Origin of the sequence: Microbacterium sp. ProA8 (assembly GCF_039905635.1) — a bacterium.
GTDB classification, from domain to species: Bacteria; Actinomycetota; Actinomycetes; order Actinomycetales; family Microbacteriaceae; genus Microbacterium; species Microbacterium chionoecetis.
The window spans coordinates 510,719-626,061 of sequence record NZ_CP157000.1; the positions used below are offsets into that span (position 1 = coordinate 510,719).

At 70.5% G+C, this 115,343-nt stretch carries 95 protein-coding genes (2 of these 95 running past the window's edge); 53 read left to right on the forward strand and 42 right to left on the reverse strand.

All coding sequences use genetic code 11. The features are described from left to right. The 3 genes from ABG085_RS02305 to ABG085_RS02315 all read left to right on the forward strand — a co-directional run. Positions 1–400, forward strand: the 3' portion of a protein-coding gene (locus ABG085_RS02305) for a citryl-CoA lyase (protein WP_347977834.1). 515 nt of this gene lie to the left of the window's left edge; the window shows 400 of its 915 coding nt (coding positions 516–915); its start codon lies off the left edge, out of view; the stop codon is at positions 398–400. Further along, complete coding sequence (locus ABG085_RS02310; protein WP_347977835.1) at positions 397–2,160, forward strand: thiamine pyrophosphate-binding protein; 1,764 nt, start codon at positions 397–399, stop codon at positions 2,158–2,160. The genes ABG085_RS02305 and ABG085_RS02310 overlap by 4 nt, the downstream gene beginning before the upstream one ends. A 64-nt stretch (positions 2,161–2,224) precedes the next feature. Next, on the forward strand, positions 2,225–4,972 hold the full coding sequence (locus tag ABG085_RS02315; RefSeq protein ID WP_347977836.1) for a TIM barrel protein: 2,748 nt from the start codon (positions 2,225–2,227) through the stop codon (positions 4,970–4,972). Positions 4,973–5,030: 58 nt separating this feature from the next. On the opposite strand, the gene ABG085_RS02320 is transcribed toward ABG085_RS02315, so the two are convergent. Next, on the reverse strand, positions 5,031–5,279 hold the full coding sequence (locus ABG085_RS02320) for a hypothetical protein (RefSeq protein WP_347977837.1): 249 nt from the start codon (positions 5,277–5,279) through the stop codon (positions 5,031–5,033). Positions 5,280–5,503: 224 nt separating this feature from the next. Between ABG085_RS02320 and ABG085_RS02325 the strand changes: the two genes are divergently transcribed. After that, positions 5,504–5,806, forward strand: coding sequence for a hypothetical protein (locus ABG085_RS02325; protein ID WP_347977838.1), 303 nt, complete (start codon positions 5,504–5,506; stop codon positions 5,804–5,806). A 154-nt stretch (positions 5,807–5,960) separates the two neighbouring features. After that, on the forward strand, positions 5,961–6,779 hold the full coding sequence (locus ABG085_RS02330; protein ID WP_347977839.1) for an isocitrate lyase/phosphoenolpyruvate mutase family protein: 819 nt from the start codon (positions 5,961–5,963) through the stop codon (positions 6,777–6,779). 105 nt (positions 6,780–6,884) lie between these two features. On the opposite strand, the gene ABG085_RS02335 is transcribed toward ABG085_RS02330, so the two are convergent. The 3 genes from ABG085_RS02335 to ABG085_RS02345 are packed head-to-tail and all read right to left on the reverse strand — an operon-like array spanning position 6,885 to position 10,365. Continuing rightward, on the reverse strand, positions 6,885–8,573 hold the full coding sequence (locus tag ABG085_RS02335) for an MDR family MFS transporter (protein ID WP_347977840.1): 1,689 nt from the start codon (positions 8,571–8,573) through the stop codon (positions 6,885–6,887). Then, positions 8,570–9,211 (reverse strand): helix-turn-helix domain-containing protein, encoded by a 642-nt coding sequence (locus tag ABG085_RS02340; RefSeq protein WP_347977841.1) that lies wholly within the window; start codon positions 9,209–9,211, stop codon positions 8,570–8,572. Before ABG085_RS02340 ends, ABG085_RS02335 begins: the two co-directional genes overlap by 4 nt. Before the next feature lie 47 nt (positions 9,212–9,258). Further along, complete coding sequence (locus ABG085_RS02345) at positions 9,259–10,365, reverse strand: substrate-binding domain-containing protein (RefSeq protein WP_347977842.1); 1,107 nt, start codon at positions 10,363–10,365, stop codon at positions 9,259–9,261. Between the two features lie 239 nt (positions 10,366–10,604). Here ABG085_RS02345 and ABG085_RS02350 point away from each other — a divergent pair, with 239 nt between their 5' ends. Further along, a complete protein-coding gene (locus tag ABG085_RS02350; RefSeq protein WP_347977843.1) occupies positions 10,605–16,022 on the forward strand; it encodes a fibronectin type III domain-containing protein in 5,418 nt (1,805 codons plus the stop codon). A gap of 393 nt (positions 16,023–16,415) precedes the next feature. Here ABG085_RS02350 and ABG085_RS02355 read toward each other — a convergent pair whose 3' ends face one another. Next, positions 16,416–17,828, reverse strand: coding sequence for a PLP-dependent aminotransferase family protein (locus ABG085_RS02355; protein ID WP_347977844.1), 1,413 nt, complete (start codon positions 17,826–17,828; stop codon positions 16,416–16,418). On the opposite strand from ABG085_RS02355, the gene ABG085_RS02360 reads away from it, so the two are divergent. Together ABG085_RS02360 and ABG085_RS02365 are read left to right on the forward strand one after the other, a co-directional pair. Next, entirely contained in the window at positions 17,827–18,750 is a 924-nt protein-coding gene (locus ABG085_RS02360) for an EamA family transporter (RefSeq protein ID WP_347977845.1), read from the forward strand. The genes ABG085_RS02355 and ABG085_RS02360 overlap by 2 nt on opposite strands. Further along, positions 18,750–19,349, forward strand: coding sequence for an FMN-binding negative transcriptional regulator (locus tag ABG085_RS02365; RefSeq protein WP_347977846.1), 600 nt, complete (start codon positions 18,750–18,752; stop codon positions 19,347–19,349). Before ABG085_RS02360 ends, ABG085_RS02365 begins: the two co-directional genes overlap by 1 nt. 8 nt (positions 19,350–19,357) lie before the next feature. Here ABG085_RS02365 and ABG085_RS02370 read toward each other — a convergent pair whose 3' ends face one another. Further along, positions 19,358–20,263, reverse strand: coding sequence for a helix-turn-helix transcriptional regulator (locus ABG085_RS02370; RefSeq protein WP_347977847.1), 906 nt, complete (start codon positions 20,261–20,263; stop codon positions 19,358–19,360). 286 nt (positions 20,264–20,549) lie between these two features. On the opposite strand from ABG085_RS02370, the gene ABG085_RS02375 reads away from it, so the two are divergent. Together ABG085_RS02375 and ABG085_RS02380 are read left to right on the forward strand one after the other, a co-directional pair. Beyond that, on the forward strand, positions 20,550–21,797 hold the full coding sequence (locus ABG085_RS02375; RefSeq protein WP_347977848.1) for a multidrug effflux MFS transporter: 1,248 nt from the start codon (positions 20,550–20,552) through the stop codon (positions 21,795–21,797). Positions 21,798–21,846: 49 nt separating this feature from the next. Further along, the gene (locus ABG085_RS02380) at positions 21,847–22,866 is read left to right on the forward strand and encodes a zinc-dependent alcohol dehydrogenase family protein (RefSeq protein ID WP_347977849.1); all 1,020 of its coding nucleotides are present in this window, start codon (positions 21,847–21,849) and stop codon (positions 22,864–22,866) included. A gap of 15 nt (positions 22,867–22,881) precedes the next feature. Here ABG085_RS02380 and ABG085_RS02385 read toward each other — a convergent pair whose 3' ends face one another. The 8 genes from ABG085_RS02385 to ABG085_RS02420 all read right to left on the reverse strand — a co-directional run bounded on the left by ABG085_RS02385 (position 22,882) and on the right by ABG085_RS02420 (position 33,871). Beyond that, positions 22,882–23,598, reverse strand: a complete 717-nt coding sequence (locus ABG085_RS02385; protein ID WP_347977850.1) for an alpha/beta fold hydrolase — start codon at positions 23,596–23,598, stop codon at positions 22,882–22,884. A 140-nt stretch (positions 23,599–23,738) separates the two neighbouring features. Further along, positions 23,739–26,678, reverse strand: a complete 2,940-nt coding sequence (locus ABG085_RS02390) for a glycoside hydrolase family 38 C-terminal domain-containing protein (RefSeq protein ID WP_347977851.1) — start codon at positions 26,676–26,678, stop codon at positions 23,739–23,741. After that, positions 26,675–27,253, reverse strand: a complete 579-nt coding sequence (locus ABG085_RS02395) for an SIS domain-containing protein (RefSeq protein ID WP_347977852.1) — start codon at positions 27,251–27,253, stop codon at positions 26,675–26,677. The genes ABG085_RS02390 and ABG085_RS02395 overlap by 4 nt, the downstream gene beginning before the upstream one ends. Then, positions 27,246–28,235 carry an ROK family protein gene (locus ABG085_RS02400; protein WP_347977853.1) on the reverse strand — a complete coding sequence of 330 codons (990 nt, stop codon included), beginning with the start codon at positions 28,233–28,235 and terminating at the stop codon, positions 27,246–27,248. Before ABG085_RS02400 ends, ABG085_RS02395 begins: the two co-directional genes overlap by 8 nt. A 111-nt stretch (positions 28,236–28,346) precedes the next feature. Next, positions 28,347–29,240, reverse strand: a complete 894-nt coding sequence (locus tag ABG085_RS02405; protein WP_347977854.1) for an aminoglycoside phosphotransferase family protein — start codon at positions 29,238–29,240, stop codon at positions 28,347–28,349. A 10-nt stretch (positions 29,241–29,250) separates the two neighbouring features. Then, complete coding sequence (locus ABG085_RS02410) at positions 29,251–30,321, reverse strand: LacI family DNA-binding transcriptional regulator (RefSeq protein ID WP_347977855.1); 1,071 nt, start codon at positions 30,319–30,321, stop codon at positions 29,251–29,253. Next, positions 30,318–32,183 (reverse strand): MBL fold metallo-hydrolase, encoded by a 1,866-nt coding sequence (locus ABG085_RS02415; RefSeq protein ID WP_347977856.1) that lies wholly within the window; start codon positions 32,181–32,183, stop codon positions 30,318–30,320. Before ABG085_RS02415 ends, ABG085_RS02410 begins: the two co-directional genes overlap by 4 nt. Beyond that, positions 32,180–33,871 carry a hypothetical protein gene (locus ABG085_RS02420; RefSeq protein ID WP_347977857.1) on the reverse strand — a complete coding sequence of 564 codons (1,692 nt, stop codon included), beginning with the start codon at positions 33,869–33,871 and terminating at the stop codon, positions 32,180–32,182. Before ABG085_RS02420 ends, ABG085_RS02415 begins: the two co-directional genes overlap by 4 nt. Before the next feature lie 400 nt (positions 33,872–34,271). Between ABG085_RS02420 and ABG085_RS02425 the strand changes: the two genes are divergently transcribed. Next, on the forward strand, positions 34,272–35,591 hold the full coding sequence (locus tag ABG085_RS02425) for a hypothetical protein (RefSeq protein ID WP_347977858.1): 1,320 nt from the start codon (positions 34,272–34,274) through the stop codon (positions 35,589–35,591). Positions 35,592–35,641: 50 nt separating this feature from the next. On the opposite strand, the gene ABG085_RS02430 is transcribed toward ABG085_RS02425, so the two are convergent. From ABG085_RS02430 to ABG085_RS02460, 7 genes are all read right to left on the reverse strand, one after another. Then, a complete protein-coding gene (locus ABG085_RS02430; RefSeq protein WP_347977859.1) occupies positions 35,642–36,286 on the reverse strand; it encodes a methyltransferase domain-containing protein in 645 nt (214 codons plus the stop codon). Next, a complete protein-coding gene (locus ABG085_RS02435) occupies positions 36,283–37,224 on the reverse strand; it encodes an inositol monophosphatase family protein (protein WP_347979263.1) in 942 nt (313 codons plus the stop codon). Before ABG085_RS02435 ends, ABG085_RS02430 begins: the two co-directional genes overlap by 4 nt. Positions 37,225–37,688: 464 nt before the next feature. Further along, entirely contained in the window at positions 37,689–39,116 is a 1,428-nt protein-coding gene (locus ABG085_RS02440; protein WP_347977860.1) for a DUF222 domain-containing protein, read from the reverse strand. Positions 39,117–39,369: 253 nt separating this feature from the next. Continuing rightward, positions 39,370–40,410 carry a beta-propeller fold lactonase family protein gene (locus ABG085_RS02445; protein ID WP_347977861.1) on the reverse strand — a complete coding sequence of 347 codons (1,041 nt, stop codon included), beginning with the start codon at positions 40,408–40,410 and terminating at the stop codon, positions 39,370–39,372. Positions 40,411–40,508: 98 nt separating this feature from the next. Further along, positions 40,509–41,276 (reverse strand): hypothetical protein, encoded by a 768-nt coding sequence (locus ABG085_RS02450; RefSeq protein WP_347977862.1) that lies wholly within the window; start codon positions 41,274–41,276, stop codon positions 40,509–40,511. Then, a complete protein-coding gene (locus tag ABG085_RS02455) occupies positions 41,273–42,154 on the reverse strand; it encodes a hypothetical protein (RefSeq protein ID WP_347977863.1) in 882 nt (293 codons plus the stop codon). Before ABG085_RS02455 ends, ABG085_RS02450 begins: the two co-directional genes overlap by 4 nt. Next, a complete protein-coding gene (locus ABG085_RS02460; RefSeq protein WP_347977864.1) occupies positions 42,151–43,704 on the reverse strand; it encodes an FGGY family carbohydrate kinase in 1,554 nt (517 codons plus the stop codon). The genes ABG085_RS02455 and ABG085_RS02460 overlap by 4 nt, the downstream gene beginning before the upstream one ends. Positions 43,705–43,770: 66 nt before the next feature. Between ABG085_RS02460 and otnK the strand changes: the two genes are divergently transcribed. Next, positions 43,771–45,027 carry a 3-oxo-tetronate kinase gene (gene otnK, locus ABG085_RS02465; protein ID WP_347977865.1) on the forward strand — a complete coding sequence of 419 codons (1,257 nt, stop codon included), beginning with the start codon at positions 43,771–43,773 and terminating at the stop codon, positions 45,025–45,027. Positions 45,028–45,068: 41 nt separating this feature from the next. Here otnK and ABG085_RS02470 read toward each other — a convergent pair whose 3' ends face one another. From ABG085_RS02470 to ABG085_RS02490, 5 genes are all read right to left on the reverse strand, one after another. After that, complete coding sequence (locus ABG085_RS02470) at positions 45,069–45,200, reverse strand: hypothetical protein (RefSeq protein WP_347977866.1); 132 nt, start codon at positions 45,198–45,200, stop codon at positions 45,069–45,071. A gap of 244 nt (positions 45,201–45,444) precedes the next feature. Continuing rightward, a complete protein-coding gene (locus tag ABG085_RS02475; RefSeq protein WP_347977867.1) occupies positions 45,445–46,290 on the reverse strand; it encodes a methyltransferase domain-containing protein in 846 nt (281 codons plus the stop codon). Between the two features lie 123 nt (positions 46,291–46,413). Continuing rightward, positions 46,414–47,535: an alpha/beta fold hydrolase gene (locus ABG085_RS02480; protein WP_347977868.1), complete on the reverse strand. Its 1,122-nt coding sequence runs from the start codon at positions 47,533–47,535 to the stop codon at positions 46,414–46,416. A 32-nt stretch (positions 47,536–47,567) separates the two neighbouring features. After that, complete coding sequence (locus ABG085_RS02485) at positions 47,568–48,929, reverse strand: D-alanyl-D-alanine carboxypeptidase (RefSeq protein ID WP_347977869.1); 1,362 nt, start codon at positions 48,927–48,929, stop codon at positions 47,568–47,570. A gap of 156 nt (positions 48,930–49,085) precedes the next feature. Next, positions 49,086–50,078 carry a LacI family DNA-binding transcriptional regulator gene (locus ABG085_RS02490; RefSeq protein WP_347977870.1) on the reverse strand — a complete coding sequence of 331 codons (993 nt, stop codon included), beginning with the start codon at positions 50,076–50,078 and terminating at the stop codon, positions 49,086–49,088. Positions 50,079–50,177: 99 nt separating this feature from the next. On the opposite strand from ABG085_RS02490, the gene ABG085_RS02495 reads away from it, so the two are divergent. The 6 genes from ABG085_RS02495 to ABG085_RS02520 all read left to right on the forward strand — a co-directional run bounded on the left by ABG085_RS02495 (position 50,178) and on the right by ABG085_RS02520 (position 61,026). After that, positions 50,178–51,518: an MFS transporter gene (locus ABG085_RS02495; protein WP_347977871.1), complete on the forward strand. Its 1,341-nt coding sequence runs from the start codon at positions 50,178–50,180 to the stop codon at positions 51,516–51,518. 17 nt (positions 51,519–51,535) lie between these two features. Further along, on the forward strand, positions 51,536–56,626 hold the full coding sequence (locus ABG085_RS02500) for a family 78 glycoside hydrolase catalytic domain (protein ID WP_347977872.1): 5,091 nt from the start codon (positions 51,536–51,538) through the stop codon (positions 56,624–56,626). Between the two features lie 477 nt (positions 56,627–57,103). Further along, the gene (locus ABG085_RS02505) at positions 57,104–57,967 is read left to right on the forward strand and encodes a sugar ABC transporter permease (protein ID WP_347979264.1); all 864 of its coding nucleotides are present in this window, start codon (positions 57,104–57,106) and stop codon (positions 57,965–57,967) included. Next, positions 57,967–58,917: a carbohydrate ABC transporter permease gene (locus tag ABG085_RS02510; RefSeq protein WP_347977873.1), complete on the forward strand. Its 951-nt coding sequence runs from the start codon at positions 57,967–57,969 to the stop codon at positions 58,915–58,917. The genes ABG085_RS02505 and ABG085_RS02510 overlap by 1 nt, the downstream gene beginning before the upstream one ends. A 69-nt stretch (positions 58,918–58,986) precedes the next feature. Beyond that, positions 58,987–60,354 (forward strand): extracellular solute-binding protein, encoded by a 1,368-nt coding sequence (locus ABG085_RS02515; protein ID WP_347977874.1) that lies wholly within the window; start codon positions 58,987–58,989, stop codon positions 60,352–60,354. Between the two features lie 189 nt (positions 60,355–60,543). Then, positions 60,544–61,026, forward strand: a complete 483-nt coding sequence (locus tag ABG085_RS02520; RefSeq protein WP_347977875.1) for a DUF892 family protein — start codon at positions 60,544–60,546, stop codon at positions 61,024–61,026. 39 nt (positions 61,027–61,065) lie between these two features. On the opposite strand, the gene corA is transcribed toward ABG085_RS02520, so the two are convergent. Continuing rightward, positions 61,066–62,064: a magnesium/cobalt transporter CorA gene (gene corA, locus ABG085_RS02525; RefSeq protein ID WP_347977876.1), complete on the reverse strand. Its 999-nt coding sequence runs from the start codon at positions 62,062–62,064 to the stop codon at positions 61,066–61,068. Positions 62,065–62,172: 108 nt separating this feature from the next. Between corA and ABG085_RS02530 the strand changes: the two genes are divergently transcribed. The 4 genes from ABG085_RS02530 (at position 62,173) to ABG085_RS02545 (ending at position 66,699) form a co-directional block, all read left to right on the forward strand. Further along, positions 62,173–63,150: a squalene cyclase gene (locus ABG085_RS02530; protein ID WP_347977877.1), complete on the forward strand. Its 978-nt coding sequence runs from the start codon at positions 62,173–62,175 to the stop codon at positions 63,148–63,150. A gap of 115 nt (positions 63,151–63,265) precedes the next feature. Continuing rightward, positions 63,266–64,189, forward strand: a complete 924-nt coding sequence (locus ABG085_RS02535; RefSeq protein WP_347977878.1) for a trypsin-like peptidase domain-containing protein — start codon at positions 63,266–63,268, stop codon at positions 64,187–64,189. Positions 64,190–64,609: 420 nt separating this feature from the next. After that, positions 64,610–64,912: a hypothetical protein gene (locus ABG085_RS02540; RefSeq protein WP_347977879.1), complete on the forward strand. Its 303-nt coding sequence runs from the start codon at positions 64,610–64,612 to the stop codon at positions 64,910–64,912. Between the two features lie 110 nt (positions 64,913–65,022). Then, positions 65,023–66,699 (forward strand): alkaline phosphatase D family protein, encoded by a 1,677-nt coding sequence (locus ABG085_RS02545; RefSeq protein WP_347977880.1) that lies wholly within the window; start codon positions 65,023–65,025, stop codon positions 66,697–66,699. A gap of 123 nt (positions 66,700–66,822) precedes the next feature. Here the strand turns inward: ABG085_RS02545 and ABG085_RS02550 are convergent, their stop codons facing one another. Beyond that, positions 66,823–66,990, reverse strand: a complete 168-nt coding sequence (locus tag ABG085_RS02550) for a hypothetical protein (protein WP_347977881.1) — start codon at positions 66,988–66,990, stop codon at positions 66,823–66,825. 173 nt (positions 66,991–67,163) lie between these two features. Beyond that, on the reverse strand, positions 67,164–67,382 hold the full coding sequence (locus ABG085_RS02555; protein ID WP_347977882.1) for a hypothetical protein: 219 nt from the start codon (positions 67,380–67,382) through the stop codon (positions 67,164–67,166). A 251-nt stretch (positions 67,383–67,633) separates the two neighbouring features. Between ABG085_RS02555 and ABG085_RS02560 the strand changes: the two genes are divergently transcribed. From ABG085_RS02560 to ABG085_RS02585, 6 genes are all read left to right on the forward strand, one after another. Next, the gene (locus ABG085_RS02560; protein WP_347977883.1) at positions 67,634–67,993 is read left to right on the forward strand and encodes a PRC-barrel domain containing protein; all 360 of its coding nucleotides are present in this window, start codon (positions 67,634–67,636) and stop codon (positions 67,991–67,993) included. A 225-nt stretch (positions 67,994–68,218) separates the two neighbouring features. Beyond that, entirely contained in the window at positions 68,219–69,160 is a 942-nt protein-coding gene (locus tag ABG085_RS02565) for an SMP-30/gluconolactonase/LRE family protein (protein WP_347977884.1), read from the forward strand. A 258-nt stretch (positions 69,161–69,418) separates the two neighbouring features. Then, positions 69,419–69,571: a hypothetical protein gene (locus ABG085_RS02570; RefSeq protein ID WP_347977885.1), complete on the forward strand. Its 153-nt coding sequence runs from the start codon at positions 69,419–69,421 to the stop codon at positions 69,569–69,571. A gap of 193 nt (positions 69,572–69,764) precedes the next feature. After that, a complete protein-coding gene (locus ABG085_RS02575; protein ID WP_347977886.1) occupies positions 69,765–71,588 on the forward strand; it encodes a histidine kinase in 1,824 nt (607 codons plus the stop codon). Further along, positions 71,588–72,286, forward strand: a complete 699-nt coding sequence (locus tag ABG085_RS02580) for a response regulator transcription factor (RefSeq protein ID WP_347977887.1) — start codon at positions 71,588–71,590, stop codon at positions 72,284–72,286. The genes ABG085_RS02575 and ABG085_RS02580 overlap by 1 nt, the downstream gene beginning before the upstream one ends. A 251-nt stretch (positions 72,287–72,537) precedes the next feature. Further along, positions 72,538–73,227 (forward strand): hypothetical protein, encoded by a 690-nt coding sequence (locus ABG085_RS02585; RefSeq protein ID WP_347977888.1) that lies wholly within the window; start codon positions 72,538–72,540, stop codon positions 73,225–73,227. A 55-nt stretch (positions 73,228–73,282) separates the two neighbouring features. Here the strand turns inward: ABG085_RS02585 and ABG085_RS02590 are convergent, their stop codons facing one another. Then, positions 73,283–73,963 carry a DedA family protein gene (locus ABG085_RS02590; RefSeq protein WP_347977889.1) on the reverse strand — a complete coding sequence of 227 codons (681 nt, stop codon included), beginning with the start codon at positions 73,961–73,963 and terminating at the stop codon, positions 73,283–73,285. A 108-nt stretch (positions 73,964–74,071) separates the two neighbouring features. Between ABG085_RS02590 and ABG085_RS02595 the strand changes: the two genes are divergently transcribed. The 4 genes from ABG085_RS02595 (at position 74,072) to ABG085_RS02610 (ending at position 77,921) form a co-directional block, all read left to right on the forward strand. Continuing rightward, complete coding sequence (locus ABG085_RS02595; protein ID WP_347977890.1) at positions 74,072–75,475, forward strand: histidine kinase; 1,404 nt, start codon at positions 74,072–74,074, stop codon at positions 75,473–75,475. Beyond that, a complete protein-coding gene (locus tag ABG085_RS02600; protein WP_347977891.1) occupies positions 75,472–76,128 on the forward strand; it encodes a response regulator transcription factor in 657 nt (218 codons plus the stop codon). Before ABG085_RS02595 ends, ABG085_RS02600 begins: the two co-directional genes overlap by 4 nt. A gap of 50 nt (positions 76,129–76,178) precedes the next feature. Beyond that, positions 76,179–77,117 carry a DUF1254 domain-containing protein gene (locus tag ABG085_RS02605; RefSeq protein ID WP_347977892.1) on the forward strand — a complete coding sequence of 313 codons (939 nt, stop codon included), beginning with the start codon at positions 76,179–76,181 and terminating at the stop codon, positions 77,115–77,117. Between the two features lie 96 nt (positions 77,118–77,213). Next, positions 77,214–77,921, forward strand: coding sequence for a VOC family protein (locus ABG085_RS02610; RefSeq protein ID WP_347977893.1), 708 nt, complete (start codon positions 77,214–77,216; stop codon positions 77,919–77,921). Positions 77,922–77,976: 55 nt separating this feature from the next. Here ABG085_RS02610 and ABG085_RS02615 read toward each other — a convergent pair whose 3' ends face one another. Then, positions 77,977–79,404, reverse strand: a complete 1,428-nt coding sequence (locus ABG085_RS02615) for an AAA family ATPase (protein ID WP_347977894.1) — start codon at positions 79,402–79,404, stop codon at positions 77,977–77,979. 236 nt (positions 79,405–79,640) lie between these two features. On the opposite strand from ABG085_RS02615, the gene ABG085_RS02620 reads away from it, so the two are divergent. Both ABG085_RS02620 and ABG085_RS02625 read left to right on the forward strand, forming a co-directional pair. Continuing rightward, positions 79,641–80,027 carry a YciI family protein gene (locus tag ABG085_RS02620; RefSeq protein WP_347977895.1) on the forward strand — a complete coding sequence of 129 codons (387 nt, stop codon included), beginning with the start codon at positions 79,641–79,643 and terminating at the stop codon, positions 80,025–80,027. A 111-nt stretch (positions 80,028–80,138) separates the two neighbouring features. Beyond that, positions 80,139–81,383: a sigma-70 family RNA polymerase sigma factor gene (locus ABG085_RS02625; RefSeq protein WP_347977896.1), complete on the forward strand. Its 1,245-nt coding sequence runs from the start codon at positions 80,139–80,141 to the stop codon at positions 81,381–81,383. 51 nt (positions 81,384–81,434) lie between these two features. On the opposite strand, the gene ABG085_RS02630 is transcribed toward ABG085_RS02625, so the two are convergent. The 5 genes from ABG085_RS02630 to ABG085_RS02650 all read right to left on the reverse strand — a co-directional run bounded on the left by ABG085_RS02630 (position 81,435) and on the right by ABG085_RS02650 (position 87,956). Next, entirely contained in the window at positions 81,435–82,943 is a 1,509-nt protein-coding gene (locus ABG085_RS02630; RefSeq protein ID WP_347977897.1) for an SPFH domain-containing protein, read from the reverse strand. Between the two features lie 118 nt (positions 82,944–83,061). Then, positions 83,062–84,300, reverse strand: a complete 1,239-nt coding sequence (locus ABG085_RS02635) for an MFS transporter (protein WP_347977898.1) — start codon at positions 84,298–84,300, stop codon at positions 83,062–83,064. Between the two features lie 148 nt (positions 84,301–84,448). Next, positions 84,449–84,907 (reverse strand): hypothetical protein, encoded by a 459-nt coding sequence (locus tag ABG085_RS02640; protein WP_347977899.1) that lies wholly within the window; start codon positions 84,905–84,907, stop codon positions 84,449–84,451. Positions 84,908–84,984: 77 nt separating this feature from the next. Then, a complete protein-coding gene (gene helR, locus ABG085_RS02645) occupies positions 84,985–87,123 on the reverse strand; it encodes an RNA polymerase recycling motor ATPase HelR (RefSeq protein WP_347977900.1) in 2,139 nt (712 codons plus the stop codon). A 191-nt stretch (positions 87,124–87,314) separates the two neighbouring features. Continuing rightward, positions 87,315–87,956 (reverse strand): TetR family transcriptional regulator, encoded by a 642-nt coding sequence (locus ABG085_RS02650; protein ID WP_347977901.1) that lies wholly within the window; start codon positions 87,954–87,956, stop codon positions 87,315–87,317. Positions 87,957–88,105: 149 nt separating this feature from the next. Between ABG085_RS02650 and ABG085_RS02655 the strand changes: the two genes are divergently transcribed. The 4 genes from ABG085_RS02655 to panB all read left to right on the forward strand — a co-directional run bounded on the left by ABG085_RS02655 (position 88,106) and on the right by panB (position 92,425). Then, a complete protein-coding gene (locus tag ABG085_RS02655; RefSeq protein WP_347977902.1) occupies positions 88,106–89,563 on the forward strand; it encodes a cytosine permease in 1,458 nt (485 codons plus the stop codon). A gap of 293 nt (positions 89,564–89,856) precedes the next feature. Further along, the gene (locus ABG085_RS02660; protein WP_347977903.1) at positions 89,857–90,717 is read left to right on the forward strand and encodes a DUF2520 domain-containing protein; all 861 of its coding nucleotides are present in this window, start codon (positions 89,857–89,859) and stop codon (positions 90,715–90,717) included. Continuing rightward, positions 90,714–91,565 carry a pantoate--beta-alanine ligase gene (panC, locus tag ABG085_RS02665; protein WP_347977904.1) on the forward strand — a complete coding sequence of 284 codons (852 nt, stop codon included), beginning with the start codon at positions 90,714–90,716 and terminating at the stop codon, positions 91,563–91,565. Before ABG085_RS02660 ends, panC begins: the two co-directional genes overlap by 4 nt. Continuing rightward, complete coding sequence (gene panB / locus ABG085_RS02670; protein WP_347979265.1) at positions 91,565–92,425, forward strand: 3-methyl-2-oxobutanoate hydroxymethyltransferase; 861 nt, start codon at positions 91,565–91,567, stop codon at positions 92,423–92,425. Before panC ends, panB begins: the two co-directional genes overlap by 1 nt. 6 nt (positions 92,426–92,431) lie before the next feature. Here panB and ABG085_RS02675 read toward each other — a convergent pair whose 3' ends face one another. After that, a complete protein-coding gene (locus ABG085_RS02675; protein ID WP_347977905.1) occupies positions 92,432–93,439 on the reverse strand; it encodes a LacI family DNA-binding transcriptional regulator in 1,008 nt (335 codons plus the stop codon). Between the two features lie 133 nt (positions 93,440–93,572). Between ABG085_RS02675 and ABG085_RS02680 the strand changes: the two genes are divergently transcribed. The 5 genes from ABG085_RS02680 (at position 93,573) to ABG085_RS02700 (ending at position 99,062) form a co-directional block, all read left to right on the forward strand. Next, positions 93,573–94,889 carry an extracellular solute-binding protein gene (locus ABG085_RS02680; RefSeq protein ID WP_347977906.1) on the forward strand — a complete coding sequence of 439 codons (1,317 nt, stop codon included), beginning with the start codon at positions 93,573–93,575 and terminating at the stop codon, positions 94,887–94,889. 60 nt (positions 94,890–94,949) lie between these two features. After that, entirely contained in the window at positions 94,950–96,059 is a 1,110-nt protein-coding gene (locus ABG085_RS02685; RefSeq protein WP_347977907.1) for a Gfo/Idh/MocA family oxidoreductase, read from the forward strand. Then, complete coding sequence (locus ABG085_RS02690) at positions 96,056–96,970, forward strand: PmoA family protein (RefSeq protein ID WP_347977908.1); 915 nt, start codon at positions 96,056–96,058, stop codon at positions 96,968–96,970. Before ABG085_RS02685 ends, ABG085_RS02690 begins: the two co-directional genes overlap by 4 nt. A gap of 18 nt (positions 96,971–96,988) precedes the next feature. Then, a complete protein-coding gene (locus ABG085_RS02695; RefSeq protein WP_347977909.1) occupies positions 96,989–97,729 on the forward strand; it encodes a cupin domain-containing protein in 741 nt (246 codons plus the stop codon). A 454-nt stretch (positions 97,730–98,183) separates the two neighbouring features. Next, positions 98,184–99,062 (forward strand): cation-transporting ATPase, encoded by an 879-nt coding sequence (locus tag ABG085_RS02700; protein ID WP_347977910.1) that lies wholly within the window; start codon positions 98,184–98,186, stop codon positions 99,060–99,062. A 64-nt stretch (positions 99,063–99,126) separates the two neighbouring features. Here the strand turns inward: ABG085_RS02700 and ABG085_RS02705 are convergent, their stop codons facing one another. Both ABG085_RS02705 and ABG085_RS02710 read right to left on the reverse strand, forming a co-directional pair. After that, complete coding sequence (locus ABG085_RS02705) at positions 99,127–100,137, reverse strand: hydroxyacid dehydrogenase (protein WP_347977911.1); 1,011 nt, start codon at positions 100,135–100,137, stop codon at positions 99,127–99,129. Next, positions 100,134–102,119, reverse strand: coding sequence for a DUF2264 domain-containing protein (locus ABG085_RS02710; protein WP_347979266.1), 1,986 nt, complete (start codon positions 102,117–102,119; stop codon positions 100,134–100,136). Before ABG085_RS02710 ends, ABG085_RS02705 begins: the two co-directional genes overlap by 4 nt. 106 nt (positions 102,120–102,225) lie before the next feature. Here ABG085_RS02710 and ABG085_RS02715 point away from each other — a divergent pair, with 106 nt between their 5' ends. The 10 genes from ABG085_RS02715 (at position 102,226) to ABG085_RS02760 (ending at position 113,043) form a co-directional block, all read left to right on the forward strand. Continuing rightward, on the forward strand, positions 102,226–103,299 hold the full coding sequence (locus tag ABG085_RS02715) for a substrate-binding domain-containing protein (protein WP_347977912.1): 1,074 nt from the start codon (positions 102,226–102,228) through the stop codon (positions 103,297–103,299). Positions 103,300–103,415: 116 nt separating this feature from the next. Further along, a complete protein-coding gene (locus ABG085_RS02720; protein WP_347977913.1) occupies positions 103,416–104,747 on the forward strand; it encodes an ABC transporter substrate-binding protein in 1,332 nt (443 codons plus the stop codon). A 61-nt stretch (positions 104,748–104,808) separates the two neighbouring features. Further along, on the forward strand, positions 104,809–105,771 hold the full coding sequence (locus ABG085_RS02725; protein WP_347977914.1) for a sugar ABC transporter permease: 963 nt from the start codon (positions 104,809–104,811) through the stop codon (positions 105,769–105,771). Further along, positions 105,768–106,664, forward strand: a complete 897-nt coding sequence (locus ABG085_RS02730) for a carbohydrate ABC transporter permease (RefSeq protein ID WP_347977915.1) — start codon at positions 105,768–105,770, stop codon at positions 106,662–106,664. Before ABG085_RS02725 ends, ABG085_RS02730 begins: the two co-directional genes overlap by 4 nt. Before the next feature lie 4 nt (positions 106,665–106,668). Continuing rightward, on the forward strand, positions 106,669–107,298 hold the full coding sequence (locus tag ABG085_RS02735; RefSeq protein WP_347977916.1) for a hypothetical protein: 630 nt from the start codon (positions 106,669–106,671) through the stop codon (positions 107,296–107,298). 28 nt (positions 107,299–107,326) lie between these two features. Beyond that, a complete protein-coding gene (locus ABG085_RS02740) occupies positions 107,327–107,872 on the forward strand; it encodes a LacI family DNA-binding transcriptional regulator (protein ID WP_347977917.1) in 546 nt (181 codons plus the stop codon). A gap of 101 nt (positions 107,873–107,973) precedes the next feature. Next, positions 107,974–110,718: a Tat pathway signal sequence domain protein gene (locus tag ABG085_RS02745; RefSeq protein ID WP_347977918.1), complete on the forward strand. Its 2,745-nt coding sequence runs from the start codon at positions 107,974–107,976 to the stop codon at positions 110,716–110,718. A gap of 13 nt (positions 110,719–110,731) precedes the next feature. Next, positions 110,732–110,914 (forward strand): twin-arginine translocase TatA/TatE family subunit, encoded by a 183-nt coding sequence (gene tatA / locus ABG085_RS02750; protein WP_347979267.1) that lies wholly within the window; start codon positions 110,732–110,734, stop codon positions 110,912–110,914. A 180-nt stretch (positions 110,915–111,094) separates the two neighbouring features. Next, complete coding sequence (locus ABG085_RS02755) at positions 111,095–111,922, forward strand: sugar phosphate isomerase/epimerase (protein WP_347977919.1); 828 nt, start codon at positions 111,095–111,097, stop codon at positions 111,920–111,922. Then, positions 111,919–113,043: a Gfo/Idh/MocA family oxidoreductase gene (locus tag ABG085_RS02760; RefSeq protein WP_347977920.1), complete on the forward strand. Its 1,125-nt coding sequence runs from the start codon at positions 111,919–111,921 to the stop codon at positions 113,041–113,043. Before ABG085_RS02755 ends, ABG085_RS02760 begins: the two co-directional genes overlap by 4 nt. A gap of 84 nt (positions 113,044–113,127) precedes the next feature. On the opposite strand, the gene ABG085_RS02765 is transcribed toward ABG085_RS02760, so the two are convergent. The 3 genes from ABG085_RS02765 to ABG085_RS02775 all read right to left on the reverse strand — a co-directional run. Continuing rightward, on the reverse strand, positions 113,128–113,745 hold the full coding sequence (locus ABG085_RS02765; RefSeq protein WP_347977921.1) for a TetR/AcrR family transcriptional regulator: 618 nt from the start codon (positions 113,743–113,745) through the stop codon (positions 113,128–113,130). A 136-nt stretch (positions 113,746–113,881) separates the two neighbouring features. Further along, the gene (locus tag ABG085_RS02770; RefSeq protein WP_347977922.1) at positions 113,882–114,274 is read right to left on the reverse strand and encodes a TIGR03618 family F420-dependent PPOX class oxidoreductase; all 393 of its coding nucleotides are present in this window, start codon (positions 114,272–114,274) and stop codon (positions 113,882–113,884) included. 85 nt (positions 114,275–114,359) lie between these two features. After that, positions 114,360–115,343, reverse strand: the 3' portion of a protein-coding gene (locus tag ABG085_RS02775) for a M14 family metallopeptidase (RefSeq protein WP_347977923.1). Its footprint extends 1,452 nt past the window's final position; only the last 984 of its 2,436 coding nucleotides appear in the window; its start codon lies beyond the right edge, outside the window; its stop codon occupies positions 114,360–114,362.

A 115,343-nucleotide genomic window follows, 5' to 3' on the forward strand; every position in this document is an offset into this window, starting at 1 on the left:
CCCCGGCTTCGGGCACCGGTTCCATCCGCTCGACCCGCGCACCCCGCGGCTGCTGTCGCTGGTCGACGCCGCCGCGGCGGACGGCACGGTCAGCGGGCGGTTCGCAACGATCGGGCGCGCCGTCGAGGCCGCCATCGGTGCCGGAAAGCCCCGGCCCATCCCCATGAACGTCGACGGAGTGACCGCCGTCATCTACTGCGAGCTCGGCTTCACCCCCGAGCTCGGGCGCGGCGTGTTCATCCTCGCCCGCTCGGTCGGCATCCTGGCGCACGCCAGCGAGCAGATGGTCCAGGGCGGCCGCATCAAGGGACCGCTGCCCAAATCCATCGGATACACCTACACGGGCCCCGAGCGCCGATCGGTCGCGGGCGCCGGCGACGAGAGAAGGAGCACGTCATGAAGGACCTGGTCTCGAACCAGATCGTTCGCTACCTGGAGGCACGCGATGTCGAGCATGTCTTCGGGCTCTGCGGCCACACGAACATCGCGCTGCTGGCAGCGCTCGAGAAGAGCGAACAGATCTCCTTCGTGAACGTGCGGCACGAGCAGATCGCGGCGCACGCGGCGGACGGCTACGCGCGGGCGGCCCGTCGCACGGGAGTCGTGCTCACTCATCTGGGTCCCGGTCTCACGAACGCGACCACAGGGGTGGCGAACGCCGCCCTCGACTCGATTCCGATGGTGGTCATCGCGGGCGACATCCCGACCCACTACTTCGGCAAGCACCCGCATCAGGAGATCAACCTCCACGCCGATGCGTCGCAGTACGAGATCTACCGGCCCTTCGTGAAGCGTGCGTGGCGCGTCGATCAGCCCCACCTCATCGCCGAGGTGCTCGACAAGGCGTTCACTCTCGCCGAGAGCGGGCGCCCCGGCCCCGTGCTCGTCGACGTGCCGATGGACGTCTTCTCGGCCGAGGTCGACGTCGCGCTGTTCGACAGGGTGGTCGGCAATACCCGCGCGCTGGTGAAGCCAGGCCTCGACGAGGCGGTCGCCGAGCGGATCGTGCAGAACCTGCTGGATGCCGAGCGCCCGGTGCTGTACGTCGGTGGCGGCATCGTCGCCGCCGGCGCGGCACCCGAACTCGCCGAATTCGCCGGGCTGCTCTCCCTTCCCGTCGCCCACAGCCTGATGGGCAAGGGCGCAGTGCCCGACGACAGCCCGCTGGTGCTCGGGATGACGGGGTTCTGGGGAACGGCGTTCACCAACGAGACCACCCGGACGGCGGACTGGATCCTCGCGCTCGGGACGCGGTTCGCGGAAGCGGACTCGAGCTCCTGGTATTCCGAGTACACCTTCGACATCCCGGGCACGAAGCTCATGCAGATCGACGTCGATCCGGCCGAGCTGGGGCGCAACTACCCGCTCGAGATCGGCGCGCTGGCCGATCTCAAGTCGGCGCTGGGGATGCTGCTGCGGGTGGCCCGCCGCCTGGCTCCCGACGGCGTGCGCCGCACCGAGCTCCTGGCGCAGATCGCGGCGAACCGCGCGACGCTGAAGCTCCAGAACGCCGACGCGCAGGCATCCGGAGCGTGGCCGATGCGGCCCGAGCGGATCCTCTCCGAGACGCGGGAGGTGCTCCCGGCCGATGCGATCATCACCACGGACGTCGGCTGGAACAAGAACGGGGTGGGGCAGCAGTTCGACATCCTCACGCCCGGCAGCTTCCTCACCCCCGGGGGCTTCGCGACCATGGGCTTCGGCGGGCCGGCCGCGGTCGGCGCCAAGATGGCCTGCCCCGACCGCGTCGTGGTCTCGCTCGTGGGCGACGGCGGCTTCGGGCAGAATCCGGCGGTGCTCTCGACCGCCCGCGAGCAGGGTGTCGCGGTGGTCTGGGTCGTGATGAACAACAACGCCTTCGGCACGATCGCCGGCCTCGAGAAGGCGGCGTTCGACACGACGTACGGCACTGTGTTCGGCAGTGCCGACGACCCGCTGTACACCGACTTCGCCGCGATCGCCGAGGCCTACGGGGTCACCGGCATCAAGGTCGAGTCGGCGGCGGAGTTCAAGCCCGCCCTCGAGCGGGCGATCGCGCTCGAGCGCCCCGTCGTGATCGACGTGTCGATGGTCAACGTGCCGACGCCCACCACGGGTCACTGGAACATCCTCGACATCTACGCGCCCGGCGAGACCGTGGAGCACGTCGCCACCCCCTGACCCGTCGCCCTCGGCGACGAACCGATTCGTGAGGCGGTCCGATGATGTACACCGCACGTCGATCATGAGCGCGGCGCAGCGCGTGCTGGACGTGTCGATCTCGACCGTGTGCCTGTCGGGCACGCTCGAGGACAAGCTCCGCGCCGCGGCCGCGGCCGGGTTCTCGGGTGTCGAGCTGCTGGAGTACGACCTCATCATGTCGACGTGGTCTCCCGGGCGGGTGGCCCGGGAGGCCGCGGATCTCGGGCTCTCCCTCGAGGTGTATCAGCCGTTCCACGTCGAGACGGTCGCGCCGGACCGCTTCGGCGCCGCCCTCCGCCGCGCCGAGCGCAAGTTCGAGCTGCTCTCCGAACTCGGGGCCGGCGTGCTGGTGTGCTGCTCGTCGAGGACCGACGACGGCGTCGATGACGACGGTCTGACGGCGGAGCAGCTGCACGCCCTGGCCGAGCGGGCCGCAGAGAGCGGCGTGCGCCTGGCATATGAGGCGGTGCCATGGGGCCGGGTTCGCACCTACGAGCACGCGTGGCGTCTCATCGAGCAGGTCGACCACCCCGCACTCGGGCTCTGCCTCGACAGCTTCCATGTGCTCTCGGCCGCCAACGACGCGAACGCCGTGTCGCGGGTGCGCGGCGACAAGGTCTTCCACGTCCAGCTGGCGGACGCCCCCCGTCTCGACATGGACGTCCGCGAGTGGAGCCTCCACTACCGGATGTTCCCCGGTCAGGGCGCACTCGATGTCGCCGGCTTCCTCGGCCTTCTGCTGTCGATGGGCTACTCCGGGCCCCTCGCGATCGAGGTCTTCAACGACATCTATCAGCAGGAGGATCCCCGGCACGCCGCCATCGATGCGATGCGCTCGATGCGGGCGCTGGCCGAGGCGGTGGCCGCGCGCGACCCCGACGATGCGCCCGCTCCGCTCGCCGGTGGCGAGCTGCCTCCGGCTCCTCGTCTCGAGGGCTTCGCGTTCGCCGAACTCGCGGTGGACGAGGTCTCGGGGCCGCTCGTCTCGCGGGCCCTCACCGGCCTCGGCTTCGCGCACGTCGGGCAGCACCGCTCCAAGCCGGTGCAGCTGTGGCAGCAGGGCGACGCCCGTGTGCTCCTCAACTCCGCGCCGGAGCGATCGATCGACCCGGCCAGTGCGGCGATCTGCGCACTGGCGGTGCAGACGGCCGATGCGGCCGCGTCGATGCGGCGGGCCGAGAGCCTGCTGGCGCCGAAGCTCGCCCGTCGCCGGGCGCCGGACGAGATCGATCTCGCGTCGGTGGCCACGCCCGACGGCACCGCGCTGTTCTTCTGCGACGCCACCGGGAGCACGCCCTGGATCGAAGATTTCGCCCCGATCGAGGCCCCGACCGGGGCGGCAGAGGCCGACGACGCGTCACCGCTCCTGACCCGTATCGACCATGTATCGGTCACCGAGTCCATCGACGACTTCGACCAGTCCGCGCTCTTCTTCCACTCCGTGCTGGGCCTCGTACCGCGACCGCTGACGGAGATCACCGCCCCCTTCGGGCTCATCCGCACCTGGTCCGCCAGCGGTCCCGACGGCTGCGTCCGCGTGGCGCTCAGCACGAACCCGCTCCGGCGGGGTGACTGGTCGCCGGGTGTCACGAGCCCGCAGCTGGTGGCCTTCGCCACCGATGATGCGATCGCCTGCGCGAGGGCGATGCGCGAGCGCCGGGCGCCTCTCCTCGAGATGCCCGCGAACTACTACGACGACCTCGAAGCACGGCTCGCGCTGCCCGCCGAGTTCGTCGCGGCGCTGTGCGAGAACTCGATCCTCTATGACCGCGACGCGCAGGGTGAGTTCCTGCACTTCTTCACGGAGATGCTCGGCTCGCGGGTCTTCTTCCAGGTGGTGCAGCGGATCGACGGCTACGACGGCTTCGGCGACCCGCGCAGTGTCGCTCTGCGCATGGCCGCGCATCGCCGGCAGCGCATGCGCACACTGGCGAGCGACCCGATCGAGCCCGCATCCGGGCACCGTCACGACTACTCGCTGGCCCACCTCACGGCGTTGAGTCTGTCACCGCCGGAACTGGTGGATGCCGCGGCCGCCGCCGGCTACCGCTACGTCGGCCTGCGCATGACCAAGGTGACCCCGCAGGAGCCCCACTACCCGCTGGCGTACGACCCGGCGCTGATGCGCAGGACGAAGACGCATCTTGCGGCGACCGGGGTGGAGGTGCTCGACATCGAGCTCGCCCGCATCACCTCGGGCGACAGCCCCCGCGACTATCTGCGCTTCCTCGAGGCCGGTGCGGAACTCGGCGCGCGCCACGTCATCGCCCAGCTGCCCGACTCGGACTTCGCCCGCAAGACGGACCGCTTCTCGGAGCTCTGTCAGCTGGCGCTTCCTCTCGGCCTCACGATCGACCTCGAGTTCCCGTCATGGACGGAGACGCCCGACCTCGGGGAGGCGACGCGGGTGCTGCGAGCGGCGGATCAGCCGAATGCGGGCCTGCTCATCGACCTGCTGCACTTCGCCCGCTCCCGATCGAGTGTGGAGGATCTGCGGGATCTTCCGCCCGAGTGGTTCCACTACGCGCACGTGTGCGATGCCCCCGCGGAGATGCCGGCGACCACCGAAGGGCTGATCCACACCGCCCGCTTCGAGAGGCTCTTCCCGGGCGAAGGAGGCATCGACATGCTCGGCATCCTCGATGCCCTGCCGGCCGGCCTTCCGTTCGCGCTCGAGATTCCGCGGGCGACGCTCGTCGCGCAGGTCGGCGGCAAGGAGCACGCCCGCCTCGCGATCGCGGCCGCTCGCCGCCACCTCGACGCCGCGCACGCCGTCACGGGATCCGCCTGATCATCGCCCGCGGACGAACGGGCGTGTGACCTGCGGCGGCGGACTGCAGGAGCCTCGTTCAGTCGTCCGCTTCGCTGGGCTGAGCCGACTTCCGCCGCTCCAGCTGCCAGTGGATCTCGTGCGTCGTGGGGTGTCGCCACTCGCGGAGCCGGTACTCGAAGCCGGGCAGCAGGACGATCGGGATGGGGTCGGGTGAGGCGGGAGCGACGGCGCCCACCACGATCTTCGCGTCCGCGGGGATGAACGGCGACTGGGCGGGGATCGGCGCGGTCAGGATCTCGACGGGGTCTCCATACGGGCGCGGCATAGGACCAGACCGTAGCACAGGCGCGTTCCCTATCGAGTGCCATTGACTATTGGGTCTCGCATAGCTACGTGATAGAGTGACATGCAGTGAACCGATGGGACATTGCCGGGAATTCTTTCCTATCGCCTCACTCCGCGATATGGCCCGACCCCCGCGATCAGCGGCGCACCCGACGCCCCGCACGACGGAGCTGTCGGATCGGGCTTCGACTCCGAGGACGAATCATGGGAACGATGTACTACGGCGGGTCCGCGATGCCCATCCGCATCGCCGATCGCGCGCTCGCCCACCTGAAGGTCGTCGTCGCCACCAAGCTGCGGCGAAGTGAGAGCTTCACCGTGTCGTGGCAGCACGCAGACGACGAGCCCCCGGGACGATCGACGCTGTGGGTGCATCCCTCGATCGCGCTGCGCTTCGTGTTCGAAGACCCCCAGCCTCCGCAGTTGAATCGTGCCTGGATAGAAGAGCTCGCCAAGTCGGCGAACGCCACGGGAGGCATCGCGCTCGGCGCTGAGGACCTCGGCTGACACACCCGTCGCAGAGGATTTTCGCGCGATCCCGGCATCGAGGAGGCGGCCTTCGGCGCGATCTGCGGCGCCAGGGTCTCAGACCGTGGGATACGGTGCCTGAACGGGGACGACTTCGCGCCGTCTGACGCCCGCACCCCGGATGGGAGACGCCATGGACGACCTCAGGTTCACGAGCCGGGCCACCTCGCTGCTCGTGCTGCACGCCGGCCCCGGGTTCATCATCCCGAATGCGTGGGACGCCGGGTCCGCCCGCATCCTCGAGCAGGTGGGGTTCCCCGCGATCGCGACCACGAGTGCGGGCATCGCCTGGGCGTGCGGCGTCCCCGACGGCAACGCGCTGGATCCCGACACCATGTTCGAGCGCCTCGCCGAGATCGTCGCCGCGGTCGGCGTGCCGGTCAGCGCCGACCTCGAGGCGGGCTACGGCGACACGCCGGCCGAGGTCGGCCGCACCGTGGCGCGGGCGGCGGGGCTGGGGATCGCGGGGGCGAACATCGAGGACGCCCAGGACGGCCGGCTCTTCGGCATCGAGGAGGCGGTGCAGCGGCTGGCGGCGGCGCGGGCCGCGGCGCGGCCCGGCACCTTCGTGCTGAACGCTCGCACCGACACCTACCTCGGCACTGTCGCCGGCGACCCCTTCGAGGAGACCGTCGAGCGTGCCCGCCGATACGTCAGCGCCGGCGCGGACTGCATCTTCGTCCCGGGGGTGAACGACGAGGAGACCATCCGGCGCCTCGCGGACGCCATCCCCGCACCCCTCAACGTCGTCGCCGGGCTCGCCTCGAACGTCATCCCGGCGCACACGCTGTTCGGGCTCGGAGTGTCACGGGTGAGCGTCGGTGGCAGCATCGCCCGCGCCGCGCTCAGCCTCGTCGAGCGGGCCGGACGCGAACTGAAGGAGTCCGGCACGCTCGGCTTCCTCGACGGCGCCCTCGGCTATGCCGAGATACAGGGTCGCTTCGGCGCGTGACGCCTCGGCCCCTGAGCCGCCTTGGTCCCTGAGCTTGTCGAAGGGCGCTTCGACAGGCTCAGCGACCGGCGCGCCGCTTCGGCGCCTGAGCCGAGCGGGTCCCGACTATCGTCCGGCGCGGTCCCGCTGTCGCGCCCGGCGACCGCCGCCGTCCGGCGTCGCATCGCTCTGCTGCACCGCACCGCGCTGCTCCGCTTCCAACCGCTCGGCCTCCTCGCCACCGATGGCCTCGCCACGGGCGACGAGCCCGGCGACGTCCGACAGCGGGATCTCCTTGAGGAACAGCGCCAGGATGAACGCCGCGGCGATGAACGGCACCAGGTACCAGAACACCGGAGCGAGGGCGTCGGCGTAGGCGTCCACGACTCCGGTGCGCACCGCGTCGGGCAGCGTGCTCAGCACCGACGGGTCGATGGTCGAGGTCGCCTCGCCGGCCTGCTCGGGGCTGGCTCCGGCATCCGTGAACACCTTCGTCAGGTTCTCGGTGAGGCGCGTGGTGAACAGCGTGCCGAACACCGCGATGCCCAGCGCGGCGCCGACCTCGCGGAAGTAGTTGTTCGTCGAGGTGGCGGTGCCGAGGTCGGAGGCGGGTACGGCGTTCTGGACGACGAGCACGACGACCTGCATGATGCAGCCGAGGCCGACGCCGAAGAGGAACAGGTAGGTGCAGATCAGCCAGATCGCCGTCGACGCGGTGAGCGTGGTCATCAGCACCATGGCGACGCCGACGATGACCGTGCCGACGATCGGGAAGATCTTGTACTTGCCCGTCTTCGTGATCAGCAGACCCGAGGCGATCGACGTCCCCATGACGCCGATCATCATCGGCAGCATGAGAAGACCGGATACCGCAGCCGATGTGCCCGACGACATCTGCAGGAACGTCGGCACGAAGCCGAGCGCGGCGAACATGCCGATGCCGATCGCCATGCCGATCGCGGTGGCGTTGACGAAGATCGGGTTGCGGAACATCGACAGCGGCATGATCGGGTCGGCCGCACGCGACTCGGTGAAGACGAACAGGCCCGCCGAGGCGACGAGACCCGCGCCCCAGGCCCACGTCGCCGTCGATTCCCAGCCGTGGTCGGCCGAACCGCCGAAGTCGGTGAAGAAGATGAGGCAGGTCGTCGCTGCCGTCAGGAAGAGCACGCCGAGCCAGTCGATGGGCTTCTCGGCCTTCTTGTTCGGCAGCTTCAGGGCGAACACGGCGACGAAGAACGCCGCGATGCCGATCGGGATGTTGATGTAGAACGCCCACTGCCACGTGAGGTGGTCGACGAAGAAGCCGCCGAGGAGCGGGCCGGCGACGGCCGCCAGCCCGAAGATGCCGCCGAGCGGGCCGAGGTACTTGCCGCGCTGATCGGCGGGCACGATGTCGGCGATGATCGCCTGCGACAGGATCATGAGCCCGCCGCCGCCGAGGCCCTGGATCGCGCGGAAGACGACGAACATCCAGAAGTCGGTCGCGAAGGCGCAGCCCACCGACGCGAGCGTGAAGATCGCGATCGCCACCATGAACAGCCGGCGCCGGCCGAGCACGTCGCCGAATTTGCCGTAGATCGGCATGACGATCGTGGTCGCGAGGATGTACGCGGTCGTGATCCAGACCTGGTGCGAGACACCGCCCAGCTCGCCCACGATCGTGGGCATCGCGGTCGAGACGATGGTCTGGTCGAGGCTCGACAGGAGCATGCCCGCGATCAGCGCGGAGAAGATGATCCAGATGCGGCGCTGCGTGAGCAGGAAGGGCGCGTCGCCACCGGGCGTGACGGTGGGGATCGTGGCGGTCGTCATTCGGGGGTTCCCATCAGTGCGTTCTGTGTGGCGAAGAGGCTGCGCGCCGCGGCGACGCGCCTCTCGAAGATCTCGATGAAGGTGTCGTCGTTGCCGGGCTTCAGGAACTCGCCGGCCGCGGAACGCACCAATGCGCCGACGAGGTGAGAGGCGACCTGCGCGCGCAGATCGCCCGACGGCAGGTTCTCGCGCTGCTCGATGAGCCGCGCGTCGAACTGCTCGCTCTCGGCGCCGAGCTCGAGCATGCGGGCGAGCAGGCGGGGCTCCTTCTCGACAGCCCGGAACAGGTCATGCACCGTGTCGGGCGCGATGTCGAGGGCGCGCCAGCGCTCCTCGGCGAGCAGGGCGAGTTCGGTGAGCAGGTTGGGCGAGAGCCCGGGGCCGTCGGAGCCGCGGGCGAGGAAGCGGGCGATGGCGGCGGCATCCGATCGCTCGAGGGGGACGCCCAGCACCGCGTCGTCCTTCGAAGCGAAGTAGTTGAAGAACGTGCGCCGGGAGACCGCAGCCTCGGCGCAGAGGTCCTCGACGGTGAACCCGGCCAGACCGCGCTCGGCGGTGAAGCGGCGAGCAGCGCGGATGAGGGTGCGCGTGGTCTCGGAGCGGCGGCGCTCGCGCAAGCCATCTGCACTATCGGTCACATCATGCAGTTTTGCACTCTAGGCCGCTGTGTGCAAATTCTCCATGCTCAGGTGACTCTGCGCACCGTCGATTCGCGGGGCAGCAGCTCGGGCAGTAGATGCACGCGCTGCACCGGACGCCGGCCCCCCTCGCTCAGCCGCGCGACCATCGTCTCGACGGCGAGCCGGCCGACGTGCTGCTTGGGCGGGCGGAGTGCGGTGATCGCGGGCTCGGCGCTCTCGGCCACCTCGTCGTCGTACGCGATGATCGCGAGGTCGTCGGGGATCGACCAGCCGTGGTCGCGGGCGTACTGCTCCAGCAGCACCGCCTGGGGGTCGTTGTGGATGAGCAGGGCGGTGGTCGCTGTCTCGCGGCACCGTCCGAGAAGGTCGGCGATGAGCGCCTCTCGTGCGACGCCGTCGAGGGCGTCGAGCGTCGCATCGACGTCGACGAGGCACTCGAGGCCGAGCGCCTCCACGGCGCGATCCCATCCGCGACGCAGCTGCCACGAGGTGGGGGAGCCCGCGGAAGTCAGGATGCCGACGCGCCGGTGCCCGAGCGAGGCCAGGTGGTCGGCGGCCAGCGAGCCGCCGAAGACGTGGTCGGTGGTGACCCACTCGAGCTTCGTGAGGGCGAGGGCGGACGGCACGCGGCGCTCGGCGAGCACCACGGGGATCGGCAGCGCTTCGAGCCAGTGCAGCAGCGCCCGACCGTCGGCTCCGAGCGTCTCGGGCGCCACGATGAGTCCGTGCAGGCTCCCCGATTCGACGAGCGATGAGATCTGGCGCCGCTGATCGTCGACCGAATAGCTCGCGCCGCGGAGGATGAGCTGCACGCCGAGCTCCGTGGCGGCGGCGCGCGCGCCGATGATGATGTGCGGCCAGTAGTAGCTGAGCGACGGCACGACCATGCCCACCCGGAAGCGGATCGGCGCACCGGTGGCCGACGCGGGCACCGTCGTGTCGAGCCGGCTGCGCAGCGTGGCGCCGCCGTGGACGCGGGTGACGAGGCCCCGGTCGGCGAGGTGGCCGATGTCGCGGCGGATGGTGAGCTCCGACACCCGCAGCTCCCGCGCGAGGTCGGCGACCCGGACCGAACCGGTTCGGCGCAGCTCGTCGAGGATGTGCTCGCGGCGCGAGAGGCCGAAGGCAGGCGGGTCTGTGGGCGGCTCCATGATCGGCTCAGCGTACAACTGTGTTCGATTCGCTTCAACCATGAACGAGTCTGTTCGATTGGCTTCCGGCATCCGTGGATTTCGATGGAGGATCTCGCTGCGGGCACGGAGTCGTGCCCTTTTCGTGCGTCGAAGCCGGCCCTGGTTCGCGAGCGCACGTGGAAGCCCAGGGAACGGAGACTGCGATGTCGCAGGCAGGGACACCTCGTCCGAAGGACGCTCAGAAGCCACCGCGCAGAATGAGGATCGCGCTGACGGCGGCCTTGACCGCCGCGGTGATCGCGGCCCCGCTCGCGGTGCCCACCATGGCGCAGGCGGCCGTGACCGATCCGGTCGTCGTCACCGTCAACGGCGCCGATGTCGCCGCCGCAGCGCAGAACCGGAACGGGCTCACGTTCAAGGGCTTCGGCGTGCTGTCGGCGAACTCGACGAGTGCGCTGCTGCTCGACTATAAGTCGCAGCATCCCGAGAAGTACTGGGAGCTGATCGAGACGCTCTTCGGCGGCGACCACCCGATCATGAACACCGTCAAGATCGAGATGGGCAACGACCGCAACACCTCGACCGGCCCGAACGCGTCCACCATGCGCTCGCGCGACGAGTACCCCAACGTGCTCCGCGAGCCGGGCTTCCAGCTCGCCGCCGACGCGCAGCTCGTCGCCCACGGCGACATCCACGTCAGCATCCTCCGGTGGAACCGCCCGGCGTGGGTGGCGAACGATGCCGACCAGTACATCTGGTTCAAGAACACCGTCATCGCGGCGTACCGCGAGTTCGGCGTGATGGTCGACTCGATCAACCCCGACACCAACGAGACCAGCAACCCGAACATCCCGCTCTACAAGACCTTCTCAGGGTGGGTCGCGAACGACGCCGCGGGGTACGAGGGCGCCAGCGCTGCCGACCCGAACAACGGGTTCGCGTCGGAGGAGGAGAAGAGCCTCTTCCACGCCATCCGCACCGTCGCCGCCGACACCGTCGGCACGCCGCCGGTCTCGTTCGGCAACGCGATGACCTCCCCCACCGATTCGTCGCTGCGCGACGCCGTCGACGTGGTCGGGTTCCACTACTCCAGCGCCGACGACAGCGCCGGCAACATGAAGAAGATCGCCGAGCAGCTCGACCAGGAGGTCTGGAACTCGGAGGGCCAGTCGACGTTCTCGAGCTCGGCCGACCGCCCGAACAACAACGCGAGCAACGAGCAGGGCGGCTTCGGCACGCAGTTCGGCGGCACGAACAGCGCGCTCGAGATGGGCAACTGGGTCACGACCGGCTTCTCGGCCTCGCGGCGCACCCTCAACATCTTCCAGCCGGCGATCGGCTCGTTCTACGACGGGTTCCAGTACTCGTCGAAGGAGCTCGTCAACGCGCGCGACCCGTGGTCGGGCTGGATGTACTACGACGGCGGCCTCGCCGTCATCGAGCAGTTCACGCAGTTCGCGAAACTCGGGTGGGAGAACGCCGACAACACGGCGGGAATCTGGCGGGCCATCCCGCAGGCCTCGAAGAGCGAGCTCGGCACCGGCAACCCGCCGAGTGGCGCGCGCGCGGGCGGGGCGTCGTACACGACGCTGGCCGCCCCCGACGCCTCGGACTTCTCGACGGTCGTCATCAACGACTCGAGCTTCACCAAGACCTATCGCATCGTCCCGAACGGGCTGAACCTCGGCGCAGACCAGACGGCAGAGCTGTGGGAGACCCGCGCTGCCGACGACGGCGAGTCCTACGACGCGAACTACCTGAAGCCGGTCGGCGAGCTCGCTCCCGCGGCTGACGGCTCGTACACCGTCACGGTCAAGCCGTGGTCGGCGCTCACGTTCACCACGCTCGACCACGCGACCGCAGGGGCGGGCGGCGAGCTCACCGCGAAGGACGGCTACGGCAGCTCGCTGCCGACGTCGAAGGAGTACACCGACCCCGAGGGCGGCCGCGATGTGCTCGACACGGACGCGAGCGGAAACGTCAACGGCGTGACCGACGACGCGTTCCTCTACGCCGACGACTTCGACTACGCCGAAGCCGGCACCATCAAGGGCTACGACCCGGCGACGGGGCAGCTCGTCGACACCGGCGAGACGTTCCTCGGCAGCCGCGGCGCCGAGACGAAGCCCGACGGCACGCCGACGACCCAGAACGAGGACCTCGGCGCGACCCCGCGCTACACGAACGACACGAACGGCGCGTTCGAGTCGGTGGCGACGGCGTCTTCCGGTGGAGCAGGGGATGCCGCCCACGACCGCGTGCTGCGCCAGCAGGTGGGCCCCGGCATGGCCGGGGGCGCATGGAACGCCGGCGACCCCAAGACCACGATCGGCGACGCGCGCTGGGCGAACTACACGGTCTCGTCGGACGTGCTCTTCGAGGCGACCGGATCGCAGTACGCGACCATCGGCGCCCGTGAGCAGGGCGGCACGGCGAACGGTCAGAGCGTCTCGGCGGCCGAGCTGCGGGTCGACCCGGCCGGTGCCTGGACGTTCATGCGCTACGGCGCCACGCTGTCGAGCGGCAGCGTCGCCGGCACCCCGGCCGCCGCCTTCAAGACCGGCGCCGGCGTCTGGAACAACATCGCGGTGAAGGTCGCCGGCAACGTCTACACGGCGCTCATCAACGGTGTGCAGGTCGCGACGTACACGGATGCCGCACCGCAGGCCGCCGGCCGGATCCAGCTGGGCTCGAGCTTCAACTTCGTGCAGTTCGACAACCTGAAGATCGAGACCGTGCCCGGCTACACGCCGTACTACGCGACGATCATCGACGGCATGCACCAGACCAGCTGGGACGACCGCTCGGTCCCGGTGCTGAAGTTCGATGCGAGCTGGAGCCACGTCAACGGCCAGGGCATGTTCGAGTGGCAGCGGACGGCATCGAAGAGCACCGCCAAGGGCGCGGCGATGACGTACTCGTTCACCGGCACCGGCCTCGACATCATCGGCACGAACAACGGAGCGACGACCCTCGACGTCATCGTCGACGGCGTGACGGTCGCGGCGGCCGCCCCGACGTTCGCGGCGGGCAGCGAGAAGACGACGTTCATCCTCCGCGGGCTGAACGACGCCGCGCACACCGTCGTCATCAGGACGGCGAACGATGCGTCGATCAACGTCGACGCGGTGGGCGTGATCACCGCGACCGCGGACTCCACCGCGGTGGACACGGCGGCGCTCGCCGCAGCCATCGACACCGTGAAGGGTCTCGACGAGAGCGAGTACAGCGCCGAGACGTGGGCGGTGTTCGCGGCGGTGCTCGCCGGCGCGGAGTCGGCCGTCTCCGACCCGGTGGCGTACGGCCTCGACACCGAGGGCTCGGCGGCGCTCGCCGCTCGCCTGACGGCGGCGGCCGACGGACTGACGCCCAAGGACGTCAGCGCCGACGTGATCAACCTCGGCGTCGTGTCGATCACCTCGACCGACCGCGCGCTGCCGGCTGAGCTCTCCCTCGCCGGTGTGGAGGCCAAGGTCACCTGGAGCCTCGGCTCCGTCGCCGCCGCCAAGACGACGGCCGAGCTCGGCACGTTCGCGGCGACCGGCCGCTCGACCGAGAAGCTCTCGTCGGGGGTGTACCAGCGCTTCAGCGCCACGGTGCTCGTCGTGCCGGCCGACCTGGAGTACTTCATCGACTCGGGCGCCTCGGGTGCCCCGGACGGATCGGTCTACGCCGCGGCCGCGGCATCCTTCCCGGAGCTGCTCAACGACACGAGCGACCAGAAGTGGGACGGGGCAGCGGCCGGCGAGACCTGGGGCTACTCCACCACCGCCACGACGCTCGCTGCCGGCAACCCGCAGGACTGGGGCTCGTCGTACGTCGGCGCGGACTTCAACAAGCCGATCACCTACCACCTGACGCTGCCCGCCGGCTCGTACAACATCGTGGGCGTGCAGGCGCCGCGTGCGGGTCTGACGACCAACGTCTATTCCAAGGTGAAGGTCGCCGGCACCGAGACCACGAAGACCGCCGTGTCGACGGGCTCGGCGACGCCGGTCGCGCAGAGGCTCACGATCGATGCGGACGCCGTGGTGGACCTCGAGTTCGGCACGACGGGCACGAGCGGCTACAACGCCCGCCTCGCGCTGGTCTACGTGCAGAGCCTGCCGCGCGACCTCGGGGTGCAGGGTGCCCTGGGTGTCGACGACGAGCTGCCCGAGACGGTCGTCGTCGCGGGCACCGAGCGGGCCGTGGAGTGGGATGCCGCATCCGCCGCGCAGCCGCGCGCCGAGTACGCCAAGCTCACCGTCACCGGTCGCCTGACCGACACCGATCAGGCTGTCGTCGCGGGCTTCGAGATCGTCCCTCCGGCGCTGGTGTACTACATCGACGCGGGTACGAGCGGTGCGGCCTCGCCGCAGTACACCGCGGTCGCCGGGTCGGTGGCCCTGCGCAACGACAAGGTCGACCAGGTCTCGACGGCCGCCGACCAGTGGGGTCACATCGCCGACGGCATGAAGACGAAGAGCACCACCGACATCAACGACAAGTACTCGACGGGTCTCTACCAGGACACGACGAAGCTCGTCTACCGGCTGCCGCTCGACGCGGGCACCTACACCCTCACCGGCGGGTTCACCGAGTGGTGGGGCGTGAACCGCGCGATGTACCAGACGGTGTCGGTCGCAGGAACCGAGCTCGCGAAGGGCACCGTGCCGCTGTCGGGCTCGAACACGCCGATCGCCGCTCCGCTCACCTTCACGCTCACGGCCCCGGCCACCGTCGACTACCTCGTGACCAACGAGGGCGCCGGCAGCGAGAAGCCGGTCATCTCGTGGCTCGCGGTCGCAGACCAGACGCTGCCGGGCGCCCCGCAGAACGCGACGGCCACGCCTGCCGGCGACACCTCGATCACGGTCTCGTGGGATGCCTCGGCCCTCACCGGACCAGGATTCACCGGGTATCGCGTGTATGAGGCCGGCGGCACCGACCCGGTGTGCGAGACGAGCGGCACGACCTGCACCGTGAAGGCGCTGGAGCTCGGCACGACGCACGCGTACGAGGTCGCGGGCGTGAACCAGATCGGTGAGGGCGAGCGGTCGGCGGCGACGGCATCCGTCACCCTGCCGGAGGTCCCTTCGGACGACGGCGCGAAGACGGCTCCGGGCAAGGGGGCGCTCTCGTCGAACGACGGCTGGGACACCGGCCTCAAGGACGGCACCTTCCAGGTCACGATGAACCTGTGGTGGGGTGAGAACGGCTCGCTGTTCAAGCTCTACCGCGACGGCGAGCTCGTCGCCAAGGTGCCGCTCACGATGATGACGCCGGGCGCGCAGCGCGCCGTCGTCGATATCGAGGGCCTTGCCAACGGCACGTACGTGTTCACCGGCGAGCTGGTGAACTCGAAGGGGACCACGGCGACCGCGCCGCTCACCGTCAAGGTCACCGACGCGTCACCGGGCAAGCCCGTGCTCTCGGCCGACAACAAGGACGGCGACGGGAAGTACGTCGTCACCGCCGACCTGTGGTGGGGCACGAACGCCACCTCGTACCGGTTCCTCGAGAACGGCGCGGAGGTCGGAGCCGGTGCACTGACCGCGGCCTCGCCGGACGCGCAGCGCGCGACGCTGCCCGTCACCGGCAAGGCGAAGGGCACGTACACCTACACGGTGGAGTTCACGAACGCCGCCGGCACGACGGTGAGCGCGCCCCTCAAGGTGACGGTCTCCAAGTAGCCCTCACGAGCGGCGGGCGGGACACTCGGCGAGCGTCCCGCCCGCTTCGCTTGGTCGGCGCTTCGCTTGGTTGGCGCTTCGCCTGACGCCTCGTGTCGAGGATTCAGGAGAACCCGGCCCGTGGGTTGGTTGGCGCCGGTGGCGTTCGGCGTTTCTCCTGAATCCTCGACGAGTGCTGGCCGTTGCCGTCGCGTCCGACCGACTCAGGGGCTTTTCGCCTCCTCGTACCTCTCCCGCTTGACGACCGGCTTCGCCCGGCGTTCAACAGGTCAACCGCGCTTCTACAGGAGAGTGAATCGTTGCAACCTCCTGTAGAAGCGCGGTTGACCTGTTGGCGACAGTGAACACGAGGTGGTGGAGGGCGGCGGCTGGCCCTCGAGGGGGACTCGCAGATCAGTTGGCGACAGCGTCGAGGGTCTCGCCGAGGATCCGCGCGGCGTCCGGGAATCGGCGGGGGTCGTCGCTCGAGTAGTTCAGGCGCACATACGGCCCCGACGGCTCGGCGGGGAACCACTCGTCTCCTGCGGCGATGATGAGCCCACGCGCCTCGGCTTCGCGCACGACGAGTGCGGCATCCGTGCCGTCCGGAAGTCGTGCCCAGAGGTTGAGGCCGCCCTTCGGCGTCGTGTCGATGTGCGCCGTCGGGGCGTGCTCGCGCACGCTGTCGCGCAGCAGGTCGCGCCGCGCCCTCAGCTGCGGGCGCAGGCTCTTCAGGTGGGTGCGCCACGCGGGCTGCGTGACGACGTCGAGGGCCGCAGCCTGCAGCAGTCCGCTGACGTACATCGACTCGGCGGCGCGATCGGTGAGGATGCGCTCGCGGGCCGGGCCTCGGGCGATGACGGATGCCACGCGCAGCGCCGGCGACACGCTCTTGGTGAGCGAGCGCAGGTAGATGACGTGGCCGTCGTCGTCGTGTGCGGCGATCGGGCGGGGATCGGCGTCGATCGCCAGATCGTGCGCCCAGTCGTCCTCCACGAGGAAGGCGCCGCGCCGGCGGACGACCTCGAGGACGGCATCCGAAGTCTCCGCCGTCCACTGGCCACCGGTGGGGTTGGCGAACGTCGGCTGCGCGTAGAACGCGCGGGCGCCGGTGCGCTCCAGTGCCCGGTCGACCTCGTCGGGGTCGGGGCCGTCGGCACCGGCCGGCACGGGCACCAGGATGACGCCGGCCTGCTCGGCCGCGAGCATGGCGCCCCAGTACGTGGGCGACTCGATGAGGAGCGGCTGACCGGGACCCACGACCGCGCGGAAGATCGACGACAGGCCGCTCTGGCTGCCCGAGATCACCAGCACATCCCGCGCGGAGGGCGGTGTGACGCCGGCGGGGGCGCTCGCGGCCAGCTCGTGGGCGAACCACTCCTGCAGCTCCGGCATGCCGGTCACGGGTGAGCGCGTGATCGCCGCACTCGACCGCGCCGCGCGGGAGATGGCGGCGCGCACCGCGCGCTCCGGAAGGAGATCGGATGCCGGGTATCCGGACTGCAGGCCGATGGCATCGGGTGCGACCGATCGCTGCGTCGAGGAGAGCACCGACAGCCGTGCCGGCGGCGCGCCGAGCGCCCCGGCCTGCCACCCGTAGTCGGCGGGTCGCGTCGACCGCACGGCCCGCACGAACGTGCCGATGCCGGGCCGGCTCTCGACGAGTCCTGCGTCGATGAGCGTGCGCATGGCCTTCTGCACGGTGACCGGGCTCGCCGAGTACTCGGCGACCAGCGCCCGGTTGGACGGGAGTCGCGCGCCAGGCGGGGCGGCGGCGATCCAGGCGCGGAGTCCGAGCGCGATGCGCGTGGTGCTATCCTGACTCATGACACAACAGAGTAGCGCTACTCTCGCGGATGCGCCGGTGCTACCCCGGTTCGCGGGCTTGGGATGGGGCTTCGTCGGCATCGTCGCCTTCTCGTTCACGCTGCCGTTCACCCGCGTCGCCGTCGGCGGCCTGTCGCCGCTCTTCATCGGAGCCGGCCGTGCCGTCGTCGCCGCGGGCCTCGCGGCGATCGCGCTCTCGCTCACCCGTCAGCACTGGCCGCACGCCGTCCAGTGGGCGCGCCTGGCCGTCGTCGCGGCCGGCGTCGTCGTGGGCTTCCCGCTCCTGACCTCGTACGCGCTGCTGTCGGTGCCCGCCAACCATGCCGTCGTCGTGATCGGCTTTCTTCCCGCCGTGACCGCGGTGATGGCGGTGCTGCGGGGCAAGGAGCGCCCGGCCGCGTCGTTCTGGGTGTTCGCCGGCCTCGGCGCCGTCGCGACCATGACCTTCGCATCGCTGCAGAACGGTGGTCTCGGAGAGCTGCACGAGGCCGACCTGCTGCTGTTCCTGGCGGTGCTGCTCTGCGCGATGGGCTACGCGGAGGGCGGCCTGCTCGCCCGCGAGCTCGGCGCGTGGCAGACGGTGTCGTGGGCGCTCGTGCTGGCCGCGCCGCTGATGATCGCCGCGACGATCGTGGCCGTCTTCCAGCAGCCGCCCGCTGCGACGCCGGCCGAGTGGGCGGCGTTCGGCTACCTCGCGGTGGTCAGCATGTTCCTGGGATTCTTCGCCTGGTACCGCGGGCTGGCGGTCGGCCCCATCGCCCAGGTCAGCCAGGTGCAGCTGATCCAGCCCGTGCTCGGCATCCTGTGGTCAGCCCTCTTCCTGCAGGAGCGGATCGGGCTGCCGACGCTCCTCGGCGGACTCGCCGTCATCGCCTGCGCGGGGCTTGCCGTCCGCACCCGCCTCACCAGAAGGGAACCCTGATGCGACACACGCCGCGCTATCTGATGACCGATCCCGAGCAGGTCAAGGAGCTCATCCGCCGCCACCCGTGGGCGACCTTCGTCTCGCACACCGCGGACGGGCTGGTGGCCTCCCACTACCCGGTGCTCCTCGACGAGGAAGCCGGCGACATCGTGGTGCTCAGTCACCTCGGCCGGCCCGACGACGAGCTGCACGAGCTCGGCCGGCACGAGATGCTCGTGATCATCCAGGGGCCGCACGACTACGTCTCGCCGAGCTGGTACGCACCCGGCGACCTCGTGCCGACCTGGAATCACGTCACCGCCCACCTGTACGGCACGCCGGAGATCCTCACCGAGGAGGCGAACTACGCCATGCTCTCGCGGCTGACCGACCACTTCGAGGCGGGGCATCCGCACGGCCGCAGCCTCGACGAGGACGAGGCCGGCACGCGCCGCATCGCGAAGGGCACGGTCGGCCTGCGCCTGCGCGTCACCCGGTTCGACGCGCGAGCCAAGCTCAGTCAGAACAAGCCCGCGGAGGTGCGCGAGAACATCACGGACCACCTCGCCGCGCACAACCCCGCGCTCGCGGAGGCGATGCGGGACGTCACGACTTAGCCGGCGACTCAGGCGCCTTCGGTCGCCAGCTGATCGACGTCTGCCGCCTCGTCGGGCCGCGGGTGCGTCGCCGCCCACGAGGCGAGCAGGCGCAGGCGCTCGGCCGAGGGCGAGCCGGGCTCGGCCGTGTAGATGAGCATGACGTGGCCGGGCTCGGCGGTGAGCGCGAGCTCCTCGTAGGCGAGGGTCAGCTCGCCGACGACCGGGTGGTGGAACCGCTTCGTGCCCGCGCCGTGCGTGCGGACGTCGTGCGCCGCCCAGAGCCGGCGGAAGGTCTCGCTGCGCGTCGACAGCTCGCCGACGAGCTCCTGCATGGCGGGGTCGTGCGGATCGCGGCCCGCCTCGGCCCGCATCACCCCGACGCACATCTCGGCGAACCGATCCCAGTCCGGGTAGAACTCCCGCGCGGCCGGGTCCAGGAACTGGAAGCGCGCGAGGTTCGGTACGCGGCCGCCGTCGCCGATGACGGGGGAGTAGAACGCTCGGCCCAGCTCGTTCGTGGCGAGGAGGTTCTGGCGCGGGTCGCGGACGAACGCGATGCCGTCGGTGATCGACGCGAGCGCCCACTGCAGGCTGGGCCGTGCCGCCGCCGCCCGGCCGCCGCGACGGCGCGGCCGACCGCTGGTGGGGATGCCGTCGGCCGCCCGGGCCAGGTCGAGCAGGTGCGAGCGCTCGGCGTCGTCGAGCTGCAGGGCGCGGGCGATCGCGTCGAGCACCGACGCCGATGCGCCGGCGAGGGCGCCGCGCTCGAGCTTCGCGTAGTACTCGACGCTGACGCCCGCCAGGATCGCCACCTCGCCCCGGCGCAGCCCGGCGACCCGGCGGCCCGGCCCGGCGGCGATGCCGGCGGCGTCGGGCGTGACGCGGGCGCGGCGAGTCATCAGGAACTCGCGGACCTCGGCTCGATTGTCCATACGAGAAGGCTAGATCGGCTCCGCCGCGCGAGGGGTGCCTTGTCGATACACGTCTCATCAGGAACTCCCCCCGAGGTCGCACTCCCGCGAAGCTCGATGCATGACCGATTCCGCCGCCGCGCGAGGGGTGCCTTGTCGATACACGTCTCATCAGGAACTCCCCCCGAGGTCGCGCTCCCGCGAAGCTCGATGCATGACCGATCCCGCCGCCGCGCGAGGGGTGCCTTGTCGATACACGTCTCATCAGGAACTCCCCCCGAGTTCGCGCTCCCGCGAAGCTCGATGCATGACCGATTCCGCCGCCGCGCTGCGTCCCGCCCTCACCCGGCTGCTGCCGACGCTGCTGCTCCTGCTGACGGTGTTCGGCCCGATCTCGATGGACCTCTACCTCCCGGCTCTGCCGGCGCTCACGGCCGACCTCGGAGCATCCACCTCGGTGGCACAGCTCACGGTCACCGCGTGCCTCGTGGGGCTCGCGGCCGGACAGCTTCTCGCCGGCCCGCTCTCGGACCGCTTCGGTCGTCGCGGCATCCTCCTGATCGGCATCGTCGCGTACATCGTCACGTCGGCGCTGTGCGCCGCGAGCCCGACGATCGAGACGCTGGTCGCCGCACGCTTCGTGCAGGGGCTCGCCGGCGGCGTCGGCATCGTGATCGCGCAGGCCGCGGGCCGCGACGTGTACTCCGGCGGCGCGCTCATCCGCTTCTACGGCCGGCTGACCGTCGTCGGCGGCCTGGCCGCCATCATCGGTCCCCTCCTCGGCGGACTGCTCACCGCCGTCACCGACTGGCGCGGACTGTTCGCCTTCCTGGCGCTCCTCGGGGGCGGCATCCTGGTCGTCGCGCTGATCGCCTTTCCCGAGACGCTGCCGCCTGCCCGGCGCACGCGCGGCGGGTGGGCCCAGACGATGCGCGACTACCGGACCCTGGTGACGGATGCCCCGTTCCTCGGTGCCGTCCTCAACCAGGGCTTCCTCTACGCGGCGCTGTTCGCGTACCTGGCGGGATCGACCTTCGTGCTGCAGGACATCTACGGGCTGAGCCCGCTCGGCTACGCGCTCGCGTTCGGCCTCAACTCGGCGGGCTTCATGGTGTTCGGCTACGTCGCCGGCCGGCTCGCCGAGCGCTGGAGTGTGCGGGGCACGCTCCTCGCGGGCATCGTCGTCGCCGGCGTCGGCGCCGCGGGGCTGCTCGTCGCGGGGCTCACGCCGATGCCGCTGTGGGTCGTCGTGATCTCGCTCTTCGCACTCGCCGTCGGCGTCGCGCTCACCTCTCCGCCGGCGACCACCCTCGCCCTGATCGACTACCCGCAGATGGCGGGCACCGCGTCGTCGCTGCTGGGCATGGTGCGGTTCGGCTTCGGCGGGATCGCCGCCCCTCTGGTCGGCGTGGCGGGTGCCGCGAGCATCCTGCCCCTCGGCCTCGTGACCGTCGTCGCGGTCGGCCTCTCGGCCGTCGCGTTCCTCTCCCTCGCCCGCGGCCGCCGGCCCGCCTCGAACACGGAGACGGCAGCGGTCGCGGCATCCGTGATCTGAACCGCCACACAGCACCCCGAGAACTGCACCCGAGAAGAAGGAGAACCACATGCGCGCAGTCGTCATGTACGCGCCCGGCGACGTCCGGGTCGAAGAGCGGGACGACCCCACGATCATCGAGCCGACCGACGCGATCATCCGCCTCGCGGCTTCGTGCATCTGCGGGTCGGACCTCTGGCCGTACCGCGGAGACGACGCGGTCGACCAGACGCCGATGGGCCACGAGTACGTCGGCGTCGTCACCGAGATCGGTGACGAGGTGCACAACGTGAAGGTCGGCGACTTCGTCGTCGGCTCGTTCTTCGCGTCCGACAACACCTGCGAGATCTGCCAGGCCGGCTACCAGTCGCGATGCATCCACGCGTACCCGATGGGCGCGATCGGGACCCAATCCGAGTACGCCCGCATCCCGATGGCCGACGGCACGCTCGTGGCGACCCCCGGCATGCCCGACGCCGAGCTCATCCCGTCGCTCCTGGCGGCATCCGACGTGCTCGGCACCGGCTGGTTCGCCGCGGTCGCGGCCGAGGCGGCCCCGGGCAAGACCGTCGCGGTCGTCGGCGACGGCGCGGTCGGGCTGCTCGGCATCCTGGCCGCGAAGCAGCTGGGCGCCGAGCGGATCATCGCGATGAGCCGCCACGCCGACCGGCAGGCACTCGCCCGCGAGTTCGGCGCGACCGACATCGTCGAGGAGCGCGGCGACGAGGGCGTGGCGAAGATCAAAGAGCTCACCGACGGCTACGGCGCGCACAGCGTCATCGAGGCCGTCGGCACGCAGGAGTCGATGATGCAGGCCATCCGCGCGACCCGTGCGGGCGGGCACGTCGGGTACGTCGGCGTCTCGCACGACGTCGAGCTCGACGGGCTCGAGCTGTTCTTCTCGGGCGTGCACCTGCACGGCGGCCCGGCACCGGTTCGTCGGTTCCTGCCGGAGCTGATCCAGCTCATCTGGGACCGCAGGATCGACCCCGGCAAGGTGTTCGACCTCTCGCTGCCGCTCGAAGAGGCGGCGGAGGGCTACCGGGCGATGGACGAGCGGCGTGCCACGAAGGTGCTGCTCACGGTGTGAGCCGGCGCGCGTGCGTCACATCGCGGCGGGACCGGCGGTCACGACGGAGTCCCCGTTGACGGGCATCGCGGCCAGCAGGATGCGTGACAGGTCGGCCGGCCGCTCGATCTGCGGCCAGCGCCCCGACGGCAGGTCGACGATGCTCACGTGCCGCAGATGCGGCAGTTCGCGGGCCGGATCGATGCCGGCCGCAGACCAGCGTCGCACGTCGTCGGCCGTGAACTCGGTCGCGACGACCGTGACGGGCACGTCGAACCGTCGCGGGTCGCGCAGCTTCTGGACTTGGTCCAGCACGTGCGAGGAGTTCTCGGTCATGCGCCGGTGCAGCGTCGCCAGTGTCTGATCCACCGCCCGGTACCCGGCCGTGTGCGTCGTGGTGCCGCGCGCGTCGACCGCGAAGCCGCTGAGCACGTGCGTCCCGTCGGCGCTGGGCAGCCCGCCGACGTGGACGGCGTGCGCCACGCGGTCGGGACGCCGGTTGACGGCCGCGTGGACGAGCCCGCACGACTCGGCGTGCCCCACGAGCACCACCCGGCCGTCGCACCGGTCGATCGCCGACACGATCTCGGCGACGTGGTCGGCCAGCATGCTGCCGCGGCGATCGGCCGAGCGTGAGTCGAGCCCTCGCAGGGTCAAAGAATGGGGGGCGTGTCCTGCCGCCGTCAGTCTGTCGGCCACGTCCTGCCACGAGGACGCGTCCAGCCACAGCCCGGGCACCAGGATGACGTCCACGCACACCTCCGCACAGAATCCGACACGCTATCGTGCGCCCGCTCGCCGGCGGTGCCGAGGGGCTTGATTCCCCGGCGGCGCTGTGCAAGCGGATGACGGATGCCGTACCCCGGCTGTGCGCGGGCCGCCGGCTGTCGCCGCTACGTCGGCTGTTCGCCGAGCGGCCACTCCAGCAGATCGACCTCGACGATGTCGGCGGCGGCATCCAGCGGCACCCGGAACGTGCGCACCTGGTGCGGCTGGAACTCGCCCTCGATGGTGCGGCCGACCAGCGGCAGCCCGATGCGCGCCGTCGCGGACTCGCCGCGGGTCTCGACGGCGCGCACGACGAGATCGGCGGGCGCGCTGTCGGGAACGTCCTCGCTGCCCTTGACCGCCGTGACCATCACGGCACCGCCGCCGTCGTCGGCGAAGCTGTCGCGCGGCGGCAGATCGCCGTCGTGGAACGACTCGAGCTGCGCTCGGACGGGGACGCCGAGCACGGCGGCCCGACGGGTCGGCTGTGCGGCGCGCCAGTTCCCGGCGTGTGCGATCAGCTCGAGGCTGAAGCGCTGGATGCCCTGGTCCTGGAACGAGTAGACGCCGTCCGGGTCGAGCAGGCGCGGGTCGTGCCACGAGTACACGGGGCTGCGCACGGCGGTGATGCCGATGCTCGGCCGCTCGAGTCCCGCCGAGCCCGCGGGCGAGACATCCCATCCGTGCTTCGTGGTGGCGATCACCGTGAGGCCGGCCGGCGAGCCGCCCACCGTGCCGGTCAGGTCGACCCACGACTGCGCGGGCTCCTCCGCGCCGTCGACCGGACGCTCGATCGTGCCGTAGGGGATCTCGTACGTCGCCGCCGGGTCGTCGAGACCGACCGGGAAGCGGAGCTTCAGCAGGTGGGCCTTCTCGCGCCAGTCGATCGTGACGTCCACCCGCACGGCGCGGGCGTCGTGGGCGAGGAGGTACTCCTCGACGAGCGTGCTCGCGCCCCACGATCGCTCGACGCGCACGCGCGAGCGCAGCGGACCGGTCTCGCGCACCACGATGCGGTCGAGCGTCATCGCCGCGCCCGGCCAGGCATACGAGATGACGCGGTGGCCCCACGTGTCGGTCGGGTCGTCGCACACCGCGGTGCGCGGCTGGCCGCGCGTCCCCCGCAGCGGGTCGACGCCGCTCGACCTGTCGAGCAGCGAGATCAGGTCACCCGTCTCGGGGTCGAGCTCGATGCGGAGGTGGGCGTTCTCGATGACCGTGCCGTCGTCGCTGACCAGGAGCCCCGTGTCGGCCGGGAGCGCCGGCCCCGGAAGCATGCGATAGAGCGCGTAGCCGAGAGCCGGGACGTCGGCGCGGAACGTGACGGCACCGCGGCTGATGTCGCCGGTCGTCGCGGTGGACTGCGTTCCCTGCGAGAGCACGGGCGCGCCCTCATGGTCGACGATCCGCACGCCGGCGCGCTGCGCGCCGTACTGCATGTCGACGTCGACCGACACCGGCCACGGGTGCGGATTGAAGACGACGATCGGCTGGGACGCGGCATCCGTCGGGATGTCGATGCGGCGCGCGATGCGATTGTGGGCGCGCGTGATGATCCGCTTCGAGATCGCCACCGCCTCGCCGAGCTGATCGCGCGCGTCGTCGTACGACGGCTCGATCGCCGAGCCCGGGAGGATGTCGTGGAACTGGTTGAAGAGGATCTGCTTCCATGCCCGCTCGAGGTCGTCGCGCGGGTACTCCACCCCCGTCAGCGCGGTGTCGATCGCCGCCCAGCGCTCCGCCGACAGCACCGCCCACTGGGCGCGGCGCTGCCACGCCTTGATGCCGGAGTGCGACGAGTAGCAACCGGGAGCATGGTGCTGCAGGTCGTCGCGGCGGACGGCGAGCGCGTCGAGGAATCCGTCGCCACGGGCGAGCATCTCGTCGAAGTACGCGCGCGGTGACGACATCGTCATCCTCCCGAAGCTGCCCATGCGGTCGTAGCGGTGGATCGACTCGATGTTCGCCTTCGTCGGCCCGCCGCCGTGATTGCCGACGCCGTAGAAGACCATCATCTCGCCGAGCGTGCGGTCGAGCTGGGCCAGCGCCTTCTCGGTCTGGCCCGACACGTCGCCGGGTGGACTGCAGTACTCGAATGGGATCCGGTAGGCGAGCACCCGCGAGCCGTCGGGGGACTCCCAGTGGAAGAGCGTCTCATCGAGGTCGCCCTCGTGCGGGCCGGGTCGCATGAAGCAGTACGAGTCCATGCGGTGTCCCCGCAGGATCTGGGGGAGCGCGGCGCTGTGGCCGAACGGATCGACGTTCATCCCGACTGTGGAGATCGTCCCGAAGCGGGACTGCAGATAGCGCTGGCCGTAGAGGCCCTGCCGGGCGAAGGACTCGCCCATCGGCGTGTTGCAGTCGGGCTCGACCCACCAGCCGCCGACGTTCACCCAGCGGCCCTCGGCCACGCGCTCCTGGATGCGCGAGAACAGCGCGGGATCCTGCTCCTCGACCCACGACAGCAGCACGATCTGATCGCACGTGAAGACGAAGTCCGGGTACTCGTCCATGCGGTCGAGCGCGCTGGCGAACGTGGCGCGGGCCTCCTGGTAGCCCTCCTGCCACGGCCACAGCCACACCGGGTCGAGGTGCGCGTTGCCGATCATGTGCAGGGTGCGATCGGGCGTCGCCGCAGGGCGCGGCGCGGGCGTCAGGTCGCGCGGCTGATGGCCGGACGGGGCGTTCGCTACGGGGGCGCGGCGGTGCTGCTCGGTGATGGCCGGGTGGTCGGGCGCGACGCCGTGCGGCTCTTCGACCAGATCGGCGACACTCGCACCCAGGTGCTCGACCACACCCGTGCGCTCGGCCGGATCGGTGGACTCCGTGGACTCGGTGGAAGCGGCGCGCTCGGCCGAACCGGTGCGCTCCGTGGACTCCGTGGATTCCGTGGACTCCGTCGAAGCGGCGCGCTCGGTCGAACCGGTGCGCTCCGTGGACTCCGTGGACTCCGTCGAAGCGGCGCGCTCGGTCGAACCGGTGCGCTCCGTGGACTCCGTGGATTCCGTGGAATGGGCGGAATCGGCGCGCTCAGCCGAACCGGTGCGCTCCGGCGATTCGCTCATGCCGGCTGCTCTCCCGCGGCCCATGCGTCCAGGATCTCCGACAGCGCGTGCAGGAGGAAGGTCTGCAGCTCCTGGATGCGCGGCGTCTCGTCCGAGGGCACGAGGAACGAGTGATCCGCCAACGCCAGCGACGGCCCCCCGTCGCCGCCGGCGAACAGCAGCGTCGTCGCTCCGTTGGCGCGTGCGGCGGTGAGACCCTTCACGACGTTCGGGGAGCGGCCGCTCGTCGTGAACGCCGCGACCACGTCCCCCGGCTTCGCGAGCGCCTCGACCTGGCGCGAGAACACGTCTTCGAAGGCGTAGTCGTTCGCGATGCACGTCGACACGGTGGCGTCGGTGGTGAGCGTGACGGCCGGCAGCGGCCGGCGGTCGCGCTTGTAGTGCCCGATGAGCTCGCCCGTGAAGTGCTGCGCGTCCGCCGCGCTGCCGCCGTTGCCGAACGTGTACAGCGTGCCGCCCCGGGAGAACGCGTCGACGAGGACGCGGCCGACCGCGCGCACGTCGTCGAGCAGGGGCTCGGCATCCCGAGCGGTGCGGACGTGCGCCTCGAGCTGTGCGTCGAGCCAGTCAGACACGGGCGGGTCCCTTCGGATCGAGGGCGAGGTCGTCGGCGAGGTCGAGGGCGAGCGCTCCGGCGCCGACGACGCACACCTCGTCGCCGAGTCCGGCGAGGGTGACGTCGACCCGCGCGGCGGCCGGGGGCATGGCGGTCTGCTGCACGATCTCGCGGACCGGATCGAGCAGCATCGCTCCGGCACGCGTCACCCCGCCGCCGAGCACCACGACGTTCGGCTCGAAGACGTTGACGAGATCCGTGACCGCCTGGCCGAGCAGCGCGGTGGTGTCGTCCCACACTTCGCGGGCGAAGGGATCGCCGGCGGCCGCGGCGGTGGAGACGTGCTCCGCGCGCACGAGCGGCATGCCCCGCAGCGACGATTCGCGGGTGCCGTCGGCGAGCAGCTCCTGGGCGCGCTCCGCGATGTTGGTGCCCGAGGCGTAGGCCTCGAGGCATCCGCGACGCCCGCATTCGCACTGCCGGCCGCCGGGCCGCACCGTGAGGTGCCCGAACTCGCCGCCGTTGCCGGCTGCGCCGCGGTGCAGGCGGCCGTCGATGATCGATCCGCCGCCGACGCCCGTCGAGAGCGTCAAGTAGAGAGCGATGTCGGCGCCGCGCGCGGCGCCGAACCGGTGCTCCGCGAGCACGGCTGCCGTGGCGTCGTTCTCGACGACGGCGGGAACACCGAACGCCTCCGACGCCATCGCCACGATCGGCACATCGATCCAGCCCGGCAGGTGGAGGGGACCGGTGAGGATGCCGGCGGCCGCGTCGAGGGGTCCGCCGCAGCTGATCCCGACCGCTGCCGGCGCGCCCAGGCCGGCGGCGGCGATGCTGCGCCGGCCGAGATCGAAGAGGTGGGACACCACGGCATCCGGCCCGCGATGCTTCTCGGTGGGCTCGACCAGCAGGCCGTGCGTCCGGCCGTCGCGGGTCACCATCGCCACGGCGAGCTTGGTGCCGCCGATGTCGAGCGCCAGCACGGGATGCTGCGTTGCCATTCGTTCCTCCGCGGCCGTCGCGATGCGGTTCCAGCGTCGATGCGCGCCGGTGTGACATCGTTCCCACATTGTAGCAAAGCCCGCGTCACCGACAACGGCCGCGCGAAGGGCTCAGGCCTCGGCGAACAGGCGGTCGAGCACGTGGCGGGCGAACTCCGCCTGGCCCGGCGGCTTGTTCGTGATCATGATGAGCCCCTTCCAGAGGGCCCACCCTCGACCGCGCGCCCAAGTGGCCTCGTCGACGGCATAGCCCGCGCGGAACTGCTCGCGCGCAGCCGCCTGCGTCGATGTCCAGCGGAACACCGTGTCGCACGCGGGGTCGCCGGCGCCCGCGCAGCCGAAGTCGATGACGGCGGCGAGCTCGCCGTCCTGCACCAGCAGGTTGTTGAGCGAGACGTCGCCGTGGAACCACCGCGGCGGGGCGCTGAACGGCGCGGCGAGCGCGTCCCGCCAGATCCCGGCCGCGAGGTCGCGCTCCCGGCCGTGCACGCGGAAGAGCAGGTCGCCGACCCCGTCGTCCCAGTGCTCGAGCGGCCCGCCGCGAAAGGCACTGTGCTGACCAGGGACCGGGGCATCCGTCGCATCCGCCTCGCCGAGGCGCAGCAGGAACCCCGCGAGGTCGGCGGCGAAGCGCGCCCAGTCGGCGACGGGAGTCACGGATGCGGGCTCCCCGGGCATCCAGCCGTACACCGACCACGGGGCGGGGAACAGGTCGCTCGGCTCGCCGATGCCCTCGACTGCGGGGATCGGCAGGGGCACCGCGGGCGCCAGGCGAGGCAGCCACCGCTGCTCCTTGCGCACCTGCGGCACATAGTCGGGTGCGCTCGGCAGCCGGACGCTGAGGTGGTCGCCGAGCCGGAAGATGCGGTGATCGTTGCCGCCGTTGCGCACCGGGCGGAGCGGAAGGTCGCGCCACTCGGGAAACTGCGCCGCGAGCAGCCTGCGGACGAGCTCCTCGTCGATGCGCGACGCCTCTATCGCCTCGAGACCTGCGGGCTCCGCCACGGCGCCGTCGTCACTTCCGGGGCGCGGCGATCGATCCGCGGTCGACGAAGCGCGTCGGCATGACAATGGTCCGCGCCGGCGCATCCGGGGCCTCGATGCGTTCGAGCAGCGTCCGCATCGCGGTCGCGCCGAGGGCTCCGGCATCCTGATATCTCGTCGAGACGCCCGGCTGCACCATGCTCATCCACGGGGCGTCGTCGAAGCCCGCCAGGCTCACATCCGACGGGATGCCGAGGCCCAGTGCCGCCGCGGCGCGCCAGGTTCCCTCGGTGAGCACGTTGTTGGCCGCGAACACCGCAGTCGGACGATCGGCGCGCGAAAGGATGCGCTCGGCCGCGGCCTGGGCCTCGCCGGCATCCCATCCCGCCTGCACGATGAGCGACTCGTCCACGCGCACCCCGCGGGCCGCCAGCGCGTCGAGATACCCCTGCTGGCGCTCCTCACCGGTGGTCCACTCGGTCTCGTCGATCAGCAGGGCGATGCGCTCATGGCCGGCGGCCAGCAGCCGCATCGTGGTGTCGTGCGCCGCCGCCCGGTTGTCGACGACGACCGCGTCGCTCTCTTCGGTGTCGAATCGGCGGTCGACCTCGATGAGGGGCACGCCGATGCGGCTGAGGAAGCCGCTCAGCTCTCGTGAGACCGGCGTCGCGATGACGCCCGACACGCGGGACGCCACGAGCACCTCGGCGGCCTCGAGCTCGTCGGCGCCGTCACCGCGCAGATCGACCATCACGAGGGTGCGGCCGTGCGCGCGCGCCTCTTCGCCGATGCCCGAGGCGAGCTCGGCGTAGAAGACGTTGCGCAGGTCCGAGACGAGCACGCCGACCGAGCGGCTGGTGCGCTGCTTGAGGGCGCGGGCCGTGACGTCGACCACGTAGCCGAGTTCCTTCGCGACCGCGCGCACGCGTTCGCGCACCTCCGGGGCCGCATACCCGTTGCCCGACATCGCCCGCGAGGCGGTGGAGCGCGAGACCCCGGCGGCGTCGGCGACCTCGCGGATCGTCGGGCGCGCGAACGGGGCACGCCGTTCGGTCACGACTCCTGCGTCACCGTCACGGCCGGCGGCCGTCTCCGCGCTCACGACGACGCCTTCGCCGACGACGGACCCTGCGACACGTCGAGGAGTGCTTCGGCGTGTTGCCCGAGTCGAAGGTCGCCGATGGCGACGTCGATCGCGATCCGCTGGCGGCGCCCGGAGGACGCGGGGGTCACGGTCAGCTGCACAGAGGACTCCTCGCCGGGTCCGAGGTCTATCTCGAACTCTTGCCCGGACGAGCGCCAGCCTAGCGGGAGGACGGGCGTGATCCGGGCTCGTGCCGGCTGGGGAAGCGGATTGCGCACCCGCACCGTGTAGGCCGCCGACTCGCCCGCGACGGCGCGGCGCCGGTAGGGGAGCAGCCGGGCGGTCTGCCCGGCGGGGCCGATGGCCAGGGCGTCTTCGGGAAGAAGCCGCTCGTGGAGGTCGTCGACGAAGCGTCCTGACTGTTCGAGGTAGTGGAGGTACTCCTCGTCGGCCCATCGCGGATCCCAGTGGCCCCCCGCCATGAGGCCGGGCGCGATGCGGCGGTAGAGCGCGGCGCTCTGCACGTAGTCGCCGAGCCGGAACAGGTTCCGGTACTGGTAGTTCATGATGTCGCGCCGGCCGTCGCGGCCGCCGAGGCCCTCCTGCTGGTCGCCGGTGAACGCGACGTTCACGCCGTCGATCCGCATCTCGTACGCGACGGCATACAGGGTGTGGCCGGGCTGCTCGTGCGCCGTGATCGTGTACTCGTTCCAGGTGAACGCTTCGCCGAGCGGCAGCACACGGTCGGCGACGATCGGGTCGTACCACTGGCACGGGAGGTCTTCCAGCCACGGATCGGCCATCGTCGGCGCCACGTTCTCGGGGATCCACAGCTGCGTTCCCTCCACCTCGCGCAGCAGCGGCATCCCGGCGATGTGGTCGTCGTGATAGTGGGTGGGCAGCGCCACGCTGATCCGCGTCACGCCGTACAGTTCGCGCAGCGCCGGCAGCGAGGCGAGCCACGGCCGGCGGGCGGCGCGCTCCTGGCCGAGCACCAGGCCGGTGGTCATGTCGTAGCCGTAGTCGACGATGAGCGCCTCGCCCGTCTCGGACAGCACGACGTACGAGCACGAGATCGAGGTGCGGTTCAGCAGCAGGTGCGGCGTGAGGGCGATGAACGGGTCTTCCAGGCGGGCGCGCAGGTCCCAGGGATACGAGCGGCGCGAATCCACGTACTCCTGCATGGTCTGCGCGAGCAGCTCGAGCGCATGGTCGGGGTCGCGCATCACGTCACCGTGCGAGGGCGCGATCGCCGACAGGTGATAGCGGTGCAGCAGGAGCGCGCTCAGCACCGTCATCGCCGGACCCTCGGTCTGCGTGTACGACCACTGCGTCGCCGCGAGCGACCACACCTTGCCCGGCGAATGGACGAGGTCGCCGGTGAACGCCAGGCGCTCGCCGTCGCGGTCGAGCAGGTAGCTCACCGAGCCGATCGTGTGGCCCGGCGTCGGCAGCACGAACAGTGCGACACCCGCGGCCGAGACCGTGCGGTACTCGGGCACGCCGGCGTGCACCGGCACCGATTCGAGGAGCGAGAACCGGTCCTGCCGCAGGTTGTAGTCGTTGTCGAGCTGGCGCCCCTCCCACATCTCCTCGACGCGATCGAACAGCTCGCGCTCGACCGGCGGCACGTGGATCCGCGCGCCGTGCGCGGCCGCCAGGGGGAGCCCCTGCCCCTGGTCGCGATGGTGGTGCGTCATGAAGACGTCGGTGATGCGACGGATGCCGAGCCCGGCGAGGTGCGAGAGCGCCACGCCGGATCCGAAGTCGACGGCGACGGCGTCGCGCTCCCCGGCCGGTGAGTCAGGGTCGACGATGAGGTACACGTGGCACGTGTCGGCGATGCGCCACACGCCGCGCGCGACCGCCGTCACGTTCATTCCAGTCGCTTCCGGTACTCGTCCCAGGTGCGACCGATGAGCGAGAGGTGTTCGCGATCGATCGGCTCACCGTCGCGGACGTGCTCGAGGTAGTAGAGGGCGGGGACGCCCAGCCCGGCCTGCGTCTCGGCGTAGTCGAGCCACTCCGCGCGGTTGGGCATCGGCCACTGGTCGGTGTCGACCGGATACCCGGGAAGCACCCCCGAGACGATCTCGAACCGTGCGCGCAGCTGGGCCGCCACCGACACCGGCCGGCCGGTGACGTCGTGCTCGAGGACGTCGTTCGTGCGCACCATGTCGGTGACGTCGCCGAACGAGGGGTGCACGGTGTGGGTGATGACGAGGGCGTCGGGCTTGATCGACTTGGCCGTGGTGCGGATGCGGGCCACCAGGCGGTGCAGGGCGGCGACGCCCCACACGCCATCGCTGTCGGGCGCGGAGCGCAGCATCGTGCCGCTGGGCGCGCGCTGGGTGAAGTCCACCTTGAACCCGTCGGCGTCGAGTCCCTCGGGGGACAGGAGTCGCTCGACGATCGCGTCGAGGTGGGCGAGGTAGGCGGGGCTGCCCGGGTCGACCGCGATCGGCCGGCCTGCGGCATCCGTCACGCACTCGTCGGGCGGAAGCCCCTCCGGATCCCAGGCCTTCCACCAGAGCAGCACGCGCCGGCCCTGGGCGTGCTGGTCGGCGATCCAGCCCCGCAGGTCGGGCCAGGCGTCGGTGTCGGGCTCGGCGGTGCCGTACTGCGCCTGCCACCGGTCGTCGATGACGACCGTGCCCGGATCGAGGGATGCCGCGGCCAGCGTGCCGAGGAACTCGTCGTACGTCTCCTGGCGGCAGAGGTCGGGGGCCCAGCCGTCCTTGCCGGCACGGGCGACCTGGGCGCCCCAGCCGCAGAAGATGGGCTCGAGCCACCACGGCTGGATCGCCGGCGCCGTCTCGGAAGCGCACCCGGTGCGGACGAGGTCGTCGCGGTACAGCTCCAGCGCGTGGGCAGGCGAGTCGACGGGCTGCACCACCACAGTGGGCGAACGCCAGACGCCGTCGACCGAGGTATGGCCCTCGTGGGCGAGCCGCAGCAGACCGCCGCCGTCGACCGGGTCGAAGCGCATCGTGGTGAAGCGCAGCTGCTCGACCGGCGCGCGCAGCCATGTCGCGAGCCACGGGCCCGGCCCGGGGGAGAAGGCGTCGGTCGCGGGGTCGCGGCCGAAGGCGAGCGCGAGCGGCGGCGGCGAGAACACGCCATTGAGGCGCCCGGGGTCGGCGTCGCCGACCACGCCGAGCGAGGCCGCCGACCACACGGGGCGGACGAAGGCGACGGGCTCGGTGGGGCTCGGCACGTAGAGCGACTGCGCGTCGAAGCCCGAGCGGAAGGTGCCGCTCGCGCCGGTGGGCAGGATGCCGTCGCCGCCGAGGATCGTGACATCGGTGAGCTCGCCCACGCCCCGGGTCTCGAGCGTGATCTCCACGGCGTCCGTCGTGCAGCGCAGCTCGAGCAGGCGCTCGTCCCACGCGCTGGACTCCGTGCGGATGGTCACGACGACGGCATCCGGCTCGGTGCGCACCTCGGGTTCGCCGACGCTCATGGCCTCGTCGCGCGCGGTGCGGCTGTGCGCGCTCGACAGCGCGCAGATCCGCATCCACCGCGCGCCTTCGGCATCGCTCAGTTCGAGGTACGGCGAGGTCGTCACGCCGCGGGGGCCGGTGCGCCAAGAGAGCGAATAACCGGCTCCGTGAACGGTCTGTCGACCGGAGTCACTCGTCAGCGAGGGAGTGGAACTCATGTCCCCAGTCTATGTGACAACGTTCCCAGGCGCTGGGAGCCGAGGGGATTCACAGGCCGGCACGCGTCGTCGCGCGGTCATGCGTCTGCCGCGTTCGTCGCGGTTCGGGTACGTGGCCGCCGGTCGAGGAGCATCCGCGGCCCCAGCCGCCCTTCGAGGACCACTGGCGCCGGTGCAAGGCCCTTTCCTCGCCGCATGGCGGCGGCTTTACTGTCGCCATGATGGGCAGGTCTGCGCACGGTCGTGACGCGCGAGCACGGGGGCACCGCCGTGCCGTGGAAGGGCAGGCGCAGGGAAGGGCGCCGACGTGGCCGTGACTGCCGGAACGGCGCGGGCCGCGATCACGCCGCCGATCGGCATCCCGCTCTCCGGTTTCGTGGGGCGCGGCGTCGCGACGGACCTGCACGACGACCTCTGGGCCACCGTGCTCGTGCTCGCCGACGACCGTTCGCCGGGCGACACCCGACACGCCCTTGTGACCCTCGACCTCATCGGCCTCTACAGCGATGAGCTCGTGGCGGCGCTCAAAGAGTCGGTGCGTGCGGCGACAGGGATCCCGCCCGAGCGCGTGTTCCTGTCTTGCAGCCACACGCACTACGGCCCGGTGGTCGCCGAGACGGGCGACATGCCCGGCGGTCGGCACCCGCTCGCCGCGGCCTATCGGGAACATCTCAGCGACGCCGTCGCGCGGTGTGTGCGCGTCGCAGACGCAGCCCGTGTCGCCGTCGACGTGCGTGTCGCCACGGGTGAGGTGCCGCTCGGCGTCAACCGCCGCAAGCCAGGACCGGACGGTTCGATCGAGCTCGCCCCGAACCCTGACGGGCACGTCGATGCGGAACTCTCCGTCGTCCGTTTCGACGCCGCCGAGGGCCGAGGGCGGGGAGGGCGCGTCGCGACGCTCATCTCGTACGCGTGTCACCCGTCTTCGCTCGAGAGCTCGGTGCGCAGCATCAGTGCCGACTTCCCCGGCATCCTTCGCGACGAGGTCGAGCGTTCGGCAGGAGGGCGGGCGCTGTTCGTCCAGGGTGCGGCCGGCGACATCGATCCTCCCGACAAGCGGCCGGACTGGGCGCGTCCGCAGCAGATCGGCGCGGCACTGGGATCAGCGGCGATCCGACTCGGCGCTTCGGCGGCAACGACCCCGTCCGCTCCGCTCGCGTCGCGACGCCGGCGGGTCGCACTCGCGCGCCGGGGTGCGGCATCCGTCACCGACGCCGAGGCAGCCGTCGCCGAACTGCGTGCGCTCGACGCGACGCCTGGTGCGAGCGGCCCGGCGACCTGGTGGCGCGAGTTGCGGGTCTCCGAGGGCGAGGCGGTGCTCGCGGCGCTGCGCGACGGTCGGGCGCCGACGATCGACGCCGACATCTCGGCGTTGCGGATCGGCGATGTCGCCCTGGCGTTCGTTCCTGCAGAGCTGTTCAGCGAGCTGGGTGTCGCGATCAAACGGCGCTCGTCCGCGCCGGTGACGCTCGTCGTCGGGTACACCGACGGCGCGCTCTGGTACGTGCCGCCGCGGCACGCCTACGAGGAGGGCGGCTACGAGGTCGTCGACGCCTGCCGTGTCGCGCCCGGCGCGGGTGAGGAGCTCGTCGATCGCGTCCTCGCGCTGCTGCACGAGCTGTTCTGAGGCGGGTGCGTCGCCGAGCCCACGACGTCCTCCCCCCGCGGGTTCTGCTGTCAGAGGCGTTCGGCGAGCACGACGCCTTGCGGGTGCTTCTCCGTCGCGCGCGGCTCTCGGTCGAGCACCGCGGTCACACGGAAGCCGGCCTGTCGCAGGGCATCCCGCACGTACGGCGTGTGATGGAGGTAGGCGATCAGGTCGACGTCATGCCCGTACGGCTTGTCGAGCCGGCGCTGCCCGGTACCCGCTTGGAAGCCGAGAAGAAGCAGCCCGCCCGGCCGAAGCACGCGATGGAACGCGGAGTACACCACCCCGAGCCGATGCGGCGGGGTATGGATCGTCGAGTACCAGGCCAGCACGCCGTCGAACCGCTCATCGGCGAAGGGAAGCTCGGCGCTGTCGGCGGCGACGAGTTCGAGCTCGGGATGCCGCGACCTGGCCTCGGCGAGCATCGCCGGGGAGAGATCGCTGCCCGAGATCACGAGCTCCGGGTCGAGCGACAACAGGTGCGAGATCATGCGCCCCGTCCCACACCCGGCGTCGAGCACTGTCGCCGGCCGGGACTCGAGCTCCTCGACGAAGTGCTGCACCATCGCCAGCTCGGGGGCGGCCTCGTACCGCGTGTCGGGCAGCATCTCGGCATAGCTGGCGGCCACCTCGTCATAAGCCGTGCGCGTGCGCTCGACGTCGGCCGAGGTCATGCGGCGCTCGCCGCCCGCGCCGTTCCGGTTCGCCCGGAATGCAACGACGCGAGCAGAAACCGGTGGGTCTCGTGATCGGCGGCCGCCACCAGCCCCTGCACGCCGGTGTGGAGTTCGCCGCCGTCGAGATTGGTGAGCACGACGCCGGCGGCACGGCACAGCTCGATCGCCGCGGCCCAATGAACGTTCCCCTTCAGCTCTCCGCCGGTGACGTAGCCCGCCTGCTGCCCGGTGGCCACCCAGGCCAGGGCGAGCGTCGTCGAGAGGCACTGCGGTCGGAATCGCGCGCGGAACACCGGGTCGGCCAAGAGCGGCAGGCCCATCCGATCCGGAAGACGCCGTTCGAGGTTGAGGGCGACCAGCCGAGATGACGCCGTCGGGGTGAGTGCGGTGTCGTCGTGGCCGGTGCCAGTGTTGGTGCCGGTGTCGTTGCCGGTGTCGTTGCCATTACCCAGCGCCTGGCGCCGCCATGCTTCAACGCCGTCTGTCCAGAACACGGACCCGGCCGCCGGGTCCGCGACCGCGGCCGCGGTCGTCGTGCCGTCGATCTCCAAAGCCACGTTGACGCCGAACAGGGGGACACCCGCGGCGAAGTTGAGGGTTCCGCAGATCGGGTCGACGAGCCAGCGGCGCGAGGATTCGCCGTCGCTCCCGAGCTCCTCACCGACGACGGCGTCATGGGGCCGATGTCGGGTCAGCACGGCCCGGATCGCCCGTTCCGCCTCGATGTCTGCCGCCGTCGTGAAGTCGACGCCGTCCTTGTCGGTGCGCTCCGGAGCGCTTCCGTAGCGCGCCCGCGCCACCTCCGCGCCTGCCAACGCGGCGAGCATCGCGACCGCCCCATCAGAAGAACCTGCGTCGGAAGAACTTGCGTTTGAGGAACCTGCGTCGGAAGAACCTGCGTCAGAAGAACCTGCGTCGGTAGGTGCGGATCCCATCACGGGCTCAGTCAAGCACGTACCTCCCCCGCGGTTCCTCGGCTCGTGCCTGCGGTTTCTCGGCTCGTGCCTGCGGTTTCTCGGCTCGTGCCTGCGGTTTCTCGGCTCGTGCCTGCGGTTTCTCGGCTCGTGCCTGCGGTTCCTCGGCTCGTGCCTGCGGTTCCTCGGCTCGTGCCTGCGGTTCCTCGGCCCGCCCGCTGTGCCCGACCGCGGGTTAGGGAGCCGCGGCGTCGCGGTACGTGCCGAGGGAACGTCACGAGCACAGCGCCAGCCCCGAGCGCGGGCGGTCGGCCGTGCCCGAAGATCAGGTACTCCGACCGCACCGCTCCGAACGCAGTGCCATGAGCGGGCGCGCCCGTGCGCGTCGATACGACCACTGCGAACGCGAGGGGGCAAAACGGCGCACTACTGGGGGATGAGAAGACGGCGGACGGGCGCAGTGTGAGCAATCCCAGTGGGAGCGTTCAGAAGGGTGGACCGCCGGCCGCGCCGGGCGGGGCATCGTCGGTGAACAGCCAGGGCTCACGCATCATCTGTGGTCGCCGTTGCACCTCGTCGTCGGCGACGAAGCGGACGACGGGTTCGGGTCGGTCGGTGTGTTTGCGGCCGGTGGGGCTGGTCCAGACCAGCACGCCGGGGGCGATCTGCTCGACGGTCCAAGGTGTGACGTGTTTCAACGTGTGGTGCCGGCGGCAGAGGTGGGCGAGGTTGTCGTGGCAGGTGGGGCCGCCGTGTGCGGCGTCGATGGTGTGGTCGATGTCGCAGCGCCAGACCGAACGGCGGCAGCCCGGGAAGCGGCAGTGCTCGTCTCGCGCGGCGAGGAACCGGTCCAGCGCCGGGCCGGGCCGGTAGCGGTCCACAGCGAGCACGGCGCCGGTGACGGGGGAGGTCATCACGCGCTCCCATCCAGGGCTGCCGGCGGCAAGGGCGCGGGCGGTGTCGGCGTCGATCGGCCCGTAGCCGGCGAGCAGGCAGGGTTCGTTGCCGGCGCCGGTCATGGTGAGCACGGGCACGGTGACCTGCACGGTGGCGCGGATCGCGGCCAGCCCCGAACCCGCGACGCAGTCCTGCGGCCCGGCGGTGAGCAACAGGTCGGTGGCGATGTCGGCCCGCAGCTGATCCATGGTGCGCGCGTCCACCACCTCGCGGACACCGCCGCCGTCTGAGCCCGATTCGGGTGCGTCTTCAGGTGATGGGCTGCCGGCGGGCTCGCGCGCGGCGACGGCGGAGCGGGCCTGCGCGGTGAGACGGTCGTGGATGCCGTAGATCAGCGCGGCGTCGTTGATCAGGGTGAGCGCTGCCATGTGGTCGGGCAGGTCGACCACCTCGATCTCGCGGCGGGCGACGGCGTCGCTGTGGCGTTCCTCGAGGGTGCGGTCGAGGAATCGCTCGGCGATCACCTTGAGCACCGACGCGAGCCGGCCCGGCGTCAGGGTGTCGGCGCGGTCCAGCGCGAGCGTGAGGAACTCGGCGCGCGCCGCATCGTCGCTGATGGGGTCGCCGGCGTCATGGATCACGGCCAGCTGCTGCCGGGAGATCCGTCCGGCGGCCAGGGCGCCCACCGCGGCGGGGAACCGGGTGCAGAGATCTGCCGACTCGGACAGCAGCCGACTGATCGTCCACTCCGACACGCGGGTCGAGGTGGCCAGGTCCGCAGTCAGCGCGCGACGATCCAGCTCCGCCCGCCGAACCCGCTCCGGGGTCGCACCGGCCGGCGCACGCACCGACGCGGCCGCATCGGCGAGCAGCCGGATCTCCGCCGCATCGGCGGCGGCGCGCTCGCGCCGACCCGCTTCGAACCCGGCGACCAGCCGCATGACGCTCGCCACCTCGGCGGGCAACGCGTGGTCACCGGGGGCACCGGAGGCGGCGAACGCGGGGATGGCAGGCATTCAGGACTCGCAGACAGAGCGGAACAGGAAACGGAGATTCCCGCGCCTCAGCGCCGCGCACCCTGCCAAAGTCCCCGCGGCTCTCGCCGCGCCCGTCTCACCGCCCCGATCGCTCGGAGCCTCACTATCGTTATCGAATCTCTGAACTATACACTACCGCTGATACGGGCCATGCACAAGAACAAATGTGCGAGCATCGGCGGCAATCAGGACCTGAGCTTCCCGCGATGGCGGTTGCCTGGCGCGCTCGAGATCACACGAAACGCACCCAGTTCGCCCCGCGACCGGTCTCGGCACGCAGGAGCAGCTCGAGGCGGTCGCCGTCGACGGAGTACAGGGAGATCGTCGTCGACGACTCTCCCGCCGCGATCAGGTGTGCGCCGTCCGGGCTGACCGCAAAGCCCCGCGGCTGCGGCTCGGTCTCGACGAAGCGCTCGGGCGCCGACACGGAGCCATCGTCCGCGACCGACACCGCGCCGAGCGTGCTCTCCGTCCGCTCCGAGCACCACAGGCGGCGCCCGCCGGCACCGAAGTGCAGGTCGGCGCCCCAGATGAGGTGCTCTGCCCGCGGATCTGCCCCGAAGCGGCTGTGGCGAAGGCCCTTCGACGGGTCGAACGCCTCCGCGGCGTCCCGCAGCTCGAGCGTTCCCGCCTCGACGTCGCGTGCGAAGTGGAGCACCTGCCCCGAGAACTCGGTCAGCACGTAGACCGCGTCCTGCGCCTCGTTCAGCACGAGATGCCGGGGACCGCTGCCCTCGGGCGCGGCCGCCGTCGCCGGCTCCAGTGCGACCAGCCGCAGGTCGTCTGTCAGCGCATACTGGCCGACCAGATCGGCGCCGAGCGACACGAAGTAGGCGAATCGGCCGTCCGCGCTCGGCAGCACCGAGTGCAGGTTGGGGAACTCGATGCGGGAGATCGGCTCGCCGACCACACCATCGGCGACCGCGCAGCTGATCCCGTAGCCGCCGCCGTACGAGGCACCCAGGAGACCCGCGCCGTCTCGGCACAGCGCGAGATAGTTCATGCCGCCGTCGGGAAGATCGAGCCGCGACTCGGCGTCCAGCCGCCCGGTCTCGCGGTCGAGGCGCAGCGTCACGATGCCCGCCGGCTCGGCATCCGACCCGCCCTTCACCGCCGCGTAGACGAGGTCACGGGACGAGTCCACGACGAAGGACGAGCAGCCGGCAAGGCCCTCGCTCACGGCGAGCCGCTCGATCGAGTCGCCCGAGTGCCGGAAGGTGCTGATGCTGCCGTCGCCCGCGTTGGCCACGAGCACGAGTGAGGAGTCGGTCATGCACCGATCGTAGGCGGGGCGACGTCTCGACGTCTCACGCTTGCCGGCGCCTGCGAAGCGTGCGAGGCGGTCGCCGCAGGTCGGCAGCGAGGCGCCGTTCAGTTCGGCGCGTCGAGACTCTGCACGAACGCGTTCGCGCCGGACTGCGGCGACGTCAGCACACGCGGGTCGGCACCGGCGCCGGTCGCCATCGAGGCCTGCGCGAGCACGATCACGTCGACGTCCCCGGCCGCGGCGATCGCGTCGGCGATGAGCCGGTCGTGTTGCGCGAGGTCGCCCGCGCCACGCGCATCCGCGGCGCGCTCCACGATCCGCGCCGCCACCTCGACCCTCGTCCCCGCACCCGAACCCGCGGTACCCGAACCCGCGGCACCGGGCACCGCGGCACCCGAACCCGCGGCACCAGGCCCCGCGGCACCCGGACCCGCAACACCCGCCCCCGCGCTCACGGCCCCCGCAGCAGCCGCCTCGACCAGCCGGCTCGTGGGTCCCAGCGTCGCCGCCAGCGTCGCGAGCACGAGCACCCGGCCCTGCCCCGCGCGCGCCCGGCGCACGGCCTCGGCCGCCATCGCCGCGTCGACGCGCACGAGCGGCACGCCCACTGCGGCTGCGGCATCCGTCGCCGCTTCGCCGATCGAGGAGCAGGTCACCAGCACCGCGGTCGCCCCACCGGCCCGCAGCGCTCCTAGGTGGGTGCGCAGGTCTGCGGAGATGTCGTCGGTGATGCCGCCCGCGACGGCGCGCGACAGCAGCGACGGGTCGGCGACGTGGACGATGTCGAGATCGTCGCGCTGCGCGGTCAGCAGCCCATGGAACACCGGCACGAGGGCCGGCACCGTATGCAGCACCCCCACGCGCGTACTCATGACTCCGACGCCCTCACTGCGTCGCGCCACGGCCGTGCCGTCTCGTCGACGATGTCGCCGAGGGCCTTCAGCCGGTCCACCGACCGGGAGCGCAGCTCGGCGCGGATGTCGGCGCTGCCGACGACGTCGCTCCAGAGCGCGCGTCCGGCGAGGAAGCCGCTGGCACCCTCGAGGCAGGCCGCTCGCACCGCAGGGGCGAACCGGTCGCGCTCGACGCCCTGCGACAGCACGACCCACGGGCCGGTCATGCAGGCGTTCAGCTCCGCGCTCGCCGCCCGCTGTGCAGCCTCGTCGCCCGCGCCGGCCATCGGCACCTGCGCCTTGTACAGGTCGGGGCGCAGGGCGGCCAGTTCGCGCGCGGCCTCGCGGATCGCGGCATCCGCGTCGAAGTCCGTCTCGTCCGGCGCCGCCCGCACGACGGGCTCGAGCACCGAGAGCACCCCGTTCTCGCGAGCGACGTCGATGAAGCGCGACGCCAGCGCGACGCGCGCGGCGCGACGCTCGTCGCGGCGCCAGATGAGCAGCAGCTTCAGCGCCACGACGCCGTCGGGGATCGCGGTGATCGCCTCCTCGTCGAGGGCGGTGTCGTCGACGGGTCCGCCGGCCGCCTGGTCGAGCGCGTCGACCGCGAGGATGATCCCCGTCGATGCCGGCACCGCCGCGCTGACGCGGTCGAAGCCGAACTGCCGGTCGGCGAGGAAGCCCGATGCGTACGGACCCAGCTCCTCGGCGACGGCGACCTTGAAGTCGATCAGCACGTCGTCCGCGGGCCGGCCGCGGCCGGCGAGGTCGAACATGTGGCGCAGGCTCTCGCGCTGGTCCATGGCGACCATGGCGAACGCGCCCGACGGGCGGGCGATGGCATCGAGGGTGGTCATGAGTCTCCTTCGCAGGCGGTGGCCAGAAACCGTCGATAGGCGTCGTCGAGGCCGGGCGCGTGCGCCGGCTCGAGGTCTTCGCCGGGCAGCATGAGATCTGCGGATGCCTCGCCCGCACGAACGGCGGCCAGGAGCGCCGCACCCGCGGCCACCGGTTCGGCGGGGATGATGCGTCGGGTCGGCAGTGCCGCCGTTGCGGTGAGGGGGACCCACGCGGGGATCCGGCGGGCGAGCGACCCGAGCACGGCGATGGCGGACGCGGGGGAGCCGGCGTGGGCGTCGCTCACCTCGCGCATCCAGCGCGCCTGGAACACCAGCGCCTGCAGAACGGCGCGTGACCGGTCGGCGGGGTCGGCGCTCGCATCGCGCAACACGACGCGGGCCCCCGACCGGGGATGCGGGCACTGCCGACCCGACGGATACGGCAGCACGGTCATCGCGCTCGTGCTCCAGGGCTCCGCCGTCGCAGACGAGAGGTGCGACCACACGTGGTCTTCCGGATGCTCATCCGCCCACCACGCCAGCATCGCGCCGCACGCACGACTGCCTCCGAGGATCGTCCGCGCCGAGCCATCGACGGTGCGGCCGACTGAGAAGCCGTTGGCCACGGCATCCGCCGACGCGAAGCCGGCCGTATGGATCTTCGCGCCGGCCGCTGCGCCAGCGGCCCCCATCCCACTCGCCCCCGCGGCATCCGCGCTCGCAGCATGCGCCCTCGCAGCGCCCGCCGCCGCGGCACCGCCTGCCGCATCCCGCCCCGCCGCGCGCGGGTCGGGGTCGGAGGTCACCCGCACCACGGCTTCCGCGGTGCCCAGGGAATCGGCGACCGCGCCCGGCGCCCGCACACCGCTCGCCCACGCACCCACCGCATGATCATGACCGGCGATGTGCACCGGAACGCCGCGAGGAAGCCCGAAGGCGCGCGCGGCGTCGGAGGTCTCGGCCACCGGTTCGCCCGGCGCGCGCACCTCCGGCAGGACCGCCGCATCGATGCCGATGCCGTCGAGCACGGCGGCATCCCACCCGTCGCCGCGGGATCCGGCCATCATGGTGCGCGCGGCGAGCGTGTGGTCGGTCGCCCGCATGCCGGTGAGCGCGTGTGCGACGAGGTCGGCGGCGCCCGCCCAGTGCCGCATCGCCTCGAACCGTTCGGGCTTCTCGACGGCCAGCGCCGTCAGCGCCACCGCCGCGGGCTTGGTCGTCGCGGGGACTCCGGTGCGCGCGGGAAGATCCGGATGCCGCGCCAGCAGGTCGTCGAGATGGCGCGGGTCGACGCGGCGGTCCCACCTCAGCAGGGGTGTGAGCGGCGTGCCGTCGGCGCCGAGCGCCGCACCGCTCTCGGCCATCGAGGCGATGCCGACCGCCACGATGGGTCCGTTCGCCCCGACGAGGCACTCGCGCGTCACCGCGGCGGCCGCCCCGATGAGTTCGGCGGGCGAGGCGGGCGTCGGCGTGCGCGCGACGCGCACGACCACGACGTCATCGGCGACGGCGACCAGCGCGGCTTTCGTCGTCGTGCTGCCGATGTCCAGTCCCAGGACGAGTGCCACGGACATAGTTTGTGACATTTTTGTCAGATGGTGCACTCCCTTGCGGACCGGCCAGAGGATCGCCGAGTGACCGTCGAGCTCGGCGTCATCGCCGACGACATCACCGGCGCGTGCGATGTCGCCGCAGGCGTCACCGCGGCGGGGATCGGCGCCGAGGTGCGGCTCGGCGTGCCCGATCCCACGGTGCCTCCGTCGGCGGCGTGTGTGATCGTCGCGCTGAAATCACGCACCGCGCCGGCGGCGCAGGCCGTGGCCGACAGCGTGGCGGCTGCCCGGGCGCTGCGCGCGTGGGATGCCCGGCGGCTCTACCAGAAGTACTGCTCGACGTTCGACTCGACCGACCGCGGCAACATCGGCCCCGTCGCCGACGCCCTCGTCGACGAGTGGGGTGCGGCCGCCTCCGTCGGAACCCCCGTCACGCCCGCCGTGGGGCGCACCATGCACCGGGGGCACCTCTTCGTCGGAGACCGGCTGCTGTCGGAGTCGTCGCTCGCGCAGCATCCGCTCACTCCCATGCACGACCCCGACCTGGTGCGCGTCCTCGGCCGCCAGACTCCGCACCGGGTCGGCCTCGTGCCGATCGAGAGCGTGCGCGCCGGATCGGCCGCGGTGGTCGACGCCGTGCGCGAGCTGCGGGCCGACGGCACGCGTCACATCCTGGTCGACGCCGTGACGGACGGGGATCTGGATGCCGCAGCCGCCGCGGTCACGGCATCCGATGATCTTCTCCTCGGCGGTGCCGCGGGACTGGCCGTCGCCCTGGCACGCGGGCTCGCGTCGGGCACGGCGCCCGCGGTGGACCCGGTCCCGGACGGGCGGGGGCTGATCCTCTCGGGAAGCGGGTCGGAGCGCACGCGCGCCCAGGTCGCCGCCTACCCCGGACCGCGGTGGCAACTGGACGTCGACGCGCTCGCCGCGGATCCCGACGCCGTGGTCGCGGCCGCCGGCGCGTTCATCGACGCCGCCGGCGGCATTCCGCTGGTCTCCGCCACCGCAGATCCCCACGACGTCGCGCGCGTGCAGGAGCGCTGGGGGCGAGAGCGGGCTGCCGTGCTGGTCGAGGAGGCGCTGTCGCGCATCGCGGCCGCCGCCGTCGCCCGGTCGGGTGTGCGCCGCATCCTGGTCGCCGGAGGCGAGACATCGGGCGCCGTCGCAGCCGGCCTGGGCGTCTCGACCCTTCGTGTGCGCCGGGTGGCGGCGCCCGGAGTGGCGTGGACGACGGCGCCGGATGCCGCGGGCCGGGCCCTCGACCTCTGCTTCAAGTCCGGCAACTTCGGCGGGACGGACTTCTTCACCGCCGCCTTCGAGGACGAGCCTGCGTGAAGCCCGCGCCCTCGGTAGAGAGGACGCGGGCTTCCGGCGGGTCACGCCGGCGGGTGACGGGTGTCGTAGTCCCATGCCGCCGGACGGGCCCCTCGCGGATCGCGAGACAACCCGACGACGGCGCAGACGGCGCCGACCACGCAGAGCGCGGCGAGCGCCAGGATGAGGACCATCGCGATCCCTCAGCTCTGCGAGACGTGTCGCGCGGGACGGACTCCAGCCTTCAGGCGCAGACGCGCCCTGAGGTGGAGGCGCCATGCCCGGAGGTCGAGGGGCCATCCCCGCAGGGGAGGTCGCCTGGCCTCTCCACGTTCCTCGCGGGCGGCGAGGCACGCGTGGCGCCTGGCGGCGTCACGGCTCACCGTGCGACTGTCGGGCAGCAGGGCCTCGTACATCAGCGGAGTCAGCATGGCCGGCCTACCGACGTCTCGCGGTGACGATGAGGTACTCCCACGACATGACGCCGTCGTGGAGGAAGCGGTCGGCGAGCGCAGCCAATTCCGCATCCAGAGCGGCGACCTTCTCCGGGTGGTCGCCGATGAAGCGGTAGACCGCGATCGTCGGACCGTAGTTCTCCTTGAAGAAGTCGCGCAGCTGCGCCCCGTCGTCGAACCGGTCGACCCGCAGCGTCTGCTGGTGGGCGACGAGGTCCTCGACCTGATCACCGAGCAGCTTCCGGACGTGATCGACGGTGCCCCAGAGCGGGGCAGGCGACGCCCCGGGAGGAGGCGGCGGCGCGTACGGCTTCATCGTCGCGAAGACCTGCCCGATGAAGCCGCTCGGCGTCCAGCTGAGCAGTCCGACGGTGCCGCCGGAACGGCAGACCCGGACGAGCTCGTCCGCTGCCAGCTCGTGATGCGGCGCGAACATCACGCCGATGCTCGACATGACGACGTCGAAGTCGGCGTCCGCGAATGGCAGCGCCTCGGCATCCGCGGTCTGCCACGTCAGCTCGATCTCCTCCGCCTCGGCCGCGGCTCGTCCGATGGCGAGCAGTTCGGGCGTCAGGTCCGTTGCGACGACCTCGGCGCCGCGCCGGGCCGACGGGATGGCCGAGGTGCCCGTGCCGGCGGCCACGTCGAGCACGCGTTGTCCGGGTTGGACGTCGAGCGTCTCGACGAGGATGCCGCCGAGAGGGTGGACGACCTCCTCGACGACCGTGCGGTAGCTGCCGCTGGCCCACATCGCAGCGTGCTTGGCCTTGAGTGCGCGGTCCTCCTCAGTGGCCGTCAGGGTGTCGGTGGTGCGGGAAAAGGATGACATCTGTTTCCTCCTGTGGATGGGTGATGTCATCACGGTAGGAATCGCGCACCCTCCGCCACATCGGCGCCGACGCGCACTGAGGAGCGTCCGACGGCGTGCTGTTTGGCGGCTGACGCGTAGGCGCTACGCGCGGGACAGCAGCCGGGCGACGGCGGCCGTGCGCGCCGTGCGGCCGCTGAGTCCGAGCTTCGCGTACGCGTTCTGCAGGTGGCGCTCGACCGTGCGCACCGAGAGGAACAGCTCGGCCGCGATCGCGTCGTTGTCTCGGCCGGCAGCCGCGAGTCTCAGGATCTCGAGCTCCCGCGGCGAGACGAGCGTGGCCACGTCGTCGGCGATGACCTCGGAGGTCTGCTGCCGGTCCGGTTCGATGAATGCGGTGATCTCGCGCAGGAATGCCGGCCAGGCCGGCTCGTCGGCGAGCACGATGTGGTTGCTGCTCTCAAGGCCGACGAGTCGCGCTCCCCGGATGCCGGCGGCCAGATCCCGGGCGTGGTGGAACTCGTTCATCTGGTCGCCGCGGCTGTGGATGACCAGCGTCGGAATGTCCAATTCGGGCAGCCGCCAGGTGGAGTCCGTGACCTGGCGCTGGGATCGGGAGATGACCGCCGTCTCCGTGTCGCACGCCCTCTTCTGCAGATCGTCGAGCCAGCGCATCTGCTCCTCGGTGCCACCGGGGATCATCATGCTGCTGAACACCCGACGGAACTCGGACGTCGGTCGTGCCCATCCGACCCTGATCAGAGCCTCGAATGCGGCGAGCAGCTCCAGCTCCTCTTCGCTCGACCCCGCCCGCGCGCCCGAATAGCTGCCGTACAAGACGAGGCGGGTGAGTCGCTCGGGGTGCCGCGCGGCGTACTCGATCGCCACCGGGCCGCCCTGCGCCATGGCCATGAGGGCGAACCGATCGAGTCCGGCATCGGCCACGACGGCTTCCAGATCGCCCACGCGCGCGTCCAGACCGTGGTCGGTGACGCCTCGGTCGGAGAGCCCGTGGCCGCGCTCGTCATAACGGATGACTGTCGCGATCTTTCCGAGTTCGACCAGGTAGTGGCGCCAGACCGGGCTCTCCCAATCGAATTGGAGGTGGCTGAGCCAGCACGCGTCGATGAGCAGCGGGGGGCCGGAACCGTGCACGGCGTACGCGATCCCGACACCGTCGGCGGAGCGCGCGAAGCGGATGTCCTGCACGACGTCCGCCTTCAGCGACTCCACGCCGACATCATAGAAGCGCGACGGGACGAGCACACCAGGGTCGCGCCCAGGGTCCGTAGCGCCGGCTACCTCTCGGCGAGCTCGGAGGGGTGGGTCAGGCGCCACCACTCGGTCGGCGGGATGATGCTTCCGTCGATCTCGAGCGGGACGGTCGCCGAGTTGGGACCCGCGGTGTAGGTGATGCTTCCGACGACTTCGCCGTCCTCGTAGGTCTTCGGCGTCGTCGTCTGCATCGTCGCCGTGATCGGGGTGTCGGACCAGGTGAAGATCGACGCGTCGTCGGCGACGATCATCCGGGCGGTCGAGCCCCACGGCGTCGAGTACGAACCGACTTCTACGCCCTCCGACACCAACGGCACCCGCTGGAAGCCGGCCCGGATGCTGTCGAGCGTGCGGATGACGTCGGTGTTGAGCGACTCGCGGGTCGCTCCGCCCATCGCGACGCCGACGACGGTCAGCGGCTCGGCCGCGCCCACATCGAGTCTCGCGGAGTAGAGCAGGTTGTAGCTGTCCTCGCCCAGATTGCCGGTCTTCAGCCCGTTGATCCCGTTGACCCCGAGAAGCGTGTTCGTGTTCGACATCCCACCGGGCCCGGGCAGCGACAGCGAACGGGTCGCGGCGATGTTCACGATCGTCGGATGGGCGAGGGCGAGCTTGCCGATCGTGAGGAGGTCGGCAGGCGTGCTGATGTTGCGCGGGCTGATGCCGGTCGGCTCGACGACGGTGGTGCCGGTGAGTCCGTGGGCGGCGAGCCACCTCCGCGCCGCGTCGACGAAGTCGCCCTGGGAGCCGAACGCCCAGGTCGACACGGCCTCCGCGTAGTTGCTGGCCGACGGGATCAGCATGGTGGCCAGCGCGTCGCGCAGCGACATCGTGCTGCCGGTGGGCATGCGGGCGATCGTCGCGCCCATCACGTAGTACTTGTCGTAGAGGTCGTGATCGGCCTTGTCGAAGGTGATCGTCGGACCAGGGTCGCTCCCGTCGGCCAGCGGCCTGGCATCCAGGATGACCATCGCGGTGATCAGCTTCGTGATGCTCGCCATCGAGCGCGGCTCGCCGGTACCCGAGGTCGCCCAGATCCCGCTGGCAGTGGGGCCGAAGTAGGCGTCGCCTCCCGAGACGCTGATGGCCGCGGCGCCCTGCGACGGAAAGGCGAGAGCCGCGGGAGCAGGCGCCGCCACGACGGGCGCGCTCGACACGACGGCTTCGGGGGCGGCCAGCGGAGCATTCAGCGCCCAGGCGACGTAGGCCCCCGACCCGCCGATCAGGAGAGCGAACACGACAGCCGTGATGATCCAGCCACGGCGCCGACGGGCCCGTCGCACCCGCGGATCGATCCCGTAGCGACGCCCGGGGAACTCCTCTTCGCGCCGCATGAGGTCGGCGAACTCCGACAGCTCGTCGGGCGTCTGCTGGTCGGTCGTCATCGCGCGGCGCGTCCGCAACCGGCCGGGAGGGCGAGGGGCGCGACTGTCAGCGGCGGGCCGGCGAGAGCATCCATGACCCTCACATTCTCACGCGGCCGCGTGGCTGCGCATGGCCGATATCACGCTGTGGATAACGTGCGCCGTCCACGACCGACGTCAGGAGGTCTCGCGCTGGATGAGCAAGGCGTCGGTGTCCGGTCCGGCGACCGGCGGTGGAGTGCCTCTCGCGGCGCTCAGTGCGAGATCCGCCAGATACCGGCCGATGCCGGCGGTGTCGATGCGGACACTCGACAGCGCCGGCACGAGTAGGCGGGCGAGAGGCGTGTCGTCGTGGCCGATGATCGCCAGCTCGTCGGGAACACGCACTCCGGCGCGGAGCGCGGCCCCGAGTACGAGGGCCGCCACGTCGTCGTTGTAGGCGATCACGCCGTCGACGCCGGCCGCTCGCCAGGCGGCGACAAGATCAGCGACCTCCGATTCCGTCACCGCGGCTTCTGCGGCGAGCCCGGAGCCCGTGCATCGGCGGACGGTGTCTGCGGCGAGGTCTCTGCGCTGCGCGACCAGATCGGAGATCCGCGGATCGGGCGATGCGGCGAACGCCAGCCTCGTCCGCCCGCGGGCCAGCAGGTGCTCGACCTGCAGGCGCGGGCCATCGACGTAGCCGAGGTCGCCTACGGCGCCGGCTTCTCCGGCCGGCACGGACGGGATGACGTGCTCGACGCCGCTGGCCCGGATGTCGGCGAGCTGCTCCGCCGCGAAGGGCGTCATGCCGATCACCACGTCGGGTCGAAGCGTCTCCCACAACGGCTGCGCGTGGCCACCGGGATGCGGCGTCATCGTGACCAGCGAGTACCCCGCGTGGTCGAGCGTGAGCGAGGCTTCGTCCAGGTGGGTCCGCATGCTGTAGTCGAGCGGCCAATCGGGCAGGACGAGCAGGACGATGCGACTCCGTCCGCTCGCGAGTGCCCGGGCGGCGGTGTTCGCGCGATATCCGAGCCGCTTCGCCTCGGCCAGCACGCGGGCGCGCGTGGCTTCGGGGATGGTCTGTCCGGGAGTGTCGTTGAGGACGAACCCCACAGTGGCGCGAGAGAGCCCCAGGGATCGTGCGACGTCGGCAGCGGTGACCCGCTTGACGGTGGATGCCGGCATCGATGTCCCCTTGCAACTTGCGCGTGCTAGTGACTGTACCGTAGCATCCTGGTCAGCCACTAGCACGCGCTAGCAACCCGATACGACAATGGAGTCCTCATGACGACCCCGAGCAACGAAGAACCGCTCGTCACGCCGCTTCCGGCATCCGTTCCCGGCCCGGTCCTCGATGCGCTGGTCGTCGAAGACGCGGCCGGACCCGGCGGCGACCTTCCCAAGGTGAACGCTCGCTACATCTGGTTCATGGTGCTGGCGCAGTTCGGCGTCTTCATGGCCTTCATCACGCCGCTGGCGATCTCGCTGTCCGTCAAGATCAACGCGCTGGCACCGGGGCGTGAGGAGTACCTCGGGTACATCACCGGGGCCGGCGCTCTCTTCGTCATGCTCACCGCGCCGTTCATGGGCGTGTGGAGCGATCGCACACGCACCCGCTACGGCCGCCGCCGGCCTTTCATGGTCGGCGGAATGATCGTGGGAGTCGCGTCGCTCTTCGTGATGGCGCTCGCACCGTCGGTCCTTCTGCTCGGGCTCGGCTGGGTGCTGGCGCAGTGGGGGTGGGGAACGGTGCTCAGCAACCTCCAGATCTCCACGGCTGACCGCCTGCCCGAGTCGCAGCGCGGCAAGGTCGCCGGCCTCACCGGCTTCGCGACCCAGGTGGCGCCCGTCTTCGGCGTGATCCTCACCTTCGGCGTCACCGGCGACCCGCTGCTGCTGTTCCTGATCCCGGGCGCGGTCGGCGTGGTGCTCGTGACGCTGTTCGTGGCGCTCGTGCACGAGGACGACAGTCGCGCCCTGCCTCGCGAGCGCATCGGCCTCGGCGGGCTGCTGCGGAAGTACCTCTACAACCCGGCGAAGTACCCCGACTTCTCGATCAACTGGCTCGGTCGCTTCCTCTTCTACTTCGGGCTCACACTGAACACGACCTTCACCGCGTTCTTCTTCGCCAGCCGCCTCGGCGTCGATGTGACAGAGGTCGCGGGGATCATCGCGGCACTCGGCGGCGTGGGTGTGCTCGCCGTCACGGCAGGAGCCCTCGGCGGCGGTTTCCTCTCCGACAGGCTGCGTCGGCGGAAGCCCTTCGTGCTTCTGGGTGGCGGTCTGATGGCGGCCGGAATGCTGTTGATGGCCTTCACCGGCGACGTTCCGTTCCTCATCGCCGGCTCGCTGATCGTCTCGATGGGCATCGGCATGTTCTCCGCCGTCGATCAGGCGCTGCTGCTCGACGTGCTTCCCGAGAAGGCGACCGATGCCGGCCGCTTCATGGGCATCACCGGCTTCGCGACCTCGATCCCGCAGTCCGTCGCGCCACTGGTGGCCTCCGGGGTGCTTCTCATCGGCGTCACCGGAGCCGAGAAGAACTACACCCTCCTTTACGTGATCGCCGCAGCGCTCGTTCTGCTCGGCGGTCTCGTCATCCTCCGCATCCGCTCCGTTCGCTGATCCAGAAAGCCCTCGCAATGAGCCTCTCCGTCACTCCGGTCCGTTTCGAGCACCACCGCGACGCCCTCGGCATCGGTGAGACGAGACCGCGCCTCAGCTGGATCGTCGAGACCGCGCCGGACGGCTGGCGCCAGGCCGGCTACGACCTCGAGGAGCGCGGCGGCGACGTCGTCCGCGTCGACGGCGAGGACTCCGTGCTCGTGCCCTGGCCCTTCGAACCACTCGCGTCCCGTGATCGCCGCGAGGTGCGGGTCCGGGTCATCGGCGCAGACGGCGGGGCATCGGCGTGGGGAGCCTGGGCGTCGGTGGAGGCCGGTCTGCTCGACGCAGCCGACTGGTCTGCGCACCTGATCGGGCCGACCGATGCCGCCATCGCTGCGCCGCGCGTGCGTGGCGCGTTCGAGGTGCGGAGCGCCGAGGTCGTGCGGGCGCGGGTCTATGCGAGCGCCCACGGCGTGTTCCAGCTCGAGCTCAACGGCGGGCGGGTGGGCGACGACGAACTCGCTCCGGGCTGGACGGCGTACGAGTCGCGGCTGAGATACGTCACCTACGACGTGACGGGGATGCTGCAGCCCGGCGCGAACGCCGTGGGCGCGTGGCTCGGCGACGGGTGGTGGCGCGGCTTCCTCGGCTGGGACGGGCGGCGGGAGCTGTACGGCGCAGACCTCGGCGTCATCGTGCAGCTCGAGATCGACTATGCCGACGGGAAGCGTCAGACCGTGGGGTCGGACGAGGCGTGGCGTGCGGGGGACGGGCCCATCCGCTCTGCTGACCTCTACAACGGTGAGCACTTCGACGCGCGCCTGCACGATCGTTCGTGGGCGACCGCGTCGTACGATGCGTCCGCCTGGGCGCCCGCCGTGATCCGCGAGTTCGACACCGGCGTCCTCGTCGCCCCCGACGGACCGCCCGTGCGTCACATCGAAACCGTTGAGGTCCGGTCGGCGATCACGACGCGGAGTGGTGCGACCATCCTCGACTTCGGGCAGAACCTCGTGGGCCGGCTGCGCCTCCGTGTGAGAGGCACGGCGGGCGACACCATCACCCTCCGCCACGCCGAAGTCCTCGAGCATGGCGAGCTGGCCACTGCGCCGCTGCGCACGGCGAAGGCGACCGACACCTACGTGCTCGCCGGGTCGGAATCCGAGGAATGGGCACCACGCTTCACCTTCCACGGCTTCCGGTATGCCGAGGTGTCGGGGTGGCCCGCGGGAGCGGAGGATGTCGCGCAGGCTGTCGTCGCCGAGGTGCTGCACTCCGACATGGAGCGCACCGGCTGGTTCGAGGCATCCGACCCGCTGGTCGATCGGCTGCACGAGAACGTCGTGTGGGGCATGCGCGGGAACTTCGTCGACGTGCCCACCGACTGTCCGCAACGCGACGAACGCCTCGGCTGGACCGGCGACCTGCAGGTGTTCGCGCCGACGGCGGAGTACCTCTACGACTCCGCCGGGTTCCTCGCCTCCTGGCTGAAGGACCTGGCAGCGGAGCAGGACCGGTATGGCGGAACACCGTCGGTGATCCCCGCACGTCCTGTCGGGTACAACGGCCCGATGGCGGCGTGGTCGGACGCCGCGACGGTCGTGCCCTGGACGATGTACCAGGCCTCCGGCGACCTCGGTGTGCTCGCCACGCAGTACGCCAGCATGGTGTCGTGGGTCGACGAGGTCGCCGCGGCCGCCGGTGAGAACCGGATCTGGGACGCCGGCTTCCAGTACGGCGACTGGCTGGACCCCACGGCGCCGGCCGGTCGGCCCGAGGCAGCTCAGACCTGTGCCGAAATCGTCGCGACCGCGTACTTCGCCCGCTCCGCGCGCATCGTCGCCGAGACCGCCGCGCTGCTCGGTCGTGACGACGATGCCTCCGGCTACGGTGCGCTGGCCGACGAGGTTCGCGCCGCGTTCCACCGGGAGTACGTCGCCCGCTCGGGCAGGCTGCTGTCGGACTCCGCCACCGCCTACGCGCTGGCGCTGCAGTTCGACCTCATCGGGAGTGGGGCGGAGCGCGCGCGGGCCGCGGCCAGGCTCGCGCAGATCGTCAAAGAGAACCGCTATCGCATCTCGACCGGCTTCGTCGGCACGCCGCTGATCTGCGATGCGCTCAGTGCCAACGGCCACGCCGACACCGCGTACCGGCTGCTGCTGCAAACCGAGAGCCCGTCCTGGCTGTACTCGGTGAAGCTCGGCGCGACGACGATCTGGGAGCGCTGGGACTCACTGCTGCCGGATGGGACGGTCAACCCGAGCGGCATGACGTCGTTCAACCACTACGCCTTCGGAGCCGTCGCCGACTGGATGCACCGCGTGGTCGCGGGCCTGGCTCCCGCGGCCCCCGGCTACCGGAGGCTGCGCGTCGCCCCGCAGCCTCCGCGCCGCGGGCTCACGTCCGCGCGGGCCTGCCTTCGGACTCCGTATGGCGTTGCCGCGACAGCCTGGGTACTGGAAGACGGCATGCTGCGGCTCACCGTGACCGTGCCGGTCGGGGTGACCGCCGAGGTCGTCCTTCCCTCCGGTGCCACCCGCGAGCTCAGCCACGGCGAGCACTCCGTGGAGGAGCCGTTCGAGATCGAGACTGAGACTCGGAAGACCATCACGGTGGACACCCCACTCGGTGAGATCGTCGACCACCCCCAGGCGATGGCCGTGCTGACCGGCGTCATCACGAAGCACATCCCCGAGGCGGCCGAGCACATGTCGGCGGGCCTGCGCGGACAGGAGCAGCTCACTCCGCGGCAGATCTCCGGCATGCTGCCCCGACCGGACGGCGTGCTCCACGATCTCGAGCGCGGCTTCGCGGCCGTCTCGGCGGGCGACGAGATCCCGCTCGATGTCATCACCGCCCCCGAGCGGACCGCCCCCGAGCCGACCGCGGCCGACGAGGTCGACCTCGAAGCGAAGGCGGCCCTCCTGAGCGGTCGCGACTTCTGGTCGACGCGCGAGGGCGAAGGCATCCGCTCGCTCGTCCTCGTCGACGGACCGCATGGCGTCCGCCGCCAGGCGGGCACCGCCGACAACCTCGGCTTCAACCAGAGCCTGCCGTCGACCTGCTTCCCGCCCGGCGTCGCGATGGGTGCCAGCTGGGATCCCGCGCTCATCCGCGAGATCGGCATCGCACTCGGCGAGGAGGCACGCGCGCTCGACGTCGACGTGATCCTCGGCCCCGCCATCAACCTGAAGCGCTCACCGCTCGGCGGCCGGACGTTCGAGTACTTCTCGGAGGACCCGCTGCTGACAGGCGTGCTCGCCACGGCCTACGTGCAGGGCGTGCAGAGCACCGGCGTGGGCACCTCGCTCAAGCACTTCGCCGTGAACAATCAGGAGACCGAGCGGATGCGGGTCGACGCCCAGGTCGATGAGCGCGCCCTGCGCGAGCTCTACCTGTCGGCGTTCGAGCGCGTCGTCAAGGAAGCCGCCCCGACCACCGTGATGAGCGCGTACAACGCGATCAACGGCGTCTTCTCTTCGGAGAACCGCTGGCTGCTCACCGACCTGCTCCGCGACGAGTGGGGCTTCGACGGCCTGGTCGTGTCGGATTGGGGTGCCATCAAGGACAGGGTGGAAGCACTCATGGCGGGGCTCGACCTCGAGATGCCCGGCACCGGGGACGAGGGCGCATCGGCGATCGTCGACGCCGTCCGGTCCGGCAGGCTCGACCGTTCCCTCGTCGAACGGAGCGTGGCCCGCCTCGCGCAGCTCGCCGACCGCACGGCGTCCGCCCACGCCGCGGGTCTGAGCTTCGACGCCGATGCGCATCACGCGCTCGCGCGCCGTGCGGCCGCGGCATCCGTCGTCCTGCTGCGCAATGAGCGCGCCACGCTTCCCCTCGCGATCGGGCAGCAGGTGGCCGTCATCGGCGAGTTCGCCGCGCGCCCGCAGTTCCAGGGCGGGGGCAGCTCGCACGTCAACCCGACACGTCTCGACATCCCCCTCGACGAGCTGCGTGCCGTGCTCGGCGACGCGAATGTCGCGTACGCGCCCGGCTACGCGAAGGGGACGGATGTTGTCAGTCGTGCGCTCCTCGACGAGGCGGTCGCCGCGGCAGCCGTTGCCGACGTCGCCGTCGTGTTCGTCGGGCTCTACGAGGAGGACCAGTCCGAAGGGTTCGACAGGGAGAGCATCGACCTGCCCGCCGCTCACGCCGCGGTCATCGAGGCGGTCACCGCGGTCGCGAAGCGCACGGTGATCGTGCTGTCCAACGGTGGTGTGGTCCACCTCGAGCCGTGGCACGACACGGTCGACGCCATCGTCGAGGGACTCGCGCTGGGACAGGGCGTCGGCAAGGCGCTCGCGGACGTCCTCACGGGTGCGGTCAACCCGAGCGGTCGCCTCGCCGAGACGATCCCGCTGCGGCTCGAGGACACCCCGACCTACCTGAGCTTCCCCGGCGAGGGACGCGTCTCGCGGTACGGCGAGGGGGTCTTCGTCGGCTACCGCTACTACACCTCCGCCGACCAGCCGGTGCGCTATCCGTTCGGCCATGGGCTCAGCTACACGACGTTCGCGTACGAATCGCTCGAGGTCGCGGCATCCGGTGCAGACACCGCTGTGGCGCGCGTCACGGTGCGCAACACCGGCCCGTTCAGCGGTGCCGAAGTCGTGCAGTTCTACGTGGCGCCCGCGGCTTCGGGGGTGCGTCGCCCGGTCCGCGAGCTCGCTGGATTCGTGAAAGTGCAGCTGGATGCGGGGGCGTCGGCGACCGTCGAGATCGAGCTGGACCGGCGTTCCTTCGCCTTCTGGGATGCCGAGAAGGGGCGCTGGTGGGTCGAGCCCGGGAACTATGCGGTCGAGGTCGCGCGGTCTGCGCAGGCCGTCGAGTCCGTGCGGTCGATCGCCCTCCAGGGTGACAGCGACCTGCCCGAGCCGTTGACGCTCGACTCGACGGTAGGCGAGTGGTTCGGGCATCCGGTCGTCGGACCGGCGATGATGCAGGCGATGATGGCGAACGCCACGCCGGAGCAGCTGGCTGCAGCCGACGAGAACGCCAACATGCTGAAGATGGTCGAGTCCATGCCGATGGGGCAGTTCGCGCGGTTCCCGGGTGTGGAGATCCCCGACGAAGCGCTCGAGCAGCTGATCGCTCTGAGCCTCGCGGAGGCGGCTCCGCGCTGACCGAGGCGCGTCTGCCGCGGCGACATCTCCACGCGCTCAGGACCGCCCCACGAGGAGAAGCACAGGAGACGGCTCTCGCGCAAGCCCCGTGATCGCCGCACCCCAGCGTGCCTAGCATCGCCACATGACCGCCCCTGACACCGGGCGTCGGGATCGTGGTGTGCCCGACGCAGAGGCCCCGCAGCAGGCGAGCAAGCGGTTGCGGGGCGCCGACGCAGAGACGTATAGTCACTGGCGTGTGGTAACGATGCCACATATCGACGTGGAGACCGACATGACGGACACGATTCGTCCGCGGACCTCGCTGAGCGAGGACACGCGATGAGCATCACGACGCCGCAGAACGACGCCGTGGTGGAGGCGCTGCACGAGGCGTCGGAGGGGCGGGAGAGTCGTGGTCGCGCGCGCCTTCGCCGCAGCGAACGGCCACCCAAGGTCAAGGTCCATTACGACAAGCGCGAGGCGCTGGCCGGCTACATGTTCATCCTGCCGTGGATCATCGGCTTCCTCGTCTTCACGGCGGGCGCGATGGTGTACAGCCTGTACATCTCATTCAGCAACTACAACCTCGCTACGAACACGGCCAGCCCGGTGGGCTTCGAGAACTACGCCAGGCTCTTCGAAGACCCCCGAGTGGGCGTCGCGCTGGCCAACACGCTCTTCTACGTCGTGATGGCGGTGCCGCTCGAGATCATCTTCGCCCTGATCCTCGCGATGCTGCTGGACCGCGCGGCGCGGGCGACGGCGGGCTTCTGGCGCACGCTCTACTACCTGCCGAAGATGACGCCCGCCGTGGCGACGGCCGCGGTCTTCTTCCTCATGCTCAACGGCAACACCGGTGCGATCAACCAGTTCCTCCGGTTCTTCGGCATCGAGGGCCCGCAGTGGCTCGTCGACCCGGCCTGGGTGAAGCCGAGCATCGTGATCATGACGCTGTGGACGGTCGCCGGCACCATGGTGATCTTCCTCGCGGCGCTGAAGAACGTGCCGCAGGAGCTCTACGAAGTCGCGTCGCTCGACGGCGCCGGTCCGGTCCGCAAGTTCTTCTCGATCACCCTGCCGATGATCTCGGGCGCGATGTTCTTCAACGTCATCGTGCTCTCGATCGCCGCGTTCCAGGTGTTCGACCAGGCCTTCCTGCTGTTCTGGCGAGATCAGAGCAACTCCTCGCCCGAGGCATCCCTGTTCTACGCGATCTATCTGTTCCAGCAGGCGTTCCGTCAGTTCAACTTCGGCTTCGCCGCCGCCATGGCCTGGCTGCTCTTCGTGATCATCATGATCATCACGGTCATCCAGGTGAAGTTCGGCAACCGATTCGTCTACTACGAGGGGGATCGCTGATGTCGGCATCGCTGCAGACTCCGGGCGTCGCCCGGCCCGTTCCCGAGGCGGCGGCCGCCGCGGTCGCGGCACCTCAGCGCTCGCGCTGGCGTCGCCGCTTCGCCCGCCCCAAGTCGCTCGTGGGGCGCATCTTCCTGTCGATCGCCCTGATCGGCTTCGGGATTCTCTTCCTCTACCCCTTCGTCTGGCTGCTGTCGGCGAGCCTGAAGCCGCGCGGCGAGGTGTTCGACAACGCGCTCATCCCCAAGACGTGGATGCCCGAGAACTACGTCGAGGTGTGGAACCAGCTTCCCCTCCTCAGCTGGATGTGGAACAGCGTCGCCATCGCGGTCCTGGCGGCCGGAACCGTGGCGATCTCGAGTTCGATCGTCGCTTTCGGGTTCGCCTACTTCAAGTTCCCCGGTCGCACCCTGCTCTTCGGTTTCGTGCTCGCCACGATGATGCTGCCCGGCGCCGTCACCATGATCCCGATCTACCTGATCTGGAAGGAGACGGGACTCCTCGGCACGTGGGTGCCGCTCTGGGGGATGAACCTGTTCGGCTCGGCGTTCTACATCTTCTTGCAGCGCCAGTTCTATCTGGGGCTCCCCAAGGAGCTGTTCGAAGCGGCGCGGCTCGACGGTGCGAGCTACTGGGGGCTGTTCTGGCGCATCGCGATGCCGCTGTCGATCCCGTCGTTCATCATCGTGTTCCTCTTCGAGTTCCAGGCCAGCTGGAACAACCTGCAGGCTGCCCTGATCTACCTCAACGCCGGCTCGGTCGACGAGTTCACCGCGCCGCTGGGGATCGCCTACGCCATGACGAAATACAGCCCGACCGCGGGAGGTCAGGGCGACTACCAGTACGTCATGGTGGCGTCGTTCCTCGTCACGCTGCCGATGCTGATCATCTTCGCGTTCGGGCAGCGGTACTTCATCGAGGGGGTGGCGACGCAGGGCAGGAAGGGATGAGACGGATGCCGCGGCGCGGCTGATCTCGTTCCAGAACGTACACACAACACCGGATCGAAAGGGAAACCGATGCGCAAGCGCTTGATCGGAATCGCCGCACTCGCGGCATCCGCTGTCCTCCTCGCCGGCTGCGGAGGCGGTGGGAACGGCGGCGGCGGCACTGGCGGTGACGTGGACTTCGAGGCCGAGCCCACCGGCGCGATGTCGGCATGGGGCTTCGAGAACGCCGACGACGTCGGCCAGTCGCGCCTCGACTACGCCGAGGAGCAGCTGAGCGACGTCGAGGTCGAACTCGACGCGACCGCGTTCGACGCTCAGAAGTTCACCACGCGCATCGCGAGCGGCGACGTGCCCGACGTCGTGCAGATGGATCGGCGCTACGTGACGCAGTACGCGGCACAGGACCTCATCATCCCGCTCGATGCGTGCTTCGAAGCGCACGACGTGACGCCCGACGACTACTGGTACCCGTTCGTCGTGGACGATGTGCGTTACGACGACGGCGTCTGGGCGGTGCCGCAGTTCTACCAGCCGCCGGCGATCATGCTGAACAAGCGCGTGATGGACGAGGCGGGCGTCACCACCGAGGAGATCGACACGTCCAACCCCGAGGCGCTCCTTGGGGCGATCGGCAAGATGTACCAGGAGTCGGGCGGCGTCCCCTCGCGCCTCGGGTTCGACCCGGTCTCGACCGGTCAGGGCGCGCTGTGGATCCTCGGCATGGGCGGTCAGCTCATCGACGACGAGGGCGCGCCCACGCTCGACGACCCGAGCAACATCGCCGGCATCGACATGCTCAAGCAGATCAACGACGCGCAGGGCGGCTACGCCTCGGTGAAGAGCTTCACCGACTCGTTCGACACGTTCGGAGAGAACAACCAGTTCGTCGCCGACCAGGTGGGCGCGCAGGTGAACGCCCAGTGGTACCCGAACGTCCTGTCGCCGTACGTGGACCAGATCCAGATCGAGGCGGTGCCGTTCAAGAACAGCGACGGCGAACCCTTCTCCGTCGCAGGCGGCACGGCGTTCGTGATCCCGGCCGGTGCGGAGAACCCCGCCGCGGCGTGCGCGTGGATGATCAACCTGACCAGCGAGGACGCGTGGAACGCGGCCGGTGAGGCCCGCGCCGCGACGCGCGAGGAGGACGGCGGCATCAACACCGGCCTGTTCACCGGCTCGCCGGGCCCGGACCAGTCGATCCGTGAGCAGTACGTCGTGGAGAGCGGCAACGCCGGGTTCGACCAGACCATCTCGACGTACTACGACGTGCTGGATTACGGCCAGTCGTTCGGCTCCTCGCCCGCCGGGCAGGACATCCAGAACGAGCTGAACAACGCCATCACGGCGGCGCTCCTGGGCGACAAGACGCCCGAGGAGGCCCTGGCCGACGCGCAGGAGGCGGCCATGCGGGCGTACGACAACGCGAACGCCGGCTGACCCACAGCGCGCAGTCCTTCGGGGGGACGTGGCGGGTCGACTTCGGTCGGCCCGCCCTTCCTCGTGCGCGGCGGCGGGTGCGGCGGATGCGGCAGCGGGTGCGCTTAGCGAAACCGGAGCGCCGGTCGCAACCCCCTGCAGGGTGCGAGGGCGGATGCCTAGGCTCGCGGCATCCGGAAAGGAGATCGTATGTCCCAGACCACGCTCGAATCCCCCGCCGACCTGCTGCGCTTCCAGTTGCGCGTCGCCATGACGATGGAGGAGGACTCCCTCGCGGCGCTCGGCGAGCTGGAGCAGGCCGCCAGCTCAGCGGACGTCAAGAAGATGTTCCGCCACCACGCCGACGAGACGAAGGAGCAGATCGAGAACCTCCGCAAGGTGTTCCAGGTGCTCGAACTGCCCGAGTCCACGGCGGCGTCGCCGAGCACGAAGGGGATCGCGAAGCAGGCCGAGTCGCTCATCCAGCGCTCCGCGCCCGCGCTGCGCGACCAGGTCACGCTGTCGGCCGCCCTCGGGAACGAGCACTACGAGATCTCGGCATACCAGTCGCTCATCCTCGCGACCCGCGCCCAGGGAGCGGTCGATGCGGTCACCCTGCTGACCGCCAACCTCGACCAGGAGACGCACACCAGCGAGGAGCTGCAGCAGAAGCTGCAAGAGCTCGTCGGCTGATCACCGATCACTGGCTCTGGCCGCGACGCTGCGTCGCGGTCAGAGCCAGTGGCGTCTGCGGAAGACCCAGTACAGCGTGAGGCTCGTGGCCGCCATCAGGGCCAGCGCCATCGGGTAGCCGAGCGGCCACTCCAGTTCGGGCATGTACGTGAAGTTCATGCCGTAGATCGTGCCGACGAGCGTCGGACCGAAGAGGATGGCCGCCCAGCCCGAGATCTTCTTCACCTGCTCGTTCTGCAGCAGCGCGGTGTCGGTCTGGCGCTGCGTCACGATCGTCGCGTTCACCGTCAGGGTGTTGTCGAGGATCGAGCGGAACGCGGAGGTCTTGTCGATGATCCGCAGCGTGTGGTCGTGCACGTCGCGCAGCGACCGCTGCAGTTCGAGGTCGACCTCGTACTTCGGCGCCCCGCGCTGGAGGGCGTCGAGCATGTCGGCGAGCGGCGTCACCGCGCGCTGCAGCGTGATCACCTCGCGCGACAGGTCGTAGATGCGCTTCGAGAGTGTGACCCCGCCGTTCTCGAACAGCGCGTCCTCGATCTCGTCGATGTCGTTCTCGACGCCCTCGACCACCGGGGTGTACTCATCGACGACCTCGTCGAGGATCGCGTACAGCACGGCCTCCGGCCCGCGCGCGAGCAGTTCGGGGTCACCCTCCATGCGCCGGCGCACCCGACTCAGGTCGGGCGACTCGGCGTGGCGGATCGTCACGATGAAGTCGGGGCCGACGAACACGTGCAGCTCGCCGAACTCCACCGTCTCGGTCTCATCGATGTACCGGGCGGGGCGGAGCACGACGAACAGGATGTCGCCGTAGCGCTCCAGCTTCGAACGCTGGTGACCGGTGAGGGCGTCTTCGACAGCCAGCGGGTGCAGCGAGAACTCGTCGGCGACCTGCGCGATCTCCTCGGCGGTGGGGCGGAACATCCCGATCCAGGCCATCCCATGGTGCTCGCGCGTGTACTCGAACGTCTCGGTGAGGCTCGTCGGATTCTGGATCCGCTGTCCGGCGACGTACACGCCGTTGTCGACGATGGGCATCCGGCAATCCTCCCTCGCCGCCGGGCACCCGGCAACGATCCTCACAGTACCCAGACGGACGGATGCCGCACTCTGCGCCACGTCGGCGGCCCTGGGTACTCTGCCCTCATGGCCACGACTCGACCCGTGCTCGACTGGCTGCTCGACTCCGACCCGGCGTTGCGGTGGCAGGTCGAGCGCGACATTCTCGGTGCGCCAACCGAGACGTGGGAGGCGACGCGAGCGCGCGTGGCGACGGAGGGCTTCGGCGCGCGGCTGCTGGCCGAGCAGGATGCCGACGGCCAGTGGGCCGGGGGCGCCTTCTTCCCCGCGGGGTTCTTCGGCAGCGCCGAGGCTGAGGCGCCGGGGCAGCCGTGGGTCGCGACGACGTGGGTGCTGAAAGACCTGCGCGAGTGGGGCGTGGACGCCGCGGCGCTCGAGGGCACCGCCGAGAAGCTCGCAGCGAACAGCCGGTGGGAGTACGAAGACCTGCCGTACTGGGGTGGTGAGGTCGACGTCTGCATCAATTCCTACACGCTCGCGAGCGGAGCGTGGCTCGGCGCGGATGTCTCGAAGCTCGCGGCGTGGTTTCCTGCGCATCGCCTCGCAGACGGTGGCTGGAACTGCGAGGCCGAGGAGGGCGACTCCGTGCGGTCGTCGTTCCACTCGACGCTCAACGCCGTGCGCGGCATGCGCGCGTACGAGCGGACCACCGGCGACACGAGCATGCGTGAGGCGCGCCACGGCGGCGAGGAGTACCTGCTGTCGCGGCGCTTGATGTTCCGCGCGTCGACCGGCGAGCTGGTGGGGGAGTTCGCGACCCGGTTCGTGTACCCCAACCGGCACCGCTACAGCGCGCTCGCCGCCCTCGACCACTTCCGCGACGTCGCCCTGCTCGAAGGCACGCCCCCCGATCCGCGGCTCGCCGAGGCGATCGAGGTCGTGCGTGCGGCCAGACAGCCCGACGGCACGTGGGTGCAGACGACGCCGCTCCCCGGTCGCACCTGGTTCGACGTGGACGCCGGCGAGGGCGAGCCGTCGCGCTGGCTGACGCTGATCGGCACGCGTGTGCTGGAGTGGTTGGACGCTTCGGGGGCTGATCGCTGAAAAGCGCAGGTCGGGCGCCGCATCCCCGGTCGGGGTCAGAGTGGCTGACACCCGCGGACCTTCCGCCGTGCGCGAACTCGGGCCGCGGCATCCGTGACGGGTCGACACTTGTCGCATGGACGACCAGGAGGCGCTCGACGCGTACTCGTCGACGGTCATGCGCGTTGCGCAGACCGTGCTGCCGTCGGTCGCCGCGGTGAGCGTGCGCACACGGCGGGGAGCAGGCGCCGGCAGTGCGTCGGTGATCACGGAGCGGGGCCACCTGCTCACCAGCGCCCACGTGGTCGAGGGGGCGGTGGCTCTGGAGCTGGCCTTTCCCGACGGCACGGTGGCTGCGGCATCCGTCGTCGGCGCTGATCCGCTCTCGGACCTGGCCGTGCTGCACGCCGACGGTCCGACGCCCCCGCCGGTGCGGATGGGGGATGCCGCCGCCCTGGGCGTCGGGCAGCTCGTCGTCGCGCTCGGCAATCCTCGAGGCTTCTCCGGCAGTGTGACGGCAGGCATCGTGTCGGCGCTCGGGCGATCGCTGCCGACCCGGTCGGGCCGCGTGATCGACGAGGTCATCCAGACCGACGCCGCGCTGAACCCTGGCAACAGCGGGGGAGTGCTCGCCGACAGCGCCGGGCGCATGGTCGGCGTCAACACCGCCGTGGCCGGCATCGGGCTCGGACTCGCTGTGCCCATCAACGCCACGACGCGCGAGATCATCGACGCCCTGCGCACGACCGGGCGTGTGCGGCGCGCCTGGCTGGGCATCGCCGGGGCGACGGTGCCGCTCGGCCCCGACGTGGCGGTCAAGGCGGGGGCGAGGGTCGGGATGCAGGTGGTCTCCGTCGTGCCGAACAGCCCCGCCGCCGCGGCCGGCGCCCGCGCCGGTGACATCGTGCTGTCGCTCGACGGCGTCGCGATCGCCGACCCCACCGCGCTGCAGCGCCGCATGGTCGCCGGTGCCATCGGGCGGCGCATGGAGATGACGGTCTGGCGCAACGGCGCCCTCGTCGACGTGGTGGTCGAGCCCGAGGAGCTCCGCGTCGGCTGAGCCGTGGTCGCGGCGTGACCGCGTGGTTCTTGTGCGTTGTGCGCGCCTCGACGCCCGGAAAGCCGCCCCGATGCGTCCCACCGCTCGTGCGGTTCGATCAGCCGGTTGACTGATCGCGGTACGGCGGTCAGGTGGCCAGCGGATTCCGCGCCGCGTCGCGCAACGAGACCGGGGGGGGCGACCACAGGCGACTCGGCCGAGTCAGGGCGGACGGCGTCTCGTCTGCTTCACGGATCTGGTCATCTGCGCCGCCGAGTGACGGCCGGGATGCCGGCACCGAGGCTCGCTTGCGACCTCGGACGGCGCCACCCTGTGTATCTGACGCCGCGGGGGCAGCCTCATATCGATCGGAGCCGTTCGCACACCGCATCGTTGGGAGCGATGGCGTTCCGACTCCATTCCCGACAGGAGGGTCGGATCATGGACGAGAACACCCCATCGAACAGCCTCGGCGCGATCATCTCGAGCCTCGCCGCGCGCCGATTCATCTACAGCACGTATGTGCTCGCGTTACTCGTCGTCGGCGCCACCCAGGTGGCGCTCACCTCGCTCAGCATCACGAACCCCGACTGGCTGATCGCCACCCTCGCGGTGCTCGGCTACCTCGGTGTACCTGTCGCCGGACTCGCGGTCGCGAACACGTCGAAGAAGGCCACGGACGCAGAATCGCAGACCGACGACGAGGCCGCGGCACGGCAGCAGCCGCGGCCCGCCACAGCCTGAACCCAGCCGATCGCGGGCCTGCACTCAGTTCTGGGGTGATGGCCCCCTTCTCGTTCGTTCACTGCGGGCACCTCTGGCCGCGGTGAGGTGATTCGCGATAGAACGGGTCCATGGCATCCCCGCTGCTGTTGGGGCCGATGCTGCGTTACGTCGATGAGGCGTCGGCCAGCATCTGGGTGGAGACGCGCGCCGACTGTCTGGTGAGCGTCCACGCCGAGGGACGATCGTGGCAGGCCCGCAGCTTCTCCGTACACGGCCACCATTTCGCCCTCGTTGAAGTGGACGGGCTCGAGCCCGGCAGCGTCTCGCCGTACGGTATCGAGATCGACGGGGTTTCTGTCTGGCCCGACCCGGACTCCGAGTTTCCAGCATCGGTGATCGCCACTCGCGCGCCCGGTCGACGGCCGCGGATCGCCTATGGATCGTGCCGCACCAGTGTCCCCCATGATCGAGCAGGCAATCGCACCCATGGGGTCGACTCATTGCGCGCCTTTGCGCTCGCGGTGGCCGGCGGTCGCCAGGCCCGACCCGACCTGCTGCTCCTTCTCGGCGACCAGGTCTACGCCGACTCGACCACGAAGGAGATGCAGGCCTTCATCCGCAGCCGTCGCGACATTCACCAGGAGCCGGGCAGGGAGCTCAAAGACTTCGAAGAATACGCCCACCTCTACCAGTTGGCATGGTCGGACGAAGCCAATCGGTGGCTGCTCTCGTGCGTGCCCACGGCGATGATCTTCGACGACCACGACATCCGCGACGACTGGAACGCCTCTCTCGACTGGAGACGGAAGATGGAGGCCACCTCGTGGTGGCACGAGCGCATCGTCGCCGGCCTGGCGTCGTACTGGGTGTATCAACACCTAGGCAACCTGTCTCCCCGCGAACGTGCCGCCGACCCGTTGTGGCAGCGGGTAACCGGGCGCCACGACGCCGCGCCAGTTTCCGTCGACCTCAGCGCCGCGCTGGACGAGTTCGCCGACCGTTGCAACCAGGATCCCCACAGCTACCGCTGGAGCTACTGCCGGGGCTTCGATGGGTCGCGCCTGATCGTCCTGGACTCCCGCGTGGCGCGAGATCTCACTCCGTCGGCTCGCGGGTTGCTGAACGCTCAAGAGCTCGCGTGGTTCGACGAACAGATGCAGGGCGGATTCCGTCACGTCTTCATCGCCACCTCGCTCCCGTTCCTCCTGCCGTTGGGATTGCACCACGTCGAGGCCTGGGATGAGGCGATCGCACAGGGCGCTTGGGGGCGACCGGTCGCGCGGGTCGGGGAACGGCTGCGGCAGGCGGTCGACTTGGAACATTGGGCGGCGTTCCAGAACAGCTTCCAGGCGGTTGCGGGGATTGCGACGGAGCTGGCAGATGGCGACCGCGGCCCCTCGCCGCTGACGGTGACCTTCCTGTCCGGTGACGTGCACTTCTCCTACCTCGCCGAGGTGGAGCGTCACAACGGCAGCCGCATCGTGCAGGCGGTGTGTTCACCGATACGAAACCCTTTGCCCCGCTTCCTGCGGTGGTTCTCGGTGGTGATGTCGTATGGCGCAGCGACGCCGCTGGGTGCCGCAGCCGCGCATTCGGCAAAGGTTCCCGACCCGCCCTTCCGCTGGAAGACAGTGAAGGGTCCGTGGTTCGACAACAACCTCGCGCTGCTGCAAGACGGACCGGATGGGCTCACCATGACATGGCACACCGGTGTGGTCGAGGACGGGGACGAGCTGCACCCTCGTCTCGAAGAGGTGGCATCCATCACCGTTCCCGCGAAGCGAGACGCCGACCTGTCATCGTAGGCGGCTCCGATCCTTCCGCGTCATCCCCCACAGATCAGTCGGCGTTCCGGCGGTGAGGTCCTCACGCTTGCCGCCGCAGCGCTTTGAACGGGACCGGCGATCGTCCCTTAGCTGAGAAGTTGGTCAGTCCGGGCGTGTGTGGTCCTTGACATCAGGTTGCGCGCGCATGAGGTCTGCAAGCTCCTCCTCCGGCCGCGGGGCGACGGTCTCGTCGACCTCGAGTTCCGGGATGCTCGACTCCCCAGGAGCAGGAACCTGAGACGGAGCGGGCTGTTCGTCGTACATGGACACGGGGGATCCTTCCGTCGTCCGCATTGGTAGCGTACGCCGGACGTCCGGATGCCGTGCTCCATGTCGTCCGTGAGCCAGTCGGACGGCTGCGCCCCCGAGCGCGACGAGGACTGGACGGCGGCTCGGACACGAGTGTCCGAGCCGCCGTCGATGATGCGAAAAAGCTAGGGCCTTCAGTCGCCGCAGATGCCCCTCGCGGTGTCGTTCTTGGCCTGGCCGCCGACAGCCTGGACGACCTCTCCGACGCCCGTGAACCCGAGGGCTCCTTCGGTGTTGATCGTCTTGTGCACCTGGCCGAAACACGCAGAGTCAGCGGGCGCGGCATTGGCGGTCCCGGCGACGCCGAAGACGGCGAGCACGACGATCGCTCCGGTAGCGAGAATGCGCTTCATTGGACTTTCCCCTCCTGTTTGGCGGGCACCTGTTCGCCCGCTACGAGGTTCTTCTCTCATTCGCGTCGATTCGGATGCACTTCGGCGCATCCGAAATTCCGCGGCACACCGGGCGCGCTGCCGCCCTTACGCTTTTCCGTTCCATTTGGCTAGGGGGTCCCGTGACGGCACGTCGTTTCCTAGCGTGGATATCGGAGCGACCAACCCGGGTCCAACTCCGAAACCACACCCCTGAACACAAAGGAGCAGTCATGTCCTCAAACTGGGACGCGTGGGATTACCGTCAAGACGTCAACCGTGGTGTCGGCGCACGCAGTCTGGTGGGCTACCACGTCCACGCCACCGACGGCGACATCGGCAAGATCGATGAGGCCAGTGACGACGCCGGCAGCAGCCGCCTGGTCGTCGACACGGGGCCGTGGATCTTCGGCCGCAAGGTCGTCCTGCCCGCCGGAACCGTGCAGCGTGTGGACGACGAGGACGAGAAGGTCTACGTCGACCTCACCAAGGACCAGATCAAGAACTCTCCGGAGTGGGATCAGACCACCACGGGTATCGATGACGACTACCGCGGCCGTCTCGACACCTACTACGGCGGTTTCTACCGCTGAGTGACGCGGGCGCCCGGGCACCCACCGGGCGCCCGACCATTGTGCCGCCTCATTCCCGTTCACGGGTGTGGGGCGGCACATCTGCGTGCGCAGGCGAAGCCCGGGCCGTCCCGGTCGTCGCAGGATGGGCTGGGCTTCGACTCCATCACGCACTCGGCCACGCTACGTTGACAGCATGCAGCCTTCCGCGCGCAGCCCGCTCGTCGACACGGCGAGCACTTCCTCATGACGCCCACCCTCACCACCCACCCGGTCCCCGGCTACGGCGCCGAGGATGTCGTGGTCGGCGGTCACGGCGCCGACGAAGGTGCCGTCTTCACCGGAACGGCCGACGGCTCGGTGTTCCGGGTCAGTCATGATGGCGCGAAGGTCGACCGGATCGCCGGAACCCAGGGTCGGCCGCTTGGCCTCGAATTCGATCTCGACGGTCGGCTGCTGGTCTGCGACGCGCACCGCGGGCTCCTCCGCATCGACGTCCGCACCGGCGGCGTCGAGGCGGTCGCTCGCGATGTGGGCGGTCGCCCGATGCGGTTCTGCAACAACGCCGCGATCGCCTCCGATGACACGGTCTGGTTCAGCGACTCGTCCACCAAGTTCGGGGTCGACGACTGGAAGTCCGACTTCGTTCAGAACACCCGCACCGGGCGGCTGTTGCGCCTCGACGTCGACGGCACCGTCACTGTGGTGCTCGACGGACTCGCTTTCGCCAACGGTGTCGCGCTGTCGCGCGCCGAGGATTTCGTCGCCGTCGCCGAGACCGGAGCCCGCACCGTCGTGCGCCGGTGGTTGACCGGCCCGAACGCCGGAGCCCGCGATCTGCTCTGCAGCGACCTTCCCGGGTATCCCGACAACATCGCGCGCGGCAGCGACGGCCTGATCTGGGTCACCATTGCCAGCCCGCGCGATTCTGTCGTCGAGCGACTGCAGACTGGCCCGGTGGTGCTGCGGAAGCTGGCGACCCGCCTGCCGGAGAGGCTGCAACCCGCTCCGAAACGGACGGTGCGGGTCCAGGCCTACGACGACGACGGCCGGCTGATTCACGACGTCGATGTCGACCCGAATAGTCAGGGGGCCGCGTACCACATGGTCACCGGCGTCCGGGAATACCAGGGCCGGATTTGGCTCGGGAGCCTGCACGAGGCGGCGATCGCCGTGATCGACCTCTGAGCCGGCAGTTCACAGACCCGCCGGATGTCCGGATCCGGACGCAGAGCGATCGTGCGCGTTGCCCGCACTCAGGAGTGAGAGTGAGACGCGGCGCACCCGGTGGAACCGTATACGACTCCGCGCTCCAGCTGGCAACCCCGGTGCACCGGCAGTCGCCGGCTGTTTGGGTGGCACATGCAGGGGCCTGTCACCGGGAACCCTGCGCCGACGTTGTTGAACCGCTGCGCACACTCACGCAGCCGGCATGAGGAGGAAATGATGCAGCGAGACCCGAACCACCCGAGTCAAGCCGAAGGCGAAGACCCGGAGCGCAGCGACGGCGGCTTCGTCGAGCCTCAAGAGGGCCACCCGTCGCAGGCGGAGGGAGAAGACCCGAACGCACCCGAGGCATCCAAGGGTGAGGTGCGCTGACAGTGACGGCCTGGGCGGGTTGCGCCGCGCGAGATGGAGACGCAGCTGCACCCACACCGGGATGGCTGGGGCCCGGGCATCCATCCCGGCGACGGTTCTGAGGGCCGAGGTCTCGACGGGGGCGCGTCTGGTCGTAGGCCGTGTCCCACCCGGGTCTGATGCGCCGAACGCGCTTGCGGCGTAGTCTCCCGCCATGTGGCTGCGGCGCCCGTCCCTCGTGGAAGCCGTCGTCGGCGTGCTGTGCGGCATCCCGGTCGGGGCGTTCTTCCTGCCGACCACGTTCTGGGCGTTGCCCATCGCGGTAGCGACGGCGGCGCTGATCACGGTGCTGCCTCAGCGGCCGCTGACAGCCGGCGTCGTGCTCTCGATGTTCTTCCTGCTCCTCGATCTGACCGGCCTGACCTCCGATGGCGGTCCCTACCTCGCACCGTTTCTCATCGGGGTCTACTACCTCGGGCGTTACGCTCCACTCTGGCGTGGTGTGCTCGTCGCCCTCACATTTCCGATCGCCTCGATGGAGGCGTGGAATCAGAGCACGGTGGCTTTCGCGCTCGTCTTCACGGGATCCGTCTTCGCATACGGCCGGGTGGTGCACTCCCGCGCCGAGAGTGCGCATCGCGCGCAGGCGTCTGCCGCAGAGCTGCAGGCCACGGATGCGACGGCCGTGGCTGCGCGGATCGTCGCTGACGAGCGCGCCCGGCTCGGCGGACAGTCGCTCGGACTGCTCCGGGCCGCAGTGGAAGGCATGAGGTCGGATGCTGTCGCCGCGCGCATCGAGCTGGACCCGGCGCTTATCGAGTCGGTGAGCAGGCGGGGCAGGCAGGCCGTCACCGAGTTGCGCTGGCTGCTGGGCATCTTGCGGTCGGAGCCGAACCTCGAGCACTCAAGCGAGCCGCCCGACGCCCGTATTCGCACCATCGACATCGTGCTCGCGGCGGTGCTGATCCTCGGAGGAGTCCTGGAACGGGCGTTTGCGGTGTGGCAACCGCCGAGTCCCCTCTCATGGGCCCTTGCCATCGTGCTGCCGGCCTGCGTGCTCGTCAGGCGTCGCTTCGTCACCATCGCGTGCATCGTGGCGACGGCTGGCGTCGTCTCGGGCCTGCTGGCCGGGGTGCTGCCGGGCCTCTCGAGTCTGCTCTGCATCGTGCTGCTGGCCTGGTCGGTCGGGACGGCGGGGCTGCCCTTGCTCTGGCTGATCTTCGCGGCGCTCGCCGCCGCGTCAGCCGGATGGTTCGACCTCCACGAACCGGGCAACGGCCTCTTCTGCCTCGCGGTGATCGCGCTGCCGGCGTTCGCGGGGCTCGAGTGGTCGGCGCAGGACCGGGCCGCCCGGGCCGCGTCTGCTGAAGCCGACCGGCTCCGCGCGGATCTGGAGGCGCGGGTCGAAGCAACCCGCCGCGAGGAGCGCCTCCGGATCGCTCGCGAACTGCACGATGTCGCGAGCCATTCGGTCGGCGTCATGGTGATGCAGGCTTCGGCCGCGTCCGCGCTGCGCGAGCGCGATCCGGCGGCCGCGAGGGATGCCCTGAAGACCGTGGGCGATACCGCTGAGCACACCATCAAAGAACTCGAGGTGATGTTCGATCTCCTCGACTCCGGCGCGATCGGCGCCCCTGGTCTGGCCAGAGCCACTCGTGAGCCGCTGCAAAGACTGGTGGACCGGATGCGCAAGACAGGACTGGAGATCTCGCTCCAGCAGACGCCGGTGCCCCCGAACCTCGACGACGTCGTCTATCGGATCGTGCAGGAGAGTCTCACGAACATCGTGCGGCATTCCAACGGACGCAACGTGCGGATCGGCGTGGAGTGGTCGGGCGACGAGGTGCGTGTGGGCGTCAGGGATGACGGCGTACGTCGCGCAGATCCGCCCTCTCGGAGTTCCGAGACCACGGGCTTCGGGCTCATCGGGCTCGACGAGCGTGTGGGAGGCGTGGGCGGAACTTTCCGAGCCGGGTGGACAGATGAGGGGTTCCTCGTCGAAGCGGTGCTCTCGGCCGACGCTGTCGCGAGGCTCTGATGGCAGAATCTCCGATCCGCGTGCTGATCGCGGACGATCAGCACCTCATCCGTGGCGGATTGCGGGCCATCATCGACACGGAACCCGACATGCGGGTCGTCGGCGAGGCCTCCGACGGCGCGTCGGCCGCGCGCGAGGCGGTTGCCACTCGTGCCGACGTAGTCCTGATGGACGTGCAGATGCCGGGCACCGACGGCATCGAGGGGGCCCGGCGGGTCATCGACGCCCGGCCCGAGGCGCGCGTCCTGATGCTCACGATGTTCGATCTCGACGAATACGTCCTCGGCGCGCTGCGCGCCGGGGCCAGCGGGTTCCTCCTGAAGACGACGCCGCCGGCCGATCTCACCGCCGCCATCCGGGCGTGCCTGAGCGGAGCGATGCTCTTCGCCCCGTCGGTCACACGGCGGCTCGTCGAGTCGTACGTGAGTCAGCCACCGCCCGTCGATGGCGTGCCCGACCGACTCGCCGGCCTGACGCCGCGGGAGCTCGATGTGTTCGAGGCGATCGCGCGGGGTCTGTCCAACAGCGAGATCGGCGCTCAGCTCTTCATGGGTGAGGCGACCGTCAAGACCCACATCACGCGCATCCTGGCGAAACTCGGCTTGCGCGACCGGGTGCAGGCGGTGGTGCTCGCGTACGACTGCGGTCTCATGCGGCCGACGGTCGTCCACAGGGACGACTCGCCCCCCGGTCGTTGAGCGAACCGAAGACGGGGCGAAGTCCACCCCTACCCGTCTGTGTCTTCGTCCCGGTCACACTGCGGTGAGCATCGCTCAACGACCGGAGCGTCAGACCGAAGTCGGACGCCAGGCTACGACTTTGCGAGATCCGATGGGGACTTCCGGTGCGCGAGGCGCCGCGTCTCGTGGGATGTGCGACCCCGGCGGAAGCGGGCATGGTGGCCTTCGCACCGACGGTGCACCGCAAACTACGTGGAAGGTGGCAAATCATGCGACGTCTTGATGTGGCGCTGCGCTGGCTGGGAGCGATCGGGATCACGCTCGCCCCGCTCGGTCTCTTCGTGCTCCCGGGGCTGCTGCACCCGGAACCGTACGAGACCGCCGAGGACCAATTCACAGCGATCGCCGAAGGCACGGGGGGTGAGTACCTGGCACTGGGCCTGCAGATCTTCGGCTCGGCCATCCTCATGGCGGCCGCGCTGGGAATCGGCGGCTGCACGATCGCACGTGGTCGGGGACGAACACTCGGCGCGATCGGCCTGATCACCGGAATGGTCACGGCGGTCGTCCTCCTGGTGGTGCTGGGATACGAGCTCGCCATGATGACCGTTCTGATCTCCGCGGCCGACACGGACGCGGCGGTCTCGCAGGTGGTCAGCCTCTCGGCAAGCCCGTGGTTCGGGGTCCCGCTGCTCGTCGGCCTCGTCGGCTTCTTCCTCACCCTTCCGCTCCTGGTGTTCGCACTGTGGCGCAGCCGGATCGTGCCGATCGTCGTTCCACTGCTGTTCGCGCTGCCCGTCTTGGTCGGCTTCGTGCCGCTCCCGGTGGACACGACCGTGCTCGGGGGGGTGACGATGCTGATCCCGTGCCTCTGGGCGAGCGTGCAGCTCGTCCGCGGCGCCGTCACCGACGCGAGCGCGGATGCCGCGACGGCCGAGACAGCTCGGGTTGCCGGCTGAGCCCAGTATGCGAAAACGCCCCGGGTGCCCCGGGGTGTTTTCGCGCTTACACGCGTCACACCGCGCCGGGACGCGCCGCCGAGGTGACCTGCGGGCTTTCGCTGTCGGGCAGTACCGCGCCGACCGGACGCGCCTCACGGTTGACGAGGCGGCGGATGACGGCATCCACCACCGCTCCTATCGCCGCGGCGATCACGATCGCGAGCACGATGGCCAGCAGCGGCTGGTCGTGCAGCCACTGCCCGGCGACGATCCCGAAGACCGCCGAGTATGCCGCCCAGGTGATGCCGGCGGCGATCGACAGAGGCAGGAACCGGCGAAGCGGGTAGCCCGTCGCGCCGGCGGTCATGTTCACCGCGATCCGGCCGACCGGGATGTAGCGCGCGGTGAAGATGAGGAGCGCACCGCGGCGGTCCAGCCCGCGGCGGGCCCACTCGACCGCGCTGGTGACGCGGCTCGTGCGCATCCACCGGAAGCGGTCCGTGCCCAGTACCCGGCCGAGCTGATACGCGATGTTGTCGCCGATGATGGCGCCTGCGGCAGCCACGCCGATGAGCAGCAGCAGGTTCGGCTGGCCCGTGACCACCGACACCGTGGCGGCGCCGACCACGACCGTCTCGCTCGGGATCGGCGGGAAGAACCCGTCGATCACGCACACGGCGAGCACGATCAGATACACCCACGGCGATGCCGCGAGGTCGGTCACGAGGGTCGTCAGCAGTCCGAGGAGGTCCATGCCTGCGACGCTACGAATGGGGAGATGCCCCCACAGCCGACCGAAGGTTGGACTGCACCTTACTTTCGTCAGTCCCGCAGCATGGGGCTGCGTTCCTACGATGGGGGGATGCTCCCTGCCGGTCGTTCCCTGCGAGGGTCGTGGCCGACGCCGGTCGGGGTCGTGCTCCTCGTCCTCGCGACGTCGATCGCTCTGCCGCTGGCGCGGTGGGGTGATTCAGTGCTGGTACTCGCGCTGATCCCGGCAGCGATCGCCGGCTACCTGGCCGGACGCCACATGGCCGGGCTCGTGCCGGCCGTGGTCACCTTCTCCGTCGTGCTGACGGTTTCACTCCCGGTCTCTTACGTGATGCCGGGCACCGCGCCCCTCGGCGACTGGATGGCGAGCGTGCTCATCGCCCTGCTCATCGTCGTTGCTCCGTGGTGGTTCGGCAGGTACCGGATGCTGCGGGAGGAGCAGCGGGAATCGGATGCCGCGATCCTGGCAGAACGCGCACAGGCCGACGAACGCGCGCGCATCGCGGACGACCTCCACGACACGATCGGCCACGAGCTGGCATTGATCGCGGTGCAAGCCGGCGCTCTGGAGCTCGGGCGTGAGCTCAGCACCGAGCAGCGTGAGCAGTTCCGCGCGCTGCGCGAGGCCGCCGTCCGAGCGAGCGACCGTCTGCGCGACGTGGTGCGCGTGACGCGGCCCGGGGACGGTCCGAGTCGACTCGACCCCGTCGGCGGCGAGGGCATCGATGCGCTCGTGGCCGGGGCGAAGGATGCGGGCATGAGCGTCCAAGCGGAGATCGACCATGCGCTCCTGGCAGCCGCGGACCCGTTGATCGCGGAACTGGCGGTGCGGACCGTCCGCGAGGGCCTCACGAACGCGGCCAGGCACGCGCCCGGCGCCGCTGTCGGGATCCATGTCGGGCGGTCCGACGCCGACGGTCTCGCGGCGTCGATCCGGTCCGCGGCATCCACCGAGACCGGTGCGCAGGGCAGCGGTCACGGCATCCCGAGCCTCCGTCGTCGCGCCGAGCTCCTCGGCGGGTCGATCGACGCGGACCCGACACCCGGCGGCGGCTTCGAACTGCGACTGCGGGCGCCGTTGCGCGCCGAGACGGTCGCGCATGGATCATTGGATGCCGCGGAACCGGCTCTGCGCACCAACGCACGTGCTGCCCGCCGCCGGGTGTGGCAGGCGACGATCGTCCCGGCGGTGATCCTGGGGCTCGCCCTGGTCGGCTTCGCGGTCGTGCAGGCGATCACGTTCGCGCAGACCGCGGTCACGTCCGAGGTGTACGAGAGCATCGAGCTGGGCGCGACCCGGGCGGCGCTCGCACCGCTTCTGCCCGCGGGCACCCCCGGTCCGGTGCCGATCGTCGCCGAGCCGCCGTCGCCCGACGGATCGGAGTGCGAGTACTTCGCCGCCCGCGACGGTTGGCTGCACTTCACCGATGCGACGTATCGCCTGTGCTTCGATCAAGGAGTGCTCGTCGAGAAGACCCTGTTGGAGGCCCAGTGATCCGGGTGCTCATCGCCGACGACGAAGCCATGATGAGGGCCGGCGTGCGCTCGATCCTCGAGTCCGACCCCGAGATCGAGGTGGTGTTCGAGGCCGCGAACGGCCGCGAAGCGATCGACGGCACCCAGCGTCACCGGCCGGATGTGGCCGTACTCGATATCCGGATGCCGGTGCTCGACGGCCTGAGCGCGGCCACCGAGATCGTGGCCACGGTGCCGGGCACCCGGATCGTGATGCTGACGACCTTCGGCGAGGACGACTACATCGAGCGAGCACTCGGCGGGGGCGCACTGGGGTTCTTGCTGAAGGCCGCCGATCCGCGCGAACTGATCGCGGGCGTTCGCGCGGTCTCAGAGGGCGGCGCGTACCTCTCTCCGGACATCGCGCGCCGGGTCATCGCGCCGTACCGCGAGGGAGACCGCGCGCGCACCGTCGAGGCCCGGGACGCGGCGGCAGCCCTGACCGACCGTGAACGGGAGGTGCTCGCGCTGCTCGGCGCCGGAGCCTCGAACGCCGAGATCGGCATGCGGCTGCACCTCGTCGAGGGCACCGTCAAGGGCTACGTCAGCGCCATCCTCGCGAAGCTCGGCGTGCGGAACCGCGTCGAAGCCGCCGTGCTGGCATACCGGGCGGGCATCGTCGCGGCCGAATGAGCAGGCATCCGCTGTCCAGCAGGTGGGATGCCGCGTGTCAGGATCGACCCATGAGCACCCTCGTCAACGCAGACACGTTCGTTCGTGCGGAAACGCATCGGATGATGCACGACCTTCAGTCCAATGTCGGAGGCGTCAACCGCTTCCTGCACAACCGGGAGCCCGCTGCGATCGACAGGCAGACCGTCATCCGCCTGAACCGTGACACGCTCTACAGCTTCGCGGTCGTGGACATCAGCGCCGGGGCGACGCTCACGATTCCCGAGCACGGCGAGCGATACCTCTCGGCCATGGTGGTCAACGAGCACCACTACATCGATGCGGTCTTCCATGACGCCGGAGAGCACGAGCTTTCGCTCGAGCGGTTCGGAACCCCACACGTGGTGGTCGCCGTCCGAACCCTCGCCGACCCCAACGACCCCTCGGACCTCGCCGAGGTGCGCGCGATCCAGGACGGGATCGGCTTGGAAGCCCGCTCCAGCCGGCCGTTCGAGATGCCGGACTACGACACCGAGACCTTCGATGAGACGCGCAACGCCCTGCTGGCGCTCGCCCGCAACCTCACCGGCTTCGACCGGATGTTCGGCGCCCGCGACGAGGTGGATCCCGTGCGGCATCTCATCGGCACGGCCGCCGGATGGGGAGGCCTGCCTTCCGCGGAGGCGAGCTACATCGGTGTCGACCCGCGGCTGCCGATCGGGCGGTACGAGCTGACGGTAGGGGATGTCCCGGCCGACGGGTTCTGGTCGATTTCGGTCTACAACGCCGCCGGCTTCTTCGAGCCGAATGAGCGCGGCGCGTACACGATCAACAACATCACCGGCGTGCGCAACGACGACGGCACCATCACCGTGCGCTTCGGCGACTACCCGGCCGACGTTCCCAACGCCCTCCCGATCACGGAGGGCTGGAACTACCTCGTGCGGCTCTACCGGCCGCGCCCCGAGATCCTCGACGGGCAGTGGACCTTCCCCACGCTGAGCAGCTGAACCTGGAGAACGCTCTCGAATCGGTGCGGATGATCGGGGCGGAGCGGTGAACTCGGCCCTGCCGCTGCGATCGAACCAGGGCTAGGCTTCGCCACTATGGACATGCTCGGAGGCGACGAGATCGCCGCGGCCGACCTGACGGACTGGCGCAAGCTGGCTCAGGGACTGCATGCCCGGTACCGGGTCGGCGACTTCACGAGCGGCGCACGTTTCCTCGTCGCGGTGGGTGAGGCGGGCGATGCCGTCGGCCACCACCCGCGCGTGTCGATGGGTGCGGGGTACGTCGATCTCAAGCTGGTCAGCGACGACGCCGTCTACCGCGACGGCGAGGGCACAGAACACGTCGTCGAATGGGTGACCCCGCAGGACGTGGAGCTGGCGCGACGGATCACCGATATCGCCGCCGATCACGCAGTCGCCGCGGACCCCGCCGCGGTCAGCCACATCGAACTGGGACTCGACACGGCACGTTCGGCGACCATCGCCCCTGTGTGGGCCGCCCTCCTCACCGGGAGCGCCGAGTCGCAGGGGCGCGGGTCGCCCAGCGACGAGATCCGAGACGCCACAGCACGGGTTCCGAACCTGTGGTTCGGGGAAGCCGGCGAAGGTGAGACCACGCGTCAGCGCCTGCACATCGAGGTCTATGTCGCGCCGGAGGTGGCCGAGCAACGGATCGCGGACGCGATCGCGGCAGGCGGGACCGTCGTCGATGACAGCAACGCACCAGAGCTCACGGTGATCGCCGACCAGGACGGCAACACGGGAGTCGTGTGCGTCGACACGTCGGCCGTGAAGAGCGCATGAACGGCGAACGGTCCGGCACGGATCGGGCCGTGAACGCAGGTATGAAAGCCGCGCACTAGCCGGCGGACCACCCGAAGCCGGCCACATGGCCGTCGGGCGGTGTGTGCGCGCGGGCCTCGGTGCCGGAGCCGAGCATCGTTCGGGTGAGCTGCTCGCGGGAGTCCATCAGGCGGGTGAGCTCGGCCGTGAGGTCGTCGTCGCCGGGGGTCCGCTCGGCCTTCGCGGCGCGGAGCACGCTCCGCCGGATCAGCTCCTTGGCAAACGATCCCGTGGTGCCCTCGGATCTCTGCGCCGCGGCATCCAGTGCGTCGTCGCTGTAGGGCAGGTTGTGGGCGTAGCGGCGGAACAGCCGACGTCGCTCGGGCAGCGCAGGAAGCGGCACCTCGACAGCGAGATCGACGCGTCCGGGACGCTCGGCGAGCGCGCGCTCGAGCACTTCCACACGGTTGGTCGTCATGATGAAGGCCACATCGGCGTCGCCGTCGAGGCCGTCCAGGGCGTCGAGCACCTCGAACAGCAGCGGCTGCGGGGATGCGTGGCGTTCCATCGCGACCAGATCGATGTCTTCCAGGACGACGATCGCCGGCTGGAACGTGCGCGCGATCTCGGCGGCTGCACTGACGAACCGGATGCTGGACCCCGTCAGGACGACGGCGGTCGCGTCCGGTGTCGCACTGAGCAGGTGACGAACCGTCAGCGTCTTGCCCGTTCCGGGCGGTCCGTACAGCAGGACACCGCGCTTGAGATGCTGCTCAGCGCGCTGCAGGGCGGCGCGGTGGGTGCCGATGGTGATGACGTGCTGCACGATCTCGTCGAGCACACCGTCGGGAAGCACGATGTCGTCAGCGGCCACCGACGGTCGAGCCACGAACGTGGCGCCGGCGTCGCGCCCGTACTCGGTCGGCTGGAAGGACAGCACCTGGCCGCGAAGAACGCTTCGCTCGACCATGGTGCGCCGCAGCGCTTCGAGAAAACGTGTCACCGCGTCTGGATCGGTGCCCATCACCTCGACCATCGCGGTCTGCCGACCGAACTGCGGCGCCGCCGCGCGCTGGGCCAGCGCGATCGGCGACCCATCGAACTGCAGCAGCCGGATGCCGAGAGAGACGACCCGCTTGCTCGAACTCGGGCCCGTCGCGCGCTCTGCGTAATCCACCGGTCCGGGGGCGTAACGGACGTGGCTGTTGGTGACGAACTCCGCAAGACCCTGATGGTGACGCTGGTCACCCCCAGTCACGCCGATGAGCCGGCCATCGCCGTCCGCCGCGAGCGCCTCCAGTGCGATATCGGCGTCGACGAGGCGGTGGTCGGCGATCAGCTCCTGCACGACGGATACCTGTGCGGCGTCAGTCGCCAGATGCTCGCTGAGCAGGTCGCCCAGCGGCGTGCGGCTCGGCCTCGCATCCTGCGCGGTCAGCTCATTCACTCGCCGCAGGTAGTCGGAAACGGCTCGCATCAGGTCCCGGTCGTCGTCGCTCAGCACGCCCCCGAACCTCTCACGAACCGGCGACACCACGCCACTCCGTGGCCTCGATCGGCGCTGACGTGTGCACCCGTGCCCCAACGGATGCGCACCTGAATCAACACCGGCCCTGCGAAAGTCTCAGAGATAGTGTCGTATCCGAGCGTTGCCGTTCGTGGATCTGGTGTGCGACCGGTTCGGGTCGCCACGACGAAGGAGCCACGACATGGCTCTCGTCCCGATGAGAGGAGACGACAGTGCCCAAGTATCTGATCGCATTCAACGACGAGTGGGTGCCCGAGCACACCGCCGACGAACTGCAGCGCAAGAGCGAGGCCTCCAAAGCTGTGCTCGAGGAGATGACGGCGGCAGGCGTCTTCCTCTTCGCGGAGGGGGGAATCGATGCCTCGACCGCGATCTTCAGCGTCGTGAGCGAGGACGGGAAGCCCGTCTTCACCGATGGGCCGTTCGTCGAGAGCAAGGAGCATCTCGGCGGGTTCACCGTCGTGGAGGTGCCGGACGACGAGGCCGCACGATACTGGGCGGGGCGACTGGCCGTCTCACTGGACTGGCCCCAGGAGGTGCACCGGTTCCCCTCGGGCCTCGCGGAGATCATCGAACGGCAATCGCCTGCGAGTGAGTGACGTGGCTCGAGACCGGCTGCCCATGACCGGACCGGCGGAGCGCTCTGCGGCGGGCGCCGCCGAAGCGCGTTCCGCCCGGTCTGCGGCATCCGTCCACGCTCTGCCGGGTTCATGACCCGATCCCCCGTCGAGGAGGCCATCAGCCGCGCACACCACGAGGAGTGGGCGCGGCTGGTGGCGGGTCTCGCACGTCGCTTCGGCGATCTCGACCTCGCAGAGGACGCCGCAGCCGAGGCATTCGTCGCGGCGGTGGAGCGATGGCCGCGCGACGGCGTGCCACCCAACCCCGGCGCGTGGCTCACCACGACCGCGACCCGCAAGGCGATCGACCGGCTGCGTCGTGAATCTCATCGCGACGGCAAACAACAGGCGGCACACATGCTGTCGGACGACACCCCACCCGAGCCGACCGGACCGGTCGAGGACGACCGGCTTCGGCTGGTCTTCACCTGCTGCCATCCCGCGCTCGCCACGGAGGCCCGCATCGCGCTGACCTTGCGCCTGCTCGGCGGGCTCACCGTCGCGCAGATCGCCCACGCCTTCCTGGTGCCGGAGACCACGATGGCGAGACGGATCACGCGCGCGAAAGCGAAGATCAAGGCCGCGCACATCCCCTACCGGGTGCCGTCCGCGACCGATATCCAGGAGCGGCTCGCGGGGGTGCTCGCTGTGATCTACCTCATCTTCAACGAGGGCTACCTGGCCACTGCCGGAGACGACCCGGTGCGCGCCGACCTGACCGACGAGGCGATCCGACTGGGGCGCCTCCTGCGCACGCTCCTGCCCGATGAAGGGGAGGTGACGGGACTGCTCGCGCTGATGCTCCTGACGGACGCGCGCCGCACCGCGCGCGTGTCCCGCACCGGTGAACTGGTGACCCTGGAGGAGCAAGATCGCAGCGCGTGGAACCAGGCCCTGGTGGTCGAGGGCCACGGCCTCGTCCGCGCGCGGATCGCGGCCGTCGCTGCGGGTGCAGCGCCACCAGGGCGATATCAGCTCCTGGCGGCGATCAATGCCGTGCACACGAATGCCCCGACCTCACGCGATACCGACTGGTCGCAGATCGTCGCCCTCTACGACCGCCTGATCAGGCTCGATCCCTCCCCGATCGTGCGGCTGAACCGCGCGATCGCGGTCGCCGAAGTGGACGGTCCCGACGTCGCACTCGCCGAGGTCGACCGACTCGGCGAGGCACTCGCGGAGTACCACGCCTACCACGCCGCGCGCGCCGACCTTCTGCGGCGGGTCGGGCGAAGCGAGGAATCGCGGACGGCGTACGACAGAGCCATCCGACTCGCCGGCAACCCTGCCGAGCGCGCCTACCTCGCCCGCCGTCGCGACCAGCTCGTGGGGTGAACGGACGACGCCCGCCTGCATCGCAGGCGGGCGTCGACCTGTGAACGACGGTCAGCCGACGACCGGCTCGGGGTCGACGGCGGTAGTGGTCACCTGCGTTGCGGTTCCCTCGGCGACACCGCGACCGAAGGCACGGCCCTGCATGACCGCCCCGAGGTCGAGACCGGTGGCGGCCTTGACGCTCTCGAACGTGGCCGAGAGGCTCGTCGACTGCTCGCGGGCCAGGTGGGATGCGGCGCTGTCGCCGCCGATCAGCGTGATGCTGCCGACCTTCTCGTATCCCTTGGCGAACTCCGCCATGAGCTGCGGCAGGTGACCGATGATCTCCTTCGCGAGGATCGCGTCCTGGTTCTCGCGCAGGGCCGCGGCCTCAGCCGCGACGGCCTCCGCAACCGCGTTGCCGCGAAGACGGATCGCCTGCGCTTCGGCTTCCGCCTGCACGCGTACCGCTGCGGCCTCGGCTTCGGCCTTCATCCGGACCGCCGCCGCTTCGGCGGAGGCGGACGCCTCACGCGCCTCGGCCTGGGCCTTCACCGCATAAGCATCGGCATCCGAGCGCTCCTGAGCGACCTTGCGGTCGGCCTCGGCGTTCTTCTCGCGCTTGTACGCCTCGGCGTCCGCCGCGATCTGCTGCTGGTAGGCCTCGGCGTCGGCCAGCGTCTGCTGCCGGTACTTGTCGGCGTCGGCGACCTTCTTGACCTCGGCGTCCAGTCGAGCCTGCGTGTTGTTGGCCTCCTGCAGCAGCACGCCCTGCTCGGCCTCGGCACGGGCGAGGTTCTCAGCCTGTTCGGCCTGAGCGTTCGCCCGGCCGACCTCCGACTTGGCGGCCGCGGTGTTCTTGTCGAGCGCGGTCTGCTCGATCAGGTTCGCCTCGTCGGCGGCGAGCTGGCGCTTCTTCACCTCGCGCGTGGCGTCGATCTCTGCGACATCGGCTTCCCGCTTGACGCGCTGCACCTCCTTGGCGCCGAGCGCCGAGATGTAGTTGTTCTTGTCGGTGATGCCCTGGATGGCGAACGAGTCGAGCACCAGACCCTGTGCGAGCAGGTCGCCCGAGATGCCCTGGGCGATCTCGTCGCTCAGCTTCTGCCGGTCCTGCATGACCTGCTCGACGGTGAGCTTCGCCACGACGCCGCGCAGCGCGCCTTCGAGCTGCTCCGTCGTGAAGACGACGATGGCGTCGTCCTGCGATGCGAAGCGCTCGGCGGCGCGGCGCACCTGATCGGGTGTCGAGCCGATCTTCACGAGGGCGACGCCGGTGAGGTCGATCGTGACGCCGTTGATGGTCTGCGCGGTCGGCTCGAACTTGATCTGCCGCGAACGCAGCGACACCTTGTCGGAACGCTGCGTGAGCTTGTTGACGAATGCTCCGCGACCGCTGATGACGGTCATCTTGTTGGCTTCGCCCTCGGTGCTGTCGCGGGCCTTCTTGCCGACGATGACGATGGCCTCGTCAGCCTTCGGCACCTGGTACCAGGCGCGGAACAGGATGAAGCCGATGAGGGCGATGACGAGCACGACTCCGACAGCTGCAGCGATGCCGATGATGCCGAACAGATCCATGGGGGATTCTCCAGATCGGGTCCGCTGAGTGCGGGCCATGCTCTGAATCTATGTGCAGCGCTGCCTGCCCGTGCACGACGGCCGCCGGCCTGTGGATGTCGCGGTGTCTCGCGGACGCCTAAGCCTCGGCGTCGGAAGTGACCTCACGCGCCGTGTCGGCAGGCGCCCGCTGCGCCCGGCTCAGGAGCACGAAGGGCACGGCCACCGCCGAGATCAGTCCACTCCAGAGCATCGACGAGGCGTAGCCCCCGACATCCGCCGCTCGGCCCAGCACCGGCTGGAACACGACCCCGCCGGCGGAGCCGATGAGCGAGTCGAACGAGAGCACGGTCGCCCGCTGCTTCGACGGGATCATGTCGTTGAGGTAGGCGCGGTGCACCGGGTCGTCGATCGCCGAGGCGATGCCCCAGAGTGCCACCAGCACCAGCGCGAACCAGAAGTCGCGCACCAGCCCCAGCCCGATCAGCACGAGCGCGCTCGACACGGTCGCCAGCAGGATCGACGACGTGCGGCGGTGGAAGAGCTTGCGCACCCGCGGGGCCAGCAGGCCGCCGACGATCGAGGCCCCCGACAACAGCGCGGCCGCCAGCCCGGCGATCGAGTAGGCATCCTCGTCGCCCCACAACTCGAGCAGGTACGGCTGCATGGCGTAGAAGACGTAGATGCCGACGCCCGCGGTGAAGGGACTCGTGAGCATGAGCCAGCGCACCGGTGGATCGCCGAGGCCATAGCGGACGGATGCGCGCAGCACGGTGCGGGTCGCCCGCAGGGGGCCCTCGCTGCGGTCGGGCTCGAAGCCGAGATCACGCATCAGCAGGGCGGCGACCACGAACATCACCAGCAGGATGCCGCCGCGGACGAGGAACGGCACGCCCAGGTTCGTCAGCTGTGCGAGCACGCCGCCGAGCACCGACCCGGCGAGCATCGCGACGCCGCCCACGATCTGCGCGCGGCCGAAGACGGTCTCGAGGCTGCCCTGGTAACCGGTCGCCTTCAGGGCGTCGACGAGCCAGGCATCGACCGCACCCGAGAAGAACGTGAAGCCCAGCCCGAGCAGCACCGACACCACCGCCCACGCCCAGAACGGCGACTGCCAGACCCACAGCATCCAGTACAGGACGGTGGTGACCGCCAGCGTGATCGTGCCGAGCAGGTACGACGCCCGACGGCCCACGGTGTCGGCCACGACGCCCGTCGGGATCTCGAAGATCAGCATCCCGGCCGTGAAGAACGCGTTCGCCGAGAACGCCTCGAGGTTGGTGAGGCCCGCGTCGAGCAGGAACAGCGTGTTGATGCCCCAGATGAACGACGCGGCGAGCGTGTTGCCGAGCAGCAGCGTGTAGTACGTGCCCTGCACCCTGCGGGGAGTGGGCAGCGATGGCGCGGCGTTGGTCGTGGAGATGGTGGCACCCCTTGTTCCGTGGGATCTTCGGGCGACACCCGCGACGATATCCGGCCCTGCCGACACCGTCCATGGGTGATGTCGTGCCGTCGCGGCGTCAGCCTCACCACATGCCCGTGTCTACGCCTTTGCTGTTGTGCCTCCTTCCGCTGTCTATCGGGGCGGTTTCGTGGCCCGCCAGTTCATGCAGCCAGGGCGGCTGCTGGTCGATGGTGACCGAACCCGCGCCGACCGAGAAGTACGCGGCGATGGGAGGGCTCGCGACGAATGCGGCCGCGAAAGCACCGGCTCCCTCGACGCGCACGAAGGCGTCGCGCGACCGCAGGTCGCGCATGAGCATGGCGAATGCCTCGGGATCGACGGATGCCGCTTCCTGCGGTGCGAACGGAAGCTGCGAGGCCAGCCGGCCGACGATCTCTTGACGCTGCGATGTCGAAAGCCGAGAGAAAGCGGCTGCGTAGGCCTTGTCGGCGACGCTCGCCGGAACGTTCCCCAGGACGTAGGCGTAGCGGGCGATCTGCTCGTCCTCACTGATCGCCTGCTGTGCGTGCCGCCTCTTCACGACCCCTCCCGCCCGATACGCGTCAGAATACGCGCGCCCCAGCGCTCCGTCGACGGGTGCGCCGAGCAGGCCCGCACCTACCCCTCCAGCACCGCGAGCTGCTGAGTGGCGCGGGTCATCGCGACGTAGCGGTCCACCGCCCCTTCGATGCCTTCGCCGAAAGCGGAGGGCTCGAAGAGCACGACGAAGTCGAACTCCAGGCCCTTCGCGAGCTCGGGCGTGAGCGACCGCACGCGCTCCTCCGGCACGAACGACGCGTCGCCGATCACGACGGCGGTACCCTCGGGATGCCCGGCGAGCCAGTCCCTCAGGATCGCGTCGCGCTCCGCCACCGCGGCGCGCAGCACGGCGACGCCGCTCGAGCGGATCGACGTGGGCACATTGGCGTCGGGGATCGCGGCGCGGATCACGGGCTCAGCCTCAACCATGACCTCGCTCGGCGTGCGGTAGTTGATCGTCAGCGAGGCGATCTCCACGTCCGTGAGGCCGGCCTGCTCGAGTCGTTCCTTCCACGACTCGCGGAACCCGTGCCGGGCCTGGGCCCGGTCGCCGACGACCGTGAAGCTGCGCGACGGGCAGCGTGCCAGCAGCATCCGCCATTCCGCGTCCGTCAGCTCCTGCGCCTCGTCGATGACGATGTGCGCGAACGGCCCCGCGAGCAGGTCGGGGTCGGCCGCGTCGAGCACGGACTCGTCGACGAGGCTGTTGCGAAGATCCTCTCCGTCCAGCCATTGCATCATCTCGTCACCCGCGTCTTTGAGTCGCTCGACGACCTGAGCCATGTACTCGCGTTCGCGGGCGAGCCGCGCGTCGCGCTGCCGCCGACGCAGCGATGCCGCAGGGTCGCCGAGTCGACGCCGGGCGGCATCGAGCAGCGGGAGGTCCGACGTCGTCCAGTCCGACGCGGCCGTGCGCTGCAGCGCGTCGACCTCGTCGGGCGTGAGCCAGGGGGCGCACCGGCGCAGGTAGGCCGGGACGCTCCAGAGGTCGGAGACGAGAACGGATGCCTCGACCAGCGGCCAGGCGCGGGCGAAGACGCGCGTCAGCTCCTCGTTGCGGGCGAGCGCTCGGCGCAGCTGATGCAGCGGCACCTCCTCGCCGTCGGCCTGGTCGATGAGGACGTCGAGCACCGTCTCCCACACCTGATCGCGGGCCTCGTTGTGCGGAGTCCCGGGCTCGGCCGACGCGAAGGCCTCCGTCCAGTCCTGTGTACTCAGCCAGAGCTCTCCCCACGGCGTCTCGATGAGGAGGGGCTCTGTCGGCGGCTCCTCGTACAGGCGGACGGCGGGCTCGATCGCATCGATCATGCGTCCGTCGGCCTTGAGGCGCGCGACAGCGGGGTCGGACTCGACCGCGGCGATGGAGCCCTCCGCGACGAGGTCGCGCAGCGTGCAGGTCTGCACGCTGTCTTCGCCGAGGCTCGGGAGCACATCCTCGACGTAAGAGAGATAGGCCGGGCTCGGACCGACGAACAGCACGCCGCCGCGGCCCTCACCGAGGTGCGGATCCGAGTAGACGAGATAGGCGGCGCGGTGCAGGGCGACCACCGTCTTGCCGGTCCCGGGTCCGCCGTCGACGACGAGGGCGCCGCGCGAACCGGCGCGGATGATCGCGTCCTGGTCGGCCTGGATCGTCCCGAGCACGTCGCGCATGCGCGGTGAGCGGCTCGCGCCGAGGCTGGCGATGAAAGCCGACTGATCGTCGAGGGCGGCGTTGTGGTCGAGCCCCTCGGCGGTGAACACCTCATCCCAGTAGTCCGTCACCCGGCGTCCGGTCCACCGGTAGCGGCGGCGGCTCAGGAGACCCATCGGCTGGGCGTGGGTCGCGGCGAAGAACGGCTCGGCCGCCGGCGTGCGCCAGTCGACGAGCAGCCGCCGGCCGGCGGCATCCGTGATTCCGAAGCGTCCGATGTAGACGGGCTCCGAGCCGTCGGCGGGCACCATGCGGCCCAGGCACGCGTCGACGGAGAACCGGCGCAGCACCCGCAGGCGGGCCGAGAGCCGGTGGATCTCGAGGTCGCGTTCGAGCGCGGCCTGACCGCTTCCGCCGGGTTGCCGGCGCAGAGTCTCGAGGCGGTCCTCGATGCCGGCGATGGACTGGCTGAGGCTCTCGGACAGGGCGGCGAAATGCTGCTCGTCGTCGCCGATGAGGGCGGGATCGGACTTGGCGGAGAGACGTTCGGGCAGGTGGAAAGGGCTGGTCTGGATGGGGTTCACGGCATCTGCTCCTGGCGGATCTCGCGACGCGGCGTTCAGCGGGGAAGGGGCGGGGAGGCGTCGCGATCGACAAGTATGCGCCCCCAGGGGGCCCTTGCCGCAAGGCCCCCTCCGGCCGTTATCCTGGTAAGGGCAGGGAGTTGCGCGAGGCGGACGCGGAGGTCCGCGCCGGCACCTCATCCGCGGGGATCTCACCGGCGTTCGTGGTGCGGCCGTGCGTTTGTCGTGAGCGCGACGGCGCCCTCTGCGCGCAACGTGCCCGGGCGGAGCCCCAGCGTCCATTCGGCGACGTCCGACACGAAGTGCTCGTAGGGCTCCTGCGAGGGCTCGCCGCTGTTGTTGACCGACGCGCTCTGGCCGTCGACCGCCATCAGGATGCGCGTGCCCGCGACGTACGGATCGACGTCGGCGAACTCGCGCGCGGCGACGCCCTGCTCGATGATGTCGACGATGCCGGCCTGGTTGAGCGCCTCCTCTTCGACGAGCGCCTCGTTCAGGGCGGGGCTGAAGCGCGACAGGTGGCGCGCGTTCAGCCAGAGACGCGCGAGATCCCACGATTCGTGGCTCTCATACCCGGCGACGAGCCGCGCCAGTCGCTCTGTCGCGGTGCCGTCGCGGCGGAAGAGCTGCGCGCGCTCACCCGAGGCCGCGCGCACGAATGCGGCGACCACCAGGTCTTCTGCGGCGGGGAAGTAGTGGGTGATCAGGCCGGGGCGCACGCCGAGCCGGTCGGCGACCGCACGCAGCGTGATGCGCTCGAGGCCCTCGGTGAGGGCGATGTCGGCGGACGCCGCCAGGATCTCCTCCCGGCGTTCCTCGGGGCGCTTGCGCACCCTCCGAGGCTCACCGCTTGACACCATGCGATCCATGCTATTGGATGTGTGACCAATAACCTATTGTTCGTGCGACCAATAGGCGGCCGCATCCCGAGCAACGAAGCCGCGGCCCGACGACGTCGTCGGGCCGACCGAGAGGATCACCCGTGACACAGCAACCGCAGACCGCGCAGGCATCGCCGTCGCAGACGGAGTTCGTGGATGCCGCGACCCAGCCGGAGACGCGGGGCATCGAGCTGATCGGCGCCGGCGAGCGCCACGGCCGTGCGCGCGATCTCTTCTTCGTCTGGGCGGCGCCGAGCGTCAGCATCCTGAACTTCACGATCGGCGCGACCCTCGTGCTGCTGGGACTCGAGCTGTGGCAGGCGGTGCTCGTCGTGATCGCCGCCTCGGCGCTCTGGGTGCTGCCTGGCACGATCGCGATCAGCGGGCCGGCGGCCGGCACATCGGGTTCGGTCATCACGCGCGCGATCTACGGCATCATCGGCAACAAGCCCGTCGTGGCCTTCACCGGTTGGCTCATCGGGGCGGTGTTCCTCGCGCTCAACTGGCTCGCGTCGTCGTTCCTCGGCGCGGGCCTGCTCGCCGGCATGGGTCTGACCGACCCGGTGATCGTGCCGATCGTCGTGACCCTCGTCATCTCGGCGCTGACCGTGCTCGTCGCCGTGTACGGGCACGCGCTCATCCTGCGCGTGTACTCGTGGCTCGCCATCGTGCTGGCCGTCATCTTCGTGACCGTGGCGGCGTTCCTCCTGCCGCAGGTCGACCTGGGCTTCCAGCAGCCCGAGCCCCTGTCGGGCGTGCCGCTGTGGTCTGCCATCACGATCGGCTTCACGATCATCGCCTCCGGCCCGATCTCGTACATCAACAGCCCCGACATCGCCCGCTACCTTCCGCGCTCCACGAAGGCGTCGCACATCATCGCCGCGACGGCGCTCGGCGGGGCGCTGCCGGGCATGGTCTTCACCGTGGTCGGCGCGCTCCTCGCGACCGCGGTCACGGGCGAGGCGATGGATGCCGGCATCGAATCCGCGCTCCTGGGCCTGCTGCCCGGCTGGCTCGGGCCGGTGCTCGTCATCGGCGTGATCGCGAACACGATCGCGCTCAACGGCATGACGACCTACACCTCGAGCATGGCGCTGCAGGCGATCGGCCTGCCTATTCGCCGCATCCCGGCCGCGATCGTCGTCGGCCTGATCGGCACCGCGCTCACCGTCTACCTGGTGCTGTCGACGAGCCTCCTGGATGCCGTCAACCTCATGCTGCAGTTCCTCGTGATCGTCTCGGCACCCACGATGGCCGTGTTCGTCGCCGACGTGCTGCTGCGCCGTGGCCGCTACGACGGCGCCGACCTCTTCGACGAGGAGCGCGGGGGCCGCTTCTGGTACAGCGGCGGCTGGAGCATTCCCGGCATCGCGGCGGTGCTCATCGGCGGCACGGCGACCGCGCTGTGCCTGTCGACCGAGGTCTGGACCGGACCCATCGCCGAGAGCCTCGGCTACGTCGATCTCTCGGTGCCGGTCGGGATGGTGGTGTCGGTGCTCGTCTACACGGTGCTGCTCCGCACGCCGCTCGGCAAGGCGGGGCGACCCGACGCGAGCTGAGGGCCGGCTCCGCCTCAGAGCGCCCTTCCGCCGCTGGCGGGAGGGCGCTGCGCATTCGTCAGGACGCGCGGCGCCAGCCGGCGAGCGTCGTCAACAGGTCAACCGCGCTTCCACAGGAGGTTGGAACGATCCAACCTCCTGCGCAAGGCCGGTTGACCTGTTGGCGGAGAAGGATTGGGGAGGGAAGCCGAGCGGTGACGGATGCTGCCGGATCCGTCCGTGGACGGACCGGGCGAGCCCGCACGGTACTTTTGAACCCTGGTTCACCAGCCGCGAACACGGGAGGGGCGACGATGCCGGACCTCGATCCCTTGTCCGTGCGCGCCCACGGCAGGGCGGCGAACGCCCGTCCCGCGGCAGCCGATGACCCCATGGTCTCGCAGCGCCCCGCGGCGGCCCAGGGGCCCGTGGCGATCATCGGTGACGGGCGCGTCGGGCGCTCCATGGCGGCGGCACTCCGCGCGGCGGGGGTCGACGTCCGCGGTCCCCTCGGGCGAGGCGCGACCGGCGATGCGGCCGCCATCGTGCTGCTGGCGGTTCCGGATGCTGAGATCGGCGCGGCCGCACACCTCATCGCCCCCGGCCCGCTGGTGGGGCACTTCTCGGGTGCGACGACGCTCGAGCCGCTCGCCCCGCACGAGGCGCTCAGCATCCATCCCCTTATGACCGTGGCCGGCGACCGTGCCCTTTTCGACGGCGTGCCTGCGGCCGTCGCGGGCTCCACGCCTCGCGCACTCGAGGTCGCCGCGGCCATCGCGAGGGCCCTCGGCATGACGCCGATCGAGGTCGCCGATGCCGACCGGGGGGCGTATCACGCGGCGGCGTCGATCGCGTCGAACTTCCTGGTGACCCTCGAGGGCTTCGCCGAGGAACTGGCCGCGACCGCCGGCGTGCCGCGGGACGCCCTCGCCCCGCTCGTGCACGCGACGGTGGAGAACTGGCGGGCCCAGGGTGCGGCATCCGCCCTCACGGGTCCCATCGCGCGCGGCGACGAGGACACGGTCGCCCGCCAGCGCACGGCGGTGGCCGAGCGGATGCCGCACCGCCTCGCCCTCTTCGACGCCCTCGCCGACGCGACCCGCGACCTCGCGGCGACGCGCAGACCCGCCCGCGACCTCGCGACCGGCGCCCGCCCTGGGGAGGAGCCGTGGTGACCGTCGTCCGCACGATCGCCGACCTGCGCAACGCGCTGCGCGATCGACGCAGCGGCCGCATCGGCCTGGTGCCGACGATGGGCGCACTGCACGAGGGGCACCTCACGCTGGTGCGCGCCGCCCGTGCCGACAACGACACCGTCGTGATGTCGATCTTCGTGAACCCCACGCAGTTCACCGAGCAGGCCGACCTCGCCGCCTACCCGCGCACCGAGGAGCGCGACGTCGCGCTCGCCGCCGAAGCGGGCGTCGACGTGGTCTTCGCGCCGGACCCCGCAGAGATGTACCCCGCCGGCTTCTCGACCACTGTGAGCGTGACCGGCCCGGTCGCCGAGACCCTCGAAGGCGCGCAGCGCGGCCGCGCCCACTTCGACGGCGTCGCGACGGTCGTGACGAAGCTGCTGCTCGCCGCGTCGCCGGATGCCGCCTACTTCGGCGCGAAGGACGCGCAGCAGGTCGCCGTGCTCCGGCGCCTGACCGCCGATCTCAACGTGCCGGTGGAGCTCGTGGTGTGTCCGACGTCGCGCGACGACGACGGCCTCGCCCGCTCGAGCCGCAACGCCCGGCTGTCGCCGGACGAGCGCGCCCGGGCGCTGGCCATTCCGCGCGCACTGCAGGCGGTGACGGATGCCGCGGGCTCCGGCATCCGCGATCCCCGATCGCTGCGCGACCGGGCACTGGACGTGCTCGCCGAGGGGATGATCGCGCTCGAGTACGTCGCGTTCGTCGACCCCGAGACCTTCGAGCCGGTTCCCCTCGTGGATCGCCCGACGCTCGTGGCGATCGCCGCGCGCGTCGGCGCCACCCGGCTCATCGACAACACCGTGATCGACGCAGGAGGTTCGTGATGCGCCCGCAGGTGACGCTTCGGCGGCTGGAAGAGATGAAGGCCGGCCGTGAGCCCATCGTCATGGTGACGGCCTACGACTACCCGACGGCGCGCGTCGCCGAGCGGGCCGAGGTCGACATGGTGCTCGTCGGAGACTCCGGAGCGCAGGTCGTACTCGGCTACGACTCGACGGTGGCGGTGTCGATCGACGAGATGCTGGTGCTCGCCCGCGCCGTGCGCCGCGGCGTCCGGTCGGCATTCGTCGTCTGCGACCTGCCCTTCGGCTCGACCGAGGTGTCGGACGAGCAGGCCGTCGCCACGGCGGTGCGGTTCGTCCGCGAGGCGGGCGCCGACGCCGTCAAGCTCGAGGGCGGCGGCGAGGCGCGGCTGAGCCGCATCCGCGCGATCGCCGCGGCCGGCATCGCCGTCGTCGCGCACGTGGGGCTCACGCCGCAGACCGCGGTCGCGCTGGGTGGGATGCGCGCGCAAGGACGCACGGCCGACTCCGCCGCGCGGTTCGCGCGCGAGGCCGTCGCCGTGCAGGAGGCCGGCGCGAGCATGCTCGTGGTCGAGGCGGTGCCGGCCGAGGTCGTCGACGTCGTGCTGCCGGCCCTCGACATCCCCGTGATCGGCATCGGCGCGGGCCGCGCCGACGGCCAGGTGCTCGTGATGCACGACCTCCTCGGCATCACCGAGGGCAAGACCGCGGCGTTCGTCAAACGCTTCGCCTCCGTCGGCGACGAGATGGCCGGCGGCGTCGCGGCATATGCCGCCGAGGTGCGCGGCGGCGTCTTCCCGGGAGCCGAGCACGGGTACAGCGCGAACGAGGCCGCGGTCGCCGCGGCGCGCGAGGCGCTCGGCGGCAACGCGACGGACTGACGCCGGTCAGCGGGGCGCAGGGCCCGTCGACTCGCGCCAGATGACGCGGTGCAGGCCCCGCTTCTCGGGCGGAGCGGGCTCGTCGCGCAGCGCGGCGATCAGGCGTGTCATCGCGCGCGCGCCGAGCCCCTCGAGGTTGATCTCCACCGTCGTGAGCGACGGGCTGAGCAGGCGGCCGAGGTCGTGGTCGTCCCAGCCGGTGACGCTGAGGTCGTCGGGCACCCGCCACCCGCGGTCGATCGCGCCGCGGATCACGCCGCCCGCGACCAGGTCGTTCGCCGCCACCACGGCCGTCGGGCCGCCGCGGTCGGGGAGCGCCTGGACCGCAGCGATGCCGTCCTCGGCCGACCAGTCGCCCTCCGCCACGCCGAGGGACTCCAGACCCAGCTGCGCGAGCGTCTCGAGGTAGGTGTCGCGGCGAGCGCGTGCCGAGGCGAACTGGAGGTCTCCGGTGACGTGCAGGAAGCGGCGGTGGCCGAGGTCGGCGAGGCCGCGGATGAGCTCCGCGATGGCGGAGGCATCCGCCAGCTCGCCGATGCCGCGCATCTCGTCGTCGAAGTCGGCCGACGCGACGATCGGGGTGCCGCTCGAAGCCTGCAGCTCGGCGGACGCCAGCACGGGGGCGAACGAGACGATGCCGTCGACCTGACCCGAGTCGGCGAGCTCGGCGACCCGCCGGGTGCGCTCCTCGGCGCCGCCCTCGAGGCTGAGCACCTCGACCGCGTATCCGGCCGCATGCGCCGCCGCGCCCGCCCCGGCCAGCATGCGGGCGGGACTGTACGCGAGCGTCGGCACGATCACCGCGAGGCGGCCGGTCTGGCGGGTGCGCATCGATCGGGCCACGAGGTTCGGGCGGTAGTGGAGCTGCTCGACCGCCGCCTGCACGCGGGCCTTCGTCGCGGGCTTGAGGCCGTCGGGGGCGCGGAAGTAGCGCGAGACCGTCTGGTGGGAGACATCCGCCAGGCGCGCGACCTCCATGATCGTCGGCCGGCGGTGCGGTGCGGTGTCGGTCACGGGTGCCTCCTCGGAGCTCCATGTTGACACAGTTCGTGAACCTTCACTATTCTCGACCTCGCACGAAAGTGATCGATCACTAAGTGAAGGTTCACGCGGTTGCACCGCACCGCGATCCAGTGAAAGGACAATGATGTTCACGAGCAGGAAGAAGCGCGCCGCCGGCGCCCTCGTCATCGCCGGCGCCCTCGGCGTGGTGCTCGCCGGATGCGCGGGAGGGTCCGCGCCGGGCGAAGCCGCGTCGACCTACGACCCCGACGAGAAGGTCGAGCTCGACTTCGCGTTCTGGGGCAACGACGTGCGTGCCGAGCTGTATGACGAGGCCATCGCGGCGTTCAACGAGGAGTACCCCAACATCACGGTGGACGCGACGTTCCTCGCGTGGGACGAGTACTGGGAGAAGCGCCAGACCGAGGCGGCGGGCAAGGATCTGCCCGACGTCTTCCAGATGGACATGACCTACGTCCGTCAGTACTCGGAGAACGGCCTGGTCCTCGACCTCACGCCCTACCTCGACGGCGTCATCGCGACGGACGGCTACGAGCAGAACGTTCTCGACATCGCGAAGGTCGGCGACGCGACGGTCGGCATGCCGATCTCGACGAACGCACTGGGCATGTTCGAGAACCCGACCCTCATCGAAGAGGTGGGCGTCGAACCGTTCGGCGGCGGCGACTGGGACGACTACGACGACTGGCTCCGCACCGCCCGCGAGGCGGCCGAGGAGTCCGGCATCGAGGCCTGGGGAGCAAGCAACCCCACCGGCTTCATCCAGACGTTCGAACTCGCGCTGCGTTCCGACGGGAAGTCACTGTTCACCGAGGACGGGGAGGTCGGCTTCACCAAGGAGGAACTCGCGGAGTTCTGGGACCGCGGCGTCGAACTGCGCGACGAAGACGTCGTCACCCCGCAGCAGCGCCTCGAGGAGCTGGCACCGATGTCGGGATTCGACGCGGCCAAGCAGCTCACCGAGATCACCTGGGACAACTTCGGCGCCGGCTACCTCGCGAACCTCGGTGCGGCATACCCCGAGGTGAACCTCGTCGCACCGCCGGTGACAGAGGAGGGCGCGAAGGACCTGTACATGAAGGCCGGCATGCTGATGTCGGGTGCGGCGACGACGGAGCACCCCGAGGCGGCCGCCACGTTCATCGACTTCATGGCGAACAGCCCCGAGGTCGGTGCCATCTTCGGCACGAACCGCGGCATGCCCGCGTCCGAGACGCAGCGCGACGGCATCGAGGTGGATGCGATCGCCCAGCAGATCCTCGACTACGAGGAGTCCATCGCCGACCGTCTCGGCGACCCGCCGCCGGTGCCAATCGTCGGCTACGGCTCCATCGAGGCGAAGTTCAAGGCGCTGGGCCAGGAGCTCGGCTTCGGGACGGTCACGGTCGACGACGCGGTGGATCAGCTCTTCGCCGAGATCGACGTGATCCTCAACCAGTAGCCGAGCGGCCATCCGTCCGTCGTCCGCCTCGCGGACCTCTCCTCGAACGACAGGAGCATCATGCCTTCGCCCACTTTCCGTGTCGGGATCATCGGCACCGGCGGCATCGCCCACGCCCACGCCGAGGCGCTCAGGAGCCTGGCTCCGCGCGTCGAGATCGCCGGGGTGGTCGACCTCGACCGCGATCGCGCGCAGGAGTTCGCCGAGCGGTTCGGCGTCGACCGGGTCCATCCGGACGCCGCCGCGCTCTTCGCGAGCGAGCGGCTCGATCTCGTTCACATCTGCACGCCGCCGCAAACCCACACGCCCCTCGCCGTCCAGGCGATGCGCGCGGGTGTACCGTCGCTCGTCGAGAAGCCGACCGCGCTCAACCTCGGCGAGGTGGATGAGCTGGCGGCGGTGCAGGCCGAGACAGGCGTGCCGGTGCTGACGGTGTTCCAGCACCGCTTCGGCGCGGCGGCGCGTCACCTCAAAGCGCTCGCCGAGGCGGGCGAACTGGGCCGGCCGCTCGTGGCCACGTGCGAGACGCTGTGGTATCGACCCGACGAGTACTTCGATGTGCCGTGGCGCGGGCGATGGGATGTCGAAGGCGGCGGTCCCACCATGGGCCACGGCATCCATCAATTCGATCTGCTGTTCGCGATCTTCGGCCGCTGGTCGCAGGTGAGCGCGTTCGCGGCCCGGCAGCTGCGCCCGACCGACACCGAGGACGTCTCGACGGCACTCGTGCGCTTCGAGAACGACGCGCTCGCGACGGTCGTCAACTCGCTGGTCTCACCGCACGAGACCTCGCGGCTGCGCTTCGACTTCGAGTACGCGTCGGTGGAGGTGCAGCACCTCTACGGGTACACGAGCGAGGACTGGACGTTCACACCGGCCCCCGGCCACGAGCACCTCGCGAGCCGTTGGAGCGGGGGACTCGACAGCGGATCGAAGAGCGGTCACCTCGACCAGCTGCGCGCGATCTTCGACGCGCTCGAGGCCGGGGAGGCGCCGGGCGTCGACCTCGCGGAGGCCCGGCACACGCTCGAGTTCGCGGCGGCGACGTACGCGTCGGCGTTCCGCGGCACCACGATCGACGCCGGCGAGCTGGCGGGCGACGACCCGTTCGTCCGCTCGATGAGCGGTGGGGCCGTGCCCTGGGCGCCCGTGAAGGAGGTCCTCGTATGAGCGCCCTGCGCGTCACCCACGAACTGGGCTCGTCGGTAACCGTCCGCGACGGCGACGTCGACCTCTTCACGTACGTCTACCAGCCGTCGACGGCACCGCTGGAGTCGCCCAAGCCGTACCTGCACCCCCTCCGCACGCGCCGCGGCGACCTGGTCAGCCTCTTCCGTCCGCACGACCACGTGTGGCACAAGGGCATCGCGTGGTCGCTGCCGGTCGTGAACGACGAGAACTTCTGGGGCGGCCCGACATACGTCCACGGGCAGTTCTACGTGCAGCTGCCCAACAACGGCGTGCAGCAGCACGAGGGCGCGATCGACCTCGCGGCCGGCGACCGCGCGCGCATCTCGCACGAGCTGCGCTGGATCACCGAGGCGGGCGCCGTGCTCTTCGCCGAGCAGCGGGAGCTGACCGCCGAGGTCGTGTCGGACGAGGCGTGGGCGCTCATCTTCGACACACGGCTGACCAACGTGTCGGGCTCGCCGATCGCCATCGGATCGCCCACGACGAGGGGACGCGAGAACGCCGGCTACGGCGGGCTGTTCTGGCGGGGACCCCGCTCGTTCACGAACGGCACGGTCGTCGCGCCCGGCGCTTCGGGTGCGGGCGACGACGTGCGAGGTTCCCGCCACGAGTGGATGGGGTTCGTGGGCCGGCACGACGACGTCGACGCCACCTCGCTCGTGCTGATGCTCGACGACGCGTCGAACCCGCACCACCCGCCGCAGTGGTTCGCGCGCTCGGAGGAGTTCGCCGCCCTCAACCCCGCGCCCTTCTTCAGCGAAGAGGTCGTCGTCGCGCCGGGCGAGACGGTGCGCTTCCGGTACGCGGTCGGCATCGCCGACGGGGGAGCGGAGGCCGCGGAGCCCCTCGCGGGCGTTCTTCGCGGCATCCTGGAACCGGTCGCTGTCTGACGGCCCGAAAGGAACGCCATGCCTCTCACCCCGCCGAGCTTTCCCGGAGCGACGTCCGTCACGCTGCTCGACGTCTACGACGACGCCGCGCCCGACGGCCTGCACGGCGGCAGCCCCCACATGCACCTCGCCTCGACCGAGTGCTACGTCGTGATCGGCGGCCGTGGTGAGCTCCACACGATCGACGCCGGCGGTGCCCGCGAGACTGCGCTGAGCGAGGGATCGGTGGTGTGGTTCACGCCGGGCACCATCCACCGCGCCGTCAACCACGGCGATCTGAAGGTGCTCGTGGTCATGGGCAACGCCGGGCTGCCGGAAGCGGGCGACGCCGTCATGACCTTCCCGCCCGACATCGTGGCCGATCCCGAGCGGTACGCCGGGGCGGCGACGCTGCCGGCAGAACCGCTGGAGGCGAGGGCGGATGCCGCGGCCCGGCGCCGCGACCTCGCCGTCGAGGGCTATCTCCGGCTCCGCGCGGCCGTGGACGCCGGCGATCCGGCACCTCTCCGTGAATTCCACGCCGCGGCGGCGGCCCTCGTGAGGGAGCGCGCGGCCGCGTGGACCGGGATCGTCGAACGCGGTCCGGTCGCGCAGGCCGCCCACAGCCTCGACATCACGCGGGCGCTCGCCCGCGGCGACGCCGCGCACCTCGCCTTGGCGGCGATCTCCGAGGCGCCGGCGCTGACCGGCGAGCGCGGCTTCGGCATGTGCGGACGCCTGAGCGCCTACGACGTGAGCGATCCCCGCGCGCTGCGCTGACCTCGGACGGTTCCGGATGCCGCGGGCCCCAGGACCCGCAACTCCCGGACCGCACCTCGCGACAGCGAGCGGTTGGGGGCCGATGTCCGGACAACGCCGGATGCCGCGGGCCCCAGGACCCGCAAATCCCGGACCGCACCCCGCGACAGCGAGCGGTTGGGGGCCGATGTCCGGACAACGCCGGATTCCGGGGCCCCGTAGCCCGCAACTCCCGGACCGCACCGACGCGGCATCCGGAATCGATCAATCCGCTGAGAGAGCGCGATGAACCCGCCGAAGCCGCCGGGGAGGGGTGCGCCCGGGCCCTAGGCTGGGTGGCACAAGGGGAGTACTCCCGCCTGCGGCACGCTCGTCACTACGGATCCAGCGCCGGATCCCGGGTTGCCGGCCCTTCGGGGTGGAGGAGACCTTGGCGATCTTCGTCTCGCCACGTCTCCGACAGGAAGGAACCCCTATGGGCTCGCTCAACCGCATCTTCGACCTCGCCGCCAAGGCGCTCGACTCGTCCGGCTCGTCGTCCTCGACGCGCGGCGGAAGCCGCGACTGGCGCTCGATGGTCCGCGATGTCGCGGGCGCGGTCACCGGTGACGGCAAGCCGGCAGCCACCTCTCCCGCTCCGGACGGACGGATGCCGCACGCCTCACAGCCGCCGGCGCACCACGCCGCGCCGGGCGTCGGGCTGACCCCTCCGCCGGCGGCCGGCTCGTGGGCCCCCAGCGGCCCCGCGGCGGCTCCCGCCGCGCCGGCCGGCACCGCACCCACCGCTGCGGACCGCGCGGCCATCGCCCGCTACGAGTACCTCCTCCAGACGTCGGACCCGCACCAGGTCGAGGCGATCCACCGTGAGGCCTTCGCCCGCCTCACCCCGCAGCAGCGGGCGCAGGTGCAGGCGGGCATGCGGTCCGAACTCCGGCCCGCCGAGCAGCCGCGCACGGCGGAGGCCCCCGACCTCGCGCGAGCCGCCGCCCGCACCGAGGCCCTGCGGCCCGGAACGATGGCGGGACTCCTCGCGCGCGTCGGACGCTCCCGCTCGGGGGCACCCGGCGGAATGGGCCGCAGCGCCGCTCTGGTCGGTGCAGGCGGAGTGCTCGGAGCCGTCGCGGGCGCCGCCGTGGTGAGCACGGTCGCCGCACCGATCCTGGCGCAGGCCGTCACCTCCGGCATCGACTTCGATGCGATCGCGAGCGGCGTCGATCTGGACGCCATCGCAGGCGGTGTCGACTTCGGAGCCGCCGGCGACCTCGTCTCGGGCGCGGGCGAGACAGTCTCGGGCCTCGGCGACCAGCTGTCGAACTTCGAGCTCCCCGGGCTCGGCGACTTCTTCGGCAACTGAGCGCGCCCGCCCGCCTTCACCGATAGGTGCATCGGGCTTCTGCCCTTTTCGTGCGGTGGCGCGCTCAGGCGATGCGGGCGAGATCGGGCGAGGTGACCTCGTCCGCCAACTCCCCGGTGCGCACGAAGCGCTGCACCTCGGCGACGACGTGATGTCCGATGCGTCGCAGTTCGTTGCCGATCGACCCCGCGATGTGAGGCGTGAGCGTCGCCCCCGGAAGGGAGAAGAGCGGATGCCCCGCCGGCAGAGGCTCGGGATCCGTCACATCGAGCACGGCTCGAAGCCGATCGGCGCGCAGCTCGTCGACCAGCGCCTCGGTGTCGACGAGCGAGCCGCGCGCCGTGTTGATGAGGGTGGAGCCGTCGGCCATGAGGGCGAGCTCGTCCCGGCCGATCATGCGGTAGGTCTCGGGCAGCGCCGGCGCGTGGATCGTGACCACCTGCGAGCGGGCGAGAAGCTCAGGCAGCGAGACGAGTTCCGCCCCGAGCTCGGCGGCCTCCACGGCGGACAGCGAGGGATCGACGAGCAGGCACTCGATGTCGAAGGGCTGGAGCAGTTCGAGCACCCGCCTGCCGATCCTCGACGCGCCGATCACCCCCACGGTGATGCCGAACGCGCCCACGTCGCCGCGTGGACGGGCGGCGAGCATGTCCTGGGTGCGCTGGAAGTCGTGAGCCGAGCGCAGCACGTCACTCGCGCTGAGCAGGATGGTCGCGAGGGTGTACTCCGCGACGGGCACGGCATTCGCGCCGGCAGCACTGGACACGCGGATGCCGCGCTCCCAGACCGCCCCGGTGACGAGGCGCTTCACCGAGCCCGCGGCGTGCACCACGGCACGCAGTCGCGGCCAGTTGGCGAGCACCTCCTCGTCGAGTCGCGGGGCGCCCCAGCCGGTGATGAGGATCTCGGTGTCGGCGGTCGACGCCGGAACGGCGGGGAGACCGGGGGTGAGCACCGACTCGTGCACGGCGACGACGCCGTCGAGATCGCGGCGTGCGCGGGCGCCGAAGAGGTCGTCCGCGAGCTGCGGCGACTCCATCGCGAGCAGCGCCTTCGGGCGTGACTCGGGGTTCACGCACGCACCCCGTCGGCCGGCACGACATCGACGGCACCGTCACTCCAGCGCACCGTGACGCGATCCGCCGCGATCTCGATCTCGGGCGGATTCTCCAGATCGAGAGTGCGCTCGGCGCCGAGCGCCACGAGCGCTGCGACGACGTCGCCTTCGGCGGCGGGCGCAGTGCCACGGGCCCACGGTGTGACGGAGCCGGCGGCGAACGGGTCGCCGCCGACGCGGTGGGCGATGCCTTGCTGCTCCATACCGCGCACACCGATGACGGCCGACGCCGCGCCGTCGTCGCGGGCCGCCGTGGAGGCCGCCGTCGCCCTCCATCGCCCGTCGTGCACGGGAAGCGCCCAGCCGCCGATGCGGAACGACCAGGGCCCGTCCGCTTCGGGCCACGCCGCGTCGAGGTCGTCGATCGCCGACGGCTGCGGGGCGGGCGCCACGGCGTTCCACCACGCCAGCCTGAGCTCAGCGACTCCATGCACGACCGACGCCACGGTGACGCGCGGTCCCCGACGAAGCGCCGCCCATCCCGCGACGTCGGCGGACGCGCCTGCCGTGGCGGGGGTGTCCAGCCAGTGCACCCGCGAACGCGAGACCGCGACGCGGTCGCCCAGGTGGACACGCTCGATGCGGTCACGGTGGGAGGGCGCGCCGTCGGCGTCGAGCAGTGCGACGTGCGATTCGAGCGGCTCGGCGACCCCTCCCAGCGACAGGTCGGGGGAGGTCGCCGTCGAGTACCCCAGCCGGTGGTAGAAGGGATTGTCGGCGCGGACCCCACCCGCGGGGCCGCGGAACCCGTCGGAGCCGTGGTTGAGCACGCGCGCGATCCCGTCGGCCTCGGAACGGACCACCAGCCAGCCCGGCGCCGAGAGCGAGCGCACGCTCACCGACGCGGTCGAGCCGGGAGCGGCAGCCTCCGCCGCAGCGGACCACTCGGGGTGCTGCTCGGGCAGGAGGAGGCCCATCATCCCCTTGCTCGCCCAATAGGTCGATGACGAGCCTGTGTATGCCTGGCGCAGTGCGCGGAACTCCCGGTGCCAGCCGATCGAGAGCAGCCCGCGCTCGTCGATCGCTCCGCCGTCCACGAAGTGGTCGAGAACCGCGTCGGCCAGCACTCGCGTGGCAGCTGTCGGCAACGGCGTCTCGCCGGCGATCGCCCCCGCCCAGAACGGGGCGAGCGTGGCGAAGCGATAGGTGAGTGAGCGGCCCTGGAAGAGGGGAGCGCCGGTGCCCCCCACGAGGTCGCCGGCCTGCTCGAGGAACGCGCGCAGGCGTTCACGGTGGACCTGGGAGAGGTCCTCACCGAGGATGCGCGCCTGGAAAAGCGGGTACACGTGCCACGCCCAGCCCGCGTAGTGGTCGAAGCTCTGCTGCGAGCCGTCCGGTCCGGCGCCGTCCGAGTACCAGCCGTCACCGCGATAGAGGCTCTCCTGGATCTCGGTGTTGCGATCCAGGTCGTCCTGGCGCCACGGGCCTCCGACCGACCGCAGGAAGGTCTCGATCACCGTCTGGAACCACGTCCAGTTGTTCGTGTAGCCGCTGGTCCCGACCACCCCGGCGAGCCAGTCCACCGTGCGCTCCTGCACCGCCGGATCGAGCTGCTCCCAGAGCCACGGACGGGTCTCCGACAGCAGGATCGCGACGGATGCGGCCTCGGGTACCGCCTGTCGACGCTCCGCGATGGAAGGCCAGCGCTCCGCGTGCGAGGGGTCGGTTCCGGCCGAGAGGCCGCGCGCGTAGCGCTCGATCAGGCGCGCCGGGTCGTCCCCGTCCGCGCCGCGGGTGCGGAAGGCGGCGAGCAGGCCGGTGCGGGCGAACCCCTCGAGTCCGTCGCTCCACCGCCCGGAGGCGCTCGCCGGGCCCGGCAGCACGATGAGCGAACCGCTCGGGGAGGCGTACGGGCTGACGCTCTCGAGCAGCCGGTCCGCGAGAGCCTGCCAGCGGTCTCGTCCTGTCGTCGTCGCCACTTCGGGTTCCCCGTACGTCATCGTCACGCGTCGATCGTGCACTACGATCCTGTAGCCATCGGCCCTTTCGGACAATTCCGATCAGGATCGGCCAACGGAACAGCCTGCGACGAACGGACTTCGCACCATGACGGGACACAACTCGCTGCCGAGGACACGTCACGAACATCTGCTGCGGCAGGTGGCACTGCATGGCAGCGTCAGCGCCGCCGACGTCGCCGCAGAGCTCGGCGTCTCGCAGGTCACGGTGCGTCGCGACATCGTGGAGCTTGAGAAATCGGGCAAGCTCGCCCGGGTGCACGGCGGTGCGATCGCCGTCGGCGCCCCCGCGATCCCGCAGGCCGCGCGTACCAACGTCGGCGTGGTCGTCCCGGGTTCCGTCAGCCACTATCCCCAGATCGTGCGCGGAATGGATGCGGCATCCCACGGCGTCCGCACGCGCGTGGTGCTCGCGACGTCGCAGTACCGGGAGGATCTCGAGCAACGGCAGGTCGAACGCCTGATCGAGATCGGCGTGGCCGGGATCGTCTTCGCACCGACGATGCGCAATCGCACCGAGGCCGAGCTGGCGGAGTGGGTGAGCACCATTCCGGTGCCGGTCGTGTTCCTGGAGCGACGGCTGGAATCCACCTCCCTTGCCGTGTACGACAGTGCTCGCACCGACCATGAGCGCGGCGCCGAACTCGCCGTCGAGCATCTCGCGCGGCTGGGTCACACGGCGGTGGGGCTGGCGCTCTTCGATCGCACCCCCACCGCCCCCCTGGTGCGCGATGGACACGGCGCCGCCGTGGCTCGGCTCGGCCTCGACCGGGCGCCGTCGGTGGCCCTGCCCAAGGGCGAGGGCGACGGCGATCCGCTCGACGCCGCGCTCGTGGCGTTCCTCGAGGCCTGTCTCGCGGCAGGGACGACGGCGGTGCTGGTGCACACCGACGTGCATGCCGCCCGGCTGGTCGAGCTGGCGATGGATCGCGGCATCCGGGTGCCCGACGACCTCGCGGTCGTCGCCTTCGACGACGACACCGCGGGGCTCGCGATGGTTCCGCTGACGAGCGTCACGCCGCCCGGGCGCGATCTCGGCCACGAGGCGATGCGGATCCTGACCGAGCGGATCGCGGCACCTGACCGAAGCGCCAGTGCGGCCCGGCACATCACGATGCTGCCCCGGTTGACGGTGCGGGAGTCGTGCGGGGCGCACGACTGATCGTTTTTGTCCGCTTGCTCATCGCCGGCCTGAACGCCGACCTACATTGTCTCTGCACAGCCCCCGGTGCACGTCCGCCGGGTGGGCGACGAGAGGCAACGAGCAAGGAGGCTCCGATGACAACCCGAGCAATCACCAGTGCCGCCAGGTCTGCGGCGCGGCGAGGCGCACTCACCGCGGGGGCTTTCCTCGCGGTCGGCAGCCTCGCTGTCCTCACCGGCTGTTCCGGCGGAGGCGCCGAGCCCGCAGCTACGGCGGACCCGGACGAGAAGGTCACCCTCAACTTCGCATGGTGGGGCGATGCCAGCCGCGCGGAGCGGTACGAGGCGGCGATCGACCTCTTCGAGGAGCAGAACCCGAACATCACCATCCAGACCAGCTTCGCGAGCTTCGGCGACTACTGGACGGCGCGCAACACCGAGGCTGCGAGCCGAACCCTTCCCGACGTGTTCCAGATGGACCTCGCCTACCTCGCCGAGTACGGCGGGTTCGGCCATGTGCTGCCCCTCGACGAGTACCTCGGCGAGACCATCGCGACAGACGGCATCGAGACGTCGCTCGTCGAGGCGGGCGCCGTCGACGACCAGATCTTCGGCCTCGCATCGTCGAGCAGCACGCTCGCGACGCTCTTCAACGGCCCGCTGCTGGAGGAGTTGGGCGTCGAGGTGCCCGAGGGACAGCTGACGTGGGACGAGTACGACGACCTTCTGGCGGAGGTGTCCGCCGCCGGGGCCTCCGGCGACCCGGTGGTGTACGGATCGCTGGACTACACCCAGTACTTCTGGCTGTTCCAGATCTGGCTCGGGCAGCAGGGGCTGTCGTTCATCGAAGACGGTGAGCTCGGCTTCGACCAGGAGGATCTGGCCGACTGGTGGTCGCGCAGCGCCACGATCCACGAGTCGAGCGGCGCGATGCCGGCCGAGCGGCAGGCCCAGTTCGAGGGCGTCGACGCGCTCGGCGCCGCCGAGATCGCGAGCGACATCAGCTGGGCGAACTTCCTCCCCCGCTTCAGCGAAGGCCCGGCGGCGCCCGAGCTCTCGCTCGCGATGCCGCCGTACGACGACGAAGACAACACGGGCATGTTCCTCAAGCCCGGGCTCATGCTGTCGATCGGCACCAACAGCGAGCACCCCGCACAGGCGGCCGCGTTCATCGACTTCCTGGTGAATGATCCGGAGGTCGGCGCGATCTTCGGGATGTCGCGGGGCGTGCCGGCCTCCGCGACCGCAGCCGAGGGCATCGAGGCCAGCGGGCTGGACGAGCAGATCCTCGCGTACCAGGACTCGGTGGCCGACAAGCTCGACGGGCAGGCGCCGCCCGCCGTCCAGGGGCTGGGCACGCTCGAGCAGACGTTCGTGGCGATCAGCCAGGACGTCGCGTATGGGGCGGCCACGCCCGCCGAGGCCGCCGAGCGCTGGTTCGGCGAGGCCGAGAACGCACTGAAGTGACCGCGACGCGGGCGGCGTGCACGGATGCACGCCGCCCGCGCCACCCGGGAGAGGCAACGCCATGACCGTCGACACACTCGCTCCACCGGCACCGCCGGAACAGGTGACACCCCCTCCGACGCCACGCCGGCACCGACGGCGGTGGGAGGACATCCGCGCAGGGTACGTCTTCCTGGCGCCGTGGCTCATCGGCTTCCTCGTCCTGACGGCAGGGCCGATGGTGGCGTCGCTGTACCTCGCCTTCACCGACTACAACCTGTTCAGCCCGCCCCAGTGGGTCGGGTTCGACAACTTCGTGCGGCTGTGGAGCGATCCCGACTACCTGCAGGCCTGGAAGGTCACGGCTGTCTACGTGCTCGTCGGCACGCCGCTGAAGCTCGCGGCGGCGCTCGGGGTCGCCCTCATCCTCAACGCGGCGTTCCGGGGCAGCGGGTTCTACCGGTCCGCGTTCTACCTGCCCTCGCTGGTCGGGGCATCCGTGTCGATCGCCGTCGTCTGGAAGGCCATGTTCATCGACGACGGCCCGGTCGACAGCATCCAGCAGTTCTTCGGCTTCCCGGCCGGCGGCTGGGTGGGCGATCCGGACAAGACCATGCCGATGCTCATCCTGCTGGCCGTATGGCAGTTCGGCGCTCCCATGGTGATCTTCCTCGCCGGTCTCAAGCAGGTGCCCCACGAGCTGTACGAGGCGGCGTCCGTCGACGGCGCCGGACCGATCCGGAAGTTCCGGGCGATCACGATCCCGATGCTCTCGCCCGTCATCTTCTTCAACCTGCTGCTCGAGACGATCAACGCCTTCCAGGTGTTCGCCTCCGCCTTCATCATCTCGGGCGGAACAGGCGGGCCCGCGCGCTCGACGCTCTTCTACACCCTGTACCTCTACTTCCGCGGATTCCGCGACTTCCAGATGGGATACGCATCGGCCATGGCCTGGATCCTGGTGCTCGTGATCGCCTTCATCACGGTGATCTTCTTCCGCAGCTCCAAACTCTGGGTCCACTACGCAGGAGATGAAGGACGATGAGCGCGACGCAGCTGCTCGTGACCGCCGATCGCGGCCGACCCCGCTCCCGTGACCGGCGCCGGTGGACGCTCAAGGAGCTGGTGTTCCACGTCATCGTGCTGGCGATCCTCGCGGTCATCCTGTACCCCGTGGCGTGGATGCTGCTGTCGACCCTCAAGCCGTCGTCGCAGATCGTCGGCAACGCCCAGCTCCTGCCGCGCGAGCTCACGACGGCGAACTACGAAACGGCGCTCAGCGGGATCGGCGGCGTCTCGTTCTGGACGTTCTTCCAGAACTCGACGATCCTCGCCGTGCTGTCGGTGATCGGGGTCGTCCTGTCGTCCGCGCTCGCCGCGTACGCCTTCGCGCGGATCGACTTCCCGGGCCGCGCCGCGTACTTCGGCCTGATGATCGGGACGCTGCTCCTGCCGTTCCACGTCGTGATCATCCCGCAGTACATCATGTTCAACGCGTTCGGCATGGTGAACACGTTCACGCCGCTCCTGCTCGGCAAGTTCCTGGCAACGGAGGCGTTCTTCGTCTTCCTCATGGTGCAGTTCATGAGGGGCCTCCCGCGCGAGCTCGACGAAGCCGCCCGCATCGACGGCGCGGGCCACTACCGCACGTTCTGGTCGATCATGCTGCCACTGCTGAAGCCCGCGCTGGTGACGAGCGCGATCTTCACATTCATCTGGACGTGGAACGACTTCTTCGGTCCGTTGCTGTACCTGAAGGATCCGGACCTCTACACGCTTCCGATCGCGCTGCGGCTGTTCGTCGATCAGAGCTCGTCGGCTGACTACGGCGGGCAGATGGCGATGGCGGTGCTGGCCCTGATCCCGGTCTTCCTCTTCTTCCTCATCTTCCAGCGGTATCTCGTCGACGGCGTCGCCACACAGGGGCTGAAGGGCTGATGCGATGACCTCCACCAGAGCTGTTCCGCCCGCCGCCGGCAGGCGCACGCCGCCCACCGGGGCGCAGCGCGTCGCAGCGGCCATGTCGAGCCGCGGCCTGGCGCTCTTCTCCGAGACGATCGTCGTCAGCCTCGCGGTCGCCGTGCTCGCGATTCCCGCCGTCACGGCACTGCCGGCCCTGGCCGCCGGTGCGGCGCACTTCCGCCGCCACGTCGAGGGGGAGGCGGACTCGCTCGCCGAGCTCGGACGCGACTTCCTTCGGGCGCTCCGGCGCGGCTGGCTGTGGGGTCTCATCGCGGCCGCCGGATTCGCGGCGATCTCGGCGACCCTCACCAGTCCGATGATCTCGGCGATGCCAGGTGGGGAGGCGTTCCGCTGGGCGTCCGGCCTGCTCGGCGCGGGAGGCGCCGTCGTCCTTCTTCGTGCGACGGCGCGCTGGAGGCCGTCGTCATCCTGGAGCGCCCTCATCCGCGATGCTGCCGGCGAATCGGCGCGCGACATCACGGGCTCGCTGCTGCTGCTGCTCGCTCTCGCCCTCACGGGAGTCGTCGTCTGGATGTTCGCACCGCTCGTCGTCCTGGTGCCCGGAATGCTCGTCCTCGCTGCCCGTGCGGTCGTCGCCCGTTCCCACTGACGATCGGCCGTCGCCGGCGTCCGCCGAGGTGACGCTCGAGGACGTCGCGCGCGCAGCCGGTGTGTCGCAGTCGACCGCTTCGCGGGTGCTCAACGGCTCTGCACGGCGGGTCCTGCCCGAGAACGAGTCGCGCGTGCGCGCAGCAGCAGCGCGTCTCGGGTACGTGGTGGACCTCCGCGCGCAGGCCACAGCGGGTCGCCTGTCCAACGCCGCGATGGTCGTGGTGGACTCGTTGCGGGATCCCGTCGCGATGCAGATCGCGGCGGGCCTCTACGCGCAGGCGGACATCGAGGGCTACGCGGTCTCGGTGACCGCTTCCCGTCTCGACGGCGCGCGGGGTGCCGACCTGGTGAGGATGCTGCGTGGACAGCGACCGCGCGTGATCTTCGTCGTGGCGCCTCGAGGCACCGCCATCGCCCGCTGTGTCCGGCAGGAGCTTGCGCTCTACCGTGCCCACGGCGGCCTTCCCGTCGTGATCGGAGAGGACGATGCCACCGCCGACCTCGGCGATGCGGATGCCGCATTCGCCCGCGGGCGAGAAGCGGCCGCGCGGACGCTCGCCGTCGGGCACTGACCGATTTTGTCCGATTGATCAGCGCGGCCGACGGGCGCGCCTAGTTTCGGTGTCGGTCGGGGCCAGCGACGGCTCCGCGGATTCATCGAGGAGTCATCGCCATGGACATCAGTCGTCGAACACTGCTGCAGTCGACGGTCGCCGCCGGGGTCGCCGCCGCTTTCGCGTCGGGATCGCCCTCCGCCGCCGGCGCCGCACCCGTCGTGCGCGGCGCCTTCGGGCAGCCCGTCGCGCAGGCCCTGACCGGGCACGGCCCGATCCCCCTCAGCTGGCTGGAAGGCGGCACCCCCGCCCAGCTCGTGGCGGGCACCACGTGGGGCGTGCCCTGGCCGCGCGGCGCGCTCAACCCGGATCAGGCCTTCGCCCTGGTCTCGCAGACCGGCGAGTCCGTGCCGGTGCAGAGCTGGCCCACGGGCTGGTGGCCCGACGGGTCCGTGAAGTGGACGGCCCACGCGGTCAGCGGTGCCTCCGGCCGTGCTGCGGGCTACACACTGCAGCCGGGCACGCCTGCAGCACCGGCATCCGCCATCACGATCGACGACAACCCGGGCCGCGTGATCGTCGACACCGGGGTCGTCCGCGTCGAGTTCCCGAAGCAGGGGCCGAACCTCATCGCGGCCATCCGGCGCGGCGACGCGGTCATCGCGCAGGACGGCCGCCTGGTCGCCTCGCGGCAGGACGGCCCCGACACCGACGGCGCCGAGAAGGTCGCCCGCGAATGGTTCAAGAGCGAGGTGTCCGAGGTGAAGGTCGAGCAGGCGGGCCCGGTCCGCGCGGTGGTGCGCGTCACCGGCAGCCACCGGAAGGGAAACCGCAGCTGGCTGCCGTTCGACGTCCGCTTCTACCTGTATGCCGGGTCGGATGGCGTCCGCGTCGTGCACAGCTTCGTCTTCGACGGCGACGAGAACGCGGACTTCCTCACCGGCCTCGGCTTCCGCTTCTCGGTGCCGCTGTCGGCGCAGCTGCACGACCGGCACATCCGGTTCGCGGGCGAGGGTGCCGGCGTCCTCGGGGAAGCGGTCCGGGGCATCACCGGCCTCCGGCGCGATCCGGGCGCAGCGGCGCGCGCCGCGCAGATCGCCGGCACGTGGACGCCGGATCCGGCGACGTGGGACCAGCGGGTGACGAGCCGGCTTCAGTGGATCCCCGCGTGGGGCGACTACAGCCTCAGTCAGCTGACGGCGCAGGGCTTCGAGATCCGCAAGCGCACCTCGTCGGGGCACTCCTGGATCCGCGTCGACTCCGGGCGGCGCGCGCGCGGTCTCGCGTACGTGGGCAGCCCCGCCGGCGGCCTGGCGTTCGGCATGCGCAACTTCTGGCAGCTGCACCCCACCGAACTCGAGATCTCGGGCGCGGGCACCGATGTCGCCACCGCGACGACCTGGATGTGGTCGCCGAAGGCGGACGCGATGGACCTGCGGTTCTACCACGACGGACTGGGGCAGGACACGTACCCCGAGCAGCTCGACGCCCTCGAGATCACCTACGAGGACTACGAGCCGGGCTTCGGGTCGCCGTACGGCACGGCCCGCACCACCGAGCTGAGCTTCTGGGCCCTGGGCGCCACCCCGACGGCCGCGGACTTCAGTGCGCTCGCCGACGCCAATGCGACGCCGCCGCTGCTGGTGAGCTCTCCCGAGCACAACCACTCCGCCGGCGTGTTCGGCGCGTGGGCGCCGGTGGACCGGTCGAACCTCGCGAAGGTCGCCATCGAGGACAAGCTCGCGTTCATGCACCAGCATTACGTCGAGCAGGTCGACCAGCGCTCCTGGTACGGATTCTGGGACTATGGCGACGTCATCCACGAGTACGACCGCGACCGGCACGTCTGGCGGTACGACATCGGCGGCTACGCCTGGGACAACTCGGAGCTGAGCACCGATATGTGGCTCTGGTACCACTACCTGCGGACAGGGGATGCCACGGCCTTCCGCTTCGCCGAGGCGATGACGCGGCACACCGGCGAAGTCGACGTCTACCACCTGGGCAAGTTCCGCGACCTGGGCACCCGGCACGGAATCATGCACTGGGGCGACAGTGCGAAGCAGCAGCGCATCAGCAACGCCGGGTACCGCCGCTTCTACTACTTCCTCACTGCGGACGAGCGGGTGGGCGACCTGATGCGCGACCTCGTCGACGCCGACAAGACCTTCATGGTGCTCGACCCGATCCGCAAGATCCGCACGGACGTGTACGACCCGCAGCCCGACGCGCTCGCGGTGGGCACCACGACCGACTGGGGTGCCCTGGCGCTGGCGTGGCTCGCGGAATGGGAGCGCAACGGCGACCCGCTCGCACAGGCGAAGCTCATCAACGGCGCGAAGACGATCGCGGCCCTTCCGAACGGATGGGCACAGGGCGGCAGCATCCGGTACAACCTCGCGGACGGCACGTTCAGCGGACCGAGCGAGCAGAGCGTCTCGGTGGGCTCGCTCGGCTCGGTCTTCGGCCTGATCGAGCTCATGACCGAGCTGATCGAGCTCATCGACGACCCGGAGGTGACCGAGCAGTGGGTGACGTTCTGCCGCCTCTACAACGGCACATCCGCGGAACAGCGGGAGGCCACGGGCGTCTCGTGGGGGAGTCAGAACCTGCGCCAGGCGTACTCGCGGGCGACGGCGTACGCGGCGCACCGGCTCGGCGACGTCACCCTCGCGCAGCGCGCGTGGCGCGAGTTCCGCACCGGGCACGCCGGCTACCCCGAGAGCCTGGCGTTCACGGCGACGCGCATCGATGGACCCGCCGTGCTCAATCCGGTCGACGAGGCGCCGTTCAGCACCAACGCCAGCGCCCAGTACGGCCTGGCCGCGATCCAGAACCTCGCACTCGTCGGCGACCACATCTGATGGGGGAGTGACCATGCTCGCGAACATCAGCGGAATGCACCTGATCCTGCTGCTCGTCGTCATCCTGCTGGTCTTCGGAGCGGCGCGGCTTCCGGCGCTGGCCAAGGGCGTCGGCCAGTCGGTGCGCATCCTGAAGACCGAGACGAAGGACCTCGCCGACTCGTCGGGGAGCGATGCCTCGCGCCGGGAGGGCTGACGGCCAGGGCCGCCGTGAGTGGCACTGACGCGCGGAATCCGGATGCCGATGCCCTCGGCATCCGGATTCGCTCGCCGCTCGCTCGATCGTCGAAGCGCATAACTTCCGCGTGGAGGTTTCTGCTACTCTGACTGCGGGCGACATCGGATGCCCCGCTCTGCGTACGAAAGGAAGGTCGACGTGGCCCTGCCAGAAACCTCGGTCCAGCTCTACACACTCGCTGCGGAGTTCACCGCAGACATGAAGGGGTCGCTCGACAAGCTCGCCGCGATCGGACTGCGCAACGTCGAGGCGTTCGACTTCGTGCGTCGCCCCGATGAGATTCGCGCCGCGCTGGACGCGTCGGGGCTCGCCTCGCCCACCGGCCACGCGCCGCTGCTGTCGGATGAGCTCTGGACTCCCGACGGATCCATCCCCACGCCCGCCCCCGAGGTGGTCTTCGAGGCGGCCGCGAAGGTCGGTCTGAAGACCGTCATCGACCCGTTCGTCACGCCGGAGCGCTGGTTCACGCTGGAGGGCGTCACCGACATCGCCGACCGCCTGAACGTGCTCGTCGACAAGGCGGCCGAGTTCGGCCTCGAGGTGGGCTACCACAACCACGCCCAGGAGTTCGTGGCGGACTTCGACGGTCAGACCGCGTACGAACGCTTCGTCTCCCTCACCGACGAGCGCGTCGTGCTCGAGCTCGACCTGTACTGGGCGCTCGTGGGCGGTCAGGATGTCCCCGCCCTCGTGTCCCGGCTCGGGAACCGCCTCGTCGCGGTGCACGTGAAGGACGGCATCGCCCCGGCGAGCAACCCGTTCGCCCCGGGAGCCGGCGAGTTCGGCTCAGACACCCTCGACCAGCGCCAGGCCGGCGGCGGAGACGTGCCCCTCGCGGACGCGCTGCGTGCGGCATCCGCCCTCCAGTACGCCGTCATCGAGTACGACAACAACCCCGGCGACGACGTCTTCGCCGACATCGCGGCGAGCTACGCCTTCCTCATCGAGGGTGGGTTCGCCCGATGAGCGCGGTCGGTGTCGGCATCATCGGCGTGGGTGTCATCAGCGACACCTATCTCTCGAACCTGTCGTCCTTCCCGGACGTCGAGGTGCTCATCGTCGGCGACCTGCTGCTCGACCGCGCCCAGGCGCAGGCCGAGAAGCACGGCGTCCCCGCGTTCGGGTCCGCCGAGGACGTCCTCGCCCACCCGGGCGTCGATCTCGTCGTGAACCTCACGATCCCCGCGGTGCACGTCGAGGTGTCGCGCGCGGCCATCGCCGCCGGGAAGCACGTGTGGACCGAGAAGCCGCTGGGGCTCGACCGCGAAGGCGCCGCCCTGCTGCTGCGCGAGGCGGAGGACGCGGGCCTGCGGGTCGGCTCCGCCCCCGACACGCTGCTGGGCCCGGGCTTCCAGGCTGCACGGCGCGCGATCGAGGACGGACTCATCGGCCGTCCGCTGTTCGCGTTGACGACCTTCCAGACGCAGGGACCGGACCTCTGGCACCCGAGTCCGGCCTTCCTGTTCGCCGACGGTGCGGGACCGCTTCTCGACATGGGGCCGTACTACTTCTCGGCGCTCGTGAGCCTGCTCGGCCCCGTCGACCGTGTCGCCGCCGTCGGCACGAAGGCACGCGAAGAGCGTCAGATCCACACCGGCCCGAACGCGGGGACCACGTTCGTCGTCGAGGTGCCGTCGACGATCCAGATCATCACCGCGTTCGAGCAGGGCGCACAGGCGCAGAGCCTGCTGAGCTTCGATTCCGCGCTCGAGCGTCATGGCGTCGTCGAGATCCACGGCACCGAGGGCACCATCGTGATCCCCGACCCGAACCAGTTCACGGGTCGCATCGCGTACGTCAAGCCGCTGGGTGTGATCCGCGACGGCATGTCGTTCGAGCAGGAGTGGATCGAGATCGCGCACGAGGACGTCCAGGTCGGACGCGGTCTCGGCGCACTCGACATGGTGCGCGCGATCGCCGAGGAGCGGCCGCACGTCGCCTCCGGCGAGCTCGGATTCCACGTGCTCGACATCCTGCTCTCCGCGCAGGAGTCCGCCGCGACCGGCACGACCGTCGTCGTCGAGAGCACCGTCGCACCCGTGCCGCTGCTGCCCGCGGGCTTCGATCCCTTCGTCGCGACGCTCTGAGCATCGCCGCACCCAGACCGCGGGTCCGCCGGCCACCGTGCCGACAGGCCCGCGGTCTCGCGGTGTCGGCGGTCGCAGACTGCGTCAGCGGGGAGAGCCGCCGCGGAGCAGGCGGTCAAGCATCTCCAGTGCCGCCTCGTGGTCGACCGTCGCGTCGAGCAGCCACTGCGTCTGCAGGCCGTCGGAGGCGGCGATCACGAGAGCGGCGACGAGCGTCGGGTCGAGATCAGCGCGGAGATGACCGGATGCCTGCAACCCGCGCACCTGCTCCGCCATGTCGTGGCGGAGTCGCGTGAAGCGATCGGTGGCGAACGCCTGCGCGGCGGGATGGTTGTCTTCGAGGGCCATGGCGACCAGCGTCGAGTAGAGCTGCACGAGGCCGGGGATCGAGCGGTTCTCCTCGGCCGACACCCGCATGGCCATGGCGGGGCTCGAGTCCGGCGGCGAAGCCGCCTTCGTGGCGCCGGCCTTGCGCTCGGACTCGCGATAGACCGCGACGAGCAGTTCTTCGAGCGAGCCGAAGTAGTGGGTGAGCGCGGCGTGCGTCACCCCGACCTCCTCGGCGATCGCACGCAGACTCGTCTTCTGGGAGCCGCGCCGGGCGAACACCTCGATCGCCTTGTCGAGGATCTCCTGGCGCCGCGCGATGCCCTTCGCATAGCGACCCTTGCTGCGAGGGGCATCGTCGGGCGTCGCGGTCATATCCCGATGATACCGAGCGCAGGGCGAAAAACCTCCAACCGGAGATTATTTACACGACCCGGGAAGAGCGCTCCGTCGCCCGTCGCCGTCAGTGTCGCTGTCGCGCAGCAGGTGCGGGCGGCATCCTGCTCCAGGTCTATGCGAACAAGCCCGCCGAGCCCATCACGGTGAGCGGGGTCAGGCGGATCACCACGCGCCGCGGATTCACGCGCGGCTGACGGTATCGCTCGGCGTACAAAGCCACCGCGTACGCGACCGCTTCGGGGTCGCGCTCGATCGTCGCGTGGCCCGCGATGCTGAGCCAGCGCGGTCCGGCGACCTGCGCCACTGTGGCCCGCGGATCGCGCTCGACGTTGCGCACCTTCTGGGTTCCGTCCGACGTGATGATGCGGACGACCCCGTCCGAGATCGTGCAGCCGACCGCGACGACGTGGATCGCCCCGTCCCTGCCGATCGTCGACAGCGTGGCGAGGTGATAGTCCGAAACGAAGCTCGCGCCGTCGTCGGTCAGCGAGGCAAGGGAGCGCATCCGTCCATCATCCCCCGGATGTCCGGGCTCATGAGTGCGGCCGTGGCATCCGACGGATGCCACGGCCGCAATCTCATCGCACCGGCTACCTCACGGTCGCCTTGAGGTAGTTCTTGCCGTTGCCGTCGGGGCGATAGTTCTGCTCGACGTTGCCGGCGGCATCGACCGAGAACCAGGCGACCCTGGTTCCCGCGGGCACCGTGAGCACTTCGGCGCCCTCACGCAGACCGGCGGTGCCGTACAGGCTCGACTCGTACGTCGGAGCCGTGCCATCGAGCGTGTAGAACACCGACGCGGGCTCGGACAGCTCGAAGGTGACGTCCACCATCCCTGCTTGGGTGCTCGGCGCGGTCTTGATCGTGCTCGTCGGCCGCTGCGTGTCCGTGTCGAAGTCGTGTGCCACTCTCATCAGCTCGATGAGTCCGTTGGCGAACTCCTGCGATTCGGCGTGTGCCGACGCACCGGTCGGGTTCTCGTTCTCGAAGGGAGGCTGGAACTGCGTGCCCACCTCGAAGTTCCACGCGTAGATGCCGTACTTGTACCAGAGCATGTCGCCGGAGTTGCCGGCGGCCGAGTACAGCACGTCCGAGATCGGGCCGGTGCGCGCGGGTGTCACCGACATCCCGCGGTACTCCTTGATCTCGGTGAGGATCCGTGAGGAGGCGCCCCAGAACAGGGACTCGGCCTCGAGGCTCGGACGCGGCGCCGACGTACGGGTCGCCGCGATGTACGCGCCGGGCGACCACATGAAGTAGTTGCCAGAGCTGTGCAGATTCATCGAGAACTCGATGTTGGGGTTGGTGCTCGCGATCCAGTCGACGTTGGCGCTCTCGGGCTCCGAGAGCTCGGCCGGCCCCGCGTACGTGCCGCTCGTGCACGAGGACGACGCGCCGTCGTACCCGTCGAAGAGGCTGTACGTGTCGTAGTTGCGGTTGTTGTCGACGCCCCAGGAGGTGCGCGCGAGGAAGTCCGCGCTGCCGGTCAGTGCACAGTGGTTGGTCATGTTCTTGCGCTGCGAGTTGAAGTCGTAGAACGAGAAGTGACCGCCATCGGGATTCACCGACGGGAC

Coding starts and splice junctions, on each gene's coding strand:
- ABG085_RS02310 (WP_347977835.1), top strand. CDS start 397: ATGAAGGACCTGGTCTCGAACCAGATCGTTCGCTACCTGGAGGCACGC.
- ABG085_RS02315 (WP_347977836.1), top strand. CDS start 2,225: ATGAGCGCGGCGCAGCGCGTGCTGGACGTGTCGATCTCGACCGTGTGC.
- ABG085_RS02320 (WP_347977837.1), bottom strand. CDS start 5,279: ATGCCGCGCCCGTATGGAGACCCCGTCGAGATCCTGACCGCGCCGATC.
- ABG085_RS02325 (WP_347977838.1), top strand. CDS start 5,504: ATGGGAACGATGTACTACGGCGGGTCCGCGATGCCCATCCGCATCGCC.
- ABG085_RS02330 (WP_347977839.1), top strand. CDS start 5,961: ATGGACGACCTCAGGTTCACGAGCCGGGCCACCTCGCTGCTCGTGCTG.
- ABG085_RS02335 (WP_347977840.1), bottom strand. CDS start 8,573: ATGACGACCGCCACGATCCCCACCGTCACGCCCGGTGGCGACGCGCCC.
- ABG085_RS02345 (WP_347977842.1), bottom strand. CDS start 10,365: ATGGAGCCGCCCACAGACCCGCCTGCCTTCGGCCTCTCGCGCCGCGAG.
- ABG085_RS02350 (WP_347977843.1), top strand. CDS start 10,605: ATGAGGATCGCGCTGACGGCGGCCTTGACCGCCGCGGTGATCGCGGCC.
- ABG085_RS02360 (WP_347977845.1), top strand. CDS start 17,827: ATGACACAACAGAGTAGCGCTACTCTCGCGGATGCGCCGGTGCTACCC.
- ABG085_RS02355 (WP_347977844.1), bottom strand. CDS start 17,828: ATGAGTCAGGATAGCACCACGCGCATCGCGCTCGGACTCCGCGCCTGG.
- ABG085_RS02365 (WP_347977846.1), top strand. CDS start 18,750: ATGCGACACACGCCGCGCTATCTGATGACCGATCCCGAGCAGGTCAAG.
- ABG085_RS02370 (WP_347977847.1), bottom strand. CDS start 20,263: ATGGACAATCGAGCCGAGGTCCGCGAGTTCCTGATGACTCGCCGCGCC.
- ABG085_RS02375 (WP_347977848.1), top strand. CDS start 20,550: ATGACCGATTCCGCCGCCGCGCTGCGTCCCGCCCTCACCCGGCTGCTG.
- ABG085_RS02380 (WP_347977849.1), top strand. CDS start 21,847: ATGCGCGCAGTCGTCATGTACGCGCCCGGCGACGTCCGGGTCGAAGAG.
- ABG085_RS02390 (WP_347977851.1), bottom strand. CDS start 26,678: ATGAGCGAATCGCCGGAGCGCACCGGTTCGGCTGAGCGCGCCGATTCC.
- ABG085_RS02400 (WP_347977853.1), bottom strand. CDS start 28,235: ATGGCAACGCAGCATCCCGTGCTGGCGCTCGACATCGGCGGCACCAAG.
- ABG085_RS02415 (WP_347977856.1), bottom strand. CDS start 32,183: ATGAACGTGACGGCGGTCGCGCGCGGCGTGTGGCGCATCGCCGACACG.
- ABG085_RS02430 (WP_347977859.1), bottom strand. CDS start 36,286: ATGACCTCGGCCGACGTCGAGCGCACGCGCACGGCTTATGACGAGGTG.
- ABG085_RS02435 (WP_347979263.1), bottom strand. CDS start 37,224: ATGGGATCCGCACCTACCGACGCAGGTTCTTCTGACGCAGGTTCTTCC.
- ABG085_RS02440 (WP_347977860.1), bottom strand. CDS start 39,116: ATGCCTGCCATCCCCGCGTTCGCCGCCTCCGGTGCCCCCGGTGACCAC.
- ABG085_RS02445 (WP_347977861.1), bottom strand. CDS start 40,410: ATGACCGACTCCTCACTCGTGCTCGTGGCCAACGCGGGCGACGGCAGC.
- ABG085_RS02450 (WP_347977862.1), bottom strand. CDS start 41,276: ATGAGTACGCGCGTGGGGGTGCTGCATACGGTGCCGGCCCTCGTGCCG.
- ABG085_RS02455 (WP_347977863.1), bottom strand. CDS start 42,154: ATGACCACCCTCGATGCCATCGCCCGCCCGTCGGGCGCGTTCGCCATG.
- ABG085_RS02470 (WP_347977866.1), bottom strand. CDS start 45,200: ATGGTCCTCATCCTGGCGCTCGCCGCGCTCTGCGTGGTCGGCGCCGTC.
- ABG085_RS02475 (WP_347977867.1), bottom strand. CDS start 46,290: ATGTCATCCTTTTCCCGCACCACCGACACCCTGACGGCCACTGAGGAG.
- ABG085_RS02485 (WP_347977869.1), bottom strand. CDS start 48,929: ATGACGACCGACCAGCAGACGCCCGACGAGCTGTCGGAGTTCGCCGAC.
- ABG085_RS02490 (WP_347977870.1), bottom strand. CDS start 50,078: ATGCCGGCATCCACCGTCAAGCGGGTCACCGCTGCCGACGTCGCACGA.
- ABG085_RS02495 (WP_347977871.1), top strand. CDS start 50,178: ATGACGACCCCGAGCAACGAAGAACCGCTCGTCACGCCGCTTCCGGCA.
- ABG085_RS02500 (WP_347977872.1), top strand. CDS start 51,536: ATGAGCCTCTCCGTCACTCCGGTCCGTTTCGAGCACCACCGCGACGCC.
- ABG085_RS02505 (WP_347979264.1), top strand. CDS start 57,104: ATGTTCATCCTGCCGTGGATCATCGGCTTCCTCGTCTTCACGGCGGGC.
- ABG085_RS02510 (WP_347977873.1), top strand. CDS start 57,967: ATGTCGGCATCGCTGCAGACTCCGGGCGTCGCCCGGCCCGTTCCCGAG.
- ABG085_RS02515 (WP_347977874.1), top strand. CDS start 58,987: ATGCGCAAGCGCTTGATCGGAATCGCCGCACTCGCGGCATCCGCTGTC.
- ABG085_RS02520 (WP_347977875.1), top strand. CDS start 60,544: ATGTCCCAGACCACGCTCGAATCCCCCGCCGACCTGCTGCGCTTCCAG.
- corA (WP_347977876.1), bottom strand. CDS start 62,064: ATGCCCATCGTCGACAACGGCGTGTACGTCGCCGGACAGCGGATCCAG.
- ABG085_RS02530 (WP_347977877.1), top strand. CDS start 62,173: ATGGCCACGACTCGACCCGTGCTCGACTGGCTGCTCGACTCCGACCCG.
- ABG085_RS02535 (WP_347977878.1), top strand. CDS start 63,266: ATGGACGACCAGGAGGCGCTCGACGCGTACTCGTCGACGGTCATGCGC.
- ABG085_RS02540 (WP_347977879.1), top strand. CDS start 64,610: ATGGACGAGAACACCCCATCGAACAGCCTCGGCGCGATCATCTCGAGC.
- ABG085_RS02545 (WP_347977880.1), top strand. CDS start 65,023: ATGGCATCCCCGCTGCTGTTGGGGCCGATGCTGCGTTACGTCGATGAG.
- ABG085_RS02555 (WP_347977882.1), bottom strand. CDS start 67,382: ATGAAGCGCATTCTCGCTACCGGAGCGATCGTCGTGCTCGCCGTCTTC.
- ABG085_RS02560 (WP_347977883.1), top strand. CDS start 67,634: ATGTCCTCAAACTGGGACGCGTGGGATTACCGTCAAGACGTCAACCGT.
- ABG085_RS02565 (WP_347977884.1), top strand. CDS start 68,219: ATGACGCCCACCCTCACCACCCACCCGGTCCCCGGCTACGGCGCCGAG.
- ABG085_RS02570 (WP_347977885.1), top strand. CDS start 69,419: ATGCAGCGAGACCCGAACCACCCGAGTCAAGCCGAAGGCGAAGACCCG.
- ABG085_RS02575 (WP_347977886.1), top strand. CDS start 69,765: ATGTGGCTGCGGCGCCCGTCCCTCGTGGAAGCCGTCGTCGGCGTGCTG.
- ABG085_RS02580 (WP_347977887.1), top strand. CDS start 71,588: ATGGCAGAATCTCCGATCCGCGTGCTGATCGCGGACGATCAGCACCTC.
- ABG085_RS02585 (WP_347977888.1), top strand. CDS start 72,538: ATGCGACGTCTTGATGTGGCGCTGCGCTGGCTGGGAGCGATCGGGATC.
- ABG085_RS02590 (WP_347977889.1), bottom strand. CDS start 73,963: ATGGACCTCCTCGGACTGCTGACGACCCTCGTGACCGACCTCGCGGCA.
- ABG085_RS02595 (WP_347977890.1), top strand. CDS start 74,072: ATGCTCCCTGCCGGTCGTTCCCTGCGAGGGTCGTGGCCGACGCCGGTC.
- ABG085_RS02605 (WP_347977892.1), top strand. CDS start 76,179: ATGAGCACCCTCGTCAACGCAGACACGTTCGTTCGTGCGGAAACGCAT.
- ABG085_RS02610 (WP_347977893.1), top strand. CDS start 77,214: ATGGACATGCTCGGAGGCGACGAGATCGCCGCGGCCGACCTGACGGAC.
- ABG085_RS02625 (WP_347977896.1), top strand. CDS start 80,139: ATGACCCGATCCCCCGTCGAGGAGGCCATCAGCCGCGCACACCACGAG.
- ABG085_RS02630 (WP_347977897.1), bottom strand. CDS start 82,943: ATGGATCTGTTCGGCATCATCGGCATCGCTGCAGCTGTCGGAGTCGTG.
- ABG085_RS02660 (WP_347977903.1), top strand. CDS start 89,857: ATGCCGGACCTCGATCCCTTGTCCGTGCGCGCCCACGGCAGGGCGGCG.
- panB (WP_347979265.1), top strand. CDS start 91,565: ATGCGCCCGCAGGTGACGCTTCGGCGGCTGGAAGAGATGAAGGCCGGC.
- ABG085_RS02680 (WP_347977906.1), top strand. CDS start 93,573: ATGTTCACGAGCAGGAAGAAGCGCGCCGCCGGCGCCCTCGTCATCGCC.
- ABG085_RS02685 (WP_347977907.1), top strand. CDS start 94,950: ATGCCTTCGCCCACTTTCCGTGTCGGGATCATCGGCACCGGCGGCATC.
- ABG085_RS02690 (WP_347977908.1), top strand. CDS start 96,056: ATGAGCGCCCTGCGCGTCACCCACGAACTGGGCTCGTCGGTAACCGTC.
- ABG085_RS02695 (WP_347977909.1), top strand. CDS start 96,989: ATGCCTCTCACCCCGCCGAGCTTTCCCGGAGCGACGTCCGTCACGCTG.
- ABG085_RS02700 (WP_347977910.1), top strand. CDS start 98,184: ATGGGCTCGCTCAACCGCATCTTCGACCTCGCCGCCAAGGCGCTCGAC.
- ABG085_RS02710 (WP_347979266.1), bottom strand. CDS start 102,119: ATGACGTACGGGGAACCCGAAGTGGCGACGACGACAGGACGAGACCGC.
- ABG085_RS02715 (WP_347977912.1), top strand. CDS start 102,226: ATGACGGGACACAACTCGCTGCCGAGGACACGTCACGAACATCTGCTG.
- ABG085_RS02720 (WP_347977913.1), top strand. CDS start 103,416: ATGACAACCCGAGCAATCACCAGTGCCGCCAGGTCTGCGGCGCGGCGA.
- ABG085_RS02725 (WP_347977914.1), top strand. CDS start 104,809: ATGACCGTCGACACACTCGCTCCACCGGCACCGCCGGAACAGGTGACA.
- ABG085_RS02730 (WP_347977915.1), top strand. CDS start 105,768: ATGAGCGCGACGCAGCTGCTCGTGACCGCCGATCGCGGCCGACCCCGC.
- ABG085_RS02735 (WP_347977916.1), top strand. CDS start 106,669: ATGACCTCCACCAGAGCTGTTCCGCCCGCCGCCGGCAGGCGCACGCCG.
- ABG085_RS02745 (WP_347977918.1), top strand. CDS start 107,974: ATGGACATCAGTCGTCGAACACTGCTGCAGTCGACGGTCGCCGCCGGG.
- tatA (WP_347979267.1), top strand. CDS start 110,732: ATGCTCGCGAACATCAGCGGAATGCACCTGATCCTGCTGCTCGTCGTC.
- ABG085_RS02760 (WP_347977920.1), top strand. CDS start 111,919: ATGAGCGCGGTCGGTGTCGGCATCATCGGCGTGGGTGTCATCAGCGAC.
- ABG085_RS02765 (WP_347977921.1), bottom strand. CDS start 113,745: ATGACCGCGACGCCCGACGATGCCCCTCGCAGCAAGGGTCGCTATGCG.
- ABG085_RS02770 (WP_347977922.1), bottom strand. CDS start 114,274: ATGCGCTCCCTTGCCTCGCTGACCGACGACGGCGCGAGCTTCGTTTCG.